General features: G+C 39.5%; 94 protein-coding genes and 1 pseudogene. 57 read left to right on the top strand and 38 right to left on the bottom strand.

The window, feature by feature from the left end; translation table 11 throughout:
• The first annotated feature begins 253 nt into the window (after positions 1 to 253).
• The 3 genes from CLW00_RS09610 (at position 254) to CLW00_RS09600 (ending at position 7018) form a co-directional block, all read left to right on the top strand.
• The gene (locus CLW00_RS09610) at positions 254 to 856 is read left to right on the top strand and encodes a DUF6992 family protein (protein WP_106133470.1); all 603 of its coding nucleotides are present in this window, start codon (positions 254 to 256) and stop codon (positions 854 to 856) included.
• A gap of 83 nt (positions 857 to 939) precedes the next feature.
• A complete protein-coding gene (locus CLW00_RS09605; RefSeq protein WP_106133469.1) occupies positions 940 to 4188 on the top strand; it encodes a UvrD-helicase domain-containing protein in 3249 nt (1082 codons plus the stop codon).
• Positions 4181 to 7018 carry a PD-(D/E)XK nuclease family protein gene (locus CLW00_RS09600; protein ID WP_106133468.1) on the top strand — a complete coding sequence of 946 codons (2838 nt, stop codon included), beginning with the start codon at positions 4181 to 4183 and terminating at the stop codon, positions 7016 to 7018. Before CLW00_RS09605 ends, CLW00_RS09600 begins: the two co-directional genes overlap by 8 nt.
• 145 nt (positions 7019 to 7163) lie before the next feature.
• On the opposite strand, the gene CLW00_RS09595 is transcribed toward CLW00_RS09600, so the two are convergent.
• From CLW00_RS09595 to hemA, 3 genes are all read right to left on the bottom strand, one after another.
• Complete coding sequence (locus CLW00_RS09595; protein WP_106133467.1) at positions 7164 to 7622, bottom strand: YciI family protein; 459 nt, start codon at positions 7620 to 7622, stop codon at positions 7164 to 7166.
• A 34-nt stretch (positions 7623 to 7656) separates the two neighbouring features.
• Positions 7657 to 9237 carry a WG repeat-containing protein gene (locus CLW00_RS09590; protein ID WP_106133466.1) on the bottom strand — a complete coding sequence of 527 codons (1581 nt, stop codon included), beginning with the start codon at positions 9235 to 9237 and terminating at the stop codon, positions 7657 to 7659.
• Positions 9238 to 9304: 67 nt separating this feature from the next.
• A complete protein-coding gene (gene hemA / locus CLW00_RS09585; RefSeq protein ID WP_106133675.1) occupies positions 9305 to 10576 on the bottom strand; it encodes a glutamyl-tRNA reductase in 1272 nt (423 codons plus the stop codon).
• A 225-nt stretch (positions 10577 to 10801) separates the two neighbouring features.
• Between hemA and CLW00_RS09580 the strand changes: the two genes are divergently transcribed.
• Entirely contained in the window at positions 10802 to 11500 is a 699-nt protein-coding gene (locus CLW00_RS09580) for a ComEA family DNA-binding protein (protein WP_106133465.1), read from the top strand.
• A gap of 186 nt (positions 11501 to 11686) precedes the next feature.
• Here the strand turns inward: CLW00_RS09580 and CLW00_RS09575 are convergent, their stop codons facing one another.
• Entirely contained in the window at positions 11687 to 13327 is a 1641-nt protein-coding gene (locus CLW00_RS09575; protein WP_106133464.1) for an amidohydrolase, read from the bottom strand.
• A gap of 50 nt (positions 13328 to 13377) precedes the next feature.
• On the opposite strand from CLW00_RS09575, the gene CLW00_RS09570 reads away from it, so the two are divergent.
• The 7 genes from CLW00_RS09570 (at position 13378) to CLW00_RS09540 (ending at position 20670) form a co-directional block, all read left to right on the top strand.
• Positions 13378 to 13851 (top strand): type I restriction enzyme HsdR N-terminal domain-containing protein, encoded by a 474-nt coding sequence (locus CLW00_RS09570; protein WP_106133463.1) that lies wholly within the window; start codon positions 13378 to 13380, stop codon positions 13849 to 13851.
• A gap of 72 nt (positions 13852 to 13923) precedes the next feature.
• On the top strand, positions 13924 to 14637 hold the full coding sequence (locus CLW00_RS09565) for a Crp/Fnr family transcriptional regulator (protein ID WP_106133462.1): 714 nt from the start codon (positions 13924 to 13926) through the stop codon (positions 14635 to 14637).
• 92 nt (positions 14638 to 14729) lie between these two features.
• On the top strand, positions 14730 to 15218 hold the full coding sequence (locus tag CLW00_RS09560) for a rhodanese-like domain-containing protein (RefSeq protein ID WP_245917216.1): 489 nt from the start codon (positions 14730 to 14732) through the stop codon (positions 15216 to 15218).
• Positions 15219 to 15550: 332 nt separating this feature from the next.
• Positions 15551 to 16309: a DUF547 domain-containing protein gene (locus tag CLW00_RS09555; RefSeq protein WP_106133674.1), complete on the top strand. Its 759-nt coding sequence runs from the start codon at positions 15551 to 15553 to the stop codon at positions 16307 to 16309.
• Positions 16302 to 17657: an NAD(P)/FAD-dependent oxidoreductase gene (locus tag CLW00_RS09550; RefSeq protein ID WP_106133460.1), complete on the top strand. Its 1356-nt coding sequence runs from the start codon at positions 16302 to 16304 to the stop codon at positions 17655 to 17657. Before CLW00_RS09555 ends, CLW00_RS09550 begins: the two co-directional genes overlap by 8 nt.
• Complete coding sequence (locus CLW00_RS09545; RefSeq protein WP_106133459.1) at positions 17654 to 19198, top strand: 4Fe-4S binding protein; 1545 nt, start codon at positions 17654 to 17656, stop codon at positions 19196 to 19198. Before CLW00_RS09550 ends, CLW00_RS09545 begins: the two co-directional genes overlap by 4 nt.
• Positions 19198 to 20670, top strand: coding sequence for a cellulose synthase family protein (locus CLW00_RS09540; protein WP_106133458.1), 1473 nt, complete (start codon positions 19198 to 19200; stop codon positions 20668 to 20670). Before CLW00_RS09545 ends, CLW00_RS09540 begins: the two co-directional genes overlap by 1 nt.
• A 5-nt stretch (positions 20671 to 20675) precedes the next feature.
• On the opposite strand, the gene CLW00_RS09535 is transcribed toward CLW00_RS09540, so the two are convergent.
• The 4 genes from CLW00_RS09535 to CLW00_RS09520 all read right to left on the bottom strand — a co-directional run bounded on the left by CLW00_RS09535 (position 20676) and on the right by CLW00_RS09520 (position 28557).
• Positions 20676 to 21509 (bottom strand): hypothetical protein, encoded by an 834-nt coding sequence (locus tag CLW00_RS09535; protein WP_106133457.1) that lies wholly within the window; start codon positions 21507 to 21509, stop codon positions 20676 to 20678.
• A 3-nt stretch (positions 21510 to 21512) separates the two neighbouring features.
• Positions 21513 to 22466, bottom strand: coding sequence for a Smr/MutS family protein (locus CLW00_RS09530; protein ID WP_106133456.1), 954 nt, complete (start codon positions 22464 to 22466; stop codon positions 21513 to 21515).
• On the bottom strand, positions 22466 to 23764 hold the full coding sequence (locus CLW00_RS09525; protein WP_106133455.1) for a cryptochrome/photolyase family protein: 1299 nt from the start codon (positions 23762 to 23764) through the stop codon (positions 22466 to 22468). Before CLW00_RS09525 ends, CLW00_RS09530 begins: the two co-directional genes overlap by 1 nt.
• A 173-nt stretch (positions 23765 to 23937) precedes the next feature.
• A complete protein-coding gene (locus CLW00_RS09520; protein ID WP_106133454.1) occupies positions 23938 to 28557 on the bottom strand; it encodes a translocation/assembly module TamB domain-containing protein in 4620 nt (1539 codons plus the stop codon).
• A 13-nt stretch (positions 28558 to 28570) separates the two neighbouring features.
• Here CLW00_RS09520 and tsaD point away from each other — a divergent pair, with 13 nt between their 5' ends.
• The 6 genes from tsaD to CLW00_RS09490 all read left to right on the top strand — a co-directional run bounded on the left by tsaD (position 28571) and on the right by CLW00_RS09490 (position 35088).
• Positions 28571 to 29575 (top strand): tRNA (adenosine(37)-N6)-threonylcarbamoyltransferase complex transferase subunit TsaD, encoded by a 1005-nt coding sequence (gene tsaD, locus CLW00_RS09515; RefSeq protein WP_106133453.1) that lies wholly within the window; start codon positions 28571 to 28573, stop codon positions 29573 to 29575.
• An 824-nt stretch (positions 29576 to 30399) separates the two neighbouring features.
• The gene (locus tag CLW00_RS09510) at positions 30400 to 30606 is read left to right on the top strand and encodes a hypothetical protein (protein ID WP_106133452.1); all 207 of its coding nucleotides are present in this window, start codon (positions 30400 to 30402) and stop codon (positions 30604 to 30606) included.
• Positions 30607 to 30882: 276 nt separating this feature from the next.
• Positions 30883 to 31350, top strand: coding sequence for an SsrA-binding protein (smpB, locus tag CLW00_RS09505; protein WP_106133451.1), 468 nt, complete (start codon positions 30883 to 30885; stop codon positions 31348 to 31350).
• 54 nt (positions 31351 to 31404) lie between these two features.
• Positions 31405 to 31920: an HNH endonuclease gene (locus CLW00_RS09500; protein ID WP_106133450.1), complete on the top strand. Its 516-nt coding sequence runs from the start codon at positions 31405 to 31407 to the stop codon at positions 31918 to 31920.
• Positions 31921 to 32043: 123 nt separating this feature from the next.
• Positions 32044 to 33927 carry an amidophosphoribosyltransferase gene (locus CLW00_RS09495; RefSeq protein ID WP_106133449.1) on the top strand — a complete coding sequence of 628 codons (1884 nt, stop codon included), beginning with the start codon at positions 32044 to 32046 and terminating at the stop codon, positions 33925 to 33927.
• Positions 33928 to 34035: 108 nt separating this feature from the next.
• Positions 34036 to 35088, top strand: coding sequence for a M42 family metallopeptidase (locus tag CLW00_RS09490; protein ID WP_106133448.1), 1053 nt, complete (start codon positions 34036 to 34038; stop codon positions 35086 to 35088).
• 184 nt (positions 35089 to 35272) lie between these two features.
• Here CLW00_RS09490 and CLW00_RS09485 read toward each other — a convergent pair whose 3' ends face one another.
• The 5 genes from CLW00_RS09485 to CLW00_RS09465 all read right to left on the bottom strand — a co-directional run bounded on the left by CLW00_RS09485 (position 35273) and on the right by CLW00_RS09465 (position 39800).
• Complete coding sequence (locus tag CLW00_RS09485; RefSeq protein ID WP_146131398.1) at positions 35273 to 35971, bottom strand: hypothetical protein; 699 nt, start codon at positions 35969 to 35971, stop codon at positions 35273 to 35275.
• 78 nt (positions 35972 to 36049) lie between these two features.
• Positions 36050 to 37123, bottom strand: a complete 1074-nt coding sequence (locus CLW00_RS09480; RefSeq protein WP_106133446.1) for a glycoside hydrolase family protein — start codon at positions 37121 to 37123, stop codon at positions 36050 to 36052.
• Between the two features lie 214 nt (positions 37124 to 37337).
• Positions 37338 to 38369 carry a S8 family peptidase gene (locus CLW00_RS09475; RefSeq protein ID WP_106133445.1) on the bottom strand — a complete coding sequence of 344 codons (1032 nt, stop codon included), beginning with the start codon at positions 38367 to 38369 and terminating at the stop codon, positions 37338 to 37340.
• 69 nt (positions 38370 to 38438) lie between these two features.
• Positions 38439 to 38909 (bottom strand): hypothetical protein, encoded by a 471-nt coding sequence (locus CLW00_RS09470; protein ID WP_146131397.1) that lies wholly within the window; start codon positions 38907 to 38909, stop codon positions 38439 to 38441.
• Positions 38910 to 39287: 378 nt separating this feature from the next.
• Positions 39288 to 39800: a lactoylglutathione lyase family protein gene (locus tag CLW00_RS09465; RefSeq protein ID WP_106133443.1), complete on the bottom strand. Its 513-nt coding sequence runs from the start codon at positions 39798 to 39800 to the stop codon at positions 39288 to 39290.
• A gap of 234 nt (positions 39801 to 40034) precedes the next feature.
• Here CLW00_RS09465 and CLW00_RS09460 point away from each other — a divergent pair, with 234 nt between their 5' ends.
• The 4 genes from CLW00_RS09460 (at position 40035) to CLW00_RS09450 (ending at position 42572) form a co-directional block, all read left to right on the top strand.
• The gene (locus tag CLW00_RS09460; RefSeq protein WP_106133442.1) at positions 40035 to 40502 is read left to right on the top strand and encodes a biotin/lipoyl attachment domain-containing protein; all 468 of its coding nucleotides are present in this window, start codon (positions 40035 to 40037) and stop codon (positions 40500 to 40502) included.
• A 60-nt stretch (positions 40503 to 40562) separates the two neighbouring features.
• A complete protein-coding gene (locus CLW00_RS09455) occupies positions 40563 to 41207 on the top strand; it encodes a CPBP family glutamic-type intramembrane protease (RefSeq protein WP_106133441.1) in 645 nt (214 codons plus the stop codon).
• A 164-nt stretch (positions 41208 to 41371) separates the two neighbouring features.
• Positions 41372 to 41527, top strand: coding sequence for a hypothetical protein (locus CLW00_RS21380; RefSeq protein ID WP_170073201.1), 156 nt, complete (start codon positions 41372 to 41374; stop codon positions 41525 to 41527).
• A gap of 646 nt (positions 41528 to 42173) precedes the next feature.
• Complete coding sequence (locus tag CLW00_RS09450; RefSeq protein ID WP_106133440.1) at positions 42174 to 42572, top strand: hypothetical protein; 399 nt, start codon at positions 42174 to 42176, stop codon at positions 42570 to 42572.
• A gap of 20 nt (positions 42573 to 42592) precedes the next feature.
• On the opposite strand, the pseudogene CLW00_RS09445 reads toward CLW00_RS09450, so the two are convergent.
• A pseudogene (locus CLW00_RS09445) lies at positions 42593 to 42895 on the bottom strand (urocanate hydratase); the annotation flags it as partial.
• Positions 42896 to 43661: 766 nt separating this feature from the next.
• Here CLW00_RS09445 and CLW00_RS21245 point away from each other — a divergent pair.
• From CLW00_RS21245 to CLW00_RS09425, 3 genes are all read left to right on the top strand, one after another.
• Positions 43662 to 43823: a class IIb bacteriocin, lactobin A/cerein 7B family gene (locus CLW00_RS21245; protein ID WP_146131395.1), complete on the top strand. Its 162-nt coding sequence runs from the start codon at positions 43662 to 43664 to the stop codon at positions 43821 to 43823.
• An 803-nt stretch (positions 43824 to 44626) separates the two neighbouring features.
• A complete protein-coding gene (locus CLW00_RS09430; protein ID WP_106133438.1) occupies positions 44627 to 45346 on the top strand; it encodes a CPBP family intramembrane glutamic endopeptidase in 720 nt (239 codons plus the stop codon).
• A 248-nt stretch (positions 45347 to 45594) separates the two neighbouring features.
• On the top strand, positions 45595 to 46026 hold the full coding sequence (locus tag CLW00_RS09425) for a hypothetical protein (protein WP_146131394.1): 432 nt from the start codon (positions 45595 to 45597) through the stop codon (positions 46024 to 46026).
• 68 nt (positions 46027 to 46094) lie between these two features.
• Here CLW00_RS09425 and CLW00_RS09420 read toward each other — a convergent pair whose 3' ends face one another.
• The 4 genes from CLW00_RS09420 to hutI all read right to left on the bottom strand — a co-directional run bounded on the left by CLW00_RS09420 (position 46095) and on the right by hutI (position 50189).
• Positions 46095 to 46397, bottom strand: coding sequence for a type II toxin-antitoxin system RelE/ParE family toxin (locus tag CLW00_RS09420; RefSeq protein ID WP_106133436.1), 303 nt, complete (start codon positions 46395 to 46397; stop codon positions 46095 to 46097).
• Positions 46385 to 46567 carry a hypothetical protein gene (locus CLW00_RS09415; RefSeq protein WP_106133435.1) on the bottom strand — a complete coding sequence of 61 codons (183 nt, stop codon included), beginning with the start codon at positions 46565 to 46567 and terminating at the stop codon, positions 46385 to 46387. The genes CLW00_RS09420 and CLW00_RS09415 overlap by 13 nt, the downstream gene beginning before the upstream one ends.
• Positions 46568 to 46596: 29 nt before the next feature.
• Positions 46597 to 48594, bottom strand: a complete 1998-nt coding sequence (locus tag CLW00_RS09410) for a urocanate hydratase (protein ID WP_106133434.1) — start codon at positions 48592 to 48594, stop codon at positions 46597 to 46599.
• A 347-nt stretch (positions 48595 to 48941) separates the two neighbouring features.
• A complete protein-coding gene (gene hutI / locus CLW00_RS09405; RefSeq protein WP_106133433.1) occupies positions 48942 to 50189 on the bottom strand; it encodes an imidazolonepropionase in 1248 nt (415 codons plus the stop codon).
• Positions 50190 to 50733: 544 nt separating this feature from the next.
• Here hutI and CLW00_RS09400 point away from each other — a divergent pair.
• The 6 genes from CLW00_RS09400 to CLW00_RS09375 all read left to right on the top strand — a co-directional run bounded on the left by CLW00_RS09400 (position 50734) and on the right by CLW00_RS09375 (position 56025).
• On the top strand, positions 50734 to 50925 hold the full coding sequence (locus CLW00_RS09400) for a type II toxin-antitoxin system VapB family antitoxin (protein WP_106133432.1): 192 nt from the start codon (positions 50734 to 50736) through the stop codon (positions 50923 to 50925).
• Between the two features lies 1 nt (position 50926).
• On the top strand, positions 50927 to 51331 hold the full coding sequence (vapC, locus tag CLW00_RS09395) for a type II toxin-antitoxin system VapC family toxin (RefSeq protein ID WP_106133431.1): 405 nt from the start codon (positions 50927 to 50929) through the stop codon (positions 51329 to 51331).
• Positions 51332 to 51526: 195 nt separating this feature from the next.
• Positions 51527 to 52246: a hypothetical protein gene (locus tag CLW00_RS09390; RefSeq protein WP_106133430.1), complete on the top strand. Its 720-nt coding sequence runs from the start codon at positions 51527 to 51529 to the stop codon at positions 52244 to 52246.
• Between the two features lie 119 nt (positions 52247 to 52365).
• Entirely contained in the window at positions 52366 to 53109 is a 744-nt protein-coding gene (locus CLW00_RS09385) for a hypothetical protein (RefSeq protein ID WP_106133429.1), read from the top strand.
• A gap of 85 nt (positions 53110 to 53194) precedes the next feature.
• Positions 53195 to 53914: a hypothetical protein gene (locus CLW00_RS09380; RefSeq protein WP_146131393.1), complete on the top strand. Its 720-nt coding sequence runs from the start codon at positions 53195 to 53197 to the stop codon at positions 53912 to 53914.
• A gap of 944 nt (positions 53915 to 54858) precedes the next feature.
• Positions 54859 to 56025, top strand: a complete 1167-nt coding sequence (locus CLW00_RS09375) for a 6-bladed beta-propeller (RefSeq protein ID WP_106133427.1) — start codon at positions 54859 to 54861, stop codon at positions 56023 to 56025.
• 128 nt (positions 56026 to 56153) lie between these two features.
• On the opposite strand, the gene hutH is transcribed toward CLW00_RS09375, so the two are convergent.
• On the bottom strand, positions 56154 to 57725 hold the full coding sequence (hutH, locus tag CLW00_RS09370; RefSeq protein WP_106133426.1) for a histidine ammonia-lyase: 1572 nt from the start codon (positions 57723 to 57725) through the stop codon (positions 56154 to 56156).
• Between the two features lie 402 nt (positions 57726 to 58127).
• Here hutH and CLW00_RS09365 point away from each other — a divergent pair, with 402 nt between their 5' ends.
• From CLW00_RS09365 to CLW00_RS21635, 3 genes are all read left to right on the top strand, one after another.
• A complete protein-coding gene (locus tag CLW00_RS09365; RefSeq protein ID WP_106133425.1) occupies positions 58128 to 58520 on the top strand; it encodes a GxxExxY protein in 393 nt (130 codons plus the stop codon).
• Positions 58521 to 59070: 550 nt separating this feature from the next.
• Positions 59071 to 59946 carry a LysR family transcriptional regulator gene (locus CLW00_RS09360; RefSeq protein ID WP_106133424.1) on the top strand — a complete coding sequence of 292 codons (876 nt, stop codon included), beginning with the start codon at positions 59071 to 59073 and terminating at the stop codon, positions 59944 to 59946.
• Between the two features lie 190 nt (positions 59947 to 60136).
• The gene (locus tag CLW00_RS21635) at positions 60137 to 60310 is read left to right on the top strand and encodes a hypothetical protein (RefSeq protein WP_245917213.1); all 174 of its coding nucleotides are present in this window, start codon (positions 60137 to 60139) and stop codon (positions 60308 to 60310) included.
• Positions 60311 to 60425: 115 nt separating this feature from the next.
• On the opposite strand, the gene CLW00_RS09350 is transcribed toward CLW00_RS21635, so the two are convergent.
• On the bottom strand, positions 60426 to 61220 hold the full coding sequence (locus CLW00_RS09350) for a hypothetical protein (RefSeq protein ID WP_146131391.1): 795 nt from the start codon (positions 61218 to 61220) through the stop codon (positions 60426 to 60428).
• Positions 61221 to 61906: 686 nt separating this feature from the next.
• On the opposite strand from CLW00_RS09350, the gene CLW00_RS09345 reads away from it, so the two are divergent.
• From CLW00_RS09345 to CLW00_RS09335, 3 genes are all read left to right on the top strand, one after another.
• The gene (locus tag CLW00_RS09345; RefSeq protein ID WP_106133422.1) at positions 61907 to 62413 is read left to right on the top strand and encodes a hypothetical protein; all 507 of its coding nucleotides are present in this window, start codon (positions 61907 to 61909) and stop codon (positions 62411 to 62413) included.
• Between the two features lie 52 nt (positions 62414 to 62465).
• Positions 62466 to 63296 carry a hypothetical protein gene (locus CLW00_RS09340; protein ID WP_106133421.1) on the top strand — a complete coding sequence of 277 codons (831 nt, stop codon included), beginning with the start codon at positions 62466 to 62468 and terminating at the stop codon, positions 63294 to 63296.
• A gap of 222 nt (positions 63297 to 63518) precedes the next feature.
• On the top strand, positions 63519 to 64346 hold the full coding sequence (locus CLW00_RS09335; protein WP_106133673.1) for a helix-turn-helix domain-containing protein: 828 nt from the start codon (positions 63519 to 63521) through the stop codon (positions 64344 to 64346).
• Between the two features lie 105 nt (positions 64347 to 64451).
• Here CLW00_RS09335 and CLW00_RS09330 read toward each other — a convergent pair whose 3' ends face one another.
• On the bottom strand, positions 64452 to 67316 hold the full coding sequence (locus tag CLW00_RS09330; protein ID WP_106133420.1) for a two-component regulator propeller domain-containing protein: 2865 nt from the start codon (positions 67314 to 67316) through the stop codon (positions 64452 to 64454).
• Positions 67317 to 67560: 244 nt separating this feature from the next.
• Between CLW00_RS09330 and CLW00_RS09325 the strand changes: the two genes are divergently transcribed.
• Genes CLW00_RS09325 through CLW00_RS09310 form a run of 4 tightly spaced genes read left to right on the top strand, consistent with a single transcriptional unit; the run spans position 67561 to position 74737 of the window.
• Complete coding sequence (locus CLW00_RS09325; RefSeq protein ID WP_106133419.1) at positions 67561 to 70641, top strand: SusC/RagA family TonB-linked outer membrane protein; 3081 nt, start codon at positions 67561 to 67563, stop codon at positions 70639 to 70641.
• A 4-nt stretch (positions 70642 to 70645) separates the two neighbouring features.
• Complete coding sequence (locus CLW00_RS09320; RefSeq protein ID WP_106133418.1) at positions 70646 to 72115, top strand: RagB/SusD family nutrient uptake outer membrane protein; 1470 nt, start codon at positions 70646 to 70648, stop codon at positions 72113 to 72115.
• 16 nt (positions 72116 to 72131) lie between these two features.
• Positions 72132 to 73604 (top strand): PKD domain-containing protein, encoded by a 1473-nt coding sequence (locus CLW00_RS09315; protein ID WP_106133417.1) that lies wholly within the window; start codon positions 72132 to 72134, stop codon positions 73602 to 73604.
• Between the two features lie 14 nt (positions 73605 to 73618).
• Entirely contained in the window at positions 73619 to 74737 is a 1119-nt protein-coding gene (locus tag CLW00_RS09310; protein WP_245917212.1) for a glycoside hydrolase family 16 protein, read from the top strand.
• 55 nt (positions 74738 to 74792) lie between these two features.
• Here the strand turns inward: CLW00_RS09310 and menD are convergent, their stop codons facing one another.
• The 3 genes from menD to CLW00_RS09295 are packed head-to-tail and all read right to left on the bottom strand — an operon-like array spanning position 74793 to position 78104.
• A complete protein-coding gene (gene menD / locus CLW00_RS09305) occupies positions 74793 to 76469 on the bottom strand; it encodes a 2-succinyl-5-enolpyruvyl-6-hydroxy-3-cyclohexene-1-carboxylic-acid synthase (RefSeq protein WP_106133415.1) in 1677 nt (558 codons plus the stop codon).
• Positions 76470 to 76473: 4 nt separating this feature from the next.
• Positions 76474 to 77685 carry a chorismate-binding protein gene (locus CLW00_RS09300; RefSeq protein WP_211300181.1) on the bottom strand — a complete coding sequence of 404 codons (1212 nt, stop codon included), beginning with the start codon at positions 77683 to 77685 and terminating at the stop codon, positions 76474 to 76476.
• Positions 77682 to 78104: a hotdog fold thioesterase gene (locus tag CLW00_RS09295; protein ID WP_106133414.1), complete on the bottom strand. Its 423-nt coding sequence runs from the start codon at positions 78102 to 78104 to the stop codon at positions 77682 to 77684. The genes CLW00_RS09300 and CLW00_RS09295 overlap by 4 nt, the downstream gene beginning before the upstream one ends.
• Positions 78105 to 78157: 53 nt before the next feature.
• Here CLW00_RS09295 and CLW00_RS09290 point away from each other — a divergent pair, with 53 nt between their 5' ends.
• Complete coding sequence (locus tag CLW00_RS09290; RefSeq protein WP_106133413.1) at positions 78158 to 78781, top strand: histidine phosphatase family protein; 624 nt, start codon at positions 78158 to 78160, stop codon at positions 78779 to 78781.
• Here CLW00_RS09290 and CLW00_RS09285 read toward each other — a convergent pair.
• A complete protein-coding gene (locus CLW00_RS09285; protein WP_106133412.1) occupies positions 78765 to 79187 on the bottom strand; it encodes a hypothetical protein in 423 nt (140 codons plus the stop codon). The two genes, CLW00_RS09290 and CLW00_RS09285, sit on opposite strands and share 17 nt — an antisense overlap.
• Before the next feature lie 81 nt (positions 79188 to 79268).
• Positions 79269 to 79880: a DUF4494 domain-containing protein gene (locus CLW00_RS09280; protein ID WP_106133411.1), complete on the bottom strand. Its 612-nt coding sequence runs from the start codon at positions 79878 to 79880 to the stop codon at positions 79269 to 79271.
• Between the two features lie 119 nt (positions 79881 to 79999).
• On the opposite strand from CLW00_RS09280, the gene CLW00_RS09275 reads away from it, so the two are divergent.
• A complete protein-coding gene (locus tag CLW00_RS09275; RefSeq protein ID WP_106133410.1) occupies positions 80000 to 82282 on the top strand; it encodes a patatin-like phospholipase family protein in 2283 nt (760 codons plus the stop codon).
• Between the two features lie 258 nt (positions 82283 to 82540).
• On the opposite strand, the gene CLW00_RS09270 is transcribed toward CLW00_RS09275, so the two are convergent.
• Both CLW00_RS09270 and CLW00_RS09265 read right to left on the bottom strand, forming a co-directional pair.
• Positions 82541 to 84565: a monovalent cation:proton antiporter family protein gene (locus tag CLW00_RS09270; RefSeq protein ID WP_106133409.1), complete on the bottom strand. Its 2025-nt coding sequence runs from the start codon at positions 84563 to 84565 to the stop codon at positions 82541 to 82543.
• Positions 84566 to 84724: 159 nt separating this feature from the next.
• The gene (locus tag CLW00_RS09265) at positions 84725 to 85204 is read right to left on the bottom strand and encodes an Mpo1 family 2-hydroxy fatty acid dioxygenase (RefSeq protein ID WP_106133408.1); all 480 of its coding nucleotides are present in this window, start codon (positions 85202 to 85204) and stop codon (positions 84725 to 84727) included.
• 80 nt (positions 85205 to 85284) lie between these two features.
• Here CLW00_RS09265 and CLW00_RS09260 point away from each other — a divergent pair, with 80 nt between their 5' ends.
• From CLW00_RS09260 to CLW00_RS09250, 3 genes are read left to right on the top strand one after another with little or no spacing between them, the layout of a single operon-like run.
• The gene (locus CLW00_RS09260) at positions 85285 to 86412 is read left to right on the top strand and encodes an NAD(P)/FAD-dependent oxidoreductase (protein ID WP_106133407.1); all 1128 of its coding nucleotides are present in this window, start codon (positions 85285 to 85287) and stop codon (positions 86410 to 86412) included.
• A 51-nt stretch (positions 86413 to 86463) separates the two neighbouring features.
• Positions 86464 to 87945 (top strand): Na+/H+ antiporter NhaC, encoded by a 1482-nt coding sequence (gene nhaC / locus CLW00_RS09255; protein WP_106133406.1) that lies wholly within the window; start codon positions 86464 to 86466, stop codon positions 87943 to 87945.
• Positions 87942 to 88544 (top strand): 3'-5' exonuclease, encoded by a 603-nt coding sequence (locus CLW00_RS09250; RefSeq protein ID WP_106133405.1) that lies wholly within the window; start codon positions 87942 to 87944, stop codon positions 88542 to 88544. Before nhaC ends, CLW00_RS09250 begins: the two co-directional genes overlap by 4 nt.
• Positions 88545 to 88660: 116 nt before the next feature.
• Here the strand turns inward: CLW00_RS09250 and CLW00_RS09245 are convergent, their stop codons facing one another.
• Positions 88661 to 89266, bottom strand: a complete 606-nt coding sequence (locus CLW00_RS09245; RefSeq protein WP_106133404.1) for an IMPACT family protein — start codon at positions 89264 to 89266, stop codon at positions 88661 to 88663.
• Positions 89267 to 89363: 97 nt separating this feature from the next.
• Between CLW00_RS09245 and CLW00_RS09240 the strand changes: the two genes are divergently transcribed.
• From CLW00_RS09240 to CLW00_RS09230, 3 genes are read left to right on the top strand one after another with little or no spacing between them, the layout of a single operon-like run.
• Positions 89364 to 89780, top strand: a complete 417-nt coding sequence (locus CLW00_RS09240; RefSeq protein WP_106133403.1) for a sugar 3,4-ketoisomerase — start codon at positions 89364 to 89366, stop codon at positions 89778 to 89780.
• A complete protein-coding gene (locus CLW00_RS09235; RefSeq protein WP_245917211.1) occupies positions 89758 to 90684 on the top strand; it encodes a hypothetical protein in 927 nt (308 codons plus the stop codon). Before CLW00_RS09240 ends, CLW00_RS09235 begins: the two co-directional genes overlap by 23 nt.
• Complete coding sequence (locus CLW00_RS09230) at positions 90681 to 91631, top strand: glycosyltransferase family 2 protein (protein ID WP_170073198.1); 951 nt, start codon at positions 90681 to 90683, stop codon at positions 91629 to 91631. Before CLW00_RS09235 ends, CLW00_RS09230 begins: the two co-directional genes overlap by 4 nt.
• 11 nt (positions 91632 to 91642) lie before the next feature.
• Here the strand turns inward: CLW00_RS09230 and CLW00_RS09225 are convergent, their stop codons facing one another.
• From CLW00_RS09225 to CLW00_RS09205, 5 genes are read right to left on the bottom strand one after another with little or no spacing between them, the layout of a single operon-like run.
• Entirely contained in the window at positions 91643 to 92914 is a 1272-nt protein-coding gene (locus CLW00_RS09225) for a M16 family metallopeptidase (RefSeq protein ID WP_106133401.1), read from the bottom strand.
• A complete protein-coding gene (gene porV / locus CLW00_RS09220; RefSeq protein ID WP_106133400.1) occupies positions 92911 to 94128 on the bottom strand; it encodes a type IX secretion system outer membrane channel protein PorV in 1218 nt (405 codons plus the stop codon). Before porV ends, CLW00_RS09225 begins: the two co-directional genes overlap by 4 nt.
• Complete coding sequence (gene porU / locus CLW00_RS09215; RefSeq protein ID WP_106133399.1) at positions 94125 to 97391, bottom strand: type IX secretion system sortase PorU; 3267 nt, start codon at positions 97389 to 97391, stop codon at positions 94125 to 94127. Before porU ends, porV begins: the two co-directional genes overlap by 4 nt.
• On the bottom strand, positions 97384 to 98079 hold the full coding sequence (gene pssA / locus CLW00_RS09210; RefSeq protein ID WP_106133398.1) for a CDP-diacylglycerol--serine O-phosphatidyltransferase: 696 nt from the start codon (positions 98077 to 98079) through the stop codon (positions 97384 to 97386). Before pssA ends, porU begins: the two co-directional genes overlap by 8 nt.
• A complete protein-coding gene (locus tag CLW00_RS09205) occupies positions 98076 to 98729 on the bottom strand; it encodes an MBL fold metallo-hydrolase (protein ID WP_106133397.1) in 654 nt (217 codons plus the stop codon). Before CLW00_RS09205 ends, pssA begins: the two co-directional genes overlap by 4 nt.
• Before the next feature lie 53 nt (positions 98730 to 98782).
• Between CLW00_RS09205 and CLW00_RS09200 the strand changes: the two genes are divergently transcribed.
• Genes CLW00_RS09200 through CLW00_RS09190 form a run of 3 tightly spaced genes read left to right on the top strand, consistent with a single transcriptional unit; the run spans position 98783 to position 104359 of the window.
• Positions 98783 to 99826 (top strand): NAD(P)/FAD-dependent oxidoreductase, encoded by a 1044-nt coding sequence (locus CLW00_RS09200; RefSeq protein WP_106133396.1) that lies wholly within the window; start codon positions 98783 to 98785, stop codon positions 99824 to 99826.
• Positions 99827 to 99874: 48 nt separating this feature from the next.
• Positions 99875 to 103462 (top strand): BamA/TamA family outer membrane protein, encoded by a 3588-nt coding sequence (locus tag CLW00_RS09195; RefSeq protein WP_106133395.1) that lies wholly within the window; start codon positions 99875 to 99877, stop codon positions 103460 to 103462.
• An 18-nt stretch (positions 103463 to 103480) separates the two neighbouring features.
• The gene (locus CLW00_RS09190) at positions 103481 to 104359 is read left to right on the top strand and encodes a YicC/YloC family endoribonuclease (protein WP_106133394.1); all 879 of its coding nucleotides are present in this window, start codon (positions 103481 to 103483) and stop codon (positions 104357 to 104359) included.
• A gap of 189 nt (positions 104360 to 104548) precedes the next feature.
• Here the strand turns inward: CLW00_RS09190 and cdaA are convergent, their stop codons facing one another.
• Together cdaA and folP are read right to left on the bottom strand one after the other, a co-directional pair.
• Positions 104549 to 105430, bottom strand: a complete 882-nt coding sequence (gene cdaA / locus CLW00_RS09185) for a diadenylate cyclase CdaA (RefSeq protein WP_106133393.1) — start codon at positions 105428 to 105430, stop codon at positions 104549 to 104551.
• Positions 105427 to 106311 (bottom strand): dihydropteroate synthase, encoded by an 885-nt coding sequence (gene folP, locus CLW00_RS09180; protein ID WP_106133392.1) that lies wholly within the window; start codon positions 106309 to 106311, stop codon positions 105427 to 105429. The genes cdaA and folP overlap by 4 nt, the downstream gene beginning before the upstream one ends.
• Before the next feature lie 14 nt (positions 106312 to 106325).
• Between folP and CLW00_RS09175 the strand changes: the two genes are divergently transcribed.
• Genes CLW00_RS09175 through CLW00_RS09165 form a run of 3 tightly spaced genes read left to right on the top strand, consistent with a single transcriptional unit; the run spans position 106326 to position 108491 of the window.
• Positions 106326 to 106871 (top strand): DUF1599 domain-containing protein, encoded by a 546-nt coding sequence (locus CLW00_RS09175; protein ID WP_106133391.1) that lies wholly within the window; start codon positions 106326 to 106328, stop codon positions 106869 to 106871.
• Positions 106864 to 107964, top strand: a complete 1101-nt coding sequence (locus tag CLW00_RS09170) for a BT_3928 family protein (RefSeq protein WP_106133390.1) — start codon at positions 106864 to 106866, stop codon at positions 107962 to 107964. Before CLW00_RS09175 ends, CLW00_RS09170 begins: the two co-directional genes overlap by 8 nt.
• Positions 107961 to 108491: a shikimate kinase gene (locus CLW00_RS09165; protein ID WP_106133389.1), complete on the top strand. Its 531-nt coding sequence runs from the start codon at positions 107961 to 107963 to the stop codon at positions 108489 to 108491. The genes CLW00_RS09170 and CLW00_RS09165 overlap by 4 nt, the downstream gene beginning before the upstream one ends.
• Here the strand turns inward: CLW00_RS09165 and CLW00_RS09160 are convergent.
• Together CLW00_RS09160 and CLW00_RS09155 are read right to left on the bottom strand one after the other, a co-directional pair.
• Positions 108481 to 109998, bottom strand: a complete 1518-nt coding sequence (locus tag CLW00_RS09160; RefSeq protein ID WP_106133388.1) for an OmpP1/FadL family transporter — start codon at positions 109996 to 109998, stop codon at positions 108481 to 108483. The two genes, CLW00_RS09165 and CLW00_RS09160, sit on opposite strands and share 11 nt — an antisense overlap.
• An 87-nt stretch (positions 109999 to 110085) precedes the next feature.
• A complete protein-coding gene (locus tag CLW00_RS09155; RefSeq protein ID WP_106133387.1) occupies positions 110086 to 111540 on the bottom strand; it encodes a hypothetical protein in 1455 nt (484 codons plus the stop codon).
• Between the two features lie 128 nt (positions 111541 to 111668).
• On the opposite strand from CLW00_RS09155, the gene proS reads away from it, so the two are divergent.
• From proS to floA, 3 genes are all read left to right on the top strand, one after another.
• A complete protein-coding gene (gene proS / locus CLW00_RS09150; RefSeq protein WP_106133386.1) occupies positions 111669 to 113150 on the top strand; it encodes a proline--tRNA ligase in 1482 nt (493 codons plus the stop codon).
• Positions 113151 to 113245: 95 nt separating this feature from the next.
• Positions 113246 to 113707, top strand: coding sequence for an NfeD family protein (locus CLW00_RS09145; protein WP_106133385.1), 462 nt, complete (start codon positions 113246 to 113248; stop codon positions 113705 to 113707).
• 3 nt (positions 113708 to 113710) lie between these two features.
• A complete protein-coding gene (gene floA, locus CLW00_RS09140; RefSeq protein ID WP_106133384.1) occupies positions 113711 to 114730 on the top strand; it encodes a flotillin-like protein FloA in 1020 nt (339 codons plus the stop codon).
• Positions 114731 to 115343 lie beyond the last annotated feature (613 nt).

The raw sequence follows: 115343 nt of genomic DNA, 5'->3' as shown, positions 1-115343 counted from the left end.
CCAAAGGGCTTTTAATCTGATCAAATCCCTTAGTGGTTACATAGGTGTAGACTTGAGTGGTTTTGGGGCTTTCCTGACCTAACAATGACTGGGTAAATCGAAGATCTAACCCTTGCGCTATTAAGTGAGTGGCAAAATTAATCTTCTTGTGACTGTCAATTTATCTCTGGTGTCGTTGCGGATATACATAAATTGTAATAGTAACACCCAACAATCCTTCTTATTTCAAGGTTGATTTGATAAACTTATCGATATGAAAAATACCTTTTCTATACTTTTTCTCATTTCCCTGCTTTTAATGCTCAACCCTTTAAATACTTATGCCCAATTTGAAAGTGAGGGTTTTAAACAGTTCAATCAGGAAAGAATAGATTACAACAAATCAGGAATGAAAATCCTTGGTGGCTGGGCAATAGGCAATATGGCTTGGGGTGGCATCATGGCAGGGAGGACAAGCGGACAGACCAAAGCTTTTCATCAAATGAATGTGTATTGGAATTCTGTCAACCTGATCATTGCCGGGCTGGGATATTACAGTGCTGTCAAGGAAGAGCCAAGCAGTGATTTTTGGGAAACGCAAAAAGCTCAGCAGCAGATTGAGAAAGTGCTCTTGTTCAATGCAGGTTTGGACATTGCTTATGTGGCAGGAGGCCTATGGCTCCATGAAAGGGGACAACGCCTGGATAATCCCGAGCTCCGTGGATTCGGTCAATCCATCATGTTGCAAGGGGCTTTTTTGATGAGTTTTGACTTGATCAAATTTTTTATCCACAACCAACATGCCCAAGAACTTCCTAAAATTCTAGAGCACGTTCAATTCAATGCCACAGGTGTTGCCTTACGTTGGGAATTTTAGGAGGATTTTACTTTGACAATTTGCGTCATTGATTTTTTATTCAGGGGCAAAAGTCTTTGATTTGTTCTTATTCACTTTTGCCTATGGACAGCATCAAGCCTTTTATCATTTACAAATCTTCAGCAGGTTCGGGAAAGACTTACACCCTTACCTTGGAGTATCTTAAATTAGCCTTAAAATATCCAGGAGCATTCAAACAGATTTTGGCGGTGACCTTTACCAATAAGGCCACCCAAGAGATGAAGGCTCGGATTTTAGAATTTTTAGAGCGTTTGTCAGTTGAGGTCAGGCCGGATGAATTCCTTGACAAGGAGCTGATGAAGCACCTGGCCATTGATGAAGATGGATTGAAAGAAAAGGCCCATAACACCTTATTGGACATACTCCATTCCTATGGGGATTTTTCTGTCAGCACGATCGATTCTTTTTTCCAAAAAGTTATCCGTGCATTTGCAAGGGAAATGGACCTGCAGGCCAAGTTTGACGTTGAATTGGATCAGGATGCTGTTTTAGATAGGTTGGTAGATAGGGTTGTGGAAAAAGTGTCTGAAGATGATAACCTGAAGAACTGGCTGGTAGATTATGCCAAGGAACAAATCCAAAAAGGAAGTTCTTGGGACATCCGCATCGGGATCAAAGGTTTGGGCAGGGAGATTTTTCAGGAAAAATTCAAAGCCCACCGGGAAATATTTCAGGCTACCATTGAACAGGATGATCTTATTAGAAGACTGAAAGCTTATGTTTTTCAGCAAAGGTCAGAATTGGTTCAATTAGCTAAGGAAATGAATAAAACCGCCAATGATATCAGGATGCAGTTTGGCTTAGACTGGGCTGATTTTTCCGGTGGACGAGGGAATTCAAATTTTGTAATTAGGTTAGATAAGTTAGGGTTTGCTGATGATCCTTTTCCATTTTTCACGGAAAAGCAACTTCCCAAGATTGACAGAAATGATGATTGGCATACCAAAACTTCAAAACGAAAAAGTGATATAATTTCAGCTGCGGAGTCCGGTCTGAGAGAATTGATCCATCAGAGTATCATTTTAAGGAACAGGTGGAATACCCTTGATACTTTACTGAGGAACTTAAATGTCTATGGTGTTTTCCGAAACCTAATTTTGGAATTGAGAGACTTGAAGGATGAAGAGGGCATCTTGCTCATCTCAGACGTCAACGATTTTTTGAAAGAGATCACCAAAGACAATGAAGCTCCTTTTATCTATGAAAAAATAGGGAATCAGTACAAGCATTTTTTGATAGATGAGTTTCAGGATACTTCTGATTTTCAGTGGTCTAGTTTTAAGCCACTTTTGGTCAATTCACTTGCCTCCGGCAACACCAATTTATTGGTAGGCGATGTCAAACAATCAATTTATCGATGGAGGGGTGGCAAACTGGAGCTTTTGCTGAAAGAGGTAGAGGGTCAGATCGGGGACAAAATGACAGTTGTCAAAAATCTTGACGTGAACTACAGGAGCCTGCCAAATGTGATAGATTTCAACAATACCTTGTTTAGAGGATTGCCGGGATTCTTGCAGGATGTCATGGCTCAGGATCATCTTGTTGATGCAGAAGAATTGCTTGCTTTCGCCTTTAATGAAGTGCAGCAGAAGGTACCGGAGAAAAAAAGATTATTGCCGTTTCAAGGATTTGTCCACCTGGAGTTTGAAGAAAAGGAGTCAAAAAGGAGCGGAGAAGAAGTAGAGGAGGAAATCGAGGAGGAGGGTGTTTTGGATAAGTTGCCGGGTTTGGTTGAACAGCTTCAAAACAAAGGCTATGCTTTAAAAGATATTGCTTTTTTGGTACGCAAAAATCAGGAAGGAGCCTTGATTGCCGATACAATGATGGACTATGCCAGAGAGCATCCTGATAATGGATACGCCTATGATGTGCTGTCAGAGGAATCCTTGTTTTTGGAAAAGTCTGCGGCTGTGAAGGCACTGATTTCACTCCTCAAATACCTCCGCAATAGAGAAGATATAGTAGCGTTGAAGACCTGTTACTATTATTATGCACTTTTTCAGGGTTTGCCATACTCGCATGAACTATTCGACCTGTATAGCTTGCCCAAGGATTTGCAAGCCAAGCAGACGGTACTGGAAGCTTTACTGGATGAATGGATGAAGCAACCTTTGCTGGAATTGATCGAGTCTTTGATTCAGTTTCTGCAATTGACAGATGTGGGTACAGATTTGGCCTATATTTCTGGCTTTAAGGAGTCTATTTTTGATTTTGTCAAAAAGAACAGGGCTGACCTGTCAGGTTTTTTGGATTGGTGGGAGTTGAATAAAAACAAACAGACAGTAAAAATACCTGAAGATCATGATGCCATGAGGATTTTGACTATTCATAAGTCTAAGGGGCTACAGTTTAAAGTAGTCATCATGCCATTTTTGAATTGGACAATCCTGCCCACAGGTCAAAAAGCGCCGGTTTTGTGGTCGGAATGGCAAGAGGAACAATTGAAGGCTGTTATGCCTATTACCCATCAGAAAGATTTATTGAATACGGCATTTTCCGAGTTGTATACCCAAGAAGTCAAGTTGGCATATTTGGACACACTCAATATGCTTTATGTGGCTTTTACCAGGGCAGAGGAGATGTTTTGGGGCCATGCGGACTATAAAGTCAATAAAGATTCCATAGTGAGTACAGCTTCTACAGGGGGTGTTTTATATGATTTGTTTTCTTCTGAGGTATTGAGAGACTTCTATGATTCAGGTGCTGAATGGAATGAAGAGAGCAAAGTATTTGAATATGGAGCCTGGCCTGCAGTGGTCCAGAGGGAATCGAGATCCAAAGCCCCAATGCATGAATTAAACTGGGCTGTCTCTGATTGGAAAAGTAAGTTGAAGACCAAGGAGTATGCCTGGGATTTTGGACAGGCTGGCCTTCAGGATAGGTCCCAAAGGAAGATAGGTGTCTTGGTGCATGAGATTTTGGAGCAATCTAATACCTTGGAGGATGCAGTCAATAAGCTCAAACAGTATGAATTTGAAGGTAGGTTTGACGCTGAAGTTGGAGCTGAAGTAGCGCAACAGTTGACCGATTTGTTTTCCCACCCAAAACTCCAGGTTTGGTATTCAGATGCTTATCAGTCTTTTGCAGAGCAAGGGATTATTTTGCCCGGAGGTGGTCAGAGAAGACCTGATCGTATTTTACTCAATGAGCAAGAGGTCATTGTCTTGGATTTTAAGACTGGAGAGAAAAAAGAATCTCACCTTATTCAGGTCAGGGAGTATATGGCTTTGATTAGAGGAATTACAGGCAGAGAGGTCAAAGGATTTATTTGTTATTTGGAACCCACAGAAATCATAGAAGTGTATGGATAGTTTTTTGAAAGATACCGCAGCCCAAATTTTACATTCGGGCAAAGACCTGAAAGAAATAGTGGTGATTCTTCCTAATAGAAGGGCGGGATTGTTTTTTTTGAGGCATTTGGGGACCTTGATAGATGAACCAATTTGGATGCCTGAAGTGAAAACGGTTGAGCAGCTGTTTTCAGGATTGGCTGGCCAAGGTGCATCTGATGATCTCAGTTTGGTTTTTGAGTTGTATGAAATCTATAAGCAACTTCAGCCCGAACCAGAAGATTTTGATCGCTTCTATTTTTGGGGAGAGTTGATCTTGAAGGATTTCAATGATTTGGACCAGTTTATGGCAGATGCCAAAACGCTTTATCAGAACCTTTCAGAAATCAAATCTTTTGAAGCTGACTTGAGTTACCTGAGCAAGGAACAGGTAGAATTAATATCTCAGTTTTGGAAATCCTTTAGGGCACAGAAGGCTGAGGAAAAAGAGAAGTTTCTGAGATTCTGGCAGATTCTAGGTGATTTGTATGAGAAATTTAATGCCCAGCTTGATGTGCTTGGAATGGCATACACAGGGAAGGTGTATAGGAAAGTCATATCCAAACTTGATGAAGTCAAGAAACCTGAAAAACACCACATTTTTGTGGGCTTTAATGCATTTACTTACACAGAGGAATTATTGGTCAAACACTTTGTCAAAGAATTCGGGGCAGAAGTTTTCTGGGATATTGACCGGTATTACCTCAATGACCTCCGACAGGAATCGGGATTGTTTTTTAGGGACTACAAAAAAGACAAGATTCTTGGCCCTACTTTTCCAGAAGAAATTCCAGAGAGGATTGCTGAAAAATCAAAGGTGATTTCGACCTATGCAGTCCCGCTCAAAAACAACCAAGCCAATTTGGTGGGGAGTATTTTAAAAAAGGTTTCTGATACAGAAGCGTTGGAAGAGACAGTGGTCATTTTACCCGATGAACAATTGTTGTTTCCTGTTCTTTATGCCATGCCGGAGAGTATTTCCAAACTCAATGTGACCATGGGATATCCTATCCGCAATGCGCCAGTATATGCTTTTTTGGATGCTGTTTTGGACCTACAGCGCTATATCAAAATCAGGGAAAATGTAGTTCATTTTTATCACAAACAGGTTTTGGATCTATTTTCTTTTCCATATTTGATTGACGCAAATAAAGCATTTATAACCAGCTTAAAAAAAGATATAGCCCAAAAAAACAGTTTGGAAATACCTGCCAATGACCTGCAAAGTGGGGGGGAGATTTTTGGGTTGATTTTCAGAAAGGCGGACTCGTCTACCTTGTTTGATTACCTGGGTGATCTGATGAAAGCTTTGGCCGAACAGCTCAAAGAAGATCCGATTCAGAGTAGCTATCTTTTTCAAGCATTCAAACTGCTCAGCAGGATGAAAGAGAATTTTGCTTCCAATAGGATATCCGATCTGAACACTGATTTTTTCATCAAACTCTTCAGGCAACTTTTTAGAGAAGTCAGGTTGCCATTTGAAGGAGAACCGCTGGAGGGGCTTCAGGTGATGGGAGTATTGGAGTCGAGGAATCTTGATTTCAAGAGGGTGATTATCTGTGATGTCAATGAAGGCAGTTTTCCTCCAGGAGGTGGCATCAATTCGATGATACCTTTCAATCTGAGGAGGGCTTTTAGACTTCCTGTTCAAGAGCAGAATGACGCCATCTATGCCTACACCTTCTATAGGTTGCTACACAAAGCCGAAGAAGTGCACCTGATCTACAGTACCGCGGCCAATCAAGGGAAAGCAGGGGAGATGTCTAGGTTTTTGCAACAAATGAGGGTAGAGTTGGGGCTGGATAAACCAAACATTGTGATGCTTGATGCTACTTTGACTCCGGGAAGGGAAATAGTCATTGATAAGTCACCTGCTGTAATGCAGGTGCTCAGGGGGTATTCGGTAAATGGACAAGCTATTGATCACAGGAAGAAACTTTCAGCCTCTGCCATCAACTCCTATTTGGACTGTTCGTTGCGGTTTTATTTCAGGTATGTGGCAGGTCTAAAAGAAAAAGAAGAAGTGGCTTCTGAAATAGATGCCGGCGTTTTTGGGAGTATTCTCCATAAGGCCATTGAATTTCTATACCAAGTCCCTGAGGGGGAAACTTTCAGACGCATCAGTCCGCATGAACTGGAGCGTATCAAGCCTCAGATTCCCCTGATGGTAGATGAAGCAATCCTTGATTTTTATGGAAAGGAAAAGCATGAAAAAATTGAATTGACAGGTCAGATGCATATCGTCAGGGAGATTTTTATCAATTACATCGAAGCTATAGTGCAATATGACGCAGCTTCTGGAGATATCAGTATTTTGGGATTGGAAAAAGAGCATCACGCTACTATTCCGGTTCTTGTAGATGGAGACTTACACCAAATAGGTCTTTTTGGCCTCATTGATAGAATGGACGAGCAAAACGGTGTCGTGAGATTGCTGGATTACAAGACAGGAAAGGACAAAAGAAGCATCACCAGTATCACATCACTCTTTGATAGAGAAGATAAAAGCAGGAACAAGGCAGGGTTGCAGACATTGCTCTACGCGTACTTATACCAATATGAAAACCCAAATAATGTAAAACCACTAAAACCAGGGCTATTCAATGTCAAGGAAATTTTCGGAGAGAATTTTTCGCCATTTTTGAAGCTTGACAAAGCTGAATTTGAAAATTACCTTGAAGTTCAAGAAGATTTTGAAGTGGGGCTAAGTGGTTTGTTGGCAGAATTGTTTGATTCCACTGTTCCTTTTATCCAAACTGAGGTGGTCGAAAAGTGTCAATACTGTCCCTACAAAGATATTTGTGGGAGGTAATAGCTACAATGAAGTGAAAAAAGCTTGATTGAGAAATCGACTTCTCAATCAAGCTTTTTGTACAAACGAAGGGCGGTTTAGAACTGAAAAATGAAGCCTTAATTGTGGTCATTGGACCGTCTTAGTGTTATTGAGTCAGTTTACCTTAAAAATCAATTTTTTGGATTTTCTGATGGATTTCGGGAACCTGCATCAAGGCCGCTGAACCATACCATTGGATCAATTGCATCTTAAGCACCCCTGCCTTCACAGCGGGATCTCGCTGGGTCAATTTCTCAGCTTCTTCCAAGCTATCCACTGCAAAAATAAAAATCCCTCTTTTTTCGTCTCCTGCTATAAATGGCCCTGCCAGTATAAGGGTGCCTTCTTCACTCAATTGGCTTATGTTGGCCATATGCCCTTTTTGTATTTCTTGACGTTCTACCTGACTATAATCAGCCACCCGGTCTCCACTGAGTAAGATGGCCATTACATAGGTGCGCATACCAAATTCATCTCCTCCTAGGGAATTTGCTAAGGATTCATCGTAATCTTGTTTCTGGGCCATAAGACCTGATGAAACCAATAACGTAAACATCAAAATGAAGTAAGCTTTTGGATTCATAGAGTTTGGAATTATGTGTTCAGCGTAAGAATAATCAACTTCCCCGTTTTTTCTTTCCGTTGGATTCTGATTTGATGTCAGCTATTGCTTCAGGTTCGAATTGGTAAAAGTCTTCCGCCAAGATTTGATTTGCACCGGAATCAAAAACTATACTCTTGTAGTACAGAGGGAGCAAGTAATCTCCGTTTTCATCCAAAATCCCATACTTATCTCCAAATCTTACCAGTATTTTATTCAGGTCTTCTCTTCTGAGTTCTTGGAATTTTGGTGCTACGATTTCTTTTCCATCTGGGGCTATCAGGCCAAATGCATTGTCTTCTTCGGTGATGAAATAGTTGTCTGCCCCAAGAGATATTCTTTGATAACCTTCTGACAATAATAGGTTTCCACTTCTGTCAATTAAGTTTTGTTTGCCGGATAACCTGACCATGGCCAATCCTCTTTTGAATTCTCCTCCTTGGTCAAACTGCGGACTTGCAATCCATTCTCCATTTCTGTTGATAAAACCCCACTGATTGCCTGATTTTACGGCAGCAAAGCCTTCATTGAACTTTTGGGCATCCTCAAATTTTGGTTCTATGGCCCATTTACCCAATGCGTCTACATAACCTAATTTGCCATCTTTCATGGCAGGATACATGCCTTCACGTCCAGGTAAGATTTTTTCAACCCCTCCAACTGGTTTTACTTCCCAGCCCTTTGGTCCAAGAAGCCCAATGGTATTGTCCCTTAAAAATACGTTATAATGTTTTTCCCCTACCGATAGGACTTTTTCCATCCCTACTTGATCGAGAAGTATCCCATCGTTTTTCATCACTCTACGAAGTTTGCCATGAATGTACTCGAGCAACACTCCATCTTCATTGGTGATTTTGTGATAAGAGGAGTAACTGATGTCAGCTTTGCCTTCTCTCCCTTTTATCAACATATATTGATTGCCATCATAGGCATAAAAATGATCATCCTCTAAGTAAACCAAGTGATCAATAACAGGTCTCAATACATAATTCCCTTCTCTATTGATCAAACCATATCCAGTGGCTTCTTTGGCAATCAGATAATTTTGGTTGATTTCTTTTACTTCATCATACAAATGGTCGGGATCTTCTGAAAGCGGAAGAAAGTACCCCTGTGCTGTTTTGGCAATCACTTGACCGTTCATGGCGAGAATTGCTTCGTCAAAAGTCCCGATGGCACTCATTTCTCGAGTGGAGTGATCATAAAGCCAATACTGCTTTCCCTTGTTGGCTAGAAGTCTGGTGAAAAAAGTCTGGATGTTATCGTATTCTGCAGGCAATATTTCTTCACCGTATTCATGAAAAGCACCCTTTCCTTTTTTACCTTGAGTAATGATCCAAGGTTGGTCATAGGCATGAATAGATTCAGCATTTAGGTTGATAAATGGCTTATATTCCCTGCTCAGTAATTTGATTTGATTGTTGGTATTGCTGATTCTGACAGATTCACCCAATATCCTGATATGGTCATATTCCACTCTGGATTTGAGGTTTAGATTTTGATCATAGACCTCATAGGTCTGAGAATAGGCAGAAGATTGGTTGAATTGAAAGGCAATAGCAGTAGCAAGTACTCCCAAAATTAATTTTGAACTCATCTTTAGGTATTTGAAGAGGTAAATAAAAGGGAATAGTACTGGAATTCAATGTAGAAAGTGGAATTTCTTAATCCTTTTTCTCACTAACCTTTTCCAAATCGAACAAATCTGAAATAATGTCGATCATTTGATCCGCATCATCTCTCAGGCATGCCGCCCTCAATTGCACAACAGGTACTTTAAGGATTTTTTGCATCATGCTTTTGGTAATCCTGTCAATAACTGCCACTTGCTCTGAATCAGCATTTTTGAGAAATCTTTCCATTTCTTCTAACCTGATTTGTTCAAGTGCATTCTTGAGTTTGTTGATGGTAGGGGACACCATCATACCTTTTTTCCAATTAAAAAATTCTTCTATAGCTTCCTCAATGATTTTTTCTACCTGTGGTACTGCAGCCATCCTTCTTTCCAAAGTTTCGGTGGCTTTACTTCTGATGTTGTCTACATTGTACAGCATCACGCCAGGTACATCCTCAATCGTGGTTTCTATGCTCCTTGGTACGGACAAATCCACAAACAGCTTATAGCTTGGGATTTCCATGGATTTGACCAAAGTCTTGGTGATAAATGGTTCTGATTTCATAATGGAAGAAACCACCACATCAGCATCATTCATTGCTTCCATGCAATTTTCGAAAGGCATGGCTTCATGACCGAGTTCTTCAGCCAGTGCCTGCGCTTTTTCAAAAGTCCGATTGGTAATGATTACTTTAGCATCCGGAATATGAACCATATTTCTGGCCACATCTTCACCAATTTCACCTACACCTATTAATAGTATCCTTGGTTGATAGGTGTTGGATGTAAGTTCTTCAATCAGTTCTACAGCTGCATAAGATAAGGATGCCGCGCCATCTCTAAAGGCTGTTTCCTGAACAACTCTTTTGCTACTGAAGAAAACGGTATGCATCAACCTGTGAAGGAATGGACCGGCCAAGTCTAAATCAGCGGACATTTGATAAGCCCTTTTGACTTGGTTGGATATCTGCATATCTCCCACCACCTGAGCTTCCAATCCCATAGAGACTTTAAACAGATGTTGAATAGATTCTCTATCGTTATTGATGATTTTGAAGTATTCAAGGTAGTCTACCACATTAGATATCCCTTTTTCCAAACCAATCAATTTGATGATTTCGGTACTCAGGTCTAATTCGTGGGAGTAATATACTTCCGTTCTGTTACAGGTAGATAGTATTAAAGTATCTGTCAGGCTGAAAAAATCTTTAAGTTTTATCAGCAATGCATGTATTGAACCTTCATCTAAGGAAATTACCTCACGGATCTGTACGGGTGCATTTTTGTGTGATAAGCTTATTGCTCTGAAGTTGTGCTGCATTTCTGATACTTTTCGCATACAAATTTAATCCAGTTTCTCGTCAAAAGAAAATTTCGTGATATACTACCCTAATTTAAAATCTATCTAAATAAGCTCAGAATGTTTTTTGATGTTGATTGTATTCCAAACTCACAACCTTTGGATATTTAATCCAATCCTACTAAATTATCACACTCAATTACGAGGATATTTTGTCGATTGGATTATTAACCAAATCTAATTTTTATGAAGTCCAAGATTTATTTTCTTCTCAGAACCTATTTAGGATTTTCAAGAAGAGAATCCCGTGGGTTTTTATTGGTGGTTCCAGGGTTTCTATTTCTCTATTTTATACCAAACATTTATAGTAAATTCCTGTATAACAGAAATTTACAACATCATGTGGAGTATCAACGGGTGATTGATAGCATGGTGCAAGCTGGCTTTCAAGTTTATAAACCACATTTATCTGATTTTGATTCGGCAAATTCACAAGATACCACCAAAAGGCTGCCTGCATATCAACGAAGAGATGCTCCAAGTTTGAATAAGCTTGATTTTTTTGAGGCAGATTCCATAGTACTGCAGATAGTTCCTGGCATTGGTCAGACCATGGCTGGAAGGATAGTGAAGTTCAGAGATGGAATGGGAGGTTTGCTGGCTAAAGAACAACTACTTGATGTGTTTGGTATGAAGGAGGAGGTGTTGGAAAGGATTTTTGAATATTTTGATTTTCAGCCAGGACTGTACAGAAAGCTTCAAATAAATCAAGCTGATGTTTCTGAAATCGCCAAACACCCTTACATCAATTACGGGGCAGCAAAGGTGATAGTGGCTTACAGGCAACAGCATGGCCGGTATGCTAGCGCCGAGGATCTATTGAAAGTCAAAATATTCAATCAGGAATGGGTGGACAGGATAGGTCCTTATTTGGATTTCGATTAGAATGGTTTCTTGAACTGGTTTTTTCAACACCTAAAGCTTAGTAAGTTTGAGTGATAAATGACGCTTATTTCTGATTTGAATTTTTAGACTCTAATGAAATGTCATTGTCAGGTAGATACAAAACCGCTCTTTTTACCAATTACAGATTAAACAAGAAAAGGCTTAACCTTTGATTTTTTATTTGACTTAAAATACCTTTTCGCCTCCGATATATGTGTTTTTGACTTGAATCCCTCTTATGTCTTTGCGGTCTACAATCATAATGTCATTTTCCAATACAACAAAATCAGCAAGTTTTCCAGGTTCAATACTTCCTTTGAGGTCTTCCTCAAAATTAGCATAAGCGGCCCAAATGGTCATTCCTTTGAGCGCTTGTTCACGAGTGATCCGGTTTTCTGACTGGAATCCATCCTCAGGCCAGTTTTCTGCGTCCTTTCTGGCTACTGCAGAATGAAACCCATACAAAGGATTGATGTGTTCTACAGGGAAATCACTGCCCAAGGCCAGCATATTGTTTTGGTCCAAAAGATCTTTGTAAGCATAGGCGGTTTTGATTCGGAATGGTCCAAGACGCTGTTCTGCCCAGTACATATCAGAAGTAGCGTGGGTAGGTTGTACAGAAGGTATGATGCTGTATTTTGCGAATTTGGGCATGTCTTCTTTGCTTACAATCTGAGCATGTTCGATCCTCCATCTTAAGTCATTTTTACCCTTGAGATACTTGGCATAGATGTCCAGCAAAGTTCTGTTTGCGGAGTCTCCAATGCAGTGGGTGTTCATTTGAAATCCGTGTTCATACATTTGCTTGGCTAGTTCATCGAATTCTTCTGGATTTTTTAGCAAAAACCCATAATTGTCGCTGTGGTCATGATAAGGCCTGAGAAGTGCTGCACCCCTTGATCCTAAAGCTCCATCTCCATAAATCTTAAAGCTTTTTACAGTAAGCTTATCGTCTTGGTATGGACCTTTCTCAAAATAATGAGCCAGATTGGCCTCTGAAGGGTTGACCATTGCGTACATACGCATTTTCAAAGTGTTTTCTTCCTGCATTTTCTTGATCAGGTCGATTGTTGCTATTTCCAGCCCAGCATCTACCACAGTGGTCAGTCCTACCGCAAAACAATTTTCCTGAGCACCTAGCAATGCATTTCTTGATTCTTCTTCGCTTGCATCAGGGACTTTGGCCGAAACGAGTTTGATGGCATTGTCTATCAGTACACCTGTAGGTTTGCCATCCTCGAGAATTACCTTTCCGCCTACCATTTCCGTCCTTGCGGTAATACCACCAAGGGTGAGCGCTTTTTGGTTGACCAAGGCTGCATGTCCGTCAATCCTCGTCAACAGCACAGGTGTGTCTGGGAATAAGGAATCAAGGGCGTGCTTGGTAGGAAATTCTTTCCCATCCCATAGGTTTTGGTCCCAGCCTTTTCCCAGGATCCAAGCTACCTCAGGATTTCTGTCATGATGGTCCTTTACCCTTTTTACCAATTCTTCTTCAGACTCAGCTCCCAAAAGGTCGGCAACCTGAAGGCCTAATCCATATCGGTAAAAATGTGCATGGGCATCAATAAAGCCAGGATAGATGGGCTTGCCTCCCATATCAATTACATTTTCACTTTCATAATTGGAAAGAATACTGCTGTTGCCTCCGACAGCCACATACCGGTTGTCTTTTACGGCAAAAGCTTGGGCTATGGAAAATCCTTCATCCACGGTATAAATGGTAGCATTATGCACAATGAGGTCAACGGGTTCCTTCCCCAAACCGCAACTTTGCAACCAAACGATAGAAAACAATATGGATATGTATTGTAATATTTTATTCATTTTTGAGTAGAGATTAGGTGATTGTTCTCTAAAGACCGGATATTTGCATTATGTCACAATACAAGTACGATTTCCTGAAAATTGAACTTAATTTCCCTGAATTTGAGTTCAGGTTAGAGGAAATCGATGGTAAATTAAGCATTTTCGATTCACTGAGAAAGAAGAATCTGATCTTGACTCCGGAAGAATGGGTGAGACAGCATATGATCGCTTTTTTAATTGAATATTACAATTACCCAAAATCACTTATTTCACTTGAAAGGGGACATAAGTACAATCAACTCCAAAAAAGGTCTGATATCTTGGTCCTGAATAGGTCAGGGAATCCCTTTCTTTTGATAGAATGCAAAGCACCTGAAATTGAACTCACCCAAAAGACTGTAGAACAAGTCTCGGTATACAATCAGACGATTTCTGCACCATTCGTGGGTATTAGCAATGGTATCCGACACCTTTTTTTGTCATATGACATAAAAGGTAAATTATATAAACAAATTGCAGAAATTCCTCAATTTGACAGTTAAAAAAGTGACATCTGTCATCTTTTTGAGTATATTTAAGCCATAAGTAGAAGTAAGAACCCTGTACAAAAGCCAATGAAAATCCAGCCAAAAAGTGTTTCCTGTGAACTCTGCCTTAGTCGAAAATTTTCACTATTCGCAGGGGTATCAGATCAGCATCTTTGTCATATATCTGACAATAAAAATTTTATCAGTCATAAAAAAGGACAAATCCTTTTCTATGAAGGGACAAAACCTTTAGGAGTGTTTTGCATCAATGACGGAGTGGTTAAAGTCTATAAAACTGCTTCAAATGGAAAGGAGCAAATCATCCGTTTGGCAAAAAAAGGTGATTTTCTAGGCTATACTGCTATGCTTGGAGAAGAAGCTTACACCTCATCGGCTACGATAGTAGAGGATGCTAAAATTTGCTTTGTTCCCAAAGAGTCATTTTTGAAAGTATTGGCGGACGATAATGCATTTCAGAGGAAAGTTACCAAAGCCATTTGCAATGATTTAGGTATAATGGAAGAAAAGCTTACTGACGCAACCCAAAAGTCAATCAGAGAAAGATTGGCTTTCACACTTTTGAAACTTTGTGAAAATTATGGAATTGATGGTCAGGAAGGCCAAAAAATTGATATTGTACTCACCCGAGAAGAAATAGCAGGATTGGTAGGGACTGCAACAGAAACAGTTATCCGCTTACTTTCTGAATTCAAAAAGGATGAATTGATAGAATTTGAAGGAAAGAAGATTATAGTTTTGGATAAAAAAGGTTTGGCTAGACTGTCAGACTTTTATGGTTAATATTCGAAAATTAGAACGTAGGGCAGTGCAGTATCATATTGCACTGCCTTTTTTTGTCGCAACCAATATACTCCAATTGCTGTTGTGAGTTTATGAAAACGATATTCACCCTGATTTTACTCTTATCGGTAACTACTATGACTTGGGGACAGAGCCTTGCTTATAAAACACTCTTGAAAGGTGTCTATGATAAAAACTTTCCCACGGTAACTCCTGAAGATTTGAGTGCTTTGGAGAGAGCGGTCTTTTTGGACACAAGAGAAAAAGAAGAGTTTGAAGTTTCACATTTGCAAGATGCCATTTGGGTAGGGTATGACTCTTTTTCTATTGAATCAGTTAAAAATCTTCCCAAAGATCAACCTGTAGTTGTCTATTGTTCTATTGGAGCGAGAAGTCAGGACATTGGGAAAAAGCTGCAAGAAGCCGGTTTTGATAAGGTGTATAACCTTTATGGAGGGATATTTCATTGGGTCAATGAGGGGTACCCTGTTTTTGATCAGACAAGCGAAACCCAGAAGGTGCATGCCTATAGCAAGTCCTGGGGAATCTGGCTCAATAAAGGGGAAAAGGTGTACAATTAAATAAAAGGTTTTGCCCTCAACCAGGGTTGGGCTATTTGGTAAGAAACATCTCCAGAACAAATAATAGAAGCCAGTGCTTTGGCTTGCCAATTCAGTGATAATACCTAGTCCTGAATAAAAGCCACTTTTGTTTTTATCTCGTAAGTTAGTAAAACCAAAATGTGATTATCCGCAATCATGCCACTAACCAATTAAACGAGGGTTTTTGCTCAAAGGGATACTAATAGATATTGGATATTTATCGATATTGGTTCGAAATCACAGTTTAATTCAATTATTTAGATTCTACTGGTATGAAAGCGGATATACATAAACCAAAAAATGACACTCTTATGAAAATGCTTTTCATTTCAATATTCTTCATACTCATCAATATTTCATGTAATGCTGCCCCAATAGAAGGGGGCATTAGCAATCCACCATCCCATGAGATATTTGATAATCTCCTCAAAAAGCATGTGTCCAAAGACGGCAAAGTCAATTATAAGGGCTTTATCAATGATATGGCTACATTTGAAAAATACCTCACACTTTTGAGTGACAATGCGCCTGATAGAAAGACTTGGACCAAAGACCAGCAATTGGCCTATTGGATCAATGCCTACAATGCCTTTACAATAAAAATTATCGCAGACAACTATCCTGTAGAAAGTATCAAAGACCTAAACCCCACGCTGAATATTCCAATGGTCCATACAGTATGGACCAAGAAATTTATCCGAATCGGGAATGAAGAGGTTAGTCTTGATGATATAGAGCACAAAACAATCCGTAAGGAATTTGAGGAGCCCCGTATTCATTTTGCGGTCAATTGTGCTTCCAAATCCTGCCCGCCTCTCTTAAATGAGGCCTTTATGGCTGAAAAACTTGATAGTCAGTTGGATAAGGTCGCTCGAGAATTCATCAATAATACCAAGTACAATAAAATCTCGAAAGATAAGGCTGAGGTTTCCCAGATTTTTTCATGGTTCAAAGGTGATTTTACTAAAAAAGGGACATTAATTGATTACCTTAACAAATATTCCAAAGTCAAAATCAGTTCCAATGCCAAGGTGTCAAACCTTAAATATGATTGGTCTTTAAATGAATGATAAAAACCGCAAAATAGTCATTATTGGCAATGGTATAGCCGGCATTACCTGCGCTAGAAATATCAGAAAAAATGACAGCAAAACCGAAATCTTGGTGATTTCGGGTGAATCCAAATATTTCTTTTCCAGAACGGCACTCATGTATATTTATATGGGGCACATGAAGTACGAACATACCAAGCCTTATGAAGATTGGTTTTGGGAAAAAAACAACATCAGCTTGAAGAAAGCTTGGGTCGAACTGATCAACTTCCAAAAAAAAGAAATTCTTCACGATTCGAGTGAGAAAATTGAATATGATATATTGGTCTTGGCCACAGGGTCCAAACCAAATAAGTACGATTGGCCAGGACAGGATTTCAAAGGAGTTCAAGGCTTGTATTCCAAACAGGATTTGGAAGAAATGGAGCGAAATACCCAAGATATCAATCATGCGGTAGTGGTAGGTGGAGGTTTGATAGGGATTGAAATGGCTGAAATGTTGGTTAGTAGGAAAATTCCAGTAACTTTTTTGGTGCGGGAAAAGAACTTCTGGGATAATGTATTACCGCAGGATGAAGCCAAACTGATCGGAAAGCATATCTTGGAACACCATATAGATTTGAGATTGGAGACTGAACTCAAAGAAATTTTGGCAGATGAAAATGGGACAGTTAATTCAATCATCACAAACAAGGGAGAAAAGATTCACTGTCAATTTGTAGGGCTGGCCGTGGGAGTAAGTCCTAATGTCAACTTTCTAAGGGATTCAGGACTGGAAATTAACAGAGGAGTATTGGTCGATCATTATTTTCAAACCAATCAAACTGATGTATACGCAATAGGTGATTGTGCGGAGTTTAAACAAGCGCCCTCCAAAGACCGAAAAAATATAGAGCAGGTCTGGTATACCGGACGAATGCATGGAGAGACCTTGGCCAATAACCTTGTTTCTTCTCCAGTAGCCTATCAACCTGGGGTCTGGTTCAATTCCGCCAAATTTCTTGATATTGAGTATCAAACCTATGGCATAGTTCCAAACCAATCAATCGATGAACTTGATTCTTTTTATTGGGAACATCAAACAGGGAAAAACTGTATTAGGCTTGTTTATGATAAAAGTTCAGGGAAACTGGTAGGGGTAAACAGCTTGGGCTGGAGACTGAGACATGAATTTTTTGATCTAGCTATACAAGAAGGCTGGAAACTTGAAGAAGTCTTGAGACAATTGCCCAAAGCTGATTTCAATGCTGAGTTTTTTAAGAAGCATTATCATCAAGTCCTGGAAAAATACGAAGCCGAAACAGGACAGAAAATTGTAGTTTCTAAGCCTTCATTTCTTAAAAGACTAATAGGATCAAGATCATGAAGAAAATACAAATATTGGGATTAATCATTTTCATCCTTGGCTTGGGAATATTCAGCTTTATTCCTTTTCTAGGCACCTATCAGCTTGAGCAGGAAATTGTCCAAGAAAAAGTAAAACAAGAACATCAGGAGCAATTGTTAAGAGTCCTGAAGCCTATGTACGGAGTCGAATATGAAAGCAATTTTGCATTCGTATCTGATTTCAATCAGTATTTTAATGAATATAACGATGAACTAAAAGCCAATGAAGAGTGGGATAGGGTGATTTGGGATAACTATGCCTTCGACTTGACTAAGGCTTCCAGCCATGGGGCGGTGAAGGAAAATCCTTATTTCTTCCTTAGCATTTCCATTTTTGCAGGTGTGATTGGAGCATTACTTTACATACTTCCTTTGTATAGAGGAGAGACAGAAGGGATCAAAAATGATGGGATTTATTTTTCCTCTATGAAATCCAGAGGACTTCTAGGCATCATCACAGGCACATGGTTGATTGCATTTTACATCATATTGTATTGGTTTCCAGAATACCTGACCAATATGGTGCTGATGGTTGATCCTTTGAGCATTTTGCTTTCCGGGAATCCTGCTTCTCAATGGTTTTTGTATGGTTTTATTTACACATTAGCCATTCTGGTGATGGGGATTAGGATGTTCCGCAAATACAAAGGCAATGCCTACCAAACAATCCGTACGGCTTCAGTTATGTTTTTCCAATTGGCTTTTGCTTTTTTGATACCTGAAATCTTGGTGCTTCTCAATATGCCATGGCATGATTTCAAGAATATTTGGCCATTGGATTATTCATTCTTTTTTGACTATCGGCTTGAAGGAATGATTTCTTCTGGTGCTTTGGGGATGTTTATGCTGGTATGGGGAATTATTCTTATCGTATTGGGCGTTCCTATTTTCACATACTTCTACGGAAAACGCTGGTATTGCTCTTGGGTATGTGGCTGTGGCGGCTTGGCGGAAACGCTGGGTGACCCATACAGACAATTGTCTGATAAGTCTTTGAAAGCTTGGAAGGTAGAAAGATACCTTGTTCATGGGGTTTTGGTTTTTGCGGTTGTAATGACTGCAGTCACCATCGTCAATTATTTCATGCAATTCGAACTCCTCGGGCAAGCAACTGACCAATTGCACAGTATTTATGGCTTTGCCATAGGTTCTGCTTTCGCCGGAGTGATTGGAACAGGATTTTACCCTTTTATGGGTAACAGGGTTTGGTGCCGGTTCGGATGCCCATTAGCGGCTTATTTGGGGATAGTACAGCGGTTCAAGTCCAGGTTTAGGATCACCACCAATGGAGGGCAGTGCATCTCTTGTGGCAACTGTTCTACTTACTGCGAAATGGGTATCGATGTCAGGTGGTATGCCCAACGTGGTCAAAATATAGTCCGAGCCTCCTGTGTAGGGTGCGGTGTTTGTAGTGCCGTATGTCCGAGAGGTGTATTGAAATTAGAAAATGCAGATGAAGAAGGAAGAATCAATACCAACCCAATTCTCATCGGCAACAAATCAATTACTGTAAAATCTTAATGAGTATTCTTTATATTTTCATAGGCGTGTACTTATTGGCCATGCTATTTGTTAGCTTGTATAGTTTTGCCCAGGCCCATCTGCTGTATCATTTTTTGAGATTTAGGAGAAAAAAGAGCACACACCCAATTTTGGACTTTGACAAACTTCCAAAGGTTACGGTGCAGTTGCCTGTCTATAATGAAAAGTATGTTGTAAAAAGGCTGATTGATGCCTGTGCAAAGTTTAATTACCCAAAAGAGAAGCTTCAAATCCAGATTTTGGATGACAGCACAGATGAAACCGTGGGGATTATCCAGCGCGAATTGTTGCGGTATCCTGAGGTGAACTTTCAGTACTTGCATAGAACAGATCGCAAAGGTTTCAAGGCTGGCGCCCTAAAAGAAGGCTTACACGAGGCTACTGGGGAATTTATAGCTGTATTTGATGCGGATTTTTTACCAGATCCTGAATTTATATTGCAGACTGTTGGACATTTTGAAAACCCAAAAGTTGGGATGGTACAGTCGCGTTGGACACATCTGAATGAAAACTATTCCATGCTTACCCGCTTACAGGCCTTTGCCTTGGATGCTCATTTTATGGTAGAGCAGATTGGAAGAAATCAACAAGAGGCATTTATCAATTTCAATGGTACAGGAGGAATATGGAGAAAATCCTGTATCCTCGATGCGGGCAATTGGGAGGCCGATACCTTGACTGAAGACTTAGACCTGAGCTATCGGGCCCAACAAAAAGGTTGGAAATTTATCTACAGACCGGATATTGTTTCGCCTGCAGAGCTGCCTCCTGTAATGTCAGCGATCAAGTCTCAGCAATTTCGCTGGACTAAAGGGGGGGCTGAGTGCGCTATGAAACACCTTCAAAATGTTCTCTTGAATCCATTTCCAATGAAAGTTAAAATCCATGCCACGGCACATTTGCTCAATGCAGTGATTTTTATTGCGGTTTTGCTGGTCAGTCTAAGTAGTATTCCGATATGGTTAGGTTTTCAGATGGATTGGATTCCCGAGACTTATTTTAAGTACGCAGGTGGGTTTTTGGTGAGTTTTCTGATCATAGCACTTGTGTATTTTATTGCAAATCTCAGTTTGCTGGATTTCTCATTGAAAGGTGTTTTGAGGTTTATATGGGAACTGCCCTTGTTTTTGTCGGTCTCAATGGGCTTGGCTGTCCACAATACCCAAGCAGTATGGGAAGGCATTACAGGCAAAAAATCACCGTTCATTAGAACGCCTAAATACAACCTCTCTGACTCAAAAGACAAATGGACTCAAAACATTTACAATCAGTTTAAAATCCCTTTGACCACATATGTTGAGGCTGCCCTTGCTTTTGTATTTACTTTGATCGTGTTTTTATCCATTCGATCAGGTACATATCAAATGCTTGTATTCCATCTAATGCTGGCTTTTGGTTATGGATTGGTCAGTTGGTATTCCTTCAAAAGTTACCGACGAGTTAAGGTCTAGAATGTTCAGTCCAGTATTTTTTCAAAAAGTTCCCGAATTTGTTTTTCCAACAAAGACTTGAAGCTTCTTTTATTGTCCTGAAGGTTGGCTAATAGATCAAGGTATTTTTTGGAGATGTTTTGCTTGTCTGACAAAAATCCGGTCAGGTGTTGAATAAAGAGTTGGTTTTCATACCATTTTAAAAGTGATTTTTGCAACAGGCCCATCTTGTCATGCACCTCATCCACAAAAATAGGATTGAACCCTGATTCAATCCGTAGATTTTCCAAAGCGATTATTACACGAAGACCCTCATAAATATCTTTTAATGCTTTACTGTCTAATCGGCTTTTATGGTCTAGGTTGAAATATTCCAACTCTTCATTGATGATCTGAGTAGTCGCAGTGTTGATCATCAGTGGCTTAAGGCCTTTACTTAATTTGTGGGCTGACTCGTATAGGTTTTCCCAAATAAAAAGAGGAGCCACAAGCACATGGTCATATACTTCAGCGTATAGCTTGTTTTTTTCTGAAAGCAAGGTTTTAGTATAGCTCTTGAATTCTATTGAGTCATTGAGTTTGATGGCTTCTACCTGGTTGATGACCATCTTCAAGTGTTTGGTTTTCTTAAGACCCTTGAAGATGCTCTTGAATGGAGCAAAAAGCTCAAATTTCAAACCTTCTTTGTCAAAGTGAATATGTGACAATAGGTCAATGTAAATTTCCAGGAAAATCAGTCTGCTTTCCAGTTCAATGGCTTTTTTACCTCTAAACTGTTTGCTCAGGGAAGCATGTGCAGATTTGGCTTCCTCAAAGTGTTGCTGAAACAGCCCAAAAACGGGTGAAATTTTACCTTGCATAGATTAAGAAATTCTTACTAGGGTAGCACCGTAGCCGAAGCGGCTCTTCTGTGTGTCCTGAAAATACTTAATATTTCCTAATTGGCTTAAATACTTGTGAATTTCTTTTTTGAGAACGCCATTTCCAATACCATGAATAAAGGAAATTTCATCCATTCCGGAAGCAATTGCATAGTTGAGGTTCCGCTCAAACACTTCCATCTGAAGCTTGATCATTTCCGAATTGCTCATCAAATCATGGTTTTTGGTCAGTTTCTCGATATGAAGGTCAATCTCTTTAGGAGGTCTGGGGAAGGACTGTTCTTTTTTTTCTACAATAGAGTTCAACTCTTTGTTCAGTTCCTGAATGTCTATTTCTTTAGCGTTTTCAGTCAAGCGGAATACGTATCCATTTTTATCCAGAATGGGCGCCTTGCCCTTACTTTTGAAAAACGTATTGGCTTTGAATTTTACTTTGCGCTCAAAGGCTCCTTCTGTTTTTTCTATCCTCGGATTGACAGGAAAGAGCTGCACCAAGAGGGGAGGCCATTCCTCAAAGTTCTGGATCGACTTCTCTGTTATTTTTTTACTTGTCTTGGCTGCGATTTTTTCAGAAATGAGGGTTTGGGAATTTGCGCCATAATGCTCAGAGGCTATTGTAACAAAGTCTTTTGACGTATTATTACAAAGATAGACGCTGTGGTCTTTGTCGTTGAGGGGGATGTAAACCAAATATATGGCCTCTAGACTTTGGTTGTTGGCCTTAGCGCTGAAAGTTTCGGAGACTACGGATTTGTCCTCTGGCTCATTCTTGAAATAGGTCCTTTCTGTACTTGAAATAAGCACTACTTCATTTTTCATGGCAGGGATTCGGAAGCCATCTTCAATTTCAATTTCCACCCTTCCACCAGAAGAAATCTTGGTGATCACACCTTCTTCATTTCCATGAAGTAACCTTACTCTGTCTCCTATATTCATCAATTCAATGCTGTTTTATATGTGTCTATTGCCCTTAATCTTGCAGATTTGTGGTCTACCATAGGATCAGGGTATTTGTCGGTCCCGAATTCTGGAACCCATTTTTTAATATATTTCAAGTCTTTGTCAAACTTTTCTGTCTGAGATTCAGGGTTGAAAACCCTGAAGTATGGCTGAGCGTCGGTTCCTGTGCCTGCGGCCCATTGCCAGCCACCATTGTTGGAAGAAAGCTCAAAGTCAAGTAATTTTTTCGCAAAGTACGCTTCTCCCCATCGCCAATCAATTAAAAGATGTTTGGTCAAGAAGCTTGCCACGATCATCCTGACCCTATTGTGCATGTAGCCTGTTTGATTGAGCTCACGCATACCTGCATCTACAATCGGGTAGCCTGTTTTTCCTTCACACCACTTTTCAAATTCCTCTTCATTGTTTCTCCAAGGTATCTGGTCATATTGAGACTTGAATGCCTTGTCTACCACGGCTGTGTTGTGGTACAAAATCATCATATAGAACTCTCTCCAAATCAGTTCATTGAGGTATGTTTTGTTTAATTCAACCGCCTCTAAAGCCAGTTTTCTTACACTGATAGTACCAAATCTTAGGTGTATCCCCAATCTGCTTGTGCCATTTTGCGCAGGGAAATTGCGGGTTTTGTCATAATTTCTGATCAAAGGTTTGTCGATTTCCAAAGCAGGTATCTCCAAATCTGATTTTTCAAAACCCATATCTTCCAAACGCGGAATGTCAAATGGATCTGTTTTTAGGAAATTCTTTTTGCGACCATCAAGTGTCAGTAATTCAATTTTTGATTTTTGGAATTTATCCAACCAGACTTTACTATATGGAGTAAAGACTTTATAAAATCCCCCCGAACCATTTTGAATTTCGTCTTTTTCAAAAACCACTTGGTCTTTGAAATCCAAAAACTGTACCCCGTTTGATTTCAGGAGTTTTTTGACAGCTTCATCCCTTTCTTTTGCATAGGGTTCGTAATCTCGGTTGGTGTACACATTTTCTACTTCGTACTCCTCAAGAAGTTGTTGCCAGATTTCCAGAGGTTTTCCATACTTGACAAGAAGACTGCTGTCAAAGCTTTTCAGGTCTTCCGATATTTTTTTTATCTGGTTATGGATAAAGGTCACCCTCCCATCTTTCTTGTCTTCCAATTCATCTAGGATATTCCTGTCAAAAATAAACAGTGGCAACACATTTTTTTCTTGTTCATAGGCATGGTAAAGTCCTGTGTTGTCCTCCAATCGTAAATCCCTTCTAAACCAAAATATGCTTACTTTTTTCATGTGTATTTAATTGTTTTTACTTGTCACCCCGATAGCCCCGATGGGGGACATCCCACTTGGTGTGGTTTTCGTTATGCTTGTTTGCTTCAGGCAGGCCTGTCTCTTACAGACAGGCTCTATTTCATATAGTAATTGTATTTGTAAGTTTAGAATAATTAAAAATCAAAATTGTTTTAATCCTCATCCTCTTTTCGGATTGTTTTTGGTTTTTCAATAATCTCATAATACTTCGGCTCTATTTTTTCCTCTAAATCTTTCAATGGAATGGGTTTCCAATTTTCAGATTCTTCGAACTCGTATCTCAAAAAGTCATCGGTATCGTTGATTCGGAGTTTTTCCCTTTCTCCCGACCTTAATTTATTCCAAAGCTCTGTAAATGAATTGAAAGAAAGGTTCTGGGAAACAGATACCCCATAGGTGGCCACATTTCTTGCCAGTGAAAGGGAGGTGAAAGTGTTGAAATTATTCCTGTTGTATATCCTCATTCTATACCTCCCATCTTCTGTGAGTAGGTACTCAGCCTGCCAGTCTCCCGCGATGCTGTTGATGTCAGCATTTCCCTGCAAATCTGTAAAGCCCCCGTCTCTGGTCACCCTCAGCCTACCATCTAGAAAGGTGTAGGCAACACGAAGTTGGAAGGTTTCCAGCGCCGATTGGTCTAGATTGGCCAAGTCAATATCCACTTCAAGGTTTTGATCTACCTGAGCAATAAAACTGTTTAACTGGGAGGAAAGCAACTGGCTTAAGTTGGAGGTGGCAATATTGCTCACACCGGTAAATTGTCCTTCTGGGGAAAGAGAGCGCATCATGATTACAGAGAAAACCTGCCTGTTTTTCTCTTGTTCATCATTTGCGATTCGGTTTTGGAAAGCTGATATATAGGTCTGAATATTTCCCTCAGAAGGAAATTCGGCAAAGTCAAAGTTAAAAGCTATGTCTGGAGAAAGCAGACTACCCTTGAGGTCCATGATCACCCTTAGAGGCCAGCGTCTGCGCATCTGTGGATCTTCCAAGCCTTGGTTTTGCACGTTTTGAAGATTTTGCAGAGAGACACTTTCCTGGTAATAAGCCCTCAGGTCCATCACTCCTTCATAAGGGTCTCCAAACCATGAAATCCTACCTCCAGGTTCTACCACAAACTCTCTTCTGATGACATTATAAAGAGAGAAGTTGTAACGGGCCTCAGTGATTTCGTAATTGCCCTGCATGGAAAAATTTCCCTGAGTATCAATGTTAAGTGTCAGTACTCCCCGTCCTCTTCCTTGGATATTTTCACCTGTTCTTGGGTCTATCTGAATTTCAGTGTAGGCATCAGGTGTGATGTCTAGGATAAAGTTCATGCGTACATTATTGATGGCAAGTTTTTCTACTGACTCTTCAAAGGATTTTGTTTGTGTAGTGTCTCTGATGTTGATGATATTGATAAAATCTTCCTGGGCTTGAATATTGGAAGTTCCGAAGGGTATGAAAATTCTGGTATTCGGCTGTGAAGTGGCTCTTGCTGTGATATCCAAGTTGTTGGCAGCACCCAAGATATTAAGGCTTCCGGAGACATTGGCTGTGCCATAAAAAAGGTCATTGTCCCGAATAGTGGTGTTCAAGACTTGGAAATTTTCCATGGTGGAGGAAATATCCAAAACAAAATCTCTGAAGTAATCATGTGAAATTCCGCCACGCATTCTTGCGCGGTTTCCATTGACATCCTTAAGGGTGATTTCTCTAAAACTGATTTCGTTATTCTCAAATACCAAGTTGCCATCAATGGTGTAAGGAGTATTCAGGTAATTGATCAATAGACGTCCTTCATCTACCCGACCTGTACCTGTCACTACCGGAAAGGCTAAATTTCCTCCTATATCTAAGTCACCTGTTACAGTCCCTCCCATTTGCGTCACATAATCTTCCAAAAATGGCTCTAAAACTGAAATGTTTGCTTGTTGTAGTTTCGCCTTTAGCCCAAGGTCTTGTTCTTCACCACCCAGCGATCCCTCTAGAGAAATGACTTTTTTGCCCTGTCTATAGTTGTTGAGTTCGATATTGATCAGACCTTCGGAAAAGAAAGTGCCGGCCTCTATGTCTCCTATCAAAAAATTGTTGATGTAAAAATCATCTATATTCAATTGGCCATTGATTGCCAAAGTTTCGAAGATGCTGCTCAATCCAAATTGTCCATTGGCCATACCTTCGAATTCCTTGACTGATAGTGTGTTGAAAAAATCCAGGTTCAAATTACTGATTTCAAGTCCCAAGACATCTTCGGGATTGTTGGAAATATTGCCATTCAGTGAAATAAATTGGTTCTCATTGTAAAGTTTGAGGTTGTCAAAAAGAAAGGAATTGTCGGCTATATATATTCTGTTTTCAGGATCAAAGTTCCATATTTTATCGATGATTTTAAGCTCTGAAGGCTCAAAAATGATCGTGGTATGATCTGGATATATGGCGATTTCATTTTGGATGCGCAGGTAGCTTCCAGTGCTCAGTTGATCCTGCTTGTATGTGAAATCTATATTGTTGACATCCCAAATGGCTTCCATTTCCAAATTATTGAATATCAATCCTGACTTTAAATCCTGTTGTTTTGAATAGACATAGAAAGAAGCCAATACATCATTGCTTCTGGATAACTTGGAAGTATTGAAATCTAAGTTGGTGTCAAACAGGAAATTACCGTTGTAATAAATGCTGTCGATACTTGAGAAAAAATTAAGGATAGTATTGTCAGGGGTTTGGTAAAAAGCACCTTCTATCAAGGTGTTTTTAGAAATTGATGCTTTTGGTTCAATCAAATTGATGATGGGATTGATATCAATAAAGTTCATATTGATGTCAATGTTGTAAGGTTCATGCAACCCAACTTGGGAGACATCAACAGGATTCTCGGAATTGGTTAAAATAGCGAGGTACTCTTTACTGAGGTTGGTGACATCGGTGATCAATTCCTCTATTTTAAATATTCCTGATATCCCTGCCACCAAAAGATCTGAATTCAGCGAAATCACTCTGGATTCGTCCGTAAAGAGAGATTGGAAAAAGAAATTGTCAACATTCAGGTTGCGCCCTTCCACGCTGACAGAAATATCGCTGAATCTGGCAATACCCTCTATGTCATCTAAGGTAATGCCTTTGGTATCCATGTCTAATTTGCCACTGATGAAGAGGTCATTTTCTACAAATTTCAATTCTTTGAGGAATGCTGTGTCCAACTCCATATTGAGCCTGATTGAATCTTTACCGTCTCTGAGATCAAGGACGCCATTGGCCTCCCCTTTAAGGTTGGGATCATCTATTACTATGCTGCCCCTGAACAAATCTCTGCCATAGGTAGCATCAGTCTTTATGTTGGCATAATCATAACCTTTGACACCGATTTTCCTGACATCAGCATCCAATTCCAAAATTGCAGATTCAACCGAAAGTCCCGTTCCTTTTACCCTTCCCGTCATAGATACTTTCTGGAATTGTTGCCGGTCTTCCATCAGTATACCTAAGTCCAGATTTTCCAATTCAAGTCTTCCAGTATAGGTAGGGATGTCATTTTCTGATTTAAAACTCAAGCGGCCTGTCATATTGCCGATACCTGTTCTGAACCTTCCATTGAAAGTAAAAAAGTGTAGGAATCCGGAAAAGTCAGTATCGAATCTGATGTCTCTGAATTTATTGATTTCCCTTTGTGCCTCAGTGGAAATGTAGGGAGCAAGGTCTGTGCTGTTGAGTACAGAATTCATCAGGGACATTTCGAAAAAAGTATTGCTGATATCGGGGAGTCCGTTGATTTTGAATTTACCAAATAAGGCACTCCGCTGTCCAAATCTTATTAATAGTTGTTCGGATATCAATTCATCCACAGTCCCTAGGATCTCTCCGCTTAAGGAGATACGGTCATCGATTTCCGGTAATTGGTCTGTGAAAAAATTAAGGTCGGCAATATCCAGGATGGCCTCATCGAGCCTAGCCAGTATCTGTACCTCCTGATTGAAATTGGAAAGGGCCTTGCTGGAAGAATAACTGAATTTAAGGTAATCTTTAAATTCAGTCCTATTTGACCTAAGGTACAGGTTGTCAAACTCCATATAAGTAGGAGCATATGTGAAATCTGTTTTCAACTGTTGGAAGACCATTCCAGAAGTGCTTTCTTCACCTCTGAGGTAGTTGACTTTCATGCCTAAAACCGGCCCGTCAGTATAAAAATCATCAGCATCAGCTATCAGTTTACGGAATCTTAGGTTATTGTAATCAAAGCCCTCCGTAACCGGGGTCGCGCCATAGTTGAGGATATCAAGTGAGGTTTCATTGAAATAGATATTATTGATTTCGAATCTGCCAGAAGGTTTGTCTGGATCTTTGGTGCCCGGAAGCAGTGCATTTAGCCTTGAGAAAAATTCGGAAATATTGAGGTATTCTTCATCTTGATGGAAGATCAACCTGACATTTCCCTTTTCCATTTTGATTTGATCCAAGGATGGGTTTTCCCTATCAAATAAACCTCGGATGGAAAAATCAATATATACTTCCTCAAGATCGACCATTAAGCTGTCTTTTTGGTCATAAATGACCAAATCATTTAAGCTAATGGCATCCCACCAGCGAATTTTAACGCCTGATATTCTTGTCCTGAAACCTGTATTTTCACTAATATGATCTGTCAGAACCTTTGTGGCTTTTGTCTGGAAGTAGGGGATTTGTAGAAGTGCGGCTATAAAAAAAATCCCTAGAACAAGGAAAAGTACTAGCCTGAAGATAAGCCTTAAGGCTTTCAGTATTTTTTCCGTAACTTTCGGGTTCTTTTCCAAGGATTAATCTGCAATGAAAATCAATATTCTAGCTATAGAATCATCATGTGATGAAACGTCTGCAGCGGTAATTTCTGATGGCAAAATACTTAATAATATTATCGCCACGCAATCAGTACACGAAAAATATGGAGGGGTAGTTCCTGAGTTGGCTTCTAGAGCACATCAGCAACACCTTATTCCAGTCATACATGAGGCAATAGAAAGCTCTGGTATTTCCAAAAATGATTTGTCAGCTGTGGCTTTTACAAGAGGTCCCGGATTGATGGGGGCACTTTTGGTAGGAGTATCTTTTGCCAAATCTTTTGCCTATTCCTTGGGTATTCCACTCATTGAAGTCAATCACATGCAAGCGCATATTTTGGCTCATTTTATTGAGGATCCAAAACCCAAGTTCCCATTTATTTGCCTAACAGTCAGCGGAGGACATACGCAGTTGGTTTTGGTCAAAGACCATTTGGTGATGGAAGTGATAGGCGAAACGATGGATGATGCGGTAGGAGAAGCCTTCGATAAGACAGCCAAACTACTGGGATTGCCATATCCTGGAGGGCCATTGATTGATAAGTATGCAAAAGAAGGAAATCCAAAAGCTTTCCCTTTTCCGGTGTCAGATATGCCTGGCTTGAGTTATTCGTTTTCTGGCATCAAGACCGCTGTTTTATATTTCCTTAGGGATCAATTGAAAAGTAACCCGAATTTTATTGAGGAGAATTTGACCGATCTATGTGCATCAATACAGTTTACCCTAATCAAAATGTTGATGCAAAAGCTCAAGAAAGCTGCTGCCGCTCACAAGATTAACCATATTGCCATAGCCGGAGGTGTTTCTGCCAATTCGGGACTGAGGGCTGAATTGCAACTTTTGGCAAAAAAACACGGTTGGTCAGTGTATATCCCAAAGTTTGAATATTGCACAGATAATGCCGCCATGATAGCGATGGTTGGTCATTACAAATACCTCAAAGGTGAGTTTTGTGCTATGGATGTGGTGCCTGAGGCGAGGATGAAAATATAGGGAAAGGATGAGGGATGAAGGATGAGGAGATGCGAGCCCCGATAGCTATCGGGGTAGAAGCGAGATGCGAGAAGCTGCAGATTTACGAAATACGAAGGACGATTTACGAGGCTATTTTCTATTCATTACGCCAATTCAATTCAAATAAGTGAGAGACTAGAAACAAGTACAAGAAAAAAATAATAACCCTGAAAGGGTTGAACCTTGAATAGCCCCGTGTGAAACGCGGGGATATGAAAGATAAAATCAGAGAAGCCTACCCTGAAAGGGTTGAATAATTTGGATAATTTGCAAAAAAAGTGTCAAGAAAAATCAGGACGTGACAGAGACAAGAAACAAGAAACAAGAAACAAGAAACAAGAAACAAGAAGCGAGGGCCAAACGCCATCGGCATGATAGATATAATAGCCCGGCAATTTATTGCCGGGATTAAATATTAAGTGTGTGTTTTCAAAGTACCGTAGGATTTCCTACCGTAGGTATGGTACGGACAATATTAAAAACAACAAAAAAAGTGTCAAGAAAAATCAGGACGTGACAGAGACAAGAAACAAGGGACAAGAAAAAAGAAGAGAGGGCCAAATGCCATCGGCATGACAGATATAATAGCCCGGCAATTTATTGCCGGGATTAAAGGTTAAAAGTGAGTTTTAAAAGTGCCGGCGGCACGGACGATATTAAAAACAACAAAAAAAGTGTCAAGAAAAATCAGGACGTGACAGAGACAAGAAACAAGAGACAAGAAACAAGAAGCGAGGGCCAAACGCCATCGGCATGACAGATATAATAGCCCGGCAATTTATTGCCGGGATTAAAGGTTAAAAGTGAGTTTTAAAAGTGCCGGCGGCACGGACGATATTAAAAACAACAAAAAAAGTGTCAAGAAAAATCAGGACGTAACAGAGACAAGAAACAAGGGACAAGAAACAAGAGACAAGAAACAAGAAACAAGAAACAAGAAACAAGGGCCAAATGCCATCGGTATGACAGATATAATAGCCCGGCAATTTATTGCCGGGATTAAGGGTTAAAAGTGAGTTTTAAAAGTGCCGTCGGCACGGACGATATTAAAAACAATTAAAAAGTAACAAGTATTTTAGGGCGTGACATAGAAACAAGGACGATGAAAGGGAGCTTACCCCGAAGTATTTCGGGGTAAGAAGGATAAAAGAGTAAGTCGTAGGTGTATGGTGGTCTCCAAGATCCGAGCGAGCCCCGATAACATCGGGCGTAGATACGAGAAAAACCCTTTTAGTATTGAAAAACCCAACTTTTAACAAATTAACATTTAACAATCTAATCCACATATGTCTGACAAGAAGAAAAAATTCGATAAGATTATTAATATCAGAAATAAAAAAGCCAGCTATGAGTTTGAGTTTATCGATACTTATAAAGCAGGCCTTGTACTGAAAGGAACGGAAATCAAATCCATTCGTGAGGGGAAAGTATCCCTTACCGAGGCATACTGTTTTTTTAGAAAGGGAGAACTTTTTATCAAGCAAATGCATATTGCGCCATACTCAATGGCTTCAAGCTACAATCACGAGGCTGTAAGAGAGAGGAAATTGTTGTTGCATCAAAAGGAAATTGAAAAACTAGAAAGCAAATTTGAAGAAAAAGGTTTGTCCATAATTCCTGTTAGGATTTTTGTTAATGATAGAGGTTTGGCTAAGTTGGAAATTGCCTTGGCAAGGGGTAAAAAAGTCCATGACAAGAGGCAAAGCATCAAAGAAAAAGATTCAAAAAGAGAATTGGCAAGAATGAAGTTTTAAAACATTCTCATTGAACGACAGGTTTTTCCATTCAAAGTTTTATCTTAGAGGTCTATGGAAAAGCGTGTTTTGGTGTTAAATCTGGATCATAGTCCGGTTGCTGTTGTCACTGTACAAAAAGCACTCGTTCTTGCTTTTTTGGAGAAGGTAAGTTGTCTTAGTCATTATGAGTCTCTGGTAGTAAGAACAGTCACTAAGGAATTCAAGTACCCAGCTGTCATCAGGCTCAATGAGTATAAAAATATTCCCTACAAAGGAGTACTTCTTAATCGGGCAAACCTTTTTAGAAGAGATGGCAATGTATGTCAATACTGCGGATCCAAAAAACAACTGACCATTGACCATGTAATTCCCAAATCAAAAGGTGGTAAAACCAATTGGGCAAATCTAGTCACAGCATGTCACAGATGTAATGTCCTGAAGGGTGACAAAAGCCCCGAACAAATGGGGATGAAGCTAAAAGTTACTCCTTTTAGACCAACTTTGGGATTTTTTCTTGCCGATTATGCAGAAAGGCATGCAGAAGAATGGCTCCCATTCCTTGATATCAAGGCAGTAAGTGTTAAATAACTTTAAGTTTTTTCTGTCAGGAAACTATTTATTCCTACTTGGTGTAATGCGATTTACAAAAAGGTTTTTCTAATCACTGAAATTAAAAGTACCTTTGCTACGTCATAAATTGCCCAGACCCAAATGAGTGAGCAGATCAAACATGAATGCGGTATAGCCTTGTTGAGGCTTCGAAAAGATCCTCAATACTACATCGACAAATACGGATCCCCCCTATACGCTCCAAACAAGCTGTATGTGCTGATGCAAAAGCAGATCAACAGAGGACAAGATGGGGCAGGAGTAGCCAATATAAAAATCAACACCAAGCCCGGAACCAGATATATCAGCCGCTATCGTTCTATAGAACCACAGGCGGTTAATTTTATATTTGACAAAATCCATAAGAAATATAAAAAGGCAAAAAAACATGGAGGCACTAATGCCATCACGGATGCAGCATACCTGAAAGAAAATGTAGCTTTTTCTGGCGAGGTTTGGCTCGGACATTTAAGATATGGGACACATGGAGAAAACAGTATCGAGACCTGTCACCCTTTTTTAAAACAAAATAACTGGAGAAGTAGAAACTTAGTCATGGCGGGTAACTTCAATATGACCAATGTTGAAGAGCTTTTTGGAAAACTGGTGGAGCTAGGCCAGCATCCTAAAGAAAAAACCGATACCGTGACTGTCATGGAAAAAATCGGACACTTTTTGGATGAAGAGAATCAAAGGATTTTTGATAAGTATAAAAAGGAATACACCAACGAACAAATCACAGCCCTAATTGAAGACGAATTAGATGTAGCAAGGATACTAAGACGTTCTTGCAGAGATTTTGACGGGGGCTATGCCATGGCGGGTTTGGTCGGAAACGGTTCCAGCTTTGTGGTCCGTGACCCATCGGGAATCCGGCCTGCATACTATTACGGTGATGATGAAATAGTAGTAGTTGCTTCAGAAAAGCCAGCCATCAAGTCAGCCTTCAATATAGATTATAAGGAAATCAAAGAAATACAGCCAGGTCATGCCTTGGTGATCAATAAGGATGGCTCTTATTCAGAGCATGAAATCATGCCGGCAAGGGAGAAAAAATCCTGTAGTTTCGAGCGTATTTATTTTTCCCGAGGTACTGATCCTGATATTTACAGAGAGCGAAAAGCTTTGGGAAGGGCTCTGATTCCTCAAGTGTTGCAGGCAATTGATTTTGACTTGAAAAACACCGTATTTTCTTACATTCCAAATACCGCCGAAACAGCATTTTTGGGTATGATTGAAGGCTTGGAAGATTATCTCAGTGCCAAAAGGAGGGAGGTTTTGCTTGAAGGGAAGCCCCATTTAGAGGACTTGGAAGAACTTTTGAGTTTCAGGCCTAGAGTAGAAAAATTAGTATCCAAAGACGTGAAGCTTCGGACTTTTATCACCAATGATTCTGATCGGGATGCCATGGTGGCAAATGTATATGATACTACTTATGAAGTGGTCAGGTCAGGGATTGATACTTTGGTAGTAATAGATGATAGTATAGTCAGAGGTACGACCTTGGAAAAAAGTATTTTGACCACTTTAGATAGGTTGAATCCAAAGCGCATTATTATAGTTTCCTCTGCACCACAGATAAGGTTCCCTGATTGTTACGGAATAGATATGTCTAAAATGAGGGAATTTATAGCCTTCAGGGCAACCCTTGAGTTGATCAAAGATAGAAAGATGGGTTTCTTGTTAGATGAGGTGTTGGAAAAATGTCAGAGCAGTCAAAATACCTCAATGAATTTTGTAAAATTGCTTTATGAGCCATTTACAGATCAAGAGATTTCCGATAAAATTGCAGAAATCATCACATCAGATCATATCGAGGCAGAAGTGAAAGTGATATACCAAACCGCAGAAAACCTTCACAGGTGTATCCCCGATCATCAGGGCGACTGGTATTTTACAGGTAATTTCCCTACTTCCGGTGGTATGCGCGTGGTGAACAGAGCCTTTGTGAATTTCATGGAAGGAAAAGTGGTGAGGGCTTATTGATTCTTGTAGGTCAGAAACAAATTTGAAATTAAATATTGTAGAACCCTTAAAAAGGCTTTGTCGGATCCAAATCGGTATGACAAAGCCTTTTTTTAAAACATGAACTAGATGAAAGTAGATGTAGCTTTATTGAAGCAGATTTGTGAAGTTCCAGGAGCTCCAGGTTATGAGAAAAGAGTCCGTGATTTGATTTTAGAATTGGTGACACCACTGGCAGACGAGGTGAAAACCGATAACATGGGTAATGTGATTGCCATAAAAAAAGCCAAGAAAAATCCTGATGACAAAAGGGTGATGGTGGCTGCGCACATGGATGAAATAGGTTTTATGGTCACTCATATCGACGATCAGGGATTTATTCGCTTTCATACTTTGGGCGGATTTGACCCGAAAACATTGACTGCACAAAGAGTACTAGTACATGGTAAAAAAGACCTCGTGGGTGTCATGGGAAGTAAACCTATCCATGTGATGTCGCAAGAGGAAAGGAATAAACTTCCAAAAACAACAGATTACTTTATTGACATGGGAATGTCGAAAGAGGATGTCGAAAAATACATTACAATAGGAGATCCAATCACTAGGGATAGAGAATTGATAGAAATGGGAGATTGTGTGAATTGTAAGTCAATTGATAACCGAGTGGCTGTATATATATTGATAGAGACCTTAAAACAATTGGAGAACCCTGCCTATGATGTATATGCTACTTTTACTGTGCAAGAAGAAGTGGGTATTAGAGGTGCCAATGTGGCTGCGCATGGCATCAATCCGGATTTTGGGATAGCATTGGATACTACTATTGCCTTTGATGTGCCCGGTGCCCAAGCGCATGAGAAAATTACAGAACTAGGGAAAGGAACTGCCGTCAAAATCATGGATGCTTCCACTATCTGTGACTACAGGATGGTGTCATTTATGAAAGAAACAGCAAATAAGCATGCTATCAAATGGCAACCGGAAATCCTGACTGCCGGAGGTACAGATACGGCAGGAGTTCAGAGAATGGGCAAGCAGGGAGCGATAGCAGGAGCGATTTCCATTCCTACCAGGCATTTGCATCAGGTGATCGAAATGGCTCACAAAGAGGATATTTCAGGTAGTATCAATTTGTTGAAAGCCTGTTTGGAAGATATGGATAAATTTGATTGGGGGCATTGATAACCTTTGAGGACTTTTTTGGACCTCGAGGGTTTTTAAGCGACAAATAGATTGAGTTAAGGAAGTCCAAGAAAATTAGGCTTTTGATCTAAGGCCTTTGGGGTTTTGAAAACCCCAAAGGCCTACCCATAACTTTTGGGGTCTTTTTTAGACCTCGAAGATTAATCATCAAAAATTTTGTTGCCTAAATCCCAACCCAAAAAGTAAAAACCACACCATAATTATCAAAACTAGATCGTGCTTCTTCATGACCTGTAATGATAATCGGGTCAATCCTTTGCTCGTGAGCTATCCTTACAAATGGTTCCAGAGTAAATTTTATTCCAGGATTTGGTTTATACCCAATACCCATACCTCCAAGCCATGAGGTACCGAATCTATTCTGAGACCTATTTTCGAACTTTTTAGATGTATTAAATTGGTTTCTGTAATAGGAAGAAAGACTTGATGCAGTTACCACACTACCACTTAAAAAGAGATCCCATTTTTTGCGTTGCAACACATATTTATTAATTCCCAACTGACCTTCAATGTTTCGGTACCCATACCTGTCTGTATGCATCAATATATGGGCACATGGTTGTCCGGGTTGAAGAGAGCAATGGTCAAAGGGAACACTCATCCTATATTCTCGTGTCACATAGTTCAACCCTAATGTAACCTCCCAACTTTTAAGGATTTTTTTACCAGCCCTGATTCCATATCCAAAATATTGGTTGATGCTCTGTCTTTCTTCCCAACCCGGACCATAAATCGTCCTTGACCGTTCTTCAGTGTGAAATGTGGTAGAGATGCCCAAGTAAAAATCACCTGATTTGTCCTGAGACATTAATTTTGCTGGAAACAAAAATGACAGTAAAAAAGCAAAAGTCAGGAATTTCATGATTTGATTCATTTTCTCTATATAAATGAAGACGATGTCTTAGACCTGGTTGTCTCGATACATAATTATTTTCTTTTTTTATTTTGTATATAATTCGCGCATCACCTTCAATTTCTCCGGTTCACTGACCAAAGATTGGTCTGAAAACATCATAATTCCAGAAGAAGGTTTTTTTGAACCTTCTATCATCACCTGTCTAAATTCCTCTGGACTTACTACTCCTGGATTGTTATGTGCCTGTACGATTGGCCAAATTATGGGATTCTCTGTTTTTTCGGATTGAATAGCTTCTCCAAGCCATTCAGTATATTCTCCCACCCAAGCCGTTGGTCTCCCTTTCATATGATGGAAAAGCATGGGAGAAAGCACATCTGCTCTTTCAGCTATGGCCACAGGGTCAATTCCAAGATTCCGATATAAAGCTGAATCATAATCAGCCGGAAACCATGAACAATAGAATACACCCAGTTTAGCTTCAGGTTGCGCTCCTTGAAGGATAGCGCCCATATCTTCTATCCAGCTATTCAAGATATCGGATCTCCATTTTCTCCATTCCTTGTCATGGTTAGTAAGGATATAAGATGCTTTTTGGGGAATGCTTTCTCCCGGGATTTCTCGTTGAATTTCTTTACCAAACTGTTTTGTACAGCGATCGCAAAAGCAGGTTTCTGGGAGGATAGGTTCAGTGGTTTCGAACTGGGCATGCCAATGGACATAGTCCAAAAAGACTCCATCAACCACATATTTGTCTAAAATATCCAATAGCTGCTCTTTTCTGTAGTCTTTGAATCCCTCATGTGTAGGGCAAATACCGATAAACCAATCCGCAGGAGGAGACTGTTCTCCTTTTTCATCTATTGGCCAAGCTTCGGAATTTTCCTGAAGGTATTCCTTGCCATTTAAGGTCGGAAACTCCACGAATACTTTTACGCCATGTTCCTTGGCAGTTGTATAAAACTCCTGATTCAAAGAAATGCTCCTCACAAAAACTGCATTCATTCCCAAGGAGTCAAATCTATATCCAGCATTTAGTAAAGTAGCGGGATTGCCATATACGCCCTTAATAAATTCTGTCTCCCCTTCGATTTGATTTGTAGGGTGACAGGACGGGGCAGAAAATGTGAAAAGTAAAAACAGATAAAGGGATCTCATAAGTCTTGGGATGGGGGTTTGGTTCTGTTGGTTAATCAATTTAGGGAATTCAGCCCAATCCTTTCTTTGAAATCCTGGTGGATTGAAAAAAATGTTTTATTGTTTAATGAAAAAAAAGAAAAGGCCGCCTTTTTTGTGGGGCCGCCTTTTCAAAATTGACCAATCAGTTTTGTATTTGTAAAAAGCTTCTGGTTGTCAATAACTGGTTTTCGTGTTAGTCATTGATGCCGACTGCTTTAGCAGCATTGACAAAACCATGTCCGTAAAATTCATCCTGACCAGGCTTTCCAAGGTCTGAAGCAGATTGTCTCATTCTGGCGGCAACCTGAGCAGGACCCAATTTGCCATTGTTTGCCTGAATGATAAGGGCTGCCACACCTGCGGCTGCCGGAGCTGCCATAGAAGTGCCTTGAGACCAGTTATAATTACCGTTTGTGGTTCCTCTTACTGTACTGAATACCATATCGAAAACCTCGCAGAAGTTAGTGGTACTTACAAATGTTCCATTAAGGTTGCAAAAACCATCAAAACCATCCACTACAAATAGACCAAGAGTCCCTCCAGGAGCTGCAAAATCCACCAAGGATTTGCCATGATCGGTGTAATATGCAGGTTGAGAGAAGTTTGTATTGCCTAATAACCAGCCAGTAGGTCCGGTTGAACTTATAGAAAGAACATGTTGATTTTGAGCAGGTAATTGGAACAGTTCTTTGGTATCATCATAATTATTTCCACCGTTTCCAGCAGATGCAATTACTGTAACCCCATTTTGATAAGCATAACGGGTTGCCCTGTCATAGGTTTTTTGCAAGTCTCTGAATACATCACGGAATTCTTTGTCTTGCCAATTGTCTCTGTAGTTGATTGTAGCGCCAAGACTCATGTTGATGACTTGAGCTCCTGCACCTCCCTGTGATTGAGGGGTAGCTGCATACAATATTCCTTCCAGTATCCACTCAAAAGCGCCAGTACCATTGTGTAGAGATTTGACACCGATAATTGTAGCTTCAGGAGCTATGCCTACTATGCCATTTCCTGCTGCGGCTACAATCCCTGCCACATGGGTGCCATGCCAAAAGGTGCCCACGTCCTGGTTAAAATTAAAACCCGGTACTGTTGAAATGGAGCTTTGTACATCAAGGTTAGGAGCCAAGTCTATATGAGTGGAATGAAAGCCACCGTCAATAACTGCTACCCTTACACCTTTCCCGGTAAAACCGCCATCCCAAGCATCTGGCGCATCAATTGAACTAGGAGCCCACTGAAATCCATCAAAAAAGGCATCTTGATAATTGAAAGGAGCACCAGAAGAACTCTAGCTACCTCTTCTTGCATTTGAAGAAGGAAGCTCAGCTATTTCTCCTCTAGAAACAGGCTCTTTTGTAAACTGTAAAATTAAATCTGGAGTAACTGATTCAATCCCATTGATTTTTTTTGAATTGGCAAGAAAATCAGCGGATCTTGCGACTGCCACAGCCACACCGATTTCAGGGAAAGTTTTGACAATTTCTCCACCTGCATTTTGCACACTTCTTTCTAGATTGTTAGGTAATTTTTGACCTTTGCTCAGGATCAAAAATCTACCCGTAAAATCTCCTTCTCTAAGGTTAGTGAAGTCCGAAACATCTGCAAGTTCTTCAAAGTTGAACGCATTGAAACTTGACTCTTCTTCCATTATAGCTTCATCAATTGTAGCTATTTCGTCAAGTTCACCTTGACAAGCAGAGAACAACAGCAAGACGATCACTAAGAAGTGCGAAAACTTAGATTTGGTTAAATACATCATAATTGTACATTAAGGTTGATAAAGTGAAAATAAAAAGTAAAATATACCAGTTAGTGCTTACCTTTTGAAGGTTCCATTTTCGGTAATATTTTTTAGAATTTATCGAAATGGGTTCATTTACAAATGCCTACTAAATATAATTATCAATTCACAAAAAAAAAGCATTTAATTAATAAAAAAATGTACTTGAAAAACTCATGTCGTGTACAAATTCTAAAAAAATGCAAATAATGCTCAAATCTAGATTCGAACAATGAGAGGAACCCAAACTATTAGCGAAAGACAAGTATAGCTCTTCAACTTTTATCAAGCTCATTCCACAATAGCCATCTCTTCAATTTGAGCCTGGAGTACAAAAAAATAAAAGTAAAAGGAAAGCTATTTAGTGTAGGCCCCTGAAGAATAAGTAAGCTCATAACTGTGGCTGTATACTTCAAAAACCACCCCAAAAGGATCTTCTACATAGCACATGCGGTAAGGTTTTTCGCTTGGATAATATTCCCTGATGGGCATCCTTTGCTTACCTCCATGGGCTACAATCTTTTTTACCAAGCCTTCTATATTAGGATCCTGCACACAAAAATGGAATAAACCAGTTTGAAAAGGGTTAAAATCCGGTTTTTGAGTGGGTATTGTAGGGAACGAAAACAGTTCAATTCCTATTCCGTCAGAAGTAGAAAGGTGTGCGATATCAAAATACTCCCAACCTTCACCAAAAACATCAATACACATTTGGCCTATAGCGGATTCATTTTCTTCCTTGACCCTGCTAGGTTCCATGATGACATACCAACCCATCACTTCTGTGTAAAATTTAACAGCTTTGGCTATATCAGGAACAGTAATGCCGATATGTGAAAATGATCTAGGGTAAGTAGTGGGAATAGACATGAGTTGAGGGTTTTATTTTTTAAAATTAGAGAAATCAGTTTGGGATAAAAAGAATTTGAGGGCTGAATACCGGTAATAAATCCCATTTGCTCTTCTAAAAATTTCTTTGATTTCCAAAAGAAAGGTTAGTTAAATATCCGTTTAATTAAACGTTTAACTTCATCATCAAATTAAAATACCACATTTTTAAAATTTATATTGAGTGAAGCTTTATATGAATCTAAATTATTTTTTATGGAAAAAAGGATTTTCCCACCGTCAGTTATAAATGAAACGGTGGAAGTTTATGATTCCCACATTGCCGTCAGGTCTCGGATGATTTATCTCATCCTGATTGGTGTAATGCTTTTTGCAGTGTCAGCATTGCCCTTGATCTATGTGGATGTTGCAGTTCAATCTAGAGGTACTTTTCAGTCAGCTCTTCAGAGAAATTCCCTGATGAGTTCGGTAGGAGGGCGTTTGGAAACTTGGAACATGACTGAAAATAGAAAGGTTAAAAAAGGTGATATTTTGGCAATTGTAAGGGCAGAGGTTGTCCAATTGGAGCAGCAAGGTTTAGAAGAGAGATTGGCACAATTGGAAGAATTTGTTTTTGATTTGGGGAAATTGCTACGAATGGAATTAGAAGGGAATTCGGTTCCTCTTACCCCCTCAAGGCTTTTTACAGCTATTCCAATTTTGCATTTTTCAAGTCACAACTGATAATGTGATTTTTCTCTAATCGAATTTTAACTATTTTACTAATACTTAAATTTTAAATGTATGAAAACATTGGAAAAACTTATGTCATTTTTGAAGGCACCTTACCGTTCGACATCATATAACAATCTGAAGGCCATTGATTTCTTTTACCTATTATTGATCACGCTGGCAGTGGTGATACCCTATGCTTTAATTTTAGAATGGGCAGGTATGGATCAGTTTGATCATAAAATCTTGGAGATTTTGGAAAAGAATAAATGGCTTGTAGCGGTGCTTGTTATTATTTTTGCCCCAATTCTAGAAGAACCTGTGTACAGGTTACATTTGGATTTGAAAAAATCCTCTATCCTCTGGAGTTTAGGTTTGTCGCTCTTGTTGATTAACAGTATATGGTACCCATTGGCCATATTTTGGATTTATTTGATCTACCTTTATGTGAAAGTCAATCAAGGACAGAGCCCTAATCTTAAGTTTGTAGTGTATTTTTCTTCGGCTATGTTTGCCTTGGTCCATATGGGCAATTTCATTGATTTTGATTATGGAAAATACTTTTACGTAGTGCCTTTGTTGGTTGCTGCACAGTTTGTCATAGGTTTGGTATTAAGTTATATCCGTTTGAACCATGGCATGAAATGGGCGATTATTTTCCATGCGGTTTACAATGCGGTATTGATTATTCCAGCCATCTATTTTTATGAACCATAAAAATTTAAAAATATTTTTTCTGTGCTGTTTTTATGCACGGAGCGAGGGTAATTTAGAATCATGATCAGTTGACAGGAATCATGCTAGCTAAGAATCCGGCAGACTGAGATTGGGAAAACCCAACGCCCGGTAAAGGTTGGGAGAAAATGAAAATTGTTTAAATTATGGAAAAGTTTAAGGAATTAAACAAAGGAGAATATCAGGATATTACTGGTGGTTTTTCTCCGTGGCCTTTAGTACCCTTGACCTTGTACCTTATTGATCAAAGAGATAAAGTATGGAAAGGATATGTTGACACAATGACTGCAATACTCAAATAAGAATTTCAAGTTAAAAAATGTTTGTTATGAAAAAATTTGTATTTTTAAACCAGAGGAAGTAACAGAATTAAAAGGAGGTGATCCTGGAGATGCGGCCTATTTAATCGGTGCTGGTTCGGCATTGACAACATTAATTGTTTTAGCACCGGTTGCTAGTACTTACTTATTAATTAAATCTATTTTTAAATGAAAGGATTAAATAAAACATCATTAGCCAAATATATTAGCCTAGCTTTTGTTTTTGTTTATTTAGGCTATTATTCTGATAAATTGTTATCTGGATACGGCAACACTTTACAAGTAATTTTGGGCTTTTAAAGGTTGTTAGGTAAGCAATGTCCTTCCCTTCCCCAGAGGTACCTTTTGGGAAGGATATTAAATAATCTGTATACATTCTGTATTCTGATTCATCCCTCTCCAAATTAATTTGGCAAATTTTATATTGTCAAGCCCCTATTGTAAGGGTGAGCGTTTCACTTCAATCTTTTTCATTGTCCACGGAGCAAAGGTAAATTAAGGTCATTATTAGTTGCCCAATACCAAGCTTTTTGAAAAAAAGAGTTGGTTTTCTTATTTCTTTGGTTAATGTTTATTTTTCAGTATAAATTATTAATCGCAATCATGCCAGTATGGATAAATTGAAATAATGATGAATGATAAATTAACTCTTCCATCCAAGGCAACACTCATCTTTTTTACCAATAAAAGAGTCATTGCTATCCTACATGTATTGGTTTCATTAGCCGGCTTGATTTTTTATGTTGAATTAGAGCAAATTGTCGGAGAGGAGCATATGATTTTGAGGTTTGCCTTGGTTTATGGTTTGTTGTACGTTTTCAAGCCTAATAAATTCTTCGAAAAATGGTCTTTTTTACCTTATCTCTTCCCTGTGGTCTTCTTGATCGTCTTGAATTTTCTGGGAGCAGCTGACGCTGAGGGAGTAACAATTTATACTAAGATTTTAGGGTTTTCATTGGGATTTTTATGGATCATCCTTTTGGAATGGACAGCAGAGAAGCTTCGTCCCTCTGTTTCTTGGTATTAAACTGATTAGACCAACAGGGCTTAAATTTCATCTTGAAATTCCAACAAATCCTCATCCACCGTCTCCGGCACCGTCACTTTCAACCCAGGAGTCCTTTCCATTTCTCTTTTGAGGGCAAATAAAGCTTCATCATTTCTGGCCCAAGCCCTTCTTGAAATCCCATTATTGACATCGTAGAAAAGCATGGGTTGTAGCCTCCGGTCAGCTTCTGCGCTGCCATCGAGGAGCATTCCGAAACCACCATTGATCACTTCGCCCCAGCCTACACCGCCGCCGTTGTGGATGGAGACCCAGGTGGCTCCACGGAAACTGTCGCCCATAACAACTATATCCGTTTGATCCATGATATGAAATGGGCGGTTATTTTTCATGCAGTTTACAATGCGGTGTTGATTATTACAGCGATTTATTTTTATGAGCCATAAAATTTGAAAATTTTTGTTCGGTGCTGTTTTTATGCACGGAGCGAGGGTAATTTGGGACTGTATCCCAGTTGATAGCTATTAAATCAAGAGGCTGAATGAATTGGAATTCATAATGTGAAACACATAGCGTTTTAAAAAGAAAATTATAAAGTTGTATTAAAATAAATAAAAATGGCAAATAATAATGAGATAAAGAACAATGACCTACCTCAAATCAAAGGTTCTCATTTTTTAAAATCATGGAAAGGTTGGTGCATAAAGATATTTGCATTAGTTGTTTTAGGCTATTTTGTCCATGAATTTCTTGACGATTTTATAAAAGGATGGATGGAAGTCGATTGTTCATGTTAAATTGACAAAACGAAAGCTGTTATCTTTTGCGCTTATTGGTACAATTCAAGAAGAGGAAAATGACTTGACCCTGTCTTTTTTTTTAAGGCTTTTCTTCATAAAGTTTTATTTGCTGTTTTTTATATAGGCCTTGTGAGGATATTCTTTGGTTTTGGAAAATTTTCCAATTTTGAGCACGCAACAGGTTCCAGCATTCTTAAGGCCATTTTTACTTTCATATTTTTTGGACCTATGCTAGCTAAGAATCCTTCAAGCTGAGATTGGGAAAACCCAGTGCCTGGTAAAGGTTGGGAGAAAAATGAAAATTATTTAAATTATAGAAAAGTTTAAAGAATTGAGTTTTGAGGAGATGCAGGAAGTTGAGGGGGGATGGCTAAAAGAAGCCATTACGGCTGGATTTGCTTATTGTGTGTATCTATATGATAAAAGAGATCGGTTTATAGAAGGAATTAAAAAAGGATGGGAGGCAATATGAAAGAATTGACTGGTTCAGATTTAATTTCAATTAATTGAGGAGCAGACGGAGATTTTGCAGAGCTTCATGGCGTTATTGTGGGGGCGGGTTTAAAAGTTGCTTTAGAAGGTGTTTTTGTTTATGCCTGGTATAAAAGGTTAAAAAAGAACGGATGGATTTAAATCTTTTAAGGAAGGAGCGCATAAAGCTCTCCTTTTAAGCTGTAATTTATATGAAAAAATCACTCTGGATAACATTGTTATTAGTTGGACTTTTATTGTGTGCAACTATTTATTCTATAATATATTGGGATAATTTTGTGAAAGGATTTAATACAGGTTGGAGTTTGTTTTGATTCTTAATAAAGAAAAATTGTAAGAATGGAATAAATGATTATGATAACTCATTTAGGGCATCTTTGTGATTTCTTAAGGTTCTGAATTTTAGTTAAATCCATCAATTATGGTCTTACTGCCTAATTTTAAAACATCAGAATTATTGATGATTATTATAAAATGGGGAGCCATTTGGTTTTTTATATCTTTTTTAAAAGTATTGATAGGTACAATAATCGCTGTTTTTGAGGTAAAGATTAGAGAGAAAAAGCAATATTTTTTTTAAAGTTTTTATCCTCATGTCCTTTTAGGGGTAATTTTGTTGTATCTGTATTTTAGGAAGGAGATTCTGGAGCCCATATTTCTTTATGCATTATGGAATTTGGCGCCATTTTTTAAGGTATGGATGGATATGAGTTTTTAGTCTTTATGTATTTTAAGGGTCTATTTATGTGGTTGCTATTTTAAGATTTTAAGACCTAAAGAAATATGATCGAATTGATTTTTGGCCTTAGTATTTTTCTTTACATGACTTTAAGTGTCTATGGAGTCGCGATACTTGTTACCAATAGGGAAAACCTAAGGGGTTTTGTTGGCTTGCTTATCGACAATAATCACCTAAAGATCATGGCTATTTTCCCGATACTTATCTTTGTTCTTTTTGCAGGATTGACCTGGTTTAATGTCAAATGGAATCTGATTTCAATTAAAAAGGCTTTTAATCTCCATGCTTTGCTGAAAACCGTCCCATCTGAATTGTCAGCAGTAATTTTTGAGGAGCTTATTTTCAGGGTTTTTATTTTTTCCAGTTTAATCTATTTTAGCAAGAAAAAAGTAACTGCTTTAGTGCTTACTTCATTGCTATTCTCCTTGGCCCATTTTCCTGAAAATTTTTTAGAAGTGCTCAGCTACTTTCTTGGAGGGATCATGTATGGGTATGCTTTTTTGAAATTCCAGACTGTTTTTGTACCAATTGCCATCCATTTTTTCTGGAATTTTATCCAAGGGCCTGTGTTAGGATTTCCAGTTTCTGGAATGGAACAAGTAGGTCTCTTTCAGCTTCAGATTGTTCCTGATATATTTTTCAACGGAGGTGACCAAGGTCCAGAAGGAAGTGTTTTGGGGATTATGATGAGGATTATAATTATATTGATGATTGTATTTTTAAAATCAGATCCACCCAATCCGCAATTTTTAAAATTCAAATAGGATAAGTCGAGAATGAAATTGTGAACTAAGCTTTAATGCTTTTGATGAACAACTAAAATTAATTTGTGATTAAATTTGGAAGTAAGTTTAAAAAATTCTCTATGACCGACAAAATCGTTTTTTTGGTTCTCTTAAACCTCTGTATTCAACTTTTTCCCTTGAGTGCTCAATATATTGCACGAACGAATGAAGGGGATACTTTAACCATTTATATACACAAAATTAAATCCGAAAAGCTAGTTTATAGGATGGATAATAACCAAAAAGGACCCAAGTTAAGGAAGCCGCTAACCGAAATTTCCAGCATTTCTAAACAAGATGAAGAAACTATCTTCTTTTTAGAAGGAGAGAGGATCCCTGTAGAGGCCAGCGAAATGTTTTTAAATGGATGGAATGACGCAAGCACTTTTTATCCTGGCAATAGGACAGCTGAAAACCTAGTTTTGGCGGGCTCAACCATTCAGCCTTTAGCAGGACTTTTGGCTGCGATTTTTATTTCACAGGAACCACCTAAGGAACACAATCTCAATTATCCAGACGAAGCAATGATGGAGGAAGAAAACTACAGATTAGGGTATGAGGATCAGGCTTTCAAGATCAAAGACAGAAGGGTAATGAATAAATGGTGGATAGGGTTTGGTGTCAATATGGTGTTGACTACTGTTGTACTGTTGATGTAGGAGAATTGTCAGTTTTTTTCATTTTCTTTTAAATTCAGTAATTTAAAGAATTTAAAAGTTCAAATTAATCAGGGATCAAGTTTTCTTTTACCTAAATCTCTTGCTGAATGATGAACTGTTAAAATATCAATTCTTTTATCATTGATTATTTTGTAAACGATAATGTAACTTCCTTCGGTTAATTGCCTGATGGTGTCATCATTAAAAAAATCAATTTTTTGACCAGACAATGGATTGGTTTTCAAAATGATTGTTCGTTTTTTTAATCCTTTGACCAGTATTTTAGCATATTTAATCGAGTCTTTGCTGATATAATCTGCTATTTCTTTCAAATCAGTCATTGACTGATTGGTCCAATTTAGGTGAACCATTTTTCTATTTCTTTGTCGAGATCCTCCTCTGAAATAATCCTATCTTCTCTAGAATCTTCCAAACCTTTTTCAATTCTTTGAATCAGGATTAATTGTTCTACCAGTTCATCTAATGTAAACTCTTCAGGAAGTTTTTCCAGTTGTGTTCTTACCTGCGCTTTATTCAACATGACTTAATTATTTTATACAATATAGGTAATTATAAAAATTCCAACAAATCCTCATCCACCATCTCCGCCACCGTCACTTTCAACCCTGGAGTCCTTTCCATCTCTCTCTTAACCGCAAACAAAGCTTCATCATTTCTGGCCCAAGCCCTTCTTGAAATCCCATTGTTGACATCGTAGAAAAGCATGGATTGTAGCCTCCGGTCAGCTTCTGCGGTGCCATCGAGTAGCATTCCGAAACCTCCGTTGATCACTTCGCCCCAGCCTACACCGCCGCCGTTGTGGATGGAGACCCAGGTAGCTCCACGGAAACTGTCGCCAATCACATTGTGAATGGCCATGTCAGCTGTAAATTGACTTCCATCGTAGATATTACTGGTTTCTCGGTAAGGAGAATCAGTGCCACTTACATCATGGTGGTCTCTACCCAATACCACAGGAGCGGATAGTTCACCCGATTCTACAGCTTTGTTAAAGGCCTGTGCGATTTTTATCCTGCCTTCTGCGTCAGCGTATAGGATTCTCGCTTGCGAACCCACCACCATTTTATTTTTACCTGCTTCTTCGATCCATTTGATGTTATCCTGCATCTGTTGTTGGATTTCGGTAGGGGAGGAGGACATGATTTCTTTGAGGACTTTTGCTGCAATCTGGTCGGTTTTCTCTAGGTCTTCCCGCTTGCACGAAGTGCAAACCCACCTGAACGGCCCAAAACCATAATCAAAACACATGGGGCCCAAAATATCCTGCACATAGGAAGGGTATCTAAAATCAATCCCGTTTTCCGCCATCACTTCGGCTCCAGCTCGGGAAGCTTCCAGCAAGAAGGCATTGCCGTAGTCGAAAAAGTAGGTTCCTTTTGCTGCATGCTTATTGATAGCATTAGCATGTCTGCGAAGAGATTCCTGTACCTTGGTTTTGAATTCCTCAGGGTCATTCGCCATCATGTCATTGGCTTCTTCGAAACGCAGACCTACAGGATAGTATCCACCTGCCCATGGGTTGTGTAAAGAAGTCTGATCGGAACCGAGTTCTATCATAATGTCCTCTTCATCAAATTTCTCCCATACATCCACCACGTTGCCCAAATATGCAATGGAAAACACTTCCAGATTTTCTTGGGCGCTTCTCACCCGCTCAACTAATCTGTCCAGATCTTCGATCAATTCATCTACCCAACCTTGTTCATGTCTTTTGTGGGCTGCCTTTGGGTTGACCTCGGCACAGACGGTGATACAACCTGCAATGTTTCCTGCCTTCGGTTGAGCACCGGACATGCCACCCAAACCTGCGGTAAGGAATACTTTGCCCTTTGGATTGACAGCTGCACCGAGTTTTTTTCTAAAAGCATTCATCACCGTAATGGTAGTGCCATGTACAATCCCTTGCGGGCCAATATACATATAGGAACCTGCGGTCATCTGCCCATATTGTGTCACTCCAAGAGCATTGTATTTCTCCCAATCATCAGGCTTTGAATAGTTGGGGATCATCATTCCATTGGTAACCACAACCCTCGGGGCTTCTTTGGAAGAAGGGAAAAGTCCCATGGGATGGCCGGAATACATGTGTAGGGTTTGTTCCTCCGTCATTTCGGCCAGGTACTGCATGGTGAGCAGGTACTGCGCCCAGTTTTGAAATACGGCACCGTTTCCGCCATAAGTAATCAGCTCCAGCGGATGTTGTGCCACTGCTGGATCGAGGTTGTTTTGGATCATCAGCATGATGGCCGCTGCCTGTTGGCTTTTGGCGGGGTATTCAGAAATCGGCCTGGCGTACATTGCATACTCCGGCATAAACCGGTACATATAGATCCTCCCATATTCCTGCAATTCTTCATAAAATTCCTTTGCCAATTCCGCATGCCAAGCCTTCGGGAAATAACGAAGCGCATTCCTCACCGCTAGTTTCTTCTCCTCCATACTCAAAATGTCTTTTCGCTTAGGGGCATGGGAAACTTTGGTATCGTATGGCTTTTTGGCTGGGAGTTGGGAGGGGATGCCTTGGAGGATTTGGTCTTGGAAGGTCATGATTTTTTTATTTATTGGGCTTTTGGAATTTAAGGGATATATGGTTGAAATATGCTTCGCGAAATAAATTGAAATATGATTCCTCCATCGATCATGGTTCAAATTGAAAAGGGCTTCACCTTGTCATTTCGAACGTAGAGAGAAATCTTTTTCCCTTTTGGGGGTTTAAAAACTCTCTCCCGAACAGATGTCGGGATCGAGGTGACAAGGAGAGCTATTTCCACTATATTTCGCCGAATGCATAACTTGGCCGTGACGGATTTCTACTTTATTTCAACATATTTCTATATATTTCGCAAACCTGTCTGCCGTGGCAGAGCATATTTCCATTTATTTCAATCATATTTCTACCTTATTTCCACCCCTCTTTTAAACACCTTAAAAGGTTTAAGTCTCCCCTGCTGATAAGTAATCTCCCGATAATCATTAGTAGGGAAAAGGATGATATCGGCTAACATGCCCGAGTGGAGTTGACCTCGATCGGTAAGGTTAAGGGCTGCGGCAGCTCTGGAAGTGATTCCAGCCAAGACTTCTGCATTGCTGAGTTTCTCGTAAGTTCCCAAAACAGCAGCTTGCATAAGCAAATCACCCATGGGGGCCGAGCCTGGATTCCAATCGGAGGCGATAGCGAGGGAAGCACCAGCATCGAGTAGTTTTCGGGCCGGGGTATAAGCTACTCCCAAACCCATGGATGCGCCGGGTAATGCCACAGCAATGGTGTTTGAGTTGGCAAGTATTTGAATTTCATTTCCTGTACTTGCTTCCAAATGATCTGCAGAAATAGCACCAAAATCAATAGCTACTCTGGACCCCCCTGTACGGAATTGATCTGCATGTACAGTAATGTCAAAACCCATTTCTTTTGCTTTTTGGAAATAAGATTGGATATCCTCGGATGTAAATGCTGTTTCCTCGATAAAAGCGTCTATTCGATTGGCTAAACCCTCTTCTTTAAGAATGGGGAATACTTCCTCTGATATGGCTTTCAGGTAATCTCGGTGGGTACCCTCAAAATCCTTGGGTGGAATATGGGCAGCCAAGCAAGTTGGGGTCAGATCGGCTGTTGTGTTTTCATCAGCAAGTTTGATTGCTCTGAGCATTTTGAGTTCTTCTTCTACGGATAATCCATAACCACTTTTGATCTCGATGGTCGTGATACCATCCTTTAGGTGTCTATTGGCACGTTGAACTGTCAGTTGGGCAAGTTTTTCCAGACTTGCTTTTCGGGTTTTGGTAACTGTGTCCCAGATGCCACCACCGGATTTGGCGATTTCAAGGTAGGTTTTTCCTGCATTGCGTAAGGCATAATCCTGGGCACGGCTGCCTCCGAAACAGATATGCGTATGGCAGTCAATCAAACCGGGAAGTGCGACAAAGTCACCCTTTAAGGTCACGATTTCCGCGCCGATGGACTGTGCTTCTGGAAATATGTCCCAATAGCTTCCAATTTGATGGATTTTGTCGTTTTTGATCAGGATACCTGCTTCGGAAATTATTTCCATTTGCTCATCTTTCAAAGCTCCTTTGAGGGGGAGGTTTGACAAGGTGAGGGCTTGGCGGATAGGGCCTATAAAGGTGTGTTTTATGGTTGGCATGGTGTCTAGGATAGACCTTTGGGGTTTAAAAACCCCAAGGGTCTTTACTTTTAAGTTAATTAGTTGGTGAAACTTTGAAAATTAGAGATTAAGATACTCATAATTTTTTCAGGGCTTTTAATTTTGGAAAAACCTTCAAGGTCCAAAAAAGACCTCAAAGGTTAGCTGCACCTGACCTTTGGGGTTTCCAAAAACCCCGAAGGTCTTAATTAAGTGGAAAACTTACTATGCAATTAAATACTCTGGAATAACCTTCGATACCGTACGTACGGTATCAAAGGTTAAGACCTTATAGTTTCTAGGAATTTGCAATTCAGAGGACAGTATAAATGGATTCAAAATCCCTGTTGTTTTCAGTTTAACTTTTCCAAAGTTTAAAATTTAGGAAAAGTTTACTTCATCAAAGTTAACTTTTAGAACTGATAATTATAAATACCAATTTATTCAATAATTGATAACCTGTAGTAATATTTAAAAATCTGTGATAGCATGTAAAAGATTATGTGTATAGAATTTTTTATTTTTGTGTATAAACGATATTGCTATGAGAACAAATATTGAAATTGACCAGAAACTTATTGATGAAATTCTTGAAAAAACGAATATTAAAACAAAACGTGAGGCGGTTGATTTGGCGCTGAAAGAGTTTCTAAGATTAATTAAATTGCGAGAACTTTCTGAAATGGCAGGTAAGATTGATTGGTCTGGAGATTTAGATGCCATGAGGACTGATTGAAATGGTTGAGGTGCTGATAGATACGAGTGTGTGGATTGCTTTTTTTACTGGAAAAGACCGAAAACTTACTTCTACCGTGCAGGAATTGTTGAATAAAGATCAAGTTTTGATCTGTCCACCTATTTACCAAGAAATTTTGCAGGGATTGAAGTATCCTAATGATTTTTTAATAATGAAAGACAAGTTGAGTGCATTGAAGCAGATCCATTCTGATCCATTTGAAGCTGCCGAAGGTGCTGCGCAGGTATATTCTGTCTTAAGAACCAAGGGATATACCGTTCGGAAAAGCTATGATTGTTTGATTGCATGGTATGCTATTTCTCGAAAGGTTCCTCTTTTTCATCTGGACCGAGATTTTATGCCGATTTCTGAATATTTTGATTTGGAATTTTACGCTATCCGATAATTGGGGTGGGTTTTGAGATTGATCTTTTTTATGGGGGGGTGCGCAATTGAGGACATGATGTTGTATGCATCTTTATCGGTATCTTATGCTGGTAAGAACAATTTAATATCAGGCCTTTATTTAGCGAAATTAATAAGTTGTATATATAGAACATGTTCCGGTTGAAATATTACCGGAACATTCCTAATTAAAGCCATGAAACACATTTTTATAATTCTTAATTTCATTTGCTTTTCTTCTTTAAGTCAAAATTTAGAAGGAGTTTATTCTGGAAGTTTGGTAGGAGATCAGGATTTAATTCTGATTGAGAAAGATCAGGGTAATTATTTAGTAACGTTACAGACAGGAAAAAACACTTCTTTATTAATGTTAGGTTTGCAAAAAGTAGATGGGCTAACTTTTGCAGTCCCTCTCCAAGATGGTGATGAACTGGAGGTCTTTACAACAAAGGAAGGTGATGTTTTATTTTTGGAATTCGAATTAGAAAATGAGCGTTTTAACTTAAGTTTTGATTCAGTGAGTAAATCTCATGGAAGTAAGGTTATATCATCTTTAGGGAATCAAAAAGATGAAAGACTAATTGGAACTTGGATAGAGAAACAGGCTTTCTCCTTAGATGGAACCATTGACAAAGAGATGGATAATTCCACAAAGAACTATAAAATCACCTATTCAAGTGATGGGCGAATAATACCGGATTCCAGAATTTTTAGAGATGTGGCTAATAAGCATGGACATAGGTTTGATTTTTCGGACTTACCCACTTTTTTTTGGTCAACAGATAATAATTGTGTTTTAATCACACAAATTCCATCAGTTAACCAAACTTTTCAATCAACTTATAAAATTCAGGGGGATTCTCTAATTGTTGAAGAAGAAAAAATCAGGAAAGTTTTTGTAAAAGAAAAAAAATAAAATCCTCAATTATGGTTTTTATTTTCCTTTGTATATTGATACTATTATTCGGATTTATGTTGTTTTGATCCCTGATTTTTTAATCAGTAAAAAATCAGGGAATCTTTAAATTGTGTAAAATGAAACATCATGTTCTTTTTATCTTTCAATTTTTGATAGTATTTCAAGTCTTAGGTCAATCTTTTGAAGGGCAATATTCAGGTGAATTATTGTCAAAAGAGGACACTATGATCCTTGAAAAAATAAAAAGTGGGTATACTGTAAAATTGATTAATAGCGAGAATAATTTTGTCACATTTGGAGAAATTTCTTCTGGAGAGTTGGTTTTTCATCTTCCTCTCAATGAAGGAGGAGATTTAGAAATAAAAGCGCAGAAGAAAAGTAATAATATAATTGTAACTTTTTTTTTGGAAGAACATAAATACAGCTCAGAATTTTCTCTGCTTCAGATAGTGAATAATGATTCTAATAAAAAGGATTTGGGAAAAAAAACTTCACATCAATTGGATGAGGATCTTATTGGAGACTGGGTTAAAGTAGGAATATTTAATAAAGATGGTTCAATAGATAAAGATGTTGACTATCGGGGGAAAAATTATTCTCAAATCTACACTGATGATGGCAGGGTGATTATGGATATGAGGCAGTTTAGAGATGATTTAATTGAACAAGGTGTGAAGGCTCCATTATTTACTGAATTACCGACTATATATTGGGAAACTATCGATCAGAAATATTTAATCATTAAAGGGAGATCGGGAGGGCGGAGCCATGAATCAAAATCAGCGTATTTGGTGAAAAATGACACATTAACTGTTTTTCAAGACAATGGGTTAATGCAAGTTTTGATCAGGAAGAAATAATAAGCTTTAGCTTCACCTTTTGGTGAGTTGTTGGTGTAGGCAAATCTATCCTGTATTTTGTATTTAAACATTTGATATATATGTCATGAAATACCTACTAATAATTTTCTTTATGATCGGTTTTTCTTCCTCTGGCCAAAGTCTGGAAGGAACTTACCTTGGGAGTTTGGTAGGAGATCAGGATATCATTTTGATAGAAAAAGATAAAAAACACTATTTGGTGACTTTACATACTGGGGAAAGCACTTCATTAATCAGCGTAGGCACTGAAAAATCCGGTGGATTGGTTTTTGAAATCCCGATGAATGATGGGGATGAGCTCGAAGTTTTTGCAAAAAGAAAAGGGGATATGCTTGCTTTGGAGTTCGAATTAGAAAAGGAGAAACATCAAGTGAATTTTTCGCCTCTTATTAAATCCTCTGCTAGCGTTACGCCGTCTTCAAGTAAGGAACAAATTGATGAAAGATTAGTAGGAACCTGGATAGAAAAGCAAACTTTCAATTTAGATGGCTCTTTAAATAAGGACCATGATAATTCAGCTAAAAACTATAAAATAGTCTATACAGAAGATGGTCGGTATATCCATGATACAAGGTTTTTTAGGGATCTTGCCAGAAAAGGTGGTCATGAGTTCAAGTTTTCAGATATTCCATCTTTCACTTACACTACCACTGAAGGTAAAAATTTAATTTTAAAAGTACCTTCGATTAATGCAGCCGAACAATTAACCTATGAAATCAGGAGTGATTCTTTAATTGTCTATTTTAGATTAATTAAGACGGTATTTGTTAAGGAAAAACAGTAATGATTTTTTAGGAGATGAACTTGTAATTCAAGGCTCCTTTTATGGTTGTCATAAAGTTTTGTTTTGACCTTTGGGTGAGCCGTGGCGTACCGAAGGTCTTTAAGGTTTAGATTATAAATTATTTAAATCCTAAAAGACTTAAATTTGAGCTTTTGTCTTTGGGAAACCTTCGAGGTCTTAAAAAGACCTCAAAGGTTAGCGGCACCTGACCTTTGGGGTTTCCAAAAACCCCGAAGGTCTTAATTAACTGGAAAACTTACCATGCATATAAATATACTGGAAAGACCTCAAAGGTTAAGACCCTATAGTTTCTAAGAATTTGCAATTACTTTATCAAAGTTAACTTTTAGAACTGATAATTGTAAATACCAATTCGATCACTTATTGATAACTAAGAGGAATAGTATCAATCGATTTAATGCTGAAAGCTGAAATTGTACTCCAGTAAAAAAAAAAAAAAAAAAAAAAAATTTTTTTTAAATAAAGTTAGAAAATTTTTTTAATGATTTTTTTAAAAGGGGGGGGGGGGGGGGTAAACGAAAGATTCAAAATATTATTCTGAAAATGACTATAAGAATAGTACAATTTATCTTAAGTTTTTGTTTTTCAATGATTAGTGGATTTGGTAAGTTTGAATCAATTATTTAGTTTCAAGTGTCTTTAGATAATTTTAACATTTAAAACCATTTTCAATTATGAAAAAATCAATCCTGCTTTGTTTCGCCTTAGTTGCAACAATTTCTTTTACAAGTCGATTTTCAGAGGCACAAAACATTGCATCGGGATATTACGAGAAGCATGAATCCTGTAACTCTCCTGAGGGTGTGACAGTAATGAAATGTAGGCCTGCTGTAGATGCACAATGCAACGTGAGCGGCCAAGTGCCATGTTCGGCATGGGAAGAAATGCTGAGCTAATCTGTTTACTACAATTTTTAACAAAAAGTGAAAAAAGGTCTTTTACCAGCGATTAGTCTTTTGGCAGTGTTCTTCGGGTGCTTTTCGGAGCCTAAAGAAAACCGATTAGATTCAGTTTATCTGGATTTTGGCAAAAGTACTCCAATCAAGGCCTCAGAGATTTTCTCTGAGGCTTATTATTTGTTGCTAGAAGAAGACATTACTCTTCCCCTAGTTCGACCCTACAAAACTGTGGTTCAGGATTCCATCATATTTGTCGAGGACAAAGAGCTAAACAATTTATTTGTTTTCGACAATTCAGGAAAAATAAGAACTATCCTCAAATCGGCAGGGGTAGGTCCAAATGAGTTTATTCAAATCGATGAGTTTTCGGTAAGTGAGAATAAAATTTACATTCAGGATGATTATTTGAAAAAGACTTTGGTTTTCGACTTTAAAGGGCAATTGATAGAAGAAAAATATCACACTTATTTTGGTTTTAATAAATTTTATTGGTTGGGGTATGAACTGACATATTTTGATGACTATAGTCAACATGGCACGGATTTCCATGTTTTGAAGAACGGAGAGCTATTGATTTCATTCGATATTGGGAGAACCGATAAAGGTCTACCTCCAGTAAGTCATCAATATGGTTTTGTTCCAGACTTTTCGAGAAATCTGGTTTCGTTTGTAGCGCCCTATTCCTACAAGGTGGCTTTTTTTAACTTGGAAGATTTTAGTCAAAAATATGTCAGTTTTGATTTTGGAAAATTCAATTTCCCTAAGGAAGAACACATCAATTTTTTGAAGGATCAATGGAACAATAGGGAAGCATTTGTTCAAAACAAATATGTATCCATGTTAGGGTATTTTGGCCCATTGAAAAAAGATTATATTTTGTCTGTTTCTCACGGGCTTGGGGATCCGCATTGGTTTATTTTGGACAAAAACTTTCACGTCAAAAGGCAGTTTAGAATAAAAGATATGGAGAACGACCTCGATGGTTGGATACTAAATTCAGCGATCGCATGGACAATTGATGATTTTGTGGTGTTGAAAATCAATTCCAATGAATTCTATAACAGTGTGCAAAAAGCTTTGGATTCGGGAAAAACTATTGATGGTAATTTGAAAGAGTTTTGGGATGAGCAAAATGAGGAACTCTTGGATGATCGCCTTGTTTTGATCTTTTTGAAGTTGAAGGGAGAATGAAGCCTAGAATTGGTTTAATTCACCTCGGCGAATATACCTATTTAATTCCAGTCTTCAGACTGGATAGCCCAAGTCCGAAGACCTGCCTGAGCAGACAAGCTTGAACTGAATTCTGAAATCTTGACTAACTAAAGCCTATCAAACTCCCCCGACCATTGCGTCTCCAATTCCAATCCTTCTTTTTCAGCAACTTCTTTAGCTAAGATAAGCAATTCCCCACTTCGGATCATCTCAATAGCAGTCTCCATATCTTCATACATAATCTGATCTTCGGTGACATGTTTGATTTTGGTGCGCACATGTTCGTAGAGCGCGGTCATTATCTTGCCTGACTTCAATGGGGCATGAAAGTCGACGGCCTGTGCTGCACAGAAGAGTTCTACACCTAGTATTTTTTCTACATTTTCTATTACCTGAAGGGCCTTTCTGGCTCCAATACTTCCCATACTCACATGGTCTTCCTGTCCCAAAGAAGTTGGGATGCTGTCTGCGGAAGAAGGGAAGCAAAGTCCTTTGTTCTCACTTGCCAAAGCTGCCGTAGTGTATTGGGGAATCATAAAACCTGAGTTCAGGCCTGTTTCTTTCAACAGCAACTTAGGTACTCCAGGAGTATCCCCCTCCAAAGAAAGGTAAATCCTTCGGTCTGAGATATTCCCTATTTCAGAAGCGGCCAAACAGGCATAATCCAAAGGCATGGCAATGGGTTGCCCATGGAAATTCCCACCGCTGATGGTATGGTTTTCGTCAAAGACGACCGGGTTGTCGGTGACGGAATTGATCTCGATCTCCAAGGTTTGTTTCAGATGTAGCCAGGCATTTCTGGAAGCTCCATGCACCTGTGGCATGCAGCGCAAAGAGTATGGATCCTGAACCCTTGCACATGTCGCGTGGGAATGAACTATTTCGGATTCGTGGAGCAGGTTAAGGATAGTCTGGGCTACATGTTGGTTGCCGGGATAAGGACGCAGTTGGTGGAGTTCGGCGGAAAAAGGCTTGATCGAACCTAAAAGCCCTTCCAGCATCATGGCACCGGTGATATCGGCATGGGCGAGGATATTGTAAAACCTATCAAGGACTTTAACCCCGAATGCTGACATAAACTGAGTTCCATTGATCAATGCCAATCCTTCTTTGGGACCTAAGTGAATAGCTTCCAACTGATGTTGCTGCAATACTTCAGATGTAGAAAGGGTTTTACCTTGATATTGTACTTTTCCTAAACCGATCAATGGTATAAATAAATGGGAGAGAGGGGCCAAATCACCTGAGGCACCTACTGAACCTTGTTTGGGTACCACCGGAATTACATCATGCTCAATATGCCACACGATCCTATCCAAGGTCTGTTCCTGAATTCCCGAATAACCCTTGGCCAATGCATGCAACTTGAGAATCAACATCAGTTTTGCGATTTCTGTAGGAATGGGTTCTCCCAATCCGACTGCATGGCTTTTGAGGATATTTTCCTGAAGCTTTCGGGTTTGATCTGGCGAGATCATCGTGGTACAAAGCGGACCAAAGCCAGTATTGATACCATAAACAGGTTTGCCATTGGCCACAATCTGTTCGACTGCTGCAGCGCTGGCCCGTATTTTTTCCCTGGTTTCAGGAGTGAGAATGCCCTTTCTTTCACCCCTAGCAATCCCAAGGGCAATGGAAGCGGTAAGGTGTTGTTGGCCGTATTGGAAGGTTTTCATCATATTTTTGTTTTTGCCACAAAGGCGCGAAGGCACTAAGAAAATTTTTTTTGGTTCGCCACAGAGATGCAAAGGCACTAAGTTTAATTTTTACAGCCACAAAGGCACTAAGTTTTCTTTAGAATTGGCATCTGTGTTTAGTAGATTAATAGTTATTGCTTTATTTTTTTCAATAATGAAATATTGCAACAATTTTGTTTTAACATTTTCTTTGCGCCTTCGTGTCTTAGTGGCATTACAATTCATTCCAAAAATAGTCAGTTCTATTCATAATTATAAATACCAATTTTATCATTTATCAATAACCCTGGGTTATTAAAAATTAAACGGTTAAATTCAACTGCTGACTTGAGTTTATTAAGGGGACAATGTATATTTTATCTTTTAAATCTAAACTTTTAAAAGATGGAATATGATGATCTAAGTTTTGAAGAAGAGGGAATTGGGAAAGTAATTGTGAATGCATCTTTCAAAATTCATAGGAGCATTGGGCCTGGGCTTTTGGAAAAGGTCTACGAAGTTTGTCTGGCACATGAACTTAGAAAAGCAGGTTTGGATGTGAAAAGGCAAGTTACAATTCCTATTCAATATGATGAGATTTGCTTTGATGAAGGCTTGAGATTAGATTTATTGGTGGAAGATAAAGTTATCATTGAGATCAAATCAGTAGAACAAGTAAACCCTGTTTGGGAAGCGCAAATAATCAGTCATTTAAAACTGACAGGTTTGAGTTTAGGCTATTTGATTAACTTCAATGTACCTTTAATCAAGAATGGTATTAGGCGATTCCGAAATTGAATTAAAGACTTAAAAATATTGCCACAAAGGCTCAAAGACACAAAGGAAATTCAAAAAGGGTATAGCCACAAAGACGCAAAGACACAAAGGAAATTCAAAAAGGGTATAGCCACAAAGGCCCAAAGGCACAAAGGAAATTCAAAAAGAGTATAGCCACAAAGGCACAAAGACACAAAGGAAATTCAAAAAGGGTATAGCCACTAAGGCTCAAAGACACAAAGGAAATTCAAAAAGGGTATAGCCACAAAGGCCCAAAGGCACAAAGGAAATTCAAAAAGAGTATAGCCACAAAGGCACAAAGACACAAAGGAAATTCAAAAAGGGTATAGCCACAAAGACGCAAAGGCACAAAAGGAAATTCATAAAATGTATATCCAGAAAATGCAAAGAACAAGTGTAGAGATGTAATAGTAGTTATACCTAGGCTTCAAACTCCCTTATTTAAAATAGCTTTGTGTCTTTGTGGCAATCAAAAAATCTTTGCGCCTTAGTGCCTTTGTGGCAAAATCAAATAATCTTCGTGCCTTTGTGGCATTAAATCCTTTGATCCTTGAATATAGAATTAAGACACCTAGAATACTTCCGTGCCGTAGCTGAAGAACTGAATTTCGGCAGGGCAGCGGAGCGCTTGTTTATCTCCCAACCGGGTCTCAGCCGTCAGATCAAACAAATGGAGGAAATTTTGGAGGTACAGCTTTTTGAACGGACCAAGAGAAGGGTTGAGCTGACTGCAGCAGGCCATTACCTGAAATCTGAAGTAGACTACATTTTCAATCACCTCGAACTTACCAAATCCCAACTCAAGGAGATTGCAATAGGCAACATAGGAGAGTTAAGGATAGGCTTCCTAGGTTCTGCTGCCCATACAGTCCTGCCCGAACTGCTGGTGAAAATATCCCAACAATTCCCGGGTATCCAGACTACCATGGAAGAACTCAGCAATACTTTGCAGGTAGAAATGCTGGAAAAGGACAAATTGGATTTGGGTTTTGTGCGATTGGCACGGGTTCCTGAGGTTCTTCAGATGAAAATGCTGCATCAGGATACTTTTTCGGTGGTATTGCCATTGGACCACCATTTGGCTGAACATGGTTTTAAAAATGTTGGTCAATTGAAAAAAGAAAACTTTGTTCTCTTTTCCCATGATTACTCTTCTATTTACTACGACAAAATCATGTCCATCTGTGAGGATAAGGGATTCTCTCCTAAAATCACCCATAAGTCTGTCCATGCCCTGACCATTTTCAAATTGGTGGAGGCTGGATTGGGAGTCGCCATTGTGCCAACATCCCTAAAACAGGGTTATGACCTTAAAGTTAGATTTATCGAACTGAAAAATATCCCACAGAAGACAGAGCTTTATGCGGTATGGAAGAAGGGGAATAGGAATCCTGCGGTTTCTAAGGTTTTGGGGTTGTTGAAATGAAATATACTTCGTGAAATAAATTGAAAATGAAAGGAGTTGTTTTTGATACCTCAAACTGAATTGAATATTTGAGAGGGAACTCAGAGTACTTTTCAATTTGTCAAGAAATCTTGGAAAACGGTAGAGTTTGGAGCTTAGAGCTGATTTTTGCAGAGTTGATTCAGGGGGCAAAGGCAAAAAGGAAATTAACATGATCATGGATTTCGTGGCGAATGTTCCATTGATCGATGAGCCACTGCTGATTATTGAGGCAGGGATGCTTTCCAATGACCTTAATTTGATCAATGAGGGGGTTGGCTTGATAGATGCAGTGATCATTCATGCTGTTCAGAAACATGAGCTTCAACTCTGGACTCTGGATTAAAAGATTAGAAGAGTAATTGGGTATGATTTTCTGTTTAGGGTTTGAATGTTTTAGTTTATAGACTCACATATTTGTGTTCCATTCGCCGCGGCGAATGGAACCAATCGGTAAATTATCAATACCCATCAAAATACCTATTAGCTTCAGGTACTCTCTTTTTGGGTATTCTGTACCTGATCGATAGTATATGAACTAAAGCGGTTCCATTTTGAACATAATCAAAAGAGTAGACATCTTGGGGATTTTCTACTAAGTAATATGATCCCTCATTGAAGATTTTGTCTCTTGTGCCCAATATACCAGAGAACCTATATGCGAGAGAAAAGGAATTTGAAAGTAGATATTTCAATTCCAATCCAGCCTCTATTCCTACAGATGTTCTTTCAATTACACGACCTGTTGATACAAACCTTAATTCCGGTGCGCCATCAGGTGAGACAGGTGTGCCAGGACCTGAAGTGACACCAAAAAAATCAGAAGGGTGAACTTGATGATAGAGGTTTAAGCCTGAAAATACATTGAAGCTAAACTTGCTAAATCCTAAGCCAGTCCCATATATTACTCTAGCTGGGATTTGAAGGGTAGATAGAAATGGGGATCCAAAACTCCCGTGTCTGACAATTGGTCGGTATCCAGGTTCGTTGTAATAAACGTTTGCATCCCTGTAAAAGCCAATTCTATACAAGCCCAATTCAAATCCCCATTTTTCGTTGGCTTGATAGGTAGCAGAGATTCCATAAGGGTTGTTTGGCAATAGGTTTCGAATGACATAGCCCTTTGGGTCGTTAAAGCTTGGTTTTTCAATCCTTACTCCTGCGTCGATACCGATAGAAAAATTACTTTGAGCATGGATTCGATCCATATTCAAAACTGTAATCATACAAGTCAAAAGAAATAATGTCAGTTTCATATTTTTTTTCTTTCTTTTTTCCCATTCTATACCTGAGGCTGAATGTGTGATGTAGGGCACTTCAATCTGTTACCACTTACATAAAACCATGGGTCTATTTTAAAGGGGATATAAATTTGACTGTTATTAATTCCTCTAAAGCGTAAGGAAGCGGATAGAAAGCACTAGGCCATAAAGAAATTGAAATCTCATCAGTTTTAAATCTCCATTAAATGCGCGATGTTCTTCCTTGTGATTCCGTTTGAAAACCTACTGTTGCATGGGTTCTGTAGTTTGTAGACCAAACTTTTGCTTTCACTCTCCTCCTAGTTTCCCATCTTAAAAAGGATTAGTTAAAAATTTTATATACTTGTAAAAATAAGACATAATACTTTTTTTAAAAAAAATATATTTATAAAAATTTTAATTATTTACTGTAGTAAAAATATTTATTTCGACTTAAATTAAATATTTAGAATTTAAATTATCGAATTTAAAGAAAATTTAATTTATACATTATTGTGAATTATGGACAATTAAAGTGTGTTTTTGTTGGTTTATGTACAAGTAAAAATACATTTAAATGCATCTTGTATTTGCTTTCATTTGTTACTCCAGTTGTAGGTCACTGAAAGTTGAAACGAGGAAATTAAACCTGAAAGTATCGCTATAATTTAGTTACTTTGTTTCTAGTTAAATTGTTACTTATGCGTTTTGTCAAATTTTTGCCACTCATTTTTGCTGTTTTTTCTTGTAAAACCGAAAAGGATACCCAACATGAGTATTTAAGATGGATAGGAGATATTCCAGCAGATTCAAATTTAGATGATGTTGGGTTTGAATTATGCGGAGAAGAGGATGCCGTATTACAATATTTCAATTTTGGAGATTCTGATAAATATGAAGGTGGAAGGATTGCCATTTACGATTACTTTAAAGAACACTATCAGCCAATATCTATTGATGAATCTGGATGGATTAGGATTCGATTTATAGTCAATTGTCATTGGCAAACAGGCAGATTTAGGATTATTGAATCTGATGAAAATTACGATGAAAGGCCATTTGATACATCAATTTCCAATCAAATCCTCGAATTGACAAAAAAACTAAAAGGATGGATAGGATATGAAGATGAGGAAAAGGGTCTCGATTACTATCAGTATTTGATTTTCAAAATTGAAAATGGGTCTATTGCGGAAATACTTCCATAAATATTATATAAATATCAGAATCCAATCACGGTTGCCACCAAATTAATTTAGCATGGAGTTAAGACGCCTTGTTTTTATTTTATCATTGTTTTTTTTCAGTAAAGTTGCCCAAGCACAATACAATTGTCTATGGTTCAAAGAGCAGGGTAATATGGTTAGGTATCAAGCTTGCCTTGAGGCAAATAAGGCCAGTGAATTCTATCAGTTTAGTAAAGAATTTCATGAGGTGTATGATAGAGTGATGGACATGGATCCTACGTGGGCTTTGCCTTATCGGGCAAAGTCTGTTTCTTACCTTAAATCAGGAGATTTTATCAATTGGAAAAAGCTCATAGACAAAGCTGTAGAATACGATACAGTTACATACCTTGGCTACAGAGCAGGTTGTAGGTTCCAGTTTTTTAGAGATTATAAAGGAGCATTAGAGGATTGTTTGCTCTTAAAAAAAGTCATGAATAATGATATGGGATATACAGCTAATGGTCAATATCATTTGGATATTGTTTTGGCCTTATGTTACAAAGCGCTTGGAGATAGGTCTAAAGCAATTGAAACCATCTTAAAAAGACACCGAGAACCTGATTACATGATGGGGATATTTGATTATATTCATCTTGGGATAATGTATGCTGAACAAGGCGAATTGCATATGGCCAAGGAGTGTTTTGAAAAGCAACAAGCATTCAATGATATAGCAGAAAATAGGTATTATTTGGCCCTGGTATTTAAAAAACTCGATCAAAAAGAAAAGTATATTGAGCATTTGGAAAAATCCAAATCACTTTATGCCCTAGGTTTGAAAATGAATGATCCTTACCAACCTCCAATGGATAAAATATATTTGAGTACAATATTAACTGAGGAGCAATCAGGGTTTTATTGATTCGGAGACCAGATTGCTTTTTTTAATTTTACTTTAAAGACTTTGAGGTTTTGAAAACCTCAATACTCATATCTGTCAATGGTTTATGTTCTAGCCTCTCGCCTCTAATTTCTCGCCTCTAAACCAAATGTCGTCTAAATGTCGGGTGAAATCCTCCCTTTTTTCGGGCTATATTTGTAAAAATCAATCCAACTTGCCATGGTCAAACAAAATCTCATGAACATGAAACAACCGCTATTAGGCCAGAAAATCCTGGAATGGAGAAAGGCCAAAGGATTGACCCAAGAAGAATTGGTGGAGCGTTGCAATATTAATGTGCGCACTATTCAAAGGATTGAAGCTGGGGAAGTGACCCCAAGGTCTTTTACTGTTAAGGCTATTTTGGAAGTATTGGAAGTCAAGCCAGAAGAAGTAAAAAATCTTGAAATGGAGAAGGAAGAAGAATCCCAACTAAGTAACCTTAATTCTTGGCTGAGGATTTCTTTTATCGCCGGCATTATTTATATAGCGCTAGCTATGGTAGAATCTTTTTTAGATGTGCAGCTTCTTATAGATAAGAAAGGCTTTCCGATTGGATTTGGATATTTGTACACTTTCCTAAAAATATCAGTTTCGGTGTTGTTTGTGGCTTTTTCATTGGGATTTTATAAACTTGGAGAATCTTTTTCAAACCTGCTAATGAAAGTCATGTCGATCTTCCTGATGATTCTGACCGTAGTATTTGTGATCGAAGATGTAGTGACTTATTGGATGGGGATAGACATCGTCTCTAGCCTCTTGCTAAGATCACTTATTTCAGGTGTCGTGTATGTCTTGTTTGCTACAAGCTTTCTTCATCTTTCAAAGGAAAAAGGCCCCACTTATATCATTGTTGGCGCTTTGGGTATGGTCACAGGTATCAGTTTCATGACCGTCATTTTCGCAATTCCCGGACTTATATTCTTGACAATTTTTGAAATCTCCTTGATTGTCTTGCTTTATCAGGAATATAAAAAGGTAACTGAAAAAAGTGAATTAACATTTGTGCAACAAGAACAGACCTTTCAATAGTGTTACTAATCTGCCTTTTCCATTTTACCTTTTCTCCAACTAAGTTTAGCTGGCAGAAAAGGTTTTCTTATTTTTGGCTTTTGAATTAAAAGAGGTGATTACCTTCTAGAATTTAAGAATAAATTCCTGAAGGTTGTCTTGCCTTTCCAATTGAATCTTTTTTCTCAACCTGTAGCGAGCTATTTCGATTCCCCTCGTAGAGATATTCATCAGGTAAGCGATTTCTTTCGAAGAAAGATTCATCCTCAGATAAGCACTTAGTTTGATTTCCTGTGGACTCAGGTCAGGGTAAGCTTTTTTGAATCTTGACATGAAATCTCCGTGAACCTGGTCAAAATGAATTTCGAACTGCTCCCACTCTTTGTCTCCTTTTATGTTTTTTTCAATGCTTTGAATTACTTTGTTAAGCTCACTTTTTACTTCCTGATTCTTGCTTTTTTTGATGATCGAAGTCAAATGGGTCTTGGTATGGTCGATAAACCCGTTTTTATTGATCAAATGCATGGTAGCAGAGGCCAACTCCTTGTTTTTGCTCTTGATTTCGGACTCTAGCTTTTCAGTTTGAAGGCGTTCGATTTCTTTTTGGGATTGCTGCAGGTCAGATTCTTTTTCTTCCAGTTTACGCCTTTGTTCGGCAGTGATTCTTTTGGTTTTTTTCTGATACCGTTTTTCCACTGATTTATAGGTGTAAAATAGGGCGATTACGGACAGGACAAAATAGATGAAATAGGCAGCAATAGAGCGGTACCAAGGAGGCAAGACTTCAAAATCAAAGCTGTCCTGTTTTCCTTCATTCCCAAACAGGTCTCTGCTTTTCACATGAAATGTGTATTTGCCTTCTCTGAGGTTGGTATAGGCCTTATCGCGTTTGGTAGTCCATTCCCCAAAACCCTCTTCAAAGCCTTGAAGCCAGAACTGGAACATGACATCGCTCTCTTGGTTGGGGGTGGGGTGTGTCACTTCAAACCTGAGGTCTGCATTTTCATAGGGCAATTTGATGGGGCTGTGGGAGACTTGGAGATGGTTTCTGGTAAAAATCAGAGAATCTGAAGACCCAGTTTGGAAAACCGAACGGATAAGTGTAGGAAATGCCGAAGAAAATAATTGGATATTTCTTTCAAGTTTAAACCAAATAAACCCATCATTTGCAGCAAATAGGGCTTCATTTCCTCTTATAAGTGAAATATTCTGGAGGTCATCATTCAAATAGGGGATGACCTTATTGAAAATTTGATGGTTTTTTAGATAGGTTCCATTGATTTGTTTTTCCAAAACCCCAACTTCTTGCTCTCCTATATAAAAAATATTGCCCAGTGGGTCTTCCAAAAGACTGGTAATTAAGAATTCATCACCAAAATAAGGTCTAAAAAACTCATCCCGCTCAAACCTGTCCTTTGATGAATTATAAGTATATATGCCATACTCAGTAGTAAACAATAAGCGGTCATTGATATTCCAAACACTGATCAGAAGGTTGGTTGGCAATCCTTGCTCTACCCCATAAAATGTAGAAGATACTGATGTAAGATCATCTGAGAGCTTCAACTTGTAAACGCCTTTGTAGCCATGCGTCATCCATATATGACCCTCGTCATCTTGTTGGATGATACGTGAAGATTCATCGAAGCCCTCCAATTTCCTCAAAAATTCAACTTTTCCATTTTTGATTTCAAATAGGATAAGCCCTGTATAGGTGCCGCTGATGATGTGGTTGGGGGATTTTTTGAGGGGTTGAAAATTCCAAACTCCTTGATAATCGGTGAGCTGAACCGATTTATTGCCTGCTATTTCAAAAGCCCCATCATTATGTGCCACAAGGAGGTGGTTTTGAATACTGTTGATTTGATATACTTGTCCATCAGTGCCATCTATAAAGCTAGGCGTTTGACTTTTGTCCAAGGGCTGATACGATACCCCATTATTAGTCCCAAAATACACAAAGTTGTCTTTTACTTTGGCATCATATCCAGTACCTGATAAGTTGGAAAATCTATCCACTTGCCTGAATGGAAGACTCAACTCTAAAAGTGAGACTCCATTGTTATGCCCAATCCATAAGTTACCATTGATATCTTCAAATTGGCTGAGTACTGAATTATTTTGCAAACCACGGCTTTTGTCCATGTGGAAATACAACTGACCATTTTCATTGATCACATAGACCCCATCGTTTTGGGTTCCTATGGCTATTTTTCCGTCTTTTAGCCTCAATACATGACTGATATTTTTAATAGAGGGAAGGCCTTTTGGAGACCATACCTTAGCTTCTGCATCCTTGAGTATGAATATCCCCTGATCTCGGGTGAAAATCAATTTGTCCTCTGTCCCTGTAGACACCAATCCAGTGATGTAGCTATTTGAAAAGCTTTTGGGATTCCCCAATAATTCAAGGGATTGATTCTGCAGTTTTTTAAGTCCCAATCCTTTTTCTTGAACTATCATCTGATTGTTGGAGGAAAAAAAGCCCTCAAAATAGCTGTTGCTCTGGATGACATACTCTAGTTCAAGGTTTTTTGAAAACACAAATAAGCGGTTGAATGTGCAGAATATGATAGAATTGTGTAGGCGGAAGATTTTCCAGACTTCCTCCAGGTTTCTTTCGTTTTCTGGGAGTTTATCGAGAAGGGAGGTGAAGGTCAGATAGCCATTTCTGTTAGGGGCAAAAAAACCAAATTCTCCTTGGCCAGATGCAAAAATCCTGTTTTCTTCATCAATGACAATATCCCTGATCTTGGTACTGTTTGGGAGTGAATACCTGTTCCATTTTGTACCATCATATTCTAACATTCCAAAATTGTTGGCCACATAGATCAGTCCGGATTCATTCTGAGCAAAACCATAATTCTGAATCCCCCCATTATAATCTTGGCTGGAATAATACTTACTGAATGGCAAGCCAAATTCTACCTCTTGTCCCTTGGAGGAGGCGAAGGTCAACAGTGTCAAAAAACAAGCAATAAGATTTCTCATCTGGGATTTACAAATTTGCAATTGAAGGTACTAAATATTTTTTGTTGTAGTCAATTTGAAAAAGTGTCTGATCATGAGTTTTATTTAAAATCCGCTTAAATATACTTAAAACGCCAATTTTTATTCCTTTTGATGAGTTTTTGAGAAGTTCATTTTGAGTTGATGTTGTAGTATTGATGTATCCTGATTTTTTGATTGACTTGAATATATTTCAAGATTGTGCGAGCAATTAAATCCAAAATAAATGAAACATGTGTTAAGTTTTTTGCTTGCATTGGCTTGGTGTTCTCATGGCTTCAGCCAAACAGGTTCCGTGAGTGGAAAAGTATTTGATGAAGAAGGAATACCCATTCCTGGAGTAAGCATTTTAAAAGTAGGAACTTCTACCGGCACCATCACAGATTTGGACGGAGCCTTTGAAATCAATGCATCCCAAGGCGATGAATTGCGCCTCACATACGTGGGATTTCAAGCGAAGATCATCAAGGTAAGTTCAAGTATGCCAATAGAAGTCAGGCTCGAATCCGAATTGACTTCTCTAGGTGAGGTAATAGTGGTGGGCTATGGGACAGCTACTAAGAAAGAGCTTACCGGTGCAGTATCTCAAGTAAAGGGGGAAAGCATTACCAAAATGAACATGCCGAGGGTGGATCAGGCTCTTCAAGGTAAGATTGCCGGTGTAAATATCACAACAAACAGTGGTGCCCCGGGAGGAACTTCAAATATCAGGATTAGGGGGATTGGTACTTTTGGTGACAATGATCCCCTTATTTTGGTAGATGGGGTGATTTATGACGCAGCCGGCTTGAATGCTCTGAATCCCAATGATATCGAATCAGTCAATGTCCTTAAGGACGGAACTGCTGGAATATATGGGGTAAGAGCAGCCAATGGCGTAATCCTTATAGAAACGAAGAAAGGAAAATTGAACAGTAAGGCAAATGTCGACCTATCCGCATATTACGGTGTACAGCAGACTGCTAGGCAACTGGACCTTCTCAATGCCAGCCAATATGCCCTTTTAAAAAATGAAGCTTTTGTAGCTGGGGGACAGACTGCTCCTTTTGCTAATCCAAATCTTGGAGTAGGGACAGATTGGCAAAATGCAGTTTTTCAGGAAGCTCCCATTCAGGAATACAACCTTACCATGACAGGGGGGTCTGAAAAAACCTCCTACTCTATCGGGGGCTCTTACTTTGCACAAGAAGGTATAGTGGGTGGACCAAAGGCGAGTTTCGAGAGATACAATGCCAGAATCAACTTTACCACTGAACTTGCGCCTAAAGTAAGGTTGACAAATGTACTTCTTTACACCCATGAGCAAAGCAGTGGGATAGCTCAAGGGGGGATAGGTTCAGTCCTCTTCAATGCTGTAAATGCTTATCCAACCGAGCCGATCACGATAGGTGACAGGTTTTCTTACTTGGACAGGGTGAATGATATCATCAATCCTGTAGCACAGTTAGAGAATACCTACAACCAAACTTTAGTCAACAAATTGGTAGGGAAAGAAGAGATTACTTACGATATCAATCCTCATTTTTCTCTTACTGGACGTGCAGGTTACAATTTTGCCCTTGTAGATTCCAAGGCTTTCAATCCGTTGGTTTGGTATGGGACAGGGAAATTTGCCAATACAGCCCGCAATGAAAGTCTTGACCCTGTTATCATTAACATCGGTGAACTTGATGTTGAAAGAGGAGCCTCTGTAAATGAGTCTAGAAATACCTTTTTGGATTACAATTTCGAGGCATTTTTAAACTACAACAGGGTTTTCAAAGAAGATCATCGCGTAAAAGGAATGGTAGGGGTGTCTTATTTAGGCAATAGAAGCTTGGGTCTGAATGGGATTGGTTTTAATATCCCAAACAATGATCTTGAACTCGCCGATATTTCGGCCAATCAAGCTCCAGGTGGTTTTTTGAATAACGTTGGTTCTTTTCAGGCACGGCAAAGACTCTCTTCGGTCTTTATCAGAGGTGAATATGATTACCAAGGAAGATATCTTTTTTCGGCCGTCATGAGAAGAGATGGATCTACCAACTTCGGCCCCAATAACAGGATTGGCTATTTTCCTGCAGTTTCAGGAGCCTGGTTAATTTCAGAAGAATCCTTTTTCAATGTTGATTTTATAGATTTCCTTAAACTGAGAACAAGCTTTGGTATTTCCGGAAACGATCAGATTGGACTATTCAGGTATAGAGGTTTGCTCAATGGTCTTGGGAGGTATGTATTTGACGGCTTGATTACCAATGGTGCTGCCATAGGAACTTCGAGTAACCCAGACTTGAAGTGGGAAACGACCTACCAAACCAATATTGGACTGGATTTTACACTTTTCAAAATGATTGATTTCACGGCCAATTACTTTATCAAGGACACCAGAGACTTATTGTTCCAACCTGAAGTGTCAGCACTTTTGGGATCATACGGAGCGGGTGGTGCACCTCCGGTAGTCAATGCAGGTAATGTTACAAACAGAGGTTTGGAATTGGAGCTTGGCTATGCCACACAGCGGCCAAGAGGTGTCAATTTTAGGGTAGATTATAACATCACATTTATAAAAAATGAAGTAACCAAAGTGCCGGAAGGCTTTGACTTCATCCCCGGAGCAGGCTTTGGCGTGGGGGGCAATATTGTGTCCAGATTCGAAAAAGGGTTTCCTATAGGATACTTTGTAGGATACCAGACTGATGGGATATTCCAAACGCAAGAGCAAGTTTCTACCAATCCAGTTGCTCAGTCAGGCGCAAGGCCGGGGGATTTGAGATACGTGGACCAAAATGGAGATGGCGTGATCAGTTTTGGGAATGACAATGACAGGACTTTTGTGGGTTCTCCGATACCTGATTTTATTATGGGACTAAACCTTGGTGCAGATTTTCGAGGCTTTGATATTTCTGCCAATGTGTATGCGGCTATTGGGCAGGACATTATCAGGAACTATGAAAGACAGCAGCCCTTTGCAAATCAACTTGCCTACAACCTTGACAGATGGACTGGCCCAGGAACATCTAATACCGTACCGAGACTTACCACAGGTCAGACACGAAACACAGTTTTCTCTGATTTCTATGTAGAAGATGGCTCATTTGTCAGATTGAGAAATGTACAATTGGGATATACACTTCCAAGAACACTTACCGAGAGGCTTAAAATCCAGTCTATGAGGTTCTATGTCGCTGCCAACAACTTGGTTACACTTACCAATTACATGGGTTTTGACCCTGATGTAGGGGCTTCAAATCCACTTTTTGCAGGAGTTGATAATGGGGTTTACCCACAGGCAAGAACAATCATGGGCGGTGTCAATTTTAGATTCTAAGAAAATGAAAAAAATACTATCAACATTATTGATTTTCGCAGGCTTGATGACTTCATGTGATAGCCTGTTGGATATAGACCCTGAATTTACCCAGGATGCTGAAAACTTCTTCAACACAGAAGAGGACTTCGAAAGGGCGCTCATAGGAGCATATGACTTGATGCAGACTGCTTACTTGCAGATTTTTATTGGGGAGATAGCTTCAGATAATTCCATTGCGGGCGGGGAAAGTGTAACAGATACCCAAGGATTGCATGAAATAGACAATATGGCACATGGTGGTGTCAATGCCGAATTAAGGGACGTGATGCGTTTTAACTATACGGGTATCGCAAGGGTAAATTACATATTTGAGTTTCAGGATAAACTGGATTTTTCAGGTAAAGAACAGCTTTTGGCGCAAGCCCATTTCTTGAGGGCATACTATTACTTTACCCTGGTGACTTATTTTGGAGATATGCCTTTGATTGTAGATCAGAGGATTTCTTTGAGTGAAATCGCAAGGTCTGAGAGAACGCCCAAAGAAGATATCTATGCTCAAATCGAGCGGGACTTGGCGGTAGCTATAGAAGTCTTGCCTTGGATTCAACCTGAGGTAGGAAGGATTACCAAAGGAGCCTCTATGGCGCTTTTGGGAAAGGTGTTGTTGTATCAAAACAAATTCACCGAGGCTGCTTCCGTACTTGATGACCTCATCTCTAATAATCAGGCAGGATATGGCTTGTTTGAGGATTTTTCAAGACTCTTTTATGTGGTCAATGAAAATGTCAATGAGGACGTTTTTACTATCCAATATTCTGGACAGCAAGGCGGAGATTATGGATGTTTTGTTTGCCTTCAAGGTAATCTTGCCGTTGGTTTTCATGGAATCAGGCAATACAATGGGCCACTTTATGGTGACGGAAACAGCTATAATCTGCCCACTCAAAACCTTTATGATGCTTTTAGTCCTGGAGACATAAGAAGAGACGCAACCATACTTGACATAGAGGCTTTTATAGCTTCTCAGCCAAACCCAAGCGCCATCAGTTATGCCCAAGGGGCTGGAGGACATACTGGATACTACAACAACAAGTATATCAAAAGATTGGACGAGCGCGGTCTTCCTGACGATGACCTTACCAGTCCATTAAACTACAGAGCAATCAGGTATGCTGATGTATTATTGATGGCAGCTGAGGCTTTTGCCAGAACAGGCAATGATGGAAGAGCCAGAACGGAGCTGAATAAGGTGCGGGAACGTGCTGGAATGAATGCCATCAACAGTTCGGGTCAAGTACTCCTTGATGATATTTTAAAAGAAAGAAGACTAGAGTTGTCGGGTGAAGGATATAGGTTTTTTGACCTAGTCCGGACTGGTAAAGCTGCCGAAACCATTCAAGGGTTTCAGGAGGGAAAACATGAGCTTTTCCCTATACCGCAAGTAGAGATAGACCTTGCGGGAGGAAATTGGAATCAAAACCCAGGATATTAAATAAACCAAAAACAAAATGAAAAATTACAGAAAGTACCTCTTATTTATGCTGCTGCCATTCATATTCTTGGCGGCATGTGTCGATGACGAAAATCTCGATGACGCACCACCAACTACCGAGGATGCCAGATTTTCTTTTGCACCAAGTAGCCAAACAGCCAATATTATTGATTTTACAGCTGACAAGGAGTTTTTCCTGATGCAGTGGGATTTGGGTAATGGCTCTACAGCGGAAGGAAAAACAGCTCAGGGTATTTATCCAAATGCAGGAACCTACACTGTGACCCTAACCATTTTTAACAATAATGGGAGTGCAAGCTTCTCCACTGATGTAGTGATAGAACAAGACGACCCTACGCTGGTTGATAGCCCGATTTTCAACTTTTTGACAGGAGGAGCGGCTCAGGCCAATGGGAAGACATGGGTAATTGATGCCAATAGAGATGGGCACTTTGGTGTAGGCCCAAATCCTTCACAAGAGGGTGATTTTCCACAATGGTATGCTGCCAAAGCATTGGAAAAAGAAGGAAGTGGCATGTACACAGATGAGTATACTTTCTTATTGGACAACTCAAGATTCATAATGGAAACCAATGGTCTTGTGTACTTAAACGTAGAACAAGGTTCAAATTTCCCTGAAGCATTTGATCCGGGAGTAGGTGACCTTTCTGCACCTTATACGGCACCAGATAATTTGACTTGGAGCCTTCAAGAGGCAGAAGATGAGTATCCGGTTTTAACCATATCTGAAGGTGGTTTTCTAGGCTATTTTGCAGGAACGAGAAGCTATCAAATAGTTAATCTGGAAGAAAATGAGATGTTCTTGAGGTTTGTCGATGGAGCCAATGAAGAGCTTGCTTGGTACATCAGATTGGTACCTAAAGGTCAGGAAGGGGAAGCTCCTGAGCCAGAAGAACCAGAAATTGGAGATATTAACTTTACTTTTGAAGATCTTGTAGGAGATGGTTCCAAGCAGTGGACCCTGAAGCCGGCTGCTGGCGCATTCGGAGTGGGACCAGCACCTTTAAGCGATGAGTTTTTCCCTAACGGTGTAGATATATCGGATGATAGGGCATGTTTGTTCAATGATTTGTATATTTTCAATTCTGATGGTGTCTATGAGTATGATGCTCAAGGTGATGTTTTTGCAGAATTCTATATGGGAGTTGCCGAAGAAGGCTGTCAGCCTGAGTCTAATTTGGATGGAACGCCTGGAGAAGCATGGGCTTCTGGTACTCATACATTTGAATTTACCAGTGGTACACCGGATTCAAGTCCAAAAATCACTGTAACTGGTACAGGTGCCTTTATTGCACTTGCCAAAGCCTTCAATGGTGGAGAGTATTCTGAAGGCCCTCCTAGTGCTGATGCTTCTATAACTTATACAGTTGCAGCTTATGATGAAGAAACCCAAGAGTTGACTTTGGTGTTAGATATCACTGATAGTGGTAGCGTTTGGTGGACATTTGTCTTGGTGCCAAATGACTAAAAATGATCATTGTAATGGGTAAGATTAAAATACTAGCTCTATTTCTCCTGACTGCATGGCTCAGCCATTCCTGCAGTCAGGAAGAAGTGGACCAAAAAGTGTTGTTGCCTTCAAACCTTACAGTAGAGGTTGACCAAACAGAATCCGGCTTGGTTTCAGTAACTTTCCAAGCAGACAATGTCAATTTCTTTAAAGTAGGTTTTGGAGTGGGGAGCGAGGTGCCTCAAAGGGTCGCTGGGAATCAGGCTAGTTATACTTATAGAGAGTCTGGTGAATTTCAAATTACCGTTCAGGCACATACAACTGAGGAAGATTTTATTTCTGAGGTAGTCAATGTAACCATAGCCGAAACTGTCGCCGGAGGATTGATTCCAGATGAAGGCTATGTGAGTCCTGAGGAATACAGTGGTTACAGGTTAGTATGGCAAGATGAGTTTGAAGGGAGTTCACTTTCCTCTGATTGGGTCCACGAACTCGGAGACGGTTGCCCGAATCTTTGCGGATGGGGAAATAATGAATCTCAGTTTTACAGAAGGGAAAATACTACTGTAACTGATGGCTATCTGATCATTGAAGCCAAAGAGGAAAGGGTAGGAGGTAAAGAATACACCTCTTCCAGGATCAAGACCCAAGACATGCAGTCTTTTACCTATGGAAGAATAGACGTAAGGGCTTTGCTTCCCAAAGGGCAGGGGATTTGGCCTGCCATCTGGATGTTGGGTGACAATATCACAGAAGTCAGTTGGCCTGCATGCGGCGAGATCGATATTATGGAATTGATCGGTGGAAGTCAATCAGGAAGGGATGATACTGTTCATGGAACGGTCCATTGGGACAATAATGGTACTTATGCCAATTTTGGAGGTAGTAAAACCTTGTCAGATGGCATCTTCAATGACAAGTTCTATGTCTTTTCGATCATCTGGGATGCTGAAAAAATCATCTGGTTATTGGACAATGTACCTTACCATGAAATTGACATAAGACCTCAGGGATTGGATGAGTTTAGAAGACCGTTCTTCTTTTTACTCAACGTAGCTGTGGGAGGCAATTGGCCTGGATATCCCAATGCTTCTACTTCATTTCCTCAAAGGATGGTAGTAGATTATGTAAGGGTGTTTCAAGCTGATTAAATGAGATTTGCTTAAATTGATTTAAAATCCCGATGATTTACTCCATCGGGATTTTTTAGAATAAACCTGCGATGTCATTTTTAATTCTTTTTAAAATCTCAGCATTTTTAGGGCTTTCAGATTTTATCTCGATGATTTTTGGTTTAATTGACTTCGTGAAAAAGGTTTTTAACCCAGATTCCAGGCTTGTTTCATCAGTGGCAAGTGAATAGTCAAAACCAAATTCCTTAGCCAAAAAGGAAGCATCGAGTCGCTGATGGGTTTCAAAAAACTCCTCCAGTTCAGGTTGTTTGGCTGGACCATCTATCAATCTGAAAATACCGCCCGCATGGTTGTTCAACAAAATTATCCTGAGGTTAGGCATGGTGTAATTGTGCCAAAATGCATTTCTGTCATAGAAGAAAGCCAGGTCACCTGTGATGAGTACTACCGGGTCCTTGGTAGTGAATGTACATCCAACTGCCGTACTGTTGCTGCCATCAATTCCGCTTGTTCCTCTGTTGCAAATGATCTCCTGCGACCTTTCTCCCAAGAAATTTACATAGCGAACAGCCATACTATTGGCAAGGTGAAGTTTGGCTTCAGTTGGTAACAAATGCAGGCAGGTAGCTATAGATTTGTATTCACCAAATTCGGTATTGGAAATTAGAGGTCCAAGGTGCGCACTTACTTTGGTATTGGCTGTTGACCAGGCCTCTGCAAATGCCTTTTCGGAAGAAATATGCTTTTCAGTGCATTCGAGGAATTTAACTGGATGGCAGTGAATGGCTTTATTTAAGAGTTGATAGGTGTCTGGGAAATAGCCGCCAGGTTGGATATGCCAGTGTTGGGCTTGGGATTTCCGCAAAAACAGTTTCAAGCCTTTGGATATGATCGATTTTCCAAAGGAGATGATCAAGTCAGGACGTAAATCATTTTGTAGCTCAGCGATAGATATAAAATGATCGTGAAAATTGATGGTATGTTCAGATTGAAGGTTGGAGATGGTGTCTGCAACCACGACTGCCCGCTTGGTTTCAGCCAAGCGGTTGAGTATTTGAGCAAGTTCTTTATCCGGTTTTTGTTGACCGGGGACAATCAAAATTCTTTTGTAATTGCTGAGCTTGACTTTAAACTTCTCTTTGGTTTCATCTGGAAGTGTGAAATGAGTAGCCACGGTACCAATTTCCCTAATGGGTTTGTCAAAATCATACTTTTCCCCTTCTTCAGGATAGAATGGCTCCCTCAAAGGGACATTGATGTGTACAGGACCCTCAGGAAACTGATTGGCTATAAATGCAGCTTCATTTGATATTCTATGGCTATGCCAAATTTTATCTTGATGACTAAAATCGTCTGGGAAATCAAAAGAGGCTTTGACATGATTGCCGTAAATTTTTGATTGCCGTATTGTCTGACCATCCCATTGGTCAATCCATTCAGCTGGGCGGTCAGCAGTGATGATGATTAAGGGGATTTGTTGGAAAAAGGCTTCAGCTACAGCTGGGGCATAATTGTAAGCTGCAGAACCTGAAGTGCAAACCAGTACCACAGGACGCTCTTGTTGTTGGGCAATTCCCAAAGCAATAAAAGCTGCAGCTCTTTCGTCAGAAATGGTTCTGGCATGAACCTTAGGATGTCGTATAAAAGCCAATGAAATAGGTGCGCACCTAGAGCCTGGGGAAAGGATTACATCTGTGATGCCTTTTTTCGCAAAAATCGAAACCAGGTCTGCAAGAGGTTGTAAAAGCATAATTTTAATTTAGGTGCTTTCCAATGATTTCACATTTCATTTCGGTTTCTTCCCATTCCTTTTCTGGATCGGAATCTTCCGTGACACCTGCTCCTGCGTATAAAATGGCCTGTCCATCCATCAATCTTGCTGTGCGGAGATTGACATAAATGGCAGTCACTTCTTCCACATTTACAGGGCCGATAAATCCTGCAAAAAGCGAACGGTCAAATTTTTCATTTATCCTCAAAAATTCAAAAGCTTCTTTTCTTGGCATTCCACAAACCGCTGAAGTGGGGTGCAAAAGGCTTAACATCACCGATCCAAGCTGTGGGAAATTGGTAGTTTTCATATTTACTTTGAAATCTGACCTCAGATGTAACAGGTTTCCAGCCAAGACAGTTTTTGGCCCATGTTCGTCGTATTCCCGCAGTCTGATTTTCTTAAAGCAATCGACAATGTACCTGCTTACCAAAGCCTGTTCTTCTATTTCCTTTTGCGTCCATGCGGCATTCTTCAAAGGGTTTTCTCCATGGGCCTTCTGTGTTCCGGCAAGTGACATGGTGTAGAACTGTTCTCCTTTAGTTTGAATCAGAATCTCAGGAGAAGCACCTATCCAGGATCCTACCTGAGGGATATGGAAGAAGTTGACAAATGCATTGGGATAAGAATCGATAAGACTCTTGAAAACGCTAATCAGGTCGAAATCATCCGACAAGCTTTTTTTCTTGATCCTGGCCGGCACTATTTTGTTCAGTGCTCCGGTTGCAATGGCTTCAATGCCTTTATTTACCAAATGAAGAAATTCATTTTTGGTACATTCCTCAGAAATCTTGATGTGAGAGGACTTCTTTTCGGGGACAAATGAGTTTCGGATAAGGGTATTGCAATCTTCCCTGGGAATGATTTGTGGCAGGACTTCCAGTGCCGCATCCTGTTCATCGAGTGGCTTTTTGATATCGATCTTCAAGTAAGAATCTGCCTCGATATAAAAACCTTTTTCATCTTCCTGATCCTCGAATGGATGGGCTATAAAACCTGCTTGCAATTCCTCCAAAGCATGGATATCCACTCTTTTCGTTTGTCCTGATTTGTCAATCATAACTTCTAAAAAAGAGGCATGTGGTTTTCTCCAAACAGCTATTTGATAGCCCTTTTCCATGCTGTGGGAAATCAGGCACGCCAAATAATGCTCGAGGTTGTCAACCTTTTCTTCAATTAAAGTTTGTATCTTCATTTGCGATCAATCACTGCCATTGTAATTCTGCTGATGCAACTCAATTTTCCTTCTTCTGTGTAGATTTTGATTTCCCAGACTTGGGTCTTCTTACCTAGGTGTATTGGTTTGGTGATACCTTTCACCCGCCCTTCTTTTACGGCTGCAAGGTGATTGGCGTTGATTTCCAATCCAACACAGTATTGTTTTTCTTTGTCGATTGTCAATGTAGCGGCCACGCTTCCCAAAGTCTCTGCAAGAACTACATTTGCTCCTCCATGTAACAGTCCAAGGGGTTGTTTGGTTCTATGGTCAACCGGCATACTTGCTTCTAAATAGTCTTCCCCAATGGCAGTGAACTTGATGTCAAGAAAATCTGTCATGGTGTTTTTACCCCAGTCATTCAAAAGATCTAGGCTAAGGTTTGAAGGAAATATCATGGATTCCGGGATAAAAGTTTTTTCTTTGAAGTATAAAGCAAAAATAAGTAAAGTTGGTAACTAAAAAAATCTACCTCATCAGACATGGGCAGACTGATTACAACCTTAAGGGTGTGGTACAAGGTAGCGGAATTGATGCCCCATTGAATCAAAATGGCTTAGACCAAGCGCAGTCTTTTTTTGAAGCCTACAAGGAGGTTCCTTTTGAAAAAGTCTTTTACACAGGACTCCAAAGGACTAAACAGTCCGTAAACGGGTTTTTGGAAAAAGGCATTCCGCATGAAGCTGTTCCGGACTTGAATGAAATCAGTTGGGGGAAATATGAAGGACTGCCCATGAATCAGGATGAAAATCGGTATTACCTGGAAATGCTGGAAAGATGGTCTTCAGGAGATCTTGAACATGCTATTGCAGGTGGAGAAAGTCCAATTATTGTAGCCAAGCGACTGAGTAGGGGGATAAATTACATCTTATCTCAACCTCAGGAACTGATATTGATCTGCATGCATGGAAGGGCAATGCGGGTATTATTGAGTGTTCTGTTAGGCTATGATCTAAGGTTTATGGATGTGTTCAGACATAGAAATCTAGGTCTGTATTTACTCCATCAACAAGGATCTGGTGCATTTAGGCTTGAAAAATACAATTGTGGTGAGCATTTCAATTTACAGAAATAGCTTTGCCTAGTTTAGATTTGCTTTTATTTTTTTGGCTTTTTTCTTCATAGGAAGCAATCAGGCTTTCATATACAGCTTTTGATTGATCCAGATCGATAATTTGAAAGGCCACATCCTGTAGAGATACTATCCTATCCCTATTTAATCTGACGAACATATCTCCGAGCTGCCGTTCGTCAATATTTCCATAGGGAACTTTTACCAAAATAGCCGCGTCAGAATTGCCGGTGTAGGCTTTTGTTTTGAAAATAGCCATAAGACTTAGTTCTATATACTCTGTACTTGTTTTCAGTTCCTTCAATTCGGATTTGTCAAAAAGTATCAAAAAAGACTTTTCTCCCGGGTCTTTTGCAAAGCCCGTTTGAATAAAAAATAGAAGCACTATAGTAGTCAATACTGTTTTCATAACTGCAAACTATAGAATTATAACGGCTTAAGCAACACATGGTTTGAAATCCCAAGATTGTTTGGAAAAACAAAAAGGAGCTTAAAGCTCCTTCTCATTCATATCGTCATCTTCATGATCATATTCAATTAATTCTGCTTCCTCTGAAGGCTGTTCTCTCAGGGACTCATTGGCAGCTCTTGCCTCATCTCTTCTTTCCTGTTCCGCTTTTACTTCACTGAGAGGTTTGAGGTTTGATGGGGGAGGAGGAAGGAGTTCCTCATCATCATGTTCGTAAGGGAATACTTCTACAATTGGGCTTTCGACAATATCAGGCACCCTGAAGGTGACAAGCATATTGCTGAGACTTTCTTGAATCCTGTCATACGCTTCTTTGACATCATGGGCAGTGACCAACATGTATTGTGTGACTTTTTTCTCTTTGCCACTATCAGCATCAGCTACCACATAAGTAATCTTACATTTGTGCCAGATATCTATATCATCATAAGGAAACACATCTACAAAATTACTTTTGCTGATGTTGGTGACTTGGAAATCACCCCTAATTGTAGATCCCAACATATCATAAATTCTCGCCTCTGCCTCCGTAAATGACACCGCATCTACCAGGTATTGTTCAGATACATTTTTGAGCAGTCCTTGCTCATTTTCTTTGGCGTATTTTACTTTACACAAAAACCAGATTCTCATTCTTTTCTTTTTTCAAATTAAGGTAGCGAAGGTAAGGGATATCGTATTAAGCCACAATGAAAATTAAGCATTTAGAATTCTTTTAAAATTCCCTTATCTTTTCCATGAATAATTCGCCTATGTGGGACAAAATCATTTACAGCTTTCCGGTACAGTTGCTTTTTTTGCACTTGAGAAAAAACTTGCTTTTAGTAGCTCTTTGGGTGCTTTTGGCATTGATTATCTTCCAAAGATCCGGTTCAGTACTTGGGATCCCTTACCTTTTTTTAGATCCTGAATACCTCAATCGGGTTTCTTGGGAGAGTTTTTTCTTAGTTGGAATAGCATTGGCAATTTTCACCATGGCATTTCATATGACAACTTATATACTCGATGGTGCTAAATTTCGGTTTTTGGCGGTTGTGCCCCGACCTTTTATCCAGTTTTGTATCAATAATGGTTTGATACCGCTGATCTTTTATATCTGTTACATTTATTCTTTTATCCAATTCCAACTTGACAATGAGCATGAATCACAGTGGACAGTAACCCATTTTTTATTTGGTTTTGCGGGCGGAACTACCCTGACTTACTTCTTGCTTTTTTTATATTTCAGGTTCACCAACAAAGATTTTTTTATCCTGTTTGCGGGTAATGTGGAGAAAAGGCTGAGAAAAACAAAACTCTCCAGGGCCAATATGTTGAAGCGTATTAGAGAGTCCAAAAAGAGTAGCAATAAGGTGGTTGATTACCTTGATTGGAAACTTCGTTTTAGAATGGTCAGAAGTGATTTGTCATCCTTTGAAGGGAGGCAGTTGTTGCGTGTTTTTGACCAAAACCACCTCAACATGGTGATTATTCAGACTGCCTTGATCAGTTTGATATTTATACTTGGGTTTTTCAGGGAAATCCCGATCCTTCAGTTACCTGCCGCTGCTAGTTTTATGTTGTTGCTATCGATATTGACCATGCTTGTAGGAGCAGTGGCTTTTTGGTTGAGGGAATGGGCTACTCCCGCTGTGTTGGCAGCAATAGTCCTTTTCAATTTTTTTTCTAATTCCAATTTTCTTAACAGGCCTCATTCAGCTTTTGGCATGGACTATAATGCAGAACCCGCATCATATAAGGTGGAAGCTATTAATGAAAGCCTCAAGGCAGAGTACCTAGAGGAAGACCGAAATCATACCCTGCAAATACTTGAAAACTGGAGATCCAAGTTTCCACATGATAAGAAACCTAAAATGGTTTTTGTGACCACAAGTGGTGGTGGACAACGTGCTGCTTTGTGGACTCTTAAGGTACTTCAGGAAGCTGAGTTTGTCAGCAATGGCCAACTTACCAAACATACGCAATTGATCACGGGAGCCTCCGGAGGGATTATAGGAGCTGCTTTTTTCAGAGAATTATATATGCAAAACCAATCTGATCCAAGTATGCACTTTAAGGATGAAAAATACCTGAATCAGATTTCTTCGGACAATTTAAATCCAATCATTTTCACTTTGCTTGTCAATGATCTCCTGATTCGGAGTCAATATTTTACCTATAATGACAGAAGGTATTTGAAAGATAGGGGCTATTCATTTGAATCCCAGTTGAATCTCAATACAGAGCAGGTACTTGATAAACCTTTGGCAGCATACTTGGAACCTGAGCGCGAATCTTTAATCCCTATGCTGCTCATTACCCCATTGATCACCAATGACGGTAGGAAACTATACATTTCTCCTATGCCGGTATCTTATATGGGGATATCACCTAGTAGGACCGAAGGCTGGGATGAAAAAAGCCAGGGAATAGATTTTCAGAGATTTTTCTCTGACCAAGACCCGGATGGTTTGAGGTTTATTTCTGCACTTAGAATGGGTGCCACATTTCCCTTTATTACTCCCAATATTCAGCTTCCTTCTAAGCCTAGGATGGAGGTCATGGATTCCGGGCTTTCTGATAATTTTGGGATACAAGATGCTTTGAAATTCATGCATGTGTTTCATGATTGGATTGATGAAAACACGTCTGGAGTCTTATTACTAACAATCAGAGATTCTGAAAAATTTGCCGAAATCGAAGAGAAAGCTCCATTGACTATAATGCAGAAGCTTTTTACGCCACTGAAAAACATCTATATCAATTGGGATAATGTACAAACGCTCCATAATGAAATTTCCTTTACAAGGATGAAAGAATCTGTGAACTTCACATTAGACAGGATAGAATTCGAGTATTCCACCTTGCAGTATCTGAAAGAAAGAGGTTTAGCCGATCAGGAGGGAGCGTTTGACCCAGAGGCACAGGAGATACTACGTGCTTCACTCAACTGGAGGTTGACGGCGAGAGAAAAGAAATCCGTGATTGATAATATCAATAGTCCCTACAACCGCAGGTCGCTGAACAGGTTAAAGAATTATAAATTTTTGGAATAGCCTTCCCTACACTCGATAAAGATTAAAATGTTAAAAGTCCCGGCCGGTGTTTATAATCGAATTTCTCGTATCTCGCATCTAGACTCTATTCTCTTGATTTGACATTGCCATACGCTAGATTTCCGAGGTTTTAATTCCGATATCGGAACTCAAAGGTCACTCTCAACCCCTCTCGTCTCTCGCTTCTCGTTTCTTAATGACCAACCCTCCATTTACTCCCAACCCTGTCTTGTTTCTTGCATATATCATACTCGCTTCTCAATCATGTATCTCAACTTCCTCCTCAAATTTTTCCAAGGCTGCAGGTTTCCCAACCACGTAGACTACATCTCCAAGTTTTAGTTTTTCTTGTCCGGTGATTTCGGATATGGTTTTATTGCCTCGTTTTATTGCAACTACATTGACACCAAGCTTTTCCCGTATTCCAGCATCTTTTAATGGTACATTGATAAAGCTACCAAAATCCCTCTCTACTTTTACTCCTATAAAATTGATAGCTGGCAGGTCAAACTTGACTTTGCTGGCGGTGCTTTCGCTTCCTAAGCGGAACATTTCATAATTGTGAGAACGTACTTCTTCAGTAAACTCTTCTATATCATGTCTTGGAATTAGGTATTTGGTCAATACTCTATTGAAAATCTCAATGGAAGTTTCAAATTCCTCTGGAACAACCTCATTGGCCCCCAGTTTATGGTTCTCTTCCATCTCATTCACGTACCTTGTTCTCACAATGATGTATGGGTTTTGAGTGATATGTCGAATTGCCGTAATGATCCGCTTAGTGGCCTCTGCATCTGATATAGCAATTACCGCTACTCTTGCCTTGTTGATGTTGACGTGTTCCAACACCGCTTCGTTGGCAGCATCACCAAACATAATCGGTTCTCCTTTCAGTCCCTCTTCTTTGACAGTAGTCGCATTCATCTCTATTATTGAATAAGGAATGCTGGCTGATTTTGCCGCACGGGAGAGGTTACGTCCATTGAGACCATAGCCAATTATGACCAAGTGGTCTTTCATTTCTTTTTCTATAAACTCTATATCTGGTCCGGTTTGCTTGTTTTTATTCAGCCTTTTTTTCAATCTCTGCGGAAGTGGGACAACCAATAGTTTTCGCGTTAGATTTTCTCTTGCTTTAAGGACAAAAGGGGTTGTAGCCATTGTGAGTATCGAGATAGCAAGGAAATATTGATAAGTTTCTGCGTCCAAAAGTTCATACTTGAGACCTTCCTTAGCCAGTAAGAGAGAGAATTCACCCACTTGGAAAATTGAAAAACCAACAATAAATGCATCCTTGGTTTTTTGCCCAATGGCTTTCACTGCTGCGGTGATAATCCCAAATTTCACCAAAAAGGTCAAAAGAGTAAGCCCCAAAATCACAAGGATATTACTGAACAAAAATGTAATGTCGAAGAGCATCCCTACCGATACAAAGAAAAAGCTAAGAAACACTTCTCTAAATGGTAGGATTTTACCCGTTGCATGATGGCTATAATCTGACTCTGAGATAATCAGACCTGCCAAGAAAGCCCCAAGACCCAAAGAAAGTCCTAAAATATTAGTCAAGTAAGCTACTGCAAAACAGATAACAATGATAGAGAGTAAAAAGAGTTCTTCATTTCTTGTTCGGGCTATCCTGAACAGTATGTTTGGAATAAGGTATTTGGCAGATACCAATGTAAGAATAACTACTCCTGTACCTTTAGCGGCCATCAAAAATAAGGACCAGGCAATATTGTCCGATTCACCCGCTAGCATTGGAGTGAAGAGCATCAAAGGGACAATCACAATATCCTGGAAAATCAAAATTGCCAGTGTCGTCCTGCCTGATATGGAATTGACTTGCCCTGCTTCTTGCAATAATTTCAGCACTATGGCTGTACTCGAAAGGGAAAACAAAAACCCAATAAATACAGCTACTTCCCATTCAAATCCTAGAAAATAGGAAATAAACGTGGTGACTAGGATAGTAAAGAAAACCTGCAATGAACCTCCTATAAACACGGCCTTCTTGATGGCCATCAAACTTTTCAAGGAAAATTCCATTCCTATCACAAACAGTAAAAGGATCACACCTATTTCTGAAAGTACTTCTACTGTGGTGGAGGTATTGACCAACTGAAGGCCATAAGGTCCCGCTAGTGCACCGGTAAAAAGAAAACCTATGATGGTTGGGATTTTAAACCTCATGAATACCAAAATCACCAATGTGGCCAGACCAAAAATCAGTACAATGTCTGAAAGCATGGGAATTTCCATGGAAGCAATTATAAAATCAAGCATATAAAATCTAATATCTTAGTAGTTTGAAAGAGTTTTAAAAATACAATTAAAAAAATTAAAATAGGTCTTGCTCTTCAAAAGCAAAGCATATTTAAATGATGAAGAATTTTATTCTAGCAAACGGAGGGGATAAAGCGGTGACTCAAAGCATGTAATTTTTCAGTAGGCTAATCCGAGTTTTTTGTAAATAAAATGCATCAGCCAAGCGGGGCCAATCATCAAGAACTGTAAGTCTTTAAGAAATGATGGTTTTTTTCCTTCGATTTTATGTCCGTAAAATTGAAAGACCCAGGCCACCACAAAAATGAAAATACTGATAGTCCATAAGGGAAAAGGAGAAATCAAAGAAATGAAATTGGCTAAAGCCAAGCAAATTGCCGAAAAGAAAAACATTCCTAAAGCTAAAGGAGGAGAAAGCGACACATAGTAAAAGAGAACGACTATCAGTGTCAGCGTGGCCCAATTGGCAAAGTTGCCCAAAAATGGCATTAGGTTGCTTATAGAAGATGATGGGATACTGAAAATGAGGCCTACAATGCTGAAGAAAATGGCAGGAACGCAAATCCAATGGATGGTTTTATTGGTTTCGTTTTGATGGCTTAAACCATATTCATAAAGTAATTCATCGATCTTTCTCATGGCTATTTGGGGAAATTATCTAGGATTATCTGGTTGAATTTAATAAATAGGCATGAATTATCACTGTACAATCTATCAGAATGTTAAGTTTTTGGGAAAAACGGAGTTTTGTTCATCACGACCTTGTAGTGATTGGTGCGGGCATAGTAGGTTTATCCACTGCCATTCAATTTAAAAATGAAAATCCTAATGCCTCTGTTTTGGTATTGGAAAGGGGGATTTTTCCCAGTGGAGCGAGTACCCGAAATGCAGGCTTTGCCTGTTTTGGTAGCCTGACCGAAATCCTTGACGACCTCAATGTGCTTCCCGTGCAAGAAGTCAAAAGTCTTGTGGAAAAAAGATACCAAGGTTTGAGAGCGATTAGGACGGTTTTTGGAGATAAGGCATTGGGTTATGAAGGAAATGGTGGTTTTGAGTTGATTACTTCCAAAGAAGAAAAATACCTCGGGAAATTAGATTACATCAATACCATTCTGAGCCCAATTTTTGGAGAAGATGTTTTTGAATTGGAAAAAAAGCCAGTTGATTTTGGTTTTTCCTCAGAAGTCAAGGCCATTGTCAGGAATAACTTTGAAGGGGAATTGGATTCCGGTAAATTTTTGAACACCCTTTGGGAGACTTGTCAGGTATTTAAAATCAAAATTCTAACAGGCGCTGCTGTAAAAGAAATAGATCAGGTCAAGAAAACGGTAACTGTACAGCATGCATCTTATGATACATTAATAGACTTTGAAGCTGAAAAAATAGCGGTATGCACCAATGCCTTTGCCTCACAGTTAATTGGGGGTTTGGACATGCAACCTGGCAGAGGCATGGTGATGGTGACAAAGCCCCTCACCAAAACAATTCCGTGGAAAGGAGCTTTTCATTATGACTTAGGTTATGTGTATTTCCGAAATATTGAAAATAGGTTACTCATTGGTGGTGGCCGTAATTTGGACATCGAAGCAGAGCAAACACTTGAACCTGGTATCAATCCCAAATTGAAAAAGTACTTGCAGGAATTGGCTCGAGAAATTATTTTGCCTGGACAAAGTATAGATTTTGATCAGGAATGGTCGGGTGTTATGTCCTTTGGTCCTAACAAAAAACCAATAATAGAATGTGTTACACAAGATATTGGCATGGCAGTACGCCTCGGAGGGATGGGGGTAGCCATTGGATGGCAGACTGCTTCTGATCTCGTAAAGCTTCTACGAAAGCAATGATTTTATAAAATTTTCTTAATTTCAATTTTCCAAAATTTTCAATCCTGATAAATGGCAGTAAGTCGTAAAGAACCAACAGTACTAGAAGCCCTTTTTCCGATCCTGTTTTTAATAGTCCTTTTGGTCATCAATATCTTTATTTTTGGTACGGACGGATTGCTAGGTTCCAACCAATTGGTCTTGGTGATTTCTTCAGGCGTGGCAGGTTTGGTGGCCATCTTCCGCCTTAAGATCAAATGGGAAGAGCTGCAGGATGGTATAGTTCACAGCATCAGTTCGGCCATGTCCAGTATCCTGATTTTATTATTGATAGGAGCATTGGCAGGAACTTGGCTTTTAAGCGGTATTGTTCCGGCCATGATTTATTATGGTTTGCAAATTTTAAATCCCACTATTTTCCTAATTGCTGCTTGTATAGTCAGTGCTATTGTGTCGATTGCTACGGGAAGTAGTTGGACTACTGTGGCTACCGTCGGAGTAGCGCTATTGGGAATAGGAAAAGCTTTGGGTTTTGGAGAGGGAATGATTGCCGGAGCTGTGTTGTCAGGTGCTTATTTCGGAGATAAAATGTCTCCATTGTCTGATACTACAAACCTTGCACCTGCCATGGCGGGTACGGACTTGTTTACCCATATCCGACACATGACCAAGACCACGATACCGTCTATTCTGATCACATTGGTGATCTTTGGAGTGATAGGATTTACATCGGGTGCAGAAGGTTCAGTAGAACAGGTGAAAGATATTTCAGCGGTGATTTTGGAGCAATTCAATATCAATGGTTGGCTTTTTATAGTTCCTGTTTTGGTGATTGTGATGATTGTGAAAAAAGTCCCAGCTGTACCAGCCCTTTTGGCTGGAGCTTTGTTGGGAGGGTTTTTTGCCATTATTTTTCAACCAGGGGTAATACAGACTATTGCCAATGAGGAGGGTGTCTCATTTCTTTATATGTCCTACAAGGCTGTAATGATGTCTTTATATGGAGAAATAAGCATCACGACTTCCAATGATGTGGTCAACGAACTACTTGTGACAGGAGGGATGGCCGGTATGCTGAATACAATTTGGCTGATTGTCTGTGCGATGATCTTTGGAGGCATAATGGAAGAAAGCGGTATGCTGAGGGTATTGGCAGAAGCTATTATTGAAAGGGTGCATTCGGTAGGTTCCCTTATTGCTTCTACAGCCGCAACTTGTGTTTTTTTCAATGTGACTACTTCAGATCAGTATTTAGCCATTTTGGTTCCGGGTAGGATGTACGCAGATATTTATAAAAAAAGAGGGCTTAAAGGGGAGAACCTCAGCCGGACATTGGAGGATAGTGCTACGGTCACTTCGGTGTTGATTCCTTGGAATACTTGTGGTGCCACTCAGGCATCTGTATTAGGTGTGGCGACGCTGACTTACGCGCCTTATTGTTTTTTCAATATCATTTCCCCTTTTATGACCATACTTTTCGGATACCTTAAGTTGGGGATCAATTATTACACACCGGAAGAAATGGAAGAAATTAAAAAAGAGTTGGCTGTATGATTCCAAAAAAAATCACCAAAGAAGAAGTAAACGAACTCCCTTTAGGGCAATTTGAGGGGGAGATTATTTTGGTAGAAACGGAAGATCAGATACAGGAAGCTGCATATGAACTCTCAAGTCACACACTTATCGGTTTTGATACAGAGACCAGACCTTCTTTTAGAAAAGGTGTACAATACCAAGTTTCTCTTTTGCAGTTGTCAACATCTGAGGTGGCATACCTTTTTCGCTTGCATCAAATAGGCCTACCGGCCAGTATCAAGCGCATTTTGGAAAATCCAAATATCGTAAAAATTGGTGCTGCGGTATTGGATGACCTGAGAGGGCTGAAGAAAATATCAGTAGGCTTTAAGCCAGAAAGCTTTTTTGACCTTAATGAAGAATTAAAAAAAGTGGGTTTCCTAAATGTAGGTGTTCGGAACCTTTCGGCTATGGTAATGGATATCAGGATATCCAAGTCAGAACAGGTTTCAAATTGGGAAGCTGCCGAGCTTACCGATAAGCAAATGCTATATGCCGCTACCGATGCTTGGGTCTGTTTGGAGATTTACAAAAAGCTGCAATACCAAGGGTATCTGGATGAGTTGTTTAACAAATAGCATGTACTTTAAAATATCTGAAAGCTTTCAACGAGCCTAAAATAGAGTGGGAAATGGGATATTTGATATTGATCCCAAATTATATGCTTAATGCCTATTTCCACACTAAATAGGCTTTAATCCAAAAGCTTGACCTGACCCAACGCCGCCAATAACTCAAGTTTTTCCATGATTAAGTCAAAATCATTCTCCCTGACTTCAATCTTCATGGAGCAATTCAGAGCCATTTCCTGATGAGCAATGTTCAATTCATGTTCTTTGATGATCCGCATGATTTCATTCATTTCGGGATATTCAAATTCTACATGAACCTGCTTGGTGACAATTTTCTCGAGTATTTCTGCACTCTGAAGGGCTTCGGAAGCTGCAGTTTTGTAGGCAGTAACAAGTCCACCCACACCTAGTTTGGTACCGCCAAAATACCGGACTACTACCACAAGAATATCTGTTAGGTTCGCTGACCTGATTTGTCCCAATATAGGATCGCCGGCAGAATGGTTAGGCTCTCCGTCGTCATTTGCTCGAAATACATCCATTTCCCTTCCCAACATATAAGCATAGCAATAATGCCGGGCATCGTAGTATTTTTTCCTGAGCTCTTCAAGGCAGTCCTTGACTTGGTCTTCATTTTGGACAGGAAAAGCAAAAGCTAAAAACTTGCTGCCTTTCTCTTTGTAAAATCCTTCTGCTATAGTGGCTATCGTTAGATAAGTGTCTTTCAAGGTGGCTTTTGGTCTTGTAATTGATTTTTATAATCCCGAAATTAATAAAAACCCAAGCGAAGGCTGCGCTTTTATGGCAATAACTTAAATTAGCCATATGAATCAATTGTCATCTCAACCTCATCTGGTAAATCTGGTGCATAAGTCCAGTGAAAATGGGGATATCACCTTTTTTGAAAATGATGATTTAAAGTCATTTTATTCAAAAAGATTTTTTTGGATTTCCAACGTCCCAGAGGGCAGTATTCGAGGGGTGCATGCCCATAGAAAGGAAAATCAGGTTTTAGTATGTCTGAAAGGTAAAGTTATAGTTTCCCTTGAAAGTGTAGAAGGCAAGCAATCCGAATTTGTATTAGACCGTGAAAGCCAAGGTTTGATTGTGCCCTGTATGCATTGGCAGGAAATAAAATTCAGTGAAAATTGCATTCTGATGGTATTTGCTGACAGGGAATACTCAGAAGAAGATTATATTAGAGATAAAACCACTTTCCATGAATTCAGAAGCCCAATTTGACAGCAGCTATGATTTCTCCTTTCGGGAAATGGAAGTTGGTGATAAAGATTATTTCTTGTCAGGGATAAAATCTGTTTCGGAAGCGACCTATTTTCAATGCGAAATCCTAAAGAAAGGACAGCTGAAACTTGAAATACAGGTAGCTTTATTGCCTGATGGAAGTGCGGTTTCTCTTCCCAATGCTCCTTTTGGAGGCTTCTGGGTTTACGACGATGTCAATTCCGAAGTTTTTGCATCTTTTTTAAATTCATGGGTGTTTTTTCTGAAAGAAAAAGGAGCCAAAGAAATAAAAATCACCCAAGCTCCTTGTAATTACATGAGCCATTCGGATTGGGTCGAGTATTTTTTGCAAAAGCAAGGTTTTGAACTGATACATATCTTTAATCACCAATTTTTAGAAGGGAAAAAAAGGTTAAAGACTGAGTTAAAAACCTTGCTATCGAAATACAGTAAAAAAGTCAAAGACAACAACCTGAAAGTAAGCGTAGGAAATATCCAGAGTTTTAACTTTTTGAATCAAATCAAGTCTTGGAATCAGTCAAGAGGTTATAGCGTTTCATTTGATGAAAACCAACTTATAGCCCAGGTTTCGACTTATCCTGAGCGTTATTTTGTGCTTTCTGTAATGCAGGAAGCTGTGCCTGTAGGACATGCTTTGGCAGTCAAGCTGACATCCAATAGTGTGTATTACTTTCTATCTGCAATTGACCCCAAGGCAAAGGTTAAAATCGTCGGGGAATTGATCATGGTTCATTTACTGAAATTGGCAGTAGAACAAAAAGCTTCATTTCTTGATTTGAGTTCTTCAGAAGTGGAAGGTGAACCCAACCACTCTTTGATGTTTTTCAAGTCAAAGTTTGCTAACTGTTCGCATAATAAAATGGTCTGGAGGTTGATGCTTTGAAAAAGAAAGAAAAGCCCCTGGTTTCTATAATTTGTACTTCTTTCAACCATGAAGTATTTATCCCAGCTTCTTTGGAATCAATCTTGAAGCAAACCTATGATCAGTTGGAAGTCATTTTGATTGATAACGGGAGTATGGACAATTCGCAGGTATTGTTGAAAGAATGGCAAGAAAAAAATCAGGGAAGATTTCCAATTAAGGTGATTTTTAGAGAACAAGCCATAAACTATTGTAAAAGTTTCAATGAAGGTTTTGACTTGGTCAGTGGAAAGTATTTTGTAGATCTATCAACAGATGACATTCTTTTGCCCGAACATATTGCGCTTAGTGTTGATAAGCTAGAGGAAAATCCACTTGCTTCCGCAGCATTTAGTGACGCCATTATAATCAGCCAAAAAAGGAGGCGTAATTTCTTCCCGAGGACGGCTCAAGGTACATTGAAAGTGAAGGTGGATGAAGGCTGGATTTATGAAAAAGTAGTGGCCACACATCATATACTCTCGTCTACCATGATGATGCGTTCGCAAAGTTTTCAGCTTTTGGGTAAGTATGATGAGAACTTAGAATATGAGGACTTTGATATTATTGTCCGCATGGCGAGGGAATTTCCTATTGTGTTTTCTGATCACATTGGGGTGGAAAAACATGAGCATCCGACTTCATTTTCGAATGAACAGTATCAAGCGAAGACTTCAAGGATGCTGCCTTCTACGCTTAGGGTTTGTCAAAAAATTGCCAGAATGAATCGGAGAAAAAGTGAGGACGAAGCATTACTTGTCCGTGTATTCTATGAGTGGAGGCAAGCCTTGGCTTCAGCCAATTTTGAAGTGGCTGAAGGTTTTCTACAACTATCGGGTGAATTGGCGGGGAAAGGCCTCTTGTTCAAATTTTATAAGGGCTGGACAAAAGGCCGTTGGGATATTTCAGGATTGATAAATAAGGGGTAGCAAGTACAATTTTATCCTACTATCACTTCTACCATATTTTCCTTCAATAAATACTTTTTACCAATGGCTTGAATATCTTCAGGTTTGAAGGTTTTGATGTATTCGAGCTGCTTTTCGTAAAAACCAAAGTCCAAACCTGCCTGATGAATTGACTTAAATCTACTTATCAAATCAAATGAAGAGCTGAAATTTGACAGTAAGTTTCCAATCAGGTAATTCCTGACAATTTCTATTTCCTCAATTGGAATAGGTTCTTCTTGTAACCTTTTTACTTCATGGTAAATTTCGTCGATGACAGTTTCGGTGTGTTCTTTGATCACATCAGCCATGACTACCCAGTAATCTGCATTCTTCAAACTCCCAATACTACTGTAGATGCCATAGGTATGGCCTTTGTCTTCTCGTATATTTTTGATCAGTCTGCTTCCAAAGTATCCTCCCAAAAACACATTGAAGACCCAAAGTCCAAAATAATCAGGATGGTTTTTTGGGATCAAATGACAGCCAACTCTTAGACTTGACTGTAATGCGCTTTCCTTTCTTTCTTCAAGTCTTGGTTTGGGCAGGTTGACAAAGTCAGGATTTTTACTTTCAAATGATATAGTCGGAAGATCACCTAAGATTTCGCAAACTTTTTCTACTTCTTCTTCACTTAAGTTGCCAGCAAGAAACACTTCAGGGTTGACCCAAAGCTTCTCGCTGTAGAATGAGACCAGATCTTCTCTGCTGATGGCTTCTACATCTTGTTCATCTGAAATCTGCCCAAAAGGGTGCTCCTCTCCAAATAGTTCCTGTCTGAAAAGATGGCTTGCCCTGTTGCCATTCTGTTCCCTTTGTATGCTAATGCTGAGGGCTTTTTGTGATTTTCGTTTGGCAAGCTCTTTTTCCGGGAAAATGGCTTCTGTCATCAATTCCCTAAATACAGGGAGGACAGTGTTAAAATGTTTTTTGGTGGTCAGCAAACCTAGGCCATTGTGCTCAAAATTACTGATGACCTCTACTTCTGACGCATAAGTATCGAAGAAAGTATCAAGGTCAGCACTGCTTTTACTTTTAGTGCCTTCCATGAGGAGATGGAGGGTGAAATATGATACCAGTTTTTTTTCAACTATTCCGGTCACCCTATTGGAATCGGCATTGATTTCTAATTTTACCGCTCCTATTTCAGGTGTAGCCATAAAATACAAAGAGACTCCGTTTTGAAGAGTCTTTTTGATGGGTGATGGGAAATTGACCTGTTCTGGTATCTGAAATTCCGGTGCGACAGTCCTGTCTAAAATCATCTAGTTGGGATATTGTAAGTAAGTGAAATTCTCAAAGTCTCAGCCAATGGGTGGTTTTGCGTCTGTGGTACCAAATAGGAGAAATCAAAGGCCAAAGTTTCTTTGTATAGGAATCCTACCCCCATGGTGAAGTATCTTCTACCACCTTTGTTTGGGTTTTCATAGAAATAACCTGAACGCAAAGCGAAGACATTGCTGTAATTGTACTCAACTCCAGTAGAAAGCATCAATTCCTGCATTTCCTCTCTGAATCCACCTGGAGCATCTACAAATGACCCGAAAATACCTGAAAGCAAAGGCCTGTTTGGGTCTCTTCCCGGCGGCTCAATTATTGGATTTCCATTTGGATCTGTTACAATGACGCCATTCTCTGTCCTATAGATTGGAGGAGTAGGAACCATAAGTTTATTAATGTCAAAGGCAAAAGTAATAGAATTGAATTCGTTGAAATTAACCTTATATGCAGTACCGATCCTTAAGTTTGTAGGGATAAAATCAAGATCCTCGGCGCTATTGTAGGTAAGTTTGGGGCCAATGTTGGAGATAGTCGCACCCCAAGAGAATGTACCGGTTTTGTTGCCTGGAAATACCTCTTTGGTATAATATAGTCCGACATCTGTACCAACACTTATTCCAGGTCTGCTTTCAGCACCTCCGGCCGAAGAAATATTGCCTGAAAGATTGGAGTGTATAAATCTCGCGGAGATACCCAAACCTAAGTTTTCTGAAAGTTTTCTCGAATATGTTCCTCCTATAGCAAGATCTCTTGGCGTAAATTCTCCTAAGGGATTGCCAAGTCCGTCTGTTAATTCAATATCTCCCATGTTGAAATACCGGATATCAAACCCCCAAGCGGAGACCTCATCTATTTTCTTATAACCTGTCAGGTAAGAGATAAACATATCATTGACAAGTCTACCCAACCAAGGGGAATAGGAAAGAGAAAATCCCATATCGTTTTCAATAAAGGAGAGTTTGCCTGCATTCCAATGTGCCGAAAATGCATCGGGGCTGGTAGCCACACCTACATCACCCATGGCCGAGCTTCGGCTATCAGGTGCAAAATTCAGGAAAGGAACTGCAGTCGTGATGACCCTTCTATCGGGATCCTGACCTGAAATGATGGGTGAATTTTGAGCCGCAGCACTCAAGGAGATTAAGAAAATCCAAGAAAAAATAACCGGTGTGAGGACTGCTGAAGTCGATATTTTCATTGAATAATTATTTTGCCGCTTTTTCGATCTGAAGTTCCGTCTTTTTCAGAATCAAGTGATAACCTGTAAATATAAGTTCCTTTTATGGGATAATTGATTTTGTCATGGAAAAATATCCACTCCAAATCATCCAAAACGGGACTAGCTTCCACATAACGTTTTTGGATAGAATATATTTCACTTCCTAATACTGAATAAACCTCTAAGCTAAGTTGTAGATTCTCTCCTGGTCTGTTATGTCGAACCCTAAATGAACTCTTTCTATTGGCCGGGTTGGGATAAGCTACATTTTCCAGAATCTGAACAGTAGAAATACCTCTAACCTCAAGAATTGTTTCCAATGTAGAAGAGTTTCCTACATTATCCCAAACCTTGAAGGAAATTTTATTTTCTCCTTCTACCAAATTTTCTAATTCTGTAAGTATCTCTCCTTCCTTAAAACTCCCATTTAATGCTTTGTAATCTCGATTCAGAAAAGTGGTATTTTCATCATTTATTGTCAAGGTGATGTCTTGACCTATTCCTACCGAAGAGATGTTTATTCCGCTTTCGTCAGACAATCGGAATTTGACAGGAATTTGACTGCTCTCTATTATTCCGGGATTTTCTTTAAAATTTTCACCGAAGAATATTTTTATTTTGGGTCCCTCTGTGTCAGTTGAAAGGCTGTCCAAACTGCCGCCGATTGGAACATTTAAAGCTCCGATGGCTTCTTCTTTGCCATCCTGTAAGGTGCTAAACATCCGTATGGTGCCCATGCCCAGTGAGTAATCTATCTGTGTTGGAATAAATATCTCCGATAGGAATTCGCCGTTTTTCACCTCTCCCTTTCCCTGAAAAACCAAAGCTGTTTGTTCTTTGAATTCAACTGGACTGCTTTCATCACCAAGGGTCTTTAATGTCAATGCCTTGTCATAGACACTGATGTCAAATTCTCCATTCATACTACTCAAAGTCGAACCCGAAATGGGGTCTTTGATTTCCCCTTTGATCTGTACAGACATTTGAGCGCGGAGTGTGTCCACATCTATTTTGGATTCGATGGTGTGAATCTTATCTATTGATGTCTCTAAATCCGGCACAGCCAACCGAAGTGATGGGTCTCCAATCAGTGAAAAATTCCGGTTAAATGGACCGTTAAGACTATTGTTTTTAGTATGCATAAAAATGCGCCCCAAATCCCTTATCTCGCCATTTTCCCTTACAAATACTTGCTCTACGAAGGCCCTGTTCAACCTGAAATTGACACTACTGAATACAGGTCTACCTGTGGTCAGAAGTCCTATAGCACCTTTTCTCTGCGCAAAAAGCAATTCCTCGGCACCTGAGCGGATAAACGGACTGTCTTGTCTGCCAAATTCACAGGTAGCGGTGACAAATAGTGGGAGATAAGGATTGTCAGGAAAATCAGCAAGGTCACTCACTGTAAAAACCCGCTCTGCTGTCAAAGTAGTTTCATTGCCATGGCCAACATAGTTCAGAATAAGCAAACCTTCCTCAAGATTTTCTTTCAAAGCCTGTCTTGCCTCGGGTGATGTCTGAATACCCCCGCTAATTACTTGTTCGTATCTGTCTAGATACAGTTTTCGGATCTCAAACTCAGGATAGTTGTTTGAAATATGAGCGGCATGTGATTCTGAATCGTTCAAATGAATATTATTGTCACCATCGTCTGCGAAAAATGCAAGGTTTCTTTTCCAAGTCCCAGGATGATTGCCGGGTGTTTCGTAGGCTATGATTTTGTCTACAGCTGTCTGTGCCTCCAAAGTAGTAATCGCAGGAATCCTTCCTACACCTATATCCAATAGCTCATCGCCTTCTGAATTCTCTTCCCAAGCGCCTTTTCCCAATTCTAAAAAACCAAAAAAATCATCCGAACTATAGGTTGTCAAGGGATTCAGGCTATTTCTACTGGTGTAAGTGGGTACGAGATTGGGTCTGCCTCCCAATTTTGATTTGTAGTCAAAAGTCCCTTTTCCCAGAAAAAGCACATTTTTTAATCCTCCTGATTTTTGGAAATGGTAGGCCAGAAAATCCCTGATCGCTGTCACATCCCTGTTGCCATATCCAAATGCATCATAAATCTCCTCAGGGGTAAATACATTTGTGCTTATTCCTGAATTCTGTTTATGAGACTCCAGTCGGTTTGCTTGATTTTGAAGTTGTGAAGCGGTGATTATAATTAATGAACTGTTGTTGGTTTCAGTTCTGGCTTTAAGATTTGCTGCTTGGAAGTTTGCTGCTCTAGGCGCACTGGATTTGTCAAAAACAATGACTTTGTCTCCTTTTTGGATGTATGATTGATTGGAGATAAGCCCTGCAGCACCGCTTTTTTCAATTTTCCAGTTGGATTTTCCAGCGATTGCCTGGAAGAGTGACTTTTCTTGCGTGTTGATGTAAATACCATCAGGAAGTGCTGAAGCTGGATATGGGATAGCCAAAAGGCTGTAATCTAGAAAACCCACTCCATTGGCATCTCCGGAAGAGAATGTAGCACTGATGTCCACCCTGCCTCCAGGATTGGCTATTGAAGAAATAAAATCTTGTTCCCTGCCTTTGATACCATAAGTGCTGTTTGGAATGGAGTTCAAGTCGACAGTACCCAAGGATTGATTAGAAGTGGAAAAGTTGAAGGTAGAAGGTGAAAGTGACTGTGCCATTACTTTGGCTAGGAACTGGCCATTGCCAGTATTACCTGGAGGAATATCCACTTGCATGTCTATTTTTCCACCATTACTGATTGGGTTAGAATACCATTGTCTACCAGAATTGATGACATTGTTGCTTTCCCATTTTTTTACAAAAACCCTAAATAAGGAGACACTCACCTTGCCTTCTTCTTGCGTATGGCTTTCAACGATACGCAAGCCCTCTTTTTTCGGCCCAATCAAATAATAAAGGGTGTCCGTGTAATGGTGGTGGGTATACTCAAATGTATCTTCATTAAATTCTGTAATGTGTGGTCCTGAGGTATAAAAGTATGCACTATTACCTTCCATGTATATAGGGATTTCATGAAGGGAAAAAATGCCACTATCTAATTTTTGAGGAAGCATTCCATGTTGGCCATAGATGGATATTTCATCCAAATCACCAAAACCTATAGAGGAAAGGTCCTCTTTGGTAAGTTGATAAACACCTTCTTGGGTGATTGGAAATTTATAAAAGGAATGACTTTGTTGAGCAACAAGGGGAAATGCCAATGTGCAAAACAAGAAAGGGGAAAGGTAGTATATCCAATATTGAGGATGGTAATTAAGCATTTTTAGAAATCAAACCCTCCAAGACCGACAGCACAATATAAGAAATAATCACAATCGGAATACCTGCAAGCCCTAAGCTGATGATGCAACCAATGCCAATCAAAAGAGTCAGGTACCGAAAAATATTCTCCTTGATGCCAAAGGATTTGAATTTGAGGGCAATAAGAGGTATTTCAGCTACCAATAAAAGGGACATGATGATACTCAGTATCACAAGGCTTTCCGGTTGTGCAATTAATTCTCCCAACCCCGAAAATTTTGCAATAAAAAAAGGGAGTGTGCTGATCAATAGTGCATTGGCGGGGGTAGGGACACCGATAAACCTGTCTGTTTGCCTGGTGTCAATATTGAATTTGGCAAGTCTCAAGGCCGAAAAAATCCCCACAATCAAGGTTACATATGGCAAATATGTAAATGTCGGGTTTTCGTCTACCATCTTGAACAAAATGAATGAAGGCAGCACCCCAAATGTGACCAAATCGGCGAGTGAGTCGAGTTGCTTGCCGATTTCAGAATGCACTTTCAGCATTCTTGCCACAAATCCATCCAAAAAATCAAACAAAGCGGCAAGTAAAATAAAATAGGCACCCCATTCTATTTTTCCCTGCAGAACAAATACAATACCCACCATACCACTCAAGAGGTTGAGTGATGTGATGGCGTTGGGAATGTGTTTTTTGATGCTCAAAACCTTGCTCTTTTTCCTACAAAAGGGTTATGCTCTTTTTCATAACCAATAGTGGTCATGGGGCCATGGCCCGGATATACCTTGGTGTCATCTGCTAGAGCAAACATTTCTTTTTTGATGGCATCCAGTAATGTCTGGTGATCTCCTCCAGGAAGATCTGTTCTGCCTATGCTGCCTTGGAAAAGTGTGTCTCCGGCGATACAGATTTTTGAATCTTCATGGTAGAAAACCAAGTGACCAGGGGCGTGTCCCGGAACAAAAAGCATCTTGATCACTTCTGTACCGAGCAAAAGGTCTTTGTTTTCATCCAGGTACTCGTCGACCTCTGCCTCTTCATAAGCGGGGAAACCGTAGTTGGAAGCATAGGTGATCACAGATTTCAATACAGGCAATTCATTTTTGTGAATGAGGAAAGGAACATTGTACTTTCTTTTGACAAAAGCATTGCCAAGCACATGGTCAATATGACAATGCGTGTTGATGAGCATGACTACGTGAAGGTTTTCGTCTTCGATAAACTTTGTCAATTCATTTTTTTCATCTGATTCATAACATCCAGGATCAAAAATAATCGCTTCTTTAGCGTCATTATAAAGCACATAGGTGTTTTCCTGGAAAGGGTTGAAAGTAAAAGTCTTTAATTGAAGCATGCTGAAATTTGTTGATTAGCTCAAAATAACGAAGAAAGAATATAATTTTGGGTATGGAAGTAGATTTTTTACTCATTGGACAAGGGCTGGCAGGGACTGTCTTGTCATTTCGATTGATGGAGGCCAATAAGTCTTTTGTCATCATCGATCTGCCTGAAGAAAATAAAAGTAGCCGAATTGCAGCGGGTTTGTACAATCCTGTTACTGGGAAAAAAATGGTGAAAACCTGGTTGGCAGACCAGCTTTTTCCTGAAATAGAGCTTTTTTATGAGAGGATGGAGGAGCTATTGGGTGAAAATTTTCTTCATAAAAGAAGTATTTATCGCCCATTCTTATCTATAGAAGAACAAAACGAGTGGATGGGACATAGCGGGGATCCAGGTATGCAGGCATATTTTGAAAAAATAGTAACAACACCGCTTTTCGAAGAAGTTCAGAATCCCTTTGGCGGGATTTTACTCAAGAACTCAGGATTCTTGGATATCAATGCACTGTTGGATGCGTATTCCGCATTTTTGATTTCGAAAGGTTGTTTGAAACAAGAGAGATTTGAAGAGGAAAGACTGGAGTTAAGCCAAGATCAGGTGACTTATGGGGATATTAAAGCCAAGGCGATTGTTTATTGTAACGGACTTGGGGCTTTAGAGAGTAGGTTTTTTGCAAAGCTGCCTTTTGCTCCGGTAAAAGGGGAAATTCTGGATTTACAACAAGAATTCACACCTGACACTATCATAAATAGGGGTGTGTTTCGTATATCATTAGAAAATGGTCTAAAAAGAGTTGGGTCTACTTATTCATGGCATGATTTGGATACAGGTCCAACAGAACGAGCAAAAAATGAGTTGTTAGAAAAATTGGAAAAACTAATCAAGGAAAAAGAGGCAGAAGTAATTGTGCACAAGACAGGAATAAGGCCGGCCACCAAAGATAGAAGACCATTTTTAGGAAAACATCCTGAACATGAAAACGTTTACATTTTCAATGGACTTGGTGCTAAAGGTGTTTCATTGGCTCCATATTTTAGTAAAATGATGATTGAATTGTTGGTAGAGGGGAATGAACCACAAAAAGAAGTAAACATTAATCGGGTTAAATGAACATAAATAGTATTTTTAAGTATATTTAAATCCAAGCGAATACATAGAATGAAAAGTAGGATTTTAAGTCACCTCATCATCGGTTTTTTAATTCTGGCTTCAGGCCAGGCTTTTGCGCAATTTGATGGGGAACGTTTTGGAAAGAACCGTATACAACATAAAAATATAGAATGGTACAATTACACCTCGAATAATTTTGAAGTGTATTACTATGATGGGGGTATGAACAATGCCAGAATGGCCATTGATTACCTTGAGGCTGAGTTTGACCGTCTTACCCAAATGATTGGGTATGTGGCGTATACCAAGCCTAAAATTTTCATTTATAATTCCAAAGAAGAAATCCGTCAAAGTAACCTTGACCTGAACAAAGACGAATTCACCATTGATGGGCAGACTTTTTTTAGCCGGCTTTTGGGAGAAGTAGCATTTCCTGGTACATGGGATCAATTCAAGCAGGATCTGATTTACACCACTTCCAAAGTTATCATAGAGGAGATGTTGTATGGATCTACCATTGCGGATGCATTTCAGTCCAATCTGATCAACAGTTTCCCTGATTGGTATCTTGATGGTGCCGCCAAATACCTCGCTTATGGTTGGAGTAAGGAAATGGATGATTTTGCAAGACATTATTTCAAAAACAATAAAAATATAAAAATCCACAGGTTGAAGGACAAGGAAGCGAGCCTCCTCGGTCAGTCGATCTGGAATTTCATAGTAGAAAAATATGGCAGGAGGTATGTCTCGAGTATCCTCAATCTGAGCAGGATCAACAGAAATGAAGAAAATAGTATAGCAAACACCATAGGCCTGAATTATAAAAGCTTTACAGATCAATGGAGGCAATTCTATGAAAGCACCAGTGAGCCGGTTTTTACGACATTCAAAGAAGTAAACTTTTCCAATGAAATCACCAGTACCAATTCAAAGCATTTTGGAATTATAAATGATATCAAATTCAGTCCTGATGGAAAGCATCTTGCTTATGTGATCAATAATGGCGGCAGGTATAAGATACAAGTGAGACAATTGTCATCAGGAACAGAAAGGACGCTGTTTTCGGGAGGTGCCAAGACAAATGATTTACCGGTCAATACCCTTTCTCCTGTGATCGCATGGAGAGATACCTTAAACTTAGCGGTGGCAACTCACAGGAGAGGAACTACCACTTTAAGAGTCCGAGCTATTGACGGGTCTTTTCAGGATAGGATTTTCTTACGAAATATTACACAGATCTTAAGTTTGGATTTCAATAGTACGGGTAGAAATATGGTGCTATCCGCCATTGCCAATGGAAAGACTGATGTTTTTACCCTAAACACCAGAGGGCAGGGTAGGAGATTGACCAATGATGTTTTTGATAACCTGCATCCTGTGTTTTTGAATGATTCTACTATTATTTATTCCTCCAATTTCACCGAAATTCCAGACTCTTTACTTACCCGTGCGCCGGATGTCAAATTATTACCGGAATATTTTAATCTATTTAAAGTAGACCTTCTTGACTCTTTGAATACAACCAAGCTGACAAACCTGAACACCAAGAATCTCAGACCAAGGGTGCTCAACTCAAACAATATTTTGATGTTGAGTGATCAAAGCGGTATCAATAACTTGATGCGATTGACGATATCCAACGGGATTGCAAGTCAGGTTTCAGCATGGAATAGAAGTATAGAATCTTTTGATTACATCTCTTCTTTAAATAGAGTTGCCTTTTCTGTCCGAGATGGAAACCAAAGCCGACTAATTTTAGAGGCTTATTCAAATGCAGACCAATTTACGCCAAGTACGCCTAGAGTACAGCTGACACAAGCCAGGACACTCAATGAAAGAATGTCTACAAGAAGGACAGAACAACCTGTAGAAGAAGAAAGTACGGAGACCGTAGAGGAAGCTATAGGTCAACTGAGAAGCAGAAGACCATTGAGACAACAAACAGAGCAGTCTGAGGAAGAGGTCGAAGAAACTGTAATTGAGGAAGAACTGGAGGAGATTGAAGAGATAGTCAACGAAGCGGCATTGGAAAAAGAATTAGAAGAGCAGGAAGAAAAACTTGAGGAATTGGCTGGAGAATCACAAGAATTGGCCAGAGATACTACCCAAGCACTTCGCTTGGAGGACCTTATGATCGGAATTACGCCAACGACACCTAGGGCTCAGCAACCTACGCCTACACAACAAGTTCCCATTGAGACCCAACCTCTTGAGCAAGATACAGTACCACAGCCCAGAAGTTTGACCGGGAGTATCAATACAGAAAGATTGAGGTTCGAAAGAAGAGCTGGTATTGATACAGATAATTACGTTTTTGACACTATCCCTCAACTGGTTGCACAGCCGCAACAAGCATCTCGATCCCAGGGCGTCTTAGGCACAAGAAGTAATCTCCTTGAGAATTTTAGGAGACAAAGCTCACAAAAGAGAGTGACGGGTCCTAGAAGGATGACACCTCAGTTTATTACTACCAGTTTGAGCAATGACTGGGTAGTTGATCCTTTAAGAGGATTTGGATTGGGTTTGTCTGGGAAAATGACGGATTTGTTGGATAATCATGTGTTTCAAGGAGGTCTAATGTTCCCTTTGGATTTCAGGTCAGGAAGTGATATTTATTTTGAATACGAGTACCGTAAGCAGCGTATTGATGTACGTTTTAGGTATGATAGGAGAGCCATTCAACTATTCCAAGGTGACCTGAATCAGAGGTATGTGTTGAATAAGACCGAACTTGGGTTTTCTTATCCTTTGACAGTTCATTCTAGAGTGACAGTAGCGCCATTTGTAGCCAGAAGCCAATACTTCAACCTGAATCCGGATTCTGTTTTGAGAGGTCAGGTTCCTGAGCAAAATAGGTTGGACGTTCAATACGCAGGTGGTCGGGCAGAATTTGTGATTGACAAAACAGATCAGCTTGGATTGTACATGCAGGAAGGCTTCAAGGCCAAAGTAGGTTATGCTAATTTCCAGGGTTTGAACAGGGGTGAAAGGTCTTTTTCTAATGCATATTTAGACGTCAGGAATTATCAAAAAATACATAAAAATATCATATTGGCTTCCAGACTTTATGTAGGTTCATTCTTTGGGAATAATCCCCAAAATTATCTAGTAGGGGGTATGGATAATTGGTTGTTCAATCAGTTCTACAATCCGCCTTCCAACAGACCAGAGAACTCTCCAGTCAGGAACCCTAATGCTTTAGAAAATTCAAATATTTTATTTGCAGAATTTGTAGACTTAAGAGGGTATTCTTTTGATGAAATCAGGGGAAGAAATGTGATGACGTTTACCACTGAGTTGAGGATTCCTTTATTTTCGTACCTGTCAAGAGGGAATATTACATCCAATTTTGTGAAAAATTTCCAACTTGTAGGTTTTTATGATGTAGGTTCGGCATGGAATGATGCAGCACCTTGGGAGAGGGTGAATGACCAAAATACGGAAGTTATCACCACTCCAGGTTCACCTTTTACCATTACGATCAATAATTTTAATAACCCTTGGCTTCAGAGTTATGGAGCAGGCCTAAGGACAGTACTTCTCAATTACTATTTCAAATTTGATTTGGCACAACCGGTCAGGAATTATGCAAGAGAAGATTTAAGATTTTATGTTACCTTGGGTTATAATTTCTAATATTTATTTTCGAAAGACATGATTAAATCAATGACAGGCTATGGGTCTGCCAGCTATGAGAATGATGACCTCCTGATAAGTGTGGAGGTCAAGACGCTTAATTCTAAATTTTTAGACCTGACTATAAGGTCTCCAAGGCAGATTTCTGATAAAGAGCTAGAAATCAGGAATATTGTTTCCAAGGTTTTGGATAGAGGTAAAGTGAATCTCTCAGTAGAGTTTTTGGATAAGACTGGACATGATCTACCCATACAGATCAATGAAGAACTCTTTGAAGCCTATATATTAAAGTACCAGAACCTTGCCTTGAAAGTGGGGACTGAGGTGAATGATTTGTTTAAGATAGCCCTTCAATCAGCCAATGTTGTCTCCAATGTGGTGGAAAAAAAGTCGGATACTGGCAATTGGGATTTAATCAAAAAAGTAATAGAAGAGGCACTTGAAAACTGTAATGACTTTAGGCAAGATGAAGGGAATACTTTGATGAAGAAATTCACAGAGAACATAGGGGTCATCAGAACAGGACTTGAAGAAATCATCCAGCTTGATCCAATCCGTAAAAATCGAATCAGGGATAGAATCAGTAATAATTTCAAAGATTGGGTTGAGGAGAATGAGTTTGATAAAAACAGGTTTGAACAAGAGTTGATTTACTATTTTGAGAAGATTGACATCACTGAGGAGATTGTAAGGCTAGGCACACACTTGGACTATTTCCAAAAGAATTTGGAAGAAGGTAGTGCTCAGGGTAAAAAACTGGGTTTTATTTCTCAGGAAATAGGCAGAGAAATCAATACAATCGGTTCAAAAGCCAATGATGCAAATATGCAGCAACATGTAGTGGCCATGAAGGATGAGTTGGAAAAAATCAAGGAACAATCCTTGAATATCCTTTAGAAAAACCAAAAAAACATAGCATGTACTCTTTTTTCCTACAAATTAAATCAAGCTAGTCTATTTAGCTTTCGATACTTGATACTATTGATATTGGGGGTTGGTATTTGTTGGTATACTGGAGTTATTTGTGTTATTTATGCAAAAAATAAAGGTCTGATGGGTTTCAATACCTCTCAGACCTTTTTGCTTTTAAACATTTGTAGCACTGCCGCTACTTGCCCTTTTCTTGATTTGCCTTCTCTCGTAGGCTGATATTGGCTCAAACTTGTCATCGATATCGACCCCTGTTAAGTAATCGTTGATAAACTCCCTGACTTCCTGAAAAGATAGGTTATGCAAGATTTTTCCATTTTTGGCCAGAGATACTTGCCCTGTTTCTTCCGAAATGATCAATACAAGTGTTTCTGTTGCTTCAGACATGCCTATTGCTGCACGGTGTCTTAAGCCAAATTGAGCTGGTACATCTCTTTCCGTGACTGGCAATATACAGCGGGCGGCTTTCACTTTTCCATTATGGATAATTACGGCACCATCATGCAAAGGACTGTATTTGTTGAATATGGAAATCAACAGCCTTTTGGATACCAAGGCATCCAAAATATCACCACTTTCAGCATAAAACTTCAGTTCAGAATTACTTGATAAGACCATCAAAGCTCCTGTATTTGTACCTGAAAGACTCTTTGCGGCTTCGATAATTGGATTAATATTGAAAGCTTGAGTTTCTCTTTTTCGCCAAAAGAGGAGTTCTTGCAGTAGGTTTTCATTTGATAAAAAAGAAGATCTTCCAATGATTAAAAGGAATTTTCTGATTTCGGGAGCAAAGATTATGATAGCAGCAATAATACCAACCCCCATAAATTGTCCCAAGATGATAGATAGCAGCTCCATTCGAAGTGCACTTACCATCAGGTAAACCAAATAAATGGATAAAAACCCTAAAAAGATCTTGATGGCAACACTTCCCCTGAGCAGCTTATATACTTGGTAAATAAGGACACTCACCAAGGTGATATCGATCAGATTCACGATGGAAATGTCTAAAAATCCTATTTTGAAAAGTAGATTCAAGGGTAGAGTTGTTTGTATAGTGTTACAGTTTGTTTAGCTTCTTTCACGTCATGAACCCTAAGAAGGTTTGCACCTTGAGTCAATGCAAACATATTTAAGGCGGTGGTACCGTTTAGCGAATTTTCGGCCGTCAGCTGCAATTTTTTATATATCATTGACTTTCTAGAAATACCGGCTAAAATTGGTGCCTGAATTGTCTTAAAATAAGATAAATTTTTGAGAATCCAATAGTTTTGTTCCAAAGTTTTAGAAAAACCGAAACCTGGATCGATTATTACATCTTTTATGCCAGCTTTCAAGCATTTTTTGATTTTTCCTGAAAAATACATACTCATTTCAAGTAGAATATTTTCGTAACCCGTTTGTTGCTGCATAGTCTGGGGGTTTCCCTTCATATGCATGGCGATATACGGTACGGAAAGTTTGCCTACAGTTGGGATCATTTCCGGATCCAATTCACCGGCAGAGATATCGTTGACTATATCTGCTCCGGAATTTATGGCTCTTGAAGCCACCTCTGATCTGAAGGTGTCAATAGAAATTAAGCTGTCAGGGAAACTTGATCTTATCGTTTCAATTGCGGGAATGACCCTGTCCAATTCCTCTTGAACGCTGACTTCATCAGCCCCTGGTCTGCTACTGTAACCTCCTACATCCAAGATATCCGCTCCTTCCAGAAGCATCTTTTCAGACCTTTCAAGCAAATCTTCTTTGTTTTTGCTTATCCTGCTTTTATCAAAAAAGGAATCAGGAGTAACATTCAAAATTCCCATTATCAAGGGGACATCCAATAAAACAAGCTTTCCTCTGCAAGTGAGTGTTTTTTTTGGGGGAAATACTATATCTTCGAAATCCGAAGAATTATTGAAAAGATCAGACATTAAATCAACAAGCTTTGAAAACGCAAACGGTAAGCGAATATAATCAAGTTATCAACCTTTGTAAAGAACTTTTTAAGAAGAAAACAATTGATTACGGTACAGCCTGGAGAATCCTTAGAATTCCATCCATTACGGATCAGATTTTTATCAAGGCCCAAAGAATCCGTTCCATTCAGGAAAAAGGAAACCAAAAGGTAAATGACCCCATTGCAGATGAGTTTGTCGGCATTATCAATTATTGCCTCATTGCACTGATTCAGATTTCCTTAAAGGATGATGCGCGCATGGAATTAACTTATGATGAACTCGAACCATTGTATGACAAATGGGTCGGTGAAACAAGGGGATTACTTGAAAACAAGAATCACGACTATGGAGAAGCTTGGAGAGATATGAGAGTAGCCTCGATGACTGACATCGTTTTAATGAAATTGTACAGGGTCAAGCAAATCGAAGACAACCAAGGTAAAACGCTTGTCTCGGAAGGCATTGAAGCCAACTATCAGGATATGATCAATTATGCCGTTTTCTGCTTAATCAAATTAGAATACCATGTTTAGACAAACCTTACTATTTATTATTCGGCTTTTTGTCGGTGGTTTATTTATTTTCTCAGGACTGATTAAAGTCAATGATCCTGTTGGAACGGCTATCAAACTGGAGGAATATTTTGATGTGTTTTCCAATGATATCGCATCTTTCTTCTACTTGTTTAAAGATATAGCACTTCCCTTGGCAGTATTTCTGGTAGTAGCTGAGGTAGTATTGGGAGTGATGTTGATTCTGGGCGTCAGGCTAAGGCTTACGGTTTGGGCTTTGGGTCTTATGATTTTGTTCTTTACTTTCCTGACCTTTTATTCAGCCTATTTCAACAAAGTCACGGATTGTGGTTGCTTTGGAGATGCCATCAAGCTAACACCTTGGGAATCCTTTATCAAGGATATAATCTTGTTGGTATTGATTGGAGTCTTATTTTTCTATAGAAATTCGCTCTCCAATTCCGGGCCTGCATGGGCCAAATGGACGGTGAGAGTAAGTTTGGTGCTCTCTGTAGCTTTAGCGATTACTGCAATCAGAAATTTGCCATTCATTGATTTTAGGGCGTATAAAGAAGGTGTGAATATCCCGGAAGCCATGCAGCCATCTGCGCCTTTGCAGTATGAGTATGTGATGGAAAAAGATGGAGAAGAATTCATTTTTGATCAGTATCCTTCAGATGATTCTTATGAGTTTAAAGAAATGAAGCTGGTCAATGAAGATGCGCTTCCGAAGATTTCTGATTTTGCAGTCTGGAATGATGACGGTGATTATACAGATGAGATCCTAACAGGAAGGAAGGCAGTAATTTTGATTACCTCTATTTCCAAGATGAATAGAGCGTATTTGGAAAAATTAGATGAAGTCATGAGAGGCTTGGAAGGTACTCCAATCACACCTTTGGTAGTGGCTGCGTCTTCGCAAAATGAGATCGATACCTTGATTCAGGATAGAGCTTGGAATGTGACAGGCTATCAGGCTGATGCTACAGTCATCAAAACCATCATGAGATCCAATCCGGGACTGATGTTGCTTGATGAAGGGAAAGTATTGAGAAAGTATCATGTCAGGAATACTCCCAACTCGGGAGAAGTGATCGATGTCTACGCGCAATGAGAACTCCTTTGAAGATAGTTTTGGTCGGCATGCCCGGTTCAGGGAAATCCACATTTGGAAAAGCCTTGGCCATGCAATTGAACTTTGCATTCATTGATTTGGATGAAGCTATTGAAAAGGGCGAAAGCAAAACTATCCGGGAGATTTTTGAAGTGGAAGGGGAGGGGAGATTTCGGGAATTGGAGACTTTGTATTTGACAAAAGTAATATCAGGAGTAGAAGGTTTTGTTCTTTCCACTGGTGGAGGCACTCCCTGTTTCAATGACAATATGGAATTGATCAATGAGCAAGCTGTCTCTGTGTACTTGGAAGTTTCCCATGAAGAACTCTTGAAAAGATTGGCAAAAGACCAAGCCAGCAAGCGTCCGATGTTTGCTGGTATGGATAGGGGAGAGATTATCTTAAAGTTGAAAAATTTATATGCTCAAAGAGAATATTTTTATAGAAGAGCAAAAATAAAGCTCAGCGGAGATGATATTTCCACTGAGCTTTTGATATCTGAATTGATGTCTTTTTTTAGAAATTAAAACCAACCGTCAACATGCCATTGGTAATGTTGTTCCTTATTTCAATGATTGGGCCTATCTCCTGTCCATTTTCCACAACAGAATAAGGGTTATACAATTGGTCAAAGCGCATAGACATCAACGCCATGTCTATGTAGAACTTTTCAAATCTTACACCTATTCCTCCTGAAAATTGCTGCGTACTCCTTCTAAAATTGCTACTTCTAAATGGATCGCCGTACAGTCCATATCCAGCTCTCAGTCTAAACATGTCAATTCTGTATTCACCTCCTATTCGGTAATTGATAGTTTGGCCATATAGCCTTCTGATTTCCTGATTATCGGCATTCGGATTAAAATCTCTAGAGTTTAACCTGGCACGGCTATAATTCAAATAGTCCACGTCTGCAGTGATAAAACCATTTTTCCCGATAAAGAAGGTTGCTCCACCAGACAAACGCAACGGTGTATTCAGGTTATATGTCCCCAGTACAATCGGAGTGCTGGATTCCTCTCTTCCAAGAACTATATCTTCTGGTTCGAAATAAAAGTTGTCAAACTGATTGATCATAGACGCCTCATATTCTTCATTGAATCTATACCAAGTTGGGGATTGGAAGTTGAAACCTAAGTTTACAACATCTATAGGTTTATAAATAACACCAAAATTGACATTTGCCCCAAATCCACTGATGTTCAGGAATTCCTCAATACTCGACACCATCAAAGGCTCGTTGAAAAATTCTTCTCCATAAGATTTTCTGGAAGTGTAATTGATTGATGTCAAACCTAATCCAGCACCTACAAAAAGCTTGTTGTAAAAGTTAGCTCCATAGGAGAGGGAAGTTTGTGTACTTCTACCCTCAGTAACTACAGATTCATCTTGAAAAGGGAAGCCAAGAACGAACGAGTCATATTGTGATGGGTTATTTATAGGGTTTCCATTCTCATCCTCAGATATTGGATTGATAAGGAAGGTATTATAAGCCAAGCCAGTGAGTCCAAAGTTTTCAATTTGAGATTCAGGTATTCCGTTGGCTTGTTGAATAAAAGCATCAATAATACTCGTCTGACCTTCAATGTCAGAAAAATATCCAAAGTTGGTGTTGAAATGATTGGTTCTATTGAAGCTGATACCAAATGTCCCGCCTCTAAAAGCTCCTGTTTCCAGAGGGCCTCTGGGATTGCTTATCACCAAACTTAGGTTTGGAAGGGCAAGATTGCCTGTTCTGTTTTCCTGAACCTGGCCTAGGTAGTTAGTTTCGGTTACCCATGAACCAAAAGATGGTGTGATACTGAACTCTGACCTCCGAAAGAATCCAAGTCCAGCCGGATTGGTATGAATATTTGAAATGTCTCCACCCAGTGACATCTGTGCGCCTCCAAGTCCGGTAATTCTTGCCGATCCTGTTGAATAGAATTGGCTAAATCTCAGTGCATCCTCAAAGTACCCACTTTGAGCCATAGACATTCCCATGGAAAGTAAATAAAAGGATGTCGCGAATAATAGCTTTTTGGTTGAAATCATATAAAATCAGAATAGTTGACTGAGTATATATTTCTCAAATAATATGCCTGCTTTGTTTTAAATAATGAGGTAAAAAAAAGGGGGGAATTAATTCCCCCTTCCTCCTCGTGATCCTCCGGAGCTCATTCCGCCTCCGCCACCACCTCGGCTACCGCCTCCGCTGCTAAATCCACCACCACTGCTTCTGCCCGCTGGTGCACTTCTCATAGCTGGAGAGCTTCCTCTGCTTGGTGAGCTCATCTGATTTCTTGATGGGCTCATGCTTCTAGATGGGGCCATTCTATTGTTATTATATGTACCAGAATTACCTCTGTTGTAAGAAGGGTTGGTACTTCTGGTTCCCATGTTGCTTCTATTTGTATTTGCCCTTGAAGGAGCTGTATAAGCACTTCTTGAATTTTGTCTATTGGCATTGTTGTTATAGACCGGTCTGGAATTGGTTACTCCTGTTCTTGAACTTGGTCTAGTCGCCGCAGCTGAGCCAGTGTTTCTCACACCAGGTCTAGCCGATGAATTGGCTATTCTGCTGTTTTGCCTCACATATTCATTCTGAGAAGTACCGAAGTCTCTATTGGCATTTCTACTGGTCGAAGGAGTTAAACCTGATCTTCCAGCTGTATTTCTTGATGATGATGTCGCTGCATCTCTCCTTGCAGCTCTTGTAGTGGAAGGATAGTTAGAAGAAGCCAATCCACTTGTTCCTACACCTGTTCCAGCGCCTCTACCTGGTCTAGCACCTCTTACTATTTGGCGACCAGCTTCTCCAGGATAACCCGGAGTGACAAAGATAGGAGGTCTCATACCCCAGCCCATGCCTGGACCCATCATGCCCCAGCCACCCATCATTGGATAGCCCATACCGAAGCCACCGCCCCAGCCAAAGCCCATGTTCATACCCCACATGGAGTTCATGCCCCACATAGAGTTCCAACCCATTCCCCAGCCGAAGCCAGGTCTCATCATGCCAAAACCAGGTCTCATGCCGAAACCCATTCCTGGACCCCAGAAAGGATCCCAAAACGGATCATAAAATCCGCCCATCATCCAAGGATTGCCCCAGCCCATGCCCATCATTGGAGCACCCCAGCCGAAACCTCCCATACCCATGCCGAAGCCTAGGTTAAGATTGAATCTGTTTTGGTTGAAACCTTGTCCTGGCAAACCAGCACCAGATCCATAAAAGTTGTTATATACGTTGATATTTGGATCTCCCTGCTGCTCTCCTTGACTTTCATCAAAATACACGGTTCCCTCTTCCTGGTCAGAAGTGGTAGACTGGTATCTGGCCAAGTACTCAGGATTTACATTTCTGGCAGAAAAGTTTTCCTGATCAAATTCATCAGATGAAATTGTACTCAGAGATTGAAAGTTTTGAGGATTGTTGTTTGAAACGGCATACTCAGTAGCGATTTGGGCATCAGATGACATGAAGTACAAATCATCTGTTTCGCCACCTCTCATGGCATTGTAGCTAGTGCTACAGGAAGCCAGAAGGAGGATTGCTCCAGTTCCAAGTGCGAGGATGTGATTGAGGTTTTTCATTTTGTTTGGTTTTACTAACTACTACTTTATACGAACCATATAAGAGAGGGTTATTAAATTTTACTTTATATTTGCCTCCCGCAGTATTGAGCGAAGATAACTAGATTTTTGAATTCAACAAAAAGACTATGAGCAAAGGATTACCAAAAAGAAGTGAAGACTACTCTTTATGGTACAATGAATTAGTTAAACGAGCAGATTTAGCTGAGAACTCGCCTGTAAGAGGCTGTATGGTGATCAAGCCCTACGGTTATTCTATTTGGGAAAAAATGCAAGCTGAACTTGACCGTATGTTTAAAGAGACGGGTCATCAAAATGCCTATTTCCCATTATTTATTCCCAAATCTTACCTTTCTAAGGAAGCCAGTCATGTAGAGGGTTTTGCTAAAGAATGTGCGGTAGTTACACATTACCGGTTGAAAAATTCTGAGGATGGAAAGGAAGTTATTGTAGACCCTGATGCAAAATTGGAAGAAGAACTGATTGTCAGGCCTACTTCTGAAACAGTTATATGGAGTACTTACAAAAACTGGATCCAGTCTTATAGAGACCTGCCATTGTTGGTCAACCAATGGGCCAATGTGGTCAGATGGGAAATGAGAACTAGGTTGTTTTTGAGGACTACTGAATTTTTGTGGCAAGAAGGACATACAGCTCATGCTACCAGAAATGAAGCCATGGATGAGGCTGTACAGATGATGAATGTCTATGCGCAGTTTGCTGAAGATTTCATGGCACTTCCTGTTGTGAAGGGTGTCAAAAGTGAAAACGAAAGATTTGCAGGAGCGGAAGACACTTTTTGTATAGAAGCCTTGATGCAGGATGGGAAAGCTTTGCAAGCCGGTACATCACATTTCCTGGGTCAAAATTTCGCCAAAGCCTTTGATGTAAAGTTTGCTACCAAAGAAGGTGGACTAGAATACGTTTGGGGAACATCATGGGGTGTGAGTACAAGATTGATGGGAGCTCTGATAATGGCACACTCAGATGATAATGGTCTTGTATTGCCTCCAAAATTGGCTCCTAATCAGGTAGTGATTGTACCTATATATAGGGGTGAGGAAGAATTGGATAAAATTTCTGCTAAAGCCAAAGAAATTATGGCAAAGCTGAGAGCAAAAGGAATATCTGTGCATTTTGACAACAGAGATACGCACAAGCCGGGATGGAAATTTGCTGAATATGAGCTTAAAGGTGTGCCTTTGAGGATCGCAATGGGTCCTAGAGATTTAGAAAACAATACTATTGAATTGGCAAGAAGGGACACATTGACCAAAGAAACGGTTGATCTATCTGCAATCGTCCTTGAAGACTATATTGCCTCTAAACTTGATGAAATCCAAAAAACCATTTACAATAAGGCACTTTCATTCAGGAAAGAAATGACCAGAGAAGTGAATACTTGGGAAGAGTTCCAAGAAATGCTTGACAAAGAAGGTGGATTCCTATCTGCCCATTGGGATGGTACAGGCGAAACTGAAGAGAAAATTAAAGAACTTACAAAAGCCACAATCCGATGTATTCCTATTGACCAAAAAGAGGAAGATGGCAAATGCATCTATTCGGGAAAACCTTCCAAAGGGCGGGTTTTATTTGCCAAGGCTTATTAAATATCAAAACCTCCAAATCTGGAGGTTTTTTTTATGCAATATTCTTTAACTGTTTTTTCTTAGATTTGACAATATCTTAACTTCAGACAAAGAAAATGACCTTATTTATATTAACATCTTTGATTTTGGTAGGAGTCATTTTATTGATGACCGAAATTATCTTTGTTCCCGGAACAACATTGATTGGTATTTTAGGCTTGCTTTTTTCAGCAGCCGGAGTGTATTACGGGTTTCTTTCTTACGGGACAGAAACTGGGTGGATTGTTCTCGCTGCAACATTGATAATTAATTTTGGCCTTCTCATCTATGGTTTCAAGTCAGGGGTCTGGACCAAATTTGCTTTGAAAGATGCAATCACTTCAAGATCATTTGATGACCGATTGATCGGGCTTGAAAAAGGTCAGGAAGGAAAAGCTGTTTCTGACATCAAACCAATCGGAAAGGCAGAGTTTGGAGATATTATTTATGAAGTAAAGTCCGATATTGGCTTCATTCGGGTAGGTTCAACAGTATTTATTACTAAATTGGAGGACAATAAAATCATCGTAAAAACTTAGTGTATGGAAATGACTAATTCGGCATTCATTTTATTTGCAGCTTTTGCCGGGCTGATTCTCCTTTTTATCTTTCTGTATTTTGTCCCGGTTAACCTCTGGATTACTGCAATATTCTCCAATGTTAAAGTAGGAATAGGTGAACTTATCGGTATGCGGATCAGAAAAGTACCACCAAGTATTATCGTTAATTCGCTAATTACATCCATTAAGGCTGGTTTGGATCTCACTACAAATGAGTTGGAAACACATTACTTGGCGGGTGGAAATGTCCCCAATGTTATAAGAGCATTGATTTCTGCGGACAAGGCCAATATTAAGCTGACTTTCAAGCAAGCGACGGCGATTGACCTTGCCGGTAGAGACGTGTTTGAAGCGGTACAAATTTCTGTAAATCCAAAAGTAATCAATACACCCAATGTGGCAGCTGTGGCAGCTGATGGTATTCAGTTGATTGCCAAAGCTAGGGTTACTGTAAGGGCAAACATTGCCCAATTGGTAGGTGGTGCAGGTGAAGATACTATTTTGGCCAGGGTAGGAGAAGGTATAGTCACATCGATCGGTTCGGCCCAAAACCATAAAAGTGTACTGGAAAATCCTGATAAAATTTCCAAACTGGTATTGGAAAGAGGATTGGATGCCGGTACAGCTTTTGAAATTCTTTCCATTGATATCGCAGATATTGATGTAGGAACCAACATCGGTGCAAAACTGCAAATTGATCAAGCTTCTGCCGATCTCAAAGTAGCGGAGGCTAAAGCTGAAGAAAGAAGAGCAATGGCTGTTGCTTTAGAGCAGGAAATGAAAGCCAAGGCAGTAGAAATGCGTGCGAAAGTAATTGAAGCGGAGGCTGAAGTTCCAAAGGCGATTTCGGAGGCTTTCAGATCAGGGAAACTTGGAGTGATGGATTACTATAGAATGGAAAATATCAAATCTGATACTGACATGAGGTCTTCCATTGCCGGTTCCGAACAAGGATCTTCCAGTTCGGCTGGAAGTAAAGGGAAGTCCGGAGGCAACAAATAAAGAATAGATTTTTAAAATTCAATTTAAAAGCCGCTGTATTTGATACGGCGGCTTTTTTGTGACATAAGGTTTCCGGATCTTATTTTCTACCTAGGACAGTAAGACTTTCTCGCGGCCAACAACGACTATCATAAGTAGTATACTGAAGTCCCAAAAGCTTTTAAATGCCATTTTTTGCCTTGTAAAAATGATACCATATTCCGGGTCAAAAGAGCATTGAACTTCAACAAGCAGGAATTTTATGTAAAACGGTAGGATACTTACCTTTATTCTGCTTATCGGCGAAATACCGGAATTCTGTGGCTGCATAGCATAGAATTATTCCTTTTATTTTTTTGAAAGTGCATTTTATTCAAAAAATTATCGAAGTAAAGATTAGTTGAGTAGATATGCGTAGCTGAGAAATCGCTGAGCCTTATTCATTGCTGTAATTTTGCATTCTGCCTAAATAGAAAATATTCAGGTTCGAAGGGAATAGAGGTTCAACAGAAGCGTGTTTTATGAAGAGATTTTACAGAATATTTTTGCTGGTTCTATTTGCCGGTTTTTTTGGTGAGATACAGTCCCAGCAGCTTCCCCAGTTCAGCCAGTACATATTCAACGGTCTTCACAT

The organism is Mongoliibacter ruber, from assembly GCF_003003005.1.
GTDB classification, from domain to species: domain Bacteria; phylum Bacteroidota; class Bacteroidia; order Cytophagales; family Cyclobacteriaceae; genus Mongoliibacter; species Mongoliibacter ruber.
Note: the sequence above shows the minus strand (reverse complement) of the source record. Positions and strands in the feature narration are given on the sequence as shown.

Coding starts and splice junctions, on each gene's coding strand:
- CLW00_RS09610 (WP_106133470.1), top strand. CDS start 254: ATGAAAAATACCTTTTCTATACTTTTTCTCATTTCCCTGCTTTTAATG.
- CLW00_RS09605 (WP_106133469.1), top strand. CDS start 940: ATGGACAGCATCAAGCCTTTTATCATTTACAAATCTTCAGCAGGTTCG.
- CLW00_RS09600 (WP_106133468.1), top strand. CDS start 4,181: ATGGATAGTTTTTTGAAAGATACCGCAGCCCAAATTTTACATTCGGGC.
- CLW00_RS09595 (WP_106133467.1), bottom strand. CDS start 7,622: ATGAATCCAAAAGCTTACTTCATTTTGATGTTTACGTTATTGGTTTCA.
- CLW00_RS09590 (WP_106133466.1), bottom strand. CDS start 9,237: ATGAGTTCAAAATTAATTTTGGGAGTACTTGCTACTGCTATTGCCTTT.
- hemA (WP_106133675.1), bottom strand. CDS start 10,576: ATGCAGCACAACTTCAGAGCAATAAGCTTATCACACAAAAATGCACCC.
- CLW00_RS09580 (WP_106133465.1), top strand. CDS start 10,802: ATGAAGTCCAAGATTTATTTTCTTCTCAGAACCTATTTAGGATTTTCA.
- CLW00_RS09575 (WP_106133464.1), bottom strand. CDS start 13,327: ATGAATAAAATATTACAATACATATCCATATTGTTTTCTATCGTTTGG.
- CLW00_RS09570 (WP_106133463.1), top strand. CDS start 13,378: ATGTCACAATACAAGTACGATTTCCTGAAAATTGAACTTAATTTCCCT.
- CLW00_RS09565 (WP_106133462.1), top strand. CDS start 13,924: ATGAAAATCCAGCCAAAAAGTGTTTCCTGTGAACTCTGCCTTAGTCGA.
- CLW00_RS09560 (WP_245917216.1), top strand. CDS start 14,730: ATGAAAACGATATTCACCCTGATTTTACTCTTATCGGTAACTACTATG.
- CLW00_RS09555 (WP_106133674.1), top strand. CDS start 15,551: ATGAAAATGCTTTTCATTTCAATATTCTTCATACTCATCAATATTTCA.
- CLW00_RS09550 (WP_106133460.1), top strand. CDS start 16,302: ATGAATGATAAAAACCGCAAAATAGTCATTATTGGCAATGGTATAGCC.
- CLW00_RS09545 (WP_106133459.1), top strand. CDS start 17,654: ATGAAGAAAATACAAATATTGGGATTAATCATTTTCATCCTTGGCTTG.
- CLW00_RS09540 (WP_106133458.1), top strand. CDS start 19,198: ATGAGTATTCTTTATATTTTCATAGGCGTGTACTTATTGGCCATGCTA.
- CLW00_RS09535 (WP_106133457.1), bottom strand. CDS start 21,509: ATGCAAGGTAAAATTTCACCCGTTTTTGGGCTGTTTCAGCAACACTTT.
- CLW00_RS09530 (WP_106133456.1), bottom strand. CDS start 22,466: ATGAATATAGGAGACAGAGTAAGGTTACTTCATGGAAATGAAGAAGGT.
- CLW00_RS09525 (WP_106133455.1), bottom strand. CDS start 23,764: ATGAAAAAAGTAAGCATATTTTGGTTTAGAAGGGATTTACGATTGGAG.
- tsaD (WP_106133453.1), top strand. CDS start 28,571: ATGAAAATCAATATTCTAGCTATAGAATCATCATGTGATGAAACGTCT.
- smpB (WP_106133451.1), top strand. CDS start 30,883: ATGTCTGACAAGAAGAAAAAATTCGATAAGATTATTAATATCAGAAAT.
- CLW00_RS09500 (WP_106133450.1), top strand. CDS start 31,405: ATGGAAAAGCGTGTTTTGGTGTTAAATCTGGATCATAGTCCGGTTGCT.
- CLW00_RS09495 (WP_106133449.1), top strand. CDS start 32,044: ATGAGTGAGCAGATCAAACATGAATGCGGTATAGCCTTGTTGAGGCTT.
- CLW00_RS09490 (WP_106133448.1), top strand. CDS start 34,036: ATGAAAGTAGATGTAGCTTTATTGAAGCAGATTTGTGAAGTTCCAGGA.
- CLW00_RS09485 (WP_146131398.1), bottom strand. CDS start 35,971: ATGAAATTCCTGACTTTTGCTTTTTTACTGTCATTTTTGTTTCCAGCA.
- CLW00_RS09480 (WP_106133446.1), bottom strand. CDS start 37,123: ATGAGATCCCTTTATCTGTTTTTACTTTTCACATTTTCTGCCCCGTCC.
- CLW00_RS09470 (WP_146131397.1), bottom strand. CDS start 38,909: ATGATGTATTTAACCAAATCTAAGTTTTCGCACTTCTTAGTGATCGTC.
- CLW00_RS09465 (WP_106133443.1), bottom strand. CDS start 39,800: ATGTCTATTCCCACTACTTACCCTAGATCATTTTCACATATCGGCATT.
- CLW00_RS09460 (WP_106133442.1), top strand. CDS start 40,035: ATGGAAAAAAGGATTTTCCCACCGTCAGTTATAAATGAAACGGTGGAA.
- CLW00_RS09455 (WP_106133441.1), top strand. CDS start 40,563: ATGAAAACATTGGAAAAACTTATGTCATTTTTGAAGGCACCTTACCGT.
- CLW00_RS21380 (WP_170073201.1), top strand. CDS start 41,372: ATGGAAAAGTTTAAGGAATTAAACAAAGGAGAATATCAGGATATTACT.
- CLW00_RS09450 (WP_106133440.1), top strand. CDS start 42,174: ATGATGAATGATAAATTAACTCTTCCATCCAAGGCAACACTCATCTTT.
- CLW00_RS09430 (WP_106133438.1), top strand. CDS start 44,627: ATGATCGAATTGATTTTTGGCCTTAGTATTTTTCTTTACATGACTTTA.
- CLW00_RS09425 (WP_146131394.1), top strand. CDS start 45,595: ATGGATAATAACCAAAAAGGACCCAAGTTAAGGAAGCCGCTAACCGAA.
- CLW00_RS09420 (WP_106133436.1), bottom strand. CDS start 46,397: ATGGTTCACCTAAATTGGACCAATCAGTCAATGACTGATTTGAAAGAA.
- CLW00_RS09415 (WP_106133435.1), bottom strand. CDS start 46,567: ATGTTGAATAAAGCGCAGGTAAGAACACAACTGGAAAAACTTCCTGAA.
- CLW00_RS09410 (WP_106133434.1), bottom strand. CDS start 48,594: ATGACCTTCCAAGACCAAATCCTCCAAGGCATCCCCTCCCAACTCCCA.
- hutI (WP_106133433.1), bottom strand. CDS start 50,189: ATGCCAACCATAAAACACACCTTTATAGGCCCTATCCGCCAAGCCCTC.
- CLW00_RS09400 (WP_106133432.1), top strand. CDS start 50,734: ATGAGAACAAATATTGAAATTGACCAGAAACTTATTGATGAAATTCTT.
- vapC (WP_106133431.1), top strand. CDS start 50,927: ATGGTTGAGGTGCTGATAGATACGAGTGTGTGGATTGCTTTTTTTACT.
- CLW00_RS09390 (WP_106133430.1), top strand. CDS start 51,527: ATGAAACACATTTTTATAATTCTTAATTTCATTTGCTTTTCTTCTTTA.
- CLW00_RS09385 (WP_106133429.1), top strand. CDS start 52,366: ATGAAACATCATGTTCTTTTTATCTTTCAATTTTTGATAGTATTTCAA.
- CLW00_RS09380 (WP_146131393.1), top strand. CDS start 53,195: ATGAAATACCTACTAATAATTTTCTTTATGATCGGTTTTTCTTCCTCT.
- hutH (WP_106133426.1), bottom strand. CDS start 57,725: ATGATGAAAACCTTCCAATACGGCCAACAACACCTTACCGCTTCCATT.
- CLW00_RS09365 (WP_106133425.1), top strand. CDS start 58,128: ATGGAATATGATGATCTAAGTTTTGAAGAAGAGGGAATTGGGAAAGTA.
- CLW00_RS21635 (WP_245917213.1), top strand. CDS start 60,137: ATGATCATGGATTTCGTGGCGAATGTTCCATTGATCGATGAGCCACTG.
- CLW00_RS09350 (WP_146131391.1), bottom strand. CDS start 61,220: ATGAAACTGACATTATTTCTTTTGACTTGTATGATTACAGTTTTGAAT.
- CLW00_RS09345 (WP_106133422.1), top strand. CDS start 61,907: ATGCGTTTTGTCAAATTTTTGCCACTCATTTTTGCTGTTTTTTCTTGT.
- CLW00_RS09340 (WP_106133421.1), top strand. CDS start 62,466: ATGGAGTTAAGACGCCTTGTTTTTATTTTATCATTGTTTTTTTTCAGT.
- CLW00_RS09335 (WP_106133673.1), top strand. CDS start 63,519: ATGAAACAACCGCTATTAGGCCAGAAAATCCTGGAATGGAGAAAGGCC.
- CLW00_RS09330 (WP_106133420.1), bottom strand. CDS start 67,316: ATGAGAAATCTTATTGCTTGTTTTTTGACACTGTTGACCTTCGCCTCC.
- CLW00_RS09325 (WP_106133419.1), top strand. CDS start 67,561: ATGAAACATGTGTTAAGTTTTTTGCTTGCATTGGCTTGGTGTTCTCAT.
- CLW00_RS09320 (WP_106133418.1), top strand. CDS start 70,646: ATGAAAAAAATACTATCAACATTATTGATTTTCGCAGGCTTGATGACT.
- CLW00_RS09315 (WP_106133417.1), top strand. CDS start 72,132: ATGAAAAATTACAGAAAGTACCTCTTATTTATGCTGCTGCCATTCATA.
- CLW00_RS09310 (WP_245917212.1), top strand. CDS start 73,619: ATGGGTAAGATTAAAATACTAGCTCTATTTCTCCTGACTGCATGGCTC.
- menD (WP_106133415.1), bottom strand. CDS start 76,469: ATGCTTTTACAACCTCTTGCAGACCTGGTTTCGATTTTTGCGAAAAAA.
- CLW00_RS09300 (WP_211300181.1), bottom strand. CDS start 77,685: ATGAAGATACAAACTTTAATTGAAGAAAAGGTTGACAACCTCGAGCAT.
- CLW00_RS09295 (WP_106133414.1), bottom strand. CDS start 78,104: ATGATATTTCCTTCAAACCTTAGCCTAGATCTTTTGAATGACTGGGGT.
- CLW00_RS09285 (WP_106133412.1), bottom strand. CDS start 79,187: ATGAAAACAGTATTGACTACTATAGTGCTTCTATTTTTTATTCAAACG.
- CLW00_RS09280 (WP_106133411.1), bottom strand. CDS start 79,880: ATGAGAATCTGGTTTTTGTGTAAAGTAAAATACGCCAAAGAAAATGAG.
- CLW00_RS09275 (WP_106133410.1), top strand. CDS start 80,000: ATGTGGGACAAAATCATTTACAGCTTTCCGGTACAGTTGCTTTTTTTG.
- CLW00_RS09270 (WP_106133409.1), bottom strand. CDS start 84,565: ATGCTTGATTTTATAATTGCTTCCATGGAAATTCCCATGCTTTCAGAC.
- CLW00_RS09265 (WP_106133408.1), bottom strand. CDS start 85,204: ATGAGAAAGATCGATGAATTACTTTATGAATATGGTTTAAGCCATCAA.
- CLW00_RS09260 (WP_106133407.1), top strand. CDS start 85,285: ATGTTAAGTTTTTGGGAAAAACGGAGTTTTGTTCATCACGACCTTGTA.
- nhaC (WP_106133406.1), top strand. CDS start 86,464: ATGGCAGTAAGTCGTAAAGAACCAACAGTACTAGAAGCCCTTTTTCCG.
- CLW00_RS09250 (WP_106133405.1), top strand. CDS start 87,942: ATGATTCCAAAAAAAATCACCAAAGAAGAAGTAAACGAACTCCCTTTA.
- CLW00_RS09240 (WP_106133403.1), top strand. CDS start 89,364: ATGAATCAATTGTCATCTCAACCTCATCTGGTAAATCTGGTGCATAAG.
- CLW00_RS09235 (WP_245917211.1), top strand. CDS start 89,758: ATGAATTCAGAAGCCCAATTTGACAGCAGCTATGATTTCTCCTTTCGG.
- CLW00_RS09225 (WP_106133401.1), bottom strand. CDS start 92,914: ATGATTTTAGACAGGACTGTCGCACCGGAATTTCAGATACCAGAACAG.
- porV (WP_106133400.1), bottom strand. CDS start 94,128: ATGAAAATATCGACTTCAGCAGTCCTCACACCGGTTATTTTTTCTTGG.
- porU (WP_106133399.1), bottom strand. CDS start 97,391: ATGCTTAATTACCATCCTCAATATTGGATATACTACCTTTCCCCTTTC.
- CLW00_RS09205 (WP_106133397.1), bottom strand. CDS start 98,729: ATGCTTCAATTAAAGACTTTTACTTTCAACCCTTTCCAGGAAAACACC.
- CLW00_RS09200 (WP_106133396.1), top strand. CDS start 98,783: ATGGAAGTAGATTTTTTACTCATTGGACAAGGGCTGGCAGGGACTGTC.
- CLW00_RS09195 (WP_106133395.1), top strand. CDS start 99,875: ATGAAAAGTAGGATTTTAAGTCACCTCATCATCGGTTTTTTAATTCTG.
- CLW00_RS09190 (WP_106133394.1), top strand. CDS start 103,481: ATGATTAAATCAATGACAGGCTATGGGTCTGCCAGCTATGAGAATGAT.
- folP (WP_106133392.1), bottom strand. CDS start 106,311: ATGTCTGATCTTTTCAATAATTCTTCGGATTTCGAAGATATAGTATTT.
- CLW00_RS09170 (WP_106133390.1), top strand. CDS start 106,864: ATGTTTAGACAAACCTTACTATTTATTATTCGGCTTTTTGTCGGTGGT.
- CLW00_RS09165 (WP_106133389.1), top strand. CDS start 107,961: ATGAGAACTCCTTTGAAGATAGTTTTGGTCGGCATGCCCGGTTCAGGG.
- CLW00_RS09160 (WP_106133388.1), bottom strand. CDS start 109,998: ATGATTTCAACCAAAAAGCTATTATTCGCGACATCCTTTTATTTACTT.
- CLW00_RS09155 (WP_106133387.1), bottom strand. CDS start 111,540: ATGAAAAACCTCAATCACATCCTCGCACTTGGAACTGGAGCAATCCTC.
- proS (WP_106133386.1), top strand. CDS start 111,669: ATGAGCAAAGGATTACCAAAAAGAAGTGAAGACTACTCTTTATGGTAC.
- CLW00_RS09145 (WP_106133385.1), top strand. CDS start 113,246: ATGACCTTATTTATATTAACATCTTTGATTTTGGTAGGAGTCATTTTA.
- floA (WP_106133384.1), top strand. CDS start 113,711: ATGGAAATGACTAATTCGGCATTCATTTTATTTGCAGCTTTTGCCGGG.